This window comes from Rhodanobacter sp. A1T4, assembly GCF_014207185.1.
Lineage (GTDB): Bacteria > Pseudomonadota > Gammaproteobacteria > Xanthomonadales > Rhodanobacteraceae > Rhodanobacter.
Genome location: NZ_JACHCP010000006.1, coordinates 114,736 through 230,078, shown reverse-complemented (window position 1 = coordinate 230,078; position 115,343 = coordinate 114,736). Strand labels below are relative to the sequence as shown.

Annotated in this window: 97 protein-coding genes and 1 pseudogene (2 of these 98 only partly in view); 54 read left to right on the top strand and 44 right to left on the bottom strand. The window is 59.8% G+C overall.

Annotated elements, in window-relative coordinates; genetic code table 11:
• A protein-coding gene (locus HDE80_RS13870; protein ID WP_184671820.1) for an NAD(P)-binding domain-containing protein crosses the window boundary here: on the bottom strand, positions 1-298 show its 5' end (the start). The gene continues 329 nt to the left of window position 1, outside the view; only the first 298 of its 627 coding nucleotides appear in the window; the start codon lies at positions 296-298; its stop codon lies beyond the left edge, outside the window.
• An 80-nt stretch (positions 299-378) separates the two neighbouring features.
• Here HDE80_RS13870 and HDE80_RS13865 point away from each other — a divergent pair, with 80 nt between their 5' ends.
• Complete coding sequence (locus HDE80_RS13865; protein WP_184671818.1) at positions 379-759, top strand: helix-turn-helix domain-containing protein; 381 nt, start codon at positions 379-381, stop codon at positions 757-759.
• Between the two features lie 99 nt (positions 760-858).
• Here the strand turns inward: HDE80_RS13865 and HDE80_RS13860 are convergent, their stop codons facing one another.
• A complete protein-coding gene (locus HDE80_RS13860; protein WP_184671816.1) occupies positions 859-2,265 on the bottom strand; it encodes a PLP-dependent aminotransferase family protein in 1,407 nt (468 codons plus the stop codon).
• Positions 2,266-2,367: 102 nt separating this feature from the next.
• Here HDE80_RS13860 and HDE80_RS13855 point away from each other — a divergent pair, with 102 nt between their 5' ends.
• Positions 2,368-3,285 carry a DMT family transporter gene (locus HDE80_RS13855; protein WP_184671814.1) on the top strand — a complete coding sequence of 306 codons (918 nt, stop codon included), beginning with the start codon at positions 2,368-2,370 and terminating at the stop codon, positions 3,283-3,285.
• Between the two features lie 55 nt (positions 3,286-3,340).
• Here the strand turns inward: HDE80_RS13855 and HDE80_RS13850 are convergent, their stop codons facing one another.
• The 8 genes from HDE80_RS13850 to HDE80_RS13815 form a co-directional block, all read right to left on the bottom strand.
• Positions 3,341-4,099, bottom strand: a complete 759-nt coding sequence (locus HDE80_RS13850) for a hypothetical protein (RefSeq protein WP_184671812.1) — start codon at positions 4,097-4,099, stop codon at positions 3,341-3,343.
• A 187-nt stretch (positions 4,100-4,286) separates the two neighbouring features.
• Entirely contained in the window at positions 4,287-5,768 is a 1,482-nt protein-coding gene (locus HDE80_RS13845; RefSeq protein WP_184671810.1) for an amidohydrolase family protein, read from the bottom strand.
• A gap of 52 nt (positions 5,769-5,820) precedes the next feature.
• Entirely contained in the window at positions 5,821-6,237 is a 417-nt protein-coding gene (locus tag HDE80_RS13840) for a DUF1801 domain-containing protein (protein WP_221437573.1), read from the bottom strand.
• Between the two features lie 103 nt (positions 6,238-6,340).
• Complete coding sequence (locus HDE80_RS13835; protein WP_184671807.1) at positions 6,341-6,751, bottom strand: VOC family protein; 411 nt, start codon at positions 6,749-6,751, stop codon at positions 6,341-6,343.
• Between the two features lie 30 nt (positions 6,752-6,781).
• Positions 6,782-7,231 (bottom strand): helix-turn-helix transcriptional regulator, encoded by a 450-nt coding sequence (locus tag HDE80_RS13830; RefSeq protein WP_184671805.1) that lies wholly within the window; start codon positions 7,229-7,231, stop codon positions 6,782-6,784.
• 250 nt (positions 7,232-7,481) lie between these two features.
• Entirely contained in the window at positions 7,482-8,981 is a 1,500-nt protein-coding gene (locus HDE80_RS13825) for an FAD-dependent monooxygenase (protein WP_184671803.1), read from the bottom strand.
• Positions 8,982-9,363: 382 nt separating this feature from the next.
• Positions 9,364-10,716, bottom strand: a complete 1,353-nt coding sequence (locus HDE80_RS13820; protein ID WP_184671801.1) for an SGNH/GDSL hydrolase family protein — start codon at positions 10,714-10,716, stop codon at positions 9,364-9,366.
• A gap of 264 nt (positions 10,717-10,980) precedes the next feature.
• Positions 10,981-11,619 (bottom strand): TetR/AcrR family transcriptional regulator, encoded by a 639-nt coding sequence (locus tag HDE80_RS13815; protein ID WP_184671799.1) that lies wholly within the window; start codon positions 11,617-11,619, stop codon positions 10,981-10,983.
• Between the two features lie 52 nt (positions 11,620-11,671).
• On the opposite strand from HDE80_RS13815, the gene HDE80_RS13810 reads away from it, so the two are divergent.
• Positions 11,672-13,198: an FAD-dependent monooxygenase gene (locus HDE80_RS13810; protein ID WP_184671797.1), complete on the top strand. Its 1,527-nt coding sequence runs from the start codon at positions 11,672-11,674 to the stop codon at positions 13,196-13,198.
• 66 nt (positions 13,199-13,264) lie between these two features.
• Here HDE80_RS13810 and HDE80_RS13805 read toward each other — a convergent pair whose 3' ends face one another.
• The gene (locus HDE80_RS13805; protein ID WP_184671795.1) at positions 13,265-13,681 is read right to left on the bottom strand and encodes a helix-turn-helix domain-containing protein; all 417 of its coding nucleotides are present in this window, start codon (positions 13,679-13,681) and stop codon (positions 13,265-13,267) included.
• Between the two features lie 93 nt (positions 13,682-13,774).
• Here HDE80_RS13805 and HDE80_RS13800 point away from each other — a divergent pair, with 93 nt between their 5' ends.
• The 4 genes and pseudogenes from HDE80_RS13800 (at position 13,775) to HDE80_RS13785 (ending at position 16,695) form a co-directional block, all read left to right on the top strand.
• Complete coding sequence (locus HDE80_RS13800) at positions 13,775-14,392, top strand: NAD(P)H-dependent oxidoreductase (protein ID WP_184671793.1); 618 nt, start codon at positions 13,775-13,777, stop codon at positions 14,390-14,392.
• Between the two features lie 130 nt (positions 14,393-14,522).
• A complete protein-coding gene (locus tag HDE80_RS13795; protein WP_184671791.1) occupies positions 14,523-15,548 on the top strand; it encodes a hypothetical protein in 1,026 nt (341 codons plus the stop codon).
• Between the two features lie 416 nt (positions 15,549-15,964).
• A pseudogene (locus HDE80_RS13790) lies at positions 15,965-16,333 on the top strand (polymer-forming cytoskeletal protein); the annotation flags it as partial.
• Positions 16,330-16,695 (top strand): hypothetical protein, encoded by a 366-nt coding sequence (locus HDE80_RS13785; RefSeq protein ID WP_184671787.1) that lies wholly within the window; start codon positions 16,330-16,332, stop codon positions 16,693-16,695. The pseudogene HDE80_RS13790 and the gene HDE80_RS13785, both read left to right, overlap by 4 nt.
• Before the next feature lie 24 nt (positions 16,696-16,719).
• On the opposite strand, the gene HDE80_RS13780 is transcribed toward HDE80_RS13785, so the two are convergent.
• The gene (locus HDE80_RS13780) at positions 16,720-17,556 is read right to left on the bottom strand and encodes an aspartyl protease family protein (protein ID WP_184671785.1); all 837 of its coding nucleotides are present in this window, start codon (positions 17,554-17,556) and stop codon (positions 16,720-16,722) included.
• Between the two features lie 456 nt (positions 17,557-18,012).
• Here HDE80_RS13780 and HDE80_RS13775 point away from each other — a divergent pair, with 456 nt between their 5' ends.
• Positions 18,013-18,708 (top strand): AraC family transcriptional regulator, encoded by a 696-nt coding sequence (locus tag HDE80_RS13775; protein WP_184671783.1) that lies wholly within the window; start codon positions 18,013-18,015, stop codon positions 18,706-18,708.
• A gap of 174 nt (positions 18,709-18,882) precedes the next feature.
• Here the strand turns inward: HDE80_RS13775 and HDE80_RS13770 are convergent, their stop codons facing one another.
• The gene (locus HDE80_RS13770) at positions 18,883-19,329 is read right to left on the bottom strand and encodes an Lrp/AsnC family transcriptional regulator (RefSeq protein ID WP_184671781.1); all 447 of its coding nucleotides are present in this window, start codon (positions 19,327-19,329) and stop codon (positions 18,883-18,885) included.
• A gap of 145 nt (positions 19,330-19,474) precedes the next feature.
• Between HDE80_RS13770 and HDE80_RS13765 the strand changes: the two genes are divergently transcribed.
• Both HDE80_RS13765 and HDE80_RS13760 read left to right on the top strand, forming a co-directional pair.
• On the top strand, positions 19,475-20,119 hold the full coding sequence (locus HDE80_RS13765) for a CPBP family intramembrane glutamic endopeptidase (RefSeq protein ID WP_184671780.1): 645 nt from the start codon (positions 19,475-19,477) through the stop codon (positions 20,117-20,119).
• Positions 20,120-20,367: 248 nt separating this feature from the next.
• Positions 20,368-21,123 carry a M90 family metallopeptidase gene (locus tag HDE80_RS13760; RefSeq protein ID WP_184671778.1) on the top strand — a complete coding sequence of 252 codons (756 nt, stop codon included), beginning with the start codon at positions 20,368-20,370 and terminating at the stop codon, positions 21,121-21,123.
• 84 nt (positions 21,124-21,207) lie between these two features.
• Here the strand turns inward: HDE80_RS13760 and HDE80_RS13755 are convergent, their stop codons facing one another.
• A complete protein-coding gene (locus HDE80_RS13755; RefSeq protein ID WP_184671776.1) occupies positions 21,208-21,888 on the bottom strand; it encodes an SGNH/GDSL hydrolase family protein in 681 nt (226 codons plus the stop codon).
• A gap of 386 nt (positions 21,889-22,274) precedes the next feature.
• Between HDE80_RS13755 and HDE80_RS13750 the strand changes: the two genes are divergently transcribed.
• Complete coding sequence (locus tag HDE80_RS13750) at positions 22,275-24,218, top strand: CocE/NonD family hydrolase (protein ID WP_184671775.1); 1,944 nt, start codon at positions 22,275-22,277, stop codon at positions 24,216-24,218.
• 111 nt (positions 24,219-24,329) lie between these two features.
• On the opposite strand, the gene HDE80_RS13745 is transcribed toward HDE80_RS13750, so the two are convergent.
• Positions 24,330-25,844: an alpha-L-arabinofuranosidase C-terminal domain-containing protein gene (locus HDE80_RS13745; protein WP_255483797.1), complete on the bottom strand. Its 1,515-nt coding sequence runs from the start codon at positions 25,842-25,844 to the stop codon at positions 24,330-24,332.
• 539 nt (positions 25,845-26,383) lie between these two features.
• On the opposite strand from HDE80_RS13745, the gene HDE80_RS13740 reads away from it, so the two are divergent.
• Positions 26,384-27,778: a hypothetical protein gene (locus HDE80_RS13740; protein ID WP_184671771.1), complete on the top strand. Its 1,395-nt coding sequence runs from the start codon at positions 26,384-26,386 to the stop codon at positions 27,776-27,778.
• 493 nt (positions 27,779-28,271) lie between these two features.
• Entirely contained in the window at positions 28,272-29,432 is a 1,161-nt protein-coding gene (locus HDE80_RS13735) for an antibiotic hydrolase (RefSeq protein ID WP_184671770.1), read from the top strand.
• Positions 29,433-29,613: 181 nt separating this feature from the next.
• Here HDE80_RS13735 and HDE80_RS13730 read toward each other — a convergent pair whose 3' ends face one another.
• Positions 29,614-31,266, bottom strand: a complete 1,653-nt coding sequence (locus HDE80_RS13730) for a M20/M25/M40 family metallo-hydrolase (protein ID WP_184671768.1) — start codon at positions 31,264-31,266, stop codon at positions 29,614-29,616.
• 771 nt (positions 31,267-32,037) lie between these two features.
• Between HDE80_RS13730 and HDE80_RS13725 the strand changes: the two genes are divergently transcribed.
• On the top strand, positions 32,038-32,982 hold the full coding sequence (locus HDE80_RS13725) for a hypothetical protein (protein ID WP_345776452.1): 945 nt from the start codon (positions 32,038-32,040) through the stop codon (positions 32,980-32,982).
• Positions 32,983-33,060: 78 nt separating this feature from the next.
• Entirely contained in the window at positions 33,061-34,602 is a 1,542-nt protein-coding gene (locus HDE80_RS13720; RefSeq protein WP_345776451.1) for a helix-turn-helix domain-containing protein, read from the top strand.
• A 48-nt stretch (positions 34,603-34,650) separates the two neighbouring features.
• On the opposite strand, the gene HDE80_RS13715 is transcribed toward HDE80_RS13720, so the two are convergent.
• Together HDE80_RS13715 and HDE80_RS13710 are read right to left on the bottom strand one after the other, a co-directional pair.
• Positions 34,651-35,181 (bottom strand): hypothetical protein, encoded by a 531-nt coding sequence (locus HDE80_RS13715; protein WP_184671766.1) that lies wholly within the window; start codon positions 35,179-35,181, stop codon positions 34,651-34,653.
• A gap of 364 nt (positions 35,182-35,545) precedes the next feature.
• On the bottom strand, positions 35,546-36,436 hold the full coding sequence (locus tag HDE80_RS13710; RefSeq protein WP_184671764.1) for a LysR family transcriptional regulator: 891 nt from the start codon (positions 36,434-36,436) through the stop codon (positions 35,546-35,548).
• A 102-nt stretch (positions 36,437-36,538) separates the two neighbouring features.
• Here HDE80_RS13710 and HDE80_RS13705 point away from each other — a divergent pair, with 102 nt between their 5' ends.
• Positions 36,539-37,333, top strand: coding sequence for an SDR family oxidoreductase (locus HDE80_RS13705; RefSeq protein ID WP_184671762.1), 795 nt, complete (start codon positions 36,539-36,541; stop codon positions 37,331-37,333).
• Positions 37,334-37,626: 293 nt separating this feature from the next.
• On the top strand, positions 37,627-37,797 hold the full coding sequence (locus tag HDE80_RS13700) for a hypothetical protein (RefSeq protein ID WP_184671760.1): 171 nt from the start codon (positions 37,627-37,629) through the stop codon (positions 37,795-37,797).
• A 46-nt stretch (positions 37,798-37,843) separates the two neighbouring features.
• Here HDE80_RS13700 and HDE80_RS13695 read toward each other — a convergent pair whose 3' ends face one another.
• Positions 37,844-38,332 carry a DUF4440 domain-containing protein gene (locus HDE80_RS13695; protein WP_184671758.1) on the bottom strand — a complete coding sequence of 163 codons (489 nt, stop codon included), beginning with the start codon at positions 38,330-38,332 and terminating at the stop codon, positions 37,844-37,846.
• 161 nt (positions 38,333-38,493) lie between these two features.
• On the opposite strand from HDE80_RS13695, the gene HDE80_RS22375 reads away from it, so the two are divergent.
• Both HDE80_RS22375 and HDE80_RS13685 read left to right on the top strand, forming a co-directional pair.
• On the top strand, positions 38,494-39,660 hold the full coding sequence (locus HDE80_RS22375; protein WP_184671756.1) for a histidine kinase: 1,167 nt from the start codon (positions 38,494-38,496) through the stop codon (positions 39,658-39,660).
• Complete coding sequence (locus HDE80_RS13685) at positions 39,657-40,295, top strand: response regulator transcription factor (RefSeq protein WP_184671754.1); 639 nt, start codon at positions 39,657-39,659, stop codon at positions 40,293-40,295. Before HDE80_RS22375 ends, HDE80_RS13685 begins: the two co-directional genes overlap by 4 nt.
• 230 nt (positions 40,296-40,525) lie before the next feature.
• On the opposite strand, the gene HDE80_RS13680 is transcribed toward HDE80_RS13685, so the two are convergent.
• Positions 40,526-41,593 carry an alpha/beta hydrolase gene (locus HDE80_RS13680; RefSeq protein ID WP_184671752.1) on the bottom strand — a complete coding sequence of 356 codons (1,068 nt, stop codon included), beginning with the start codon at positions 41,591-41,593 and terminating at the stop codon, positions 40,526-40,528.
• Positions 41,594-41,865: 272 nt separating this feature from the next.
• Positions 41,866-42,510, bottom strand: coding sequence for a TetR/AcrR family transcriptional regulator (locus HDE80_RS13675; RefSeq protein WP_184671750.1), 645 nt, complete (start codon positions 42,508-42,510; stop codon positions 41,866-41,868).
• Between the two features lie 134 nt (positions 42,511-42,644).
• Here HDE80_RS13675 and HDE80_RS13670 point away from each other — a divergent pair, with 134 nt between their 5' ends.
• Positions 42,645-43,760, top strand: a complete 1,116-nt coding sequence (locus HDE80_RS13670) for an FAD-dependent monooxygenase (RefSeq protein WP_184672171.1) — start codon at positions 42,645-42,647, stop codon at positions 43,758-43,760.
• A gap of 533 nt (positions 43,761-44,293) precedes the next feature.
• Here HDE80_RS13670 and HDE80_RS13665 read toward each other — a convergent pair.
• Genes HDE80_RS13665 through HDE80_RS13655 form a run of 3 tightly spaced genes read right to left on the bottom strand, consistent with a single transcriptional unit; the run spans position 44,294 to position 49,358 of the window.
• On the bottom strand, positions 44,294-45,640 hold the full coding sequence (locus tag HDE80_RS13665; RefSeq protein WP_184671748.1) for a tryptophan 7-halogenase: 1,347 nt from the start codon (positions 45,638-45,640) through the stop codon (positions 44,294-44,296).
• Between the two features lie 13 nt (positions 45,641-45,653).
• Positions 45,654-47,609, bottom strand: a complete 1,956-nt coding sequence (locus HDE80_RS13660) for a LodA/GoxA family CTQ-dependent oxidase (protein ID WP_184671746.1) — start codon at positions 47,607-47,609, stop codon at positions 45,654-45,656.
• Between the two features lie 21 nt (positions 47,610-47,630).
• Positions 47,631-49,358 carry a hypothetical protein gene (locus HDE80_RS13655; protein ID WP_184671744.1) on the bottom strand — a complete coding sequence of 576 codons (1,728 nt, stop codon included), beginning with the start codon at positions 49,356-49,358 and terminating at the stop codon, positions 47,631-47,633.
• A gap of 541 nt (positions 49,359-49,899) precedes the next feature.
• Here HDE80_RS13655 and HDE80_RS13650 point away from each other — a divergent pair.
• A complete protein-coding gene (locus HDE80_RS13650; RefSeq protein WP_184671743.1) occupies positions 49,900-51,024 on the top strand; it encodes a hypothetical protein in 1,125 nt (374 codons plus the stop codon).
• Between the two features lie 350 nt (positions 51,025-51,374).
• Here HDE80_RS13650 and HDE80_RS13645 read toward each other — a convergent pair whose 3' ends face one another.
• A complete protein-coding gene (locus tag HDE80_RS13645) occupies positions 51,375-52,007 on the bottom strand; it encodes a TetR/AcrR family transcriptional regulator (RefSeq protein WP_184671741.1) in 633 nt (210 codons plus the stop codon).
• A 126-nt stretch (positions 52,008-52,133) separates the two neighbouring features.
• Here HDE80_RS13645 and HDE80_RS13640 point away from each other — a divergent pair, with 126 nt between their 5' ends.
• From HDE80_RS13640 to HDE80_RS13625, 4 genes are all read left to right on the top strand, one after another.
• Positions 52,134-53,108, top strand: a complete 975-nt coding sequence (locus HDE80_RS13640) for an SDR family NAD(P)-dependent oxidoreductase (protein WP_184671739.1) — start codon at positions 52,134-52,136, stop codon at positions 53,106-53,108.
• Between the two features lie 197 nt (positions 53,109-53,305).
• Positions 53,306-54,052 carry an SDR family oxidoreductase gene (locus HDE80_RS13635; protein ID WP_184671737.1) on the top strand — a complete coding sequence of 249 codons (747 nt, stop codon included), beginning with the start codon at positions 53,306-53,308 and terminating at the stop codon, positions 54,050-54,052.
• Positions 54,053-54,196: 144 nt separating this feature from the next.
• On the top strand, positions 54,197-54,898 hold the full coding sequence (locus HDE80_RS13630) for an SDR family NAD(P)-dependent oxidoreductase (RefSeq protein ID WP_184671736.1): 702 nt from the start codon (positions 54,197-54,199) through the stop codon (positions 54,896-54,898).
• Positions 54,899-54,957: 59 nt separating this feature from the next.
• Complete coding sequence (locus HDE80_RS13625; RefSeq protein WP_184671734.1) at positions 54,958-55,182, top strand: hypothetical protein; 225 nt, start codon at positions 54,958-54,960, stop codon at positions 55,180-55,182.
• Between the two features lie 141 nt (positions 55,183-55,323).
• Here the strand turns inward: HDE80_RS13625 and HDE80_RS13620 are convergent, their stop codons facing one another.
• A complete protein-coding gene (locus HDE80_RS13620) occupies positions 55,324-55,608 on the bottom strand; it encodes a hypothetical protein (RefSeq protein ID WP_184671732.1) in 285 nt (94 codons plus the stop codon).
• A gap of 20 nt (positions 55,609-55,628) precedes the next feature.
• Entirely contained in the window at positions 55,629-56,579 is a 951-nt protein-coding gene (locus HDE80_RS13615) for an HNH endonuclease (RefSeq protein ID WP_184671730.1), read from the bottom strand.
• Positions 56,580-56,833: 254 nt separating this feature from the next.
• Between HDE80_RS13615 and HDE80_RS13610 the strand changes: the two genes are divergently transcribed.
• On the top strand, positions 56,834-58,123 hold the full coding sequence (locus HDE80_RS13610) for a right-handed parallel beta-helix repeat-containing protein (RefSeq protein WP_184671728.1): 1,290 nt from the start codon (positions 56,834-56,836) through the stop codon (positions 58,121-58,123).
• 35 nt (positions 58,124-58,158) lie between these two features.
• Here HDE80_RS13610 and HDE80_RS13605 read toward each other — a convergent pair whose 3' ends face one another.
• Positions 58,159-58,413: a hypothetical protein gene (locus HDE80_RS13605; protein ID WP_184671726.1), complete on the bottom strand. Its 255-nt coding sequence runs from the start codon at positions 58,411-58,413 to the stop codon at positions 58,159-58,161.
• Between the two features lie 350 nt (positions 58,414-58,763).
• Here HDE80_RS13605 and HDE80_RS13600 point away from each other — a divergent pair, with 350 nt between their 5' ends.
• Complete coding sequence (locus HDE80_RS13600) at positions 58,764-60,878, top strand: amidohydrolase family protein (RefSeq protein WP_184671724.1); 2,115 nt, start codon at positions 58,764-58,766, stop codon at positions 60,876-60,878.
• Between the two features lie 210 nt (positions 60,879-61,088).
• On the opposite strand, the gene HDE80_RS13595 is transcribed toward HDE80_RS13600, so the two are convergent.
• Positions 61,089-61,304 carry a hypothetical protein gene (locus tag HDE80_RS13595; protein WP_184601232.1) on the bottom strand — a complete coding sequence of 72 codons (216 nt, stop codon included), beginning with the start codon at positions 61,302-61,304 and terminating at the stop codon, positions 61,089-61,091.
• A 115-nt stretch (positions 61,305-61,419) separates the two neighbouring features.
• Here HDE80_RS13595 and HDE80_RS13590 point away from each other — a divergent pair, with 115 nt between their 5' ends.
• A complete protein-coding gene (locus tag HDE80_RS13590; protein WP_184671722.1) occupies positions 61,420-61,707 on the top strand; it encodes a helix-turn-helix transcriptional regulator in 288 nt (95 codons plus the stop codon).
• A gap of 135 nt (positions 61,708-61,842) precedes the next feature.
• On the opposite strand, the gene HDE80_RS13585 is transcribed toward HDE80_RS13590, so the two are convergent.
• From HDE80_RS13585 to HDE80_RS13575, 3 genes are all read right to left on the bottom strand, one after another.
• Positions 61,843-62,574: a hypothetical protein gene (locus HDE80_RS13585; RefSeq protein ID WP_184671719.1), complete on the bottom strand. Its 732-nt coding sequence runs from the start codon at positions 62,572-62,574 to the stop codon at positions 61,843-61,845.
• 100 nt (positions 62,575-62,674) lie between these two features.
• Complete coding sequence (locus tag HDE80_RS13580; RefSeq protein WP_184671717.1) at positions 62,675-63,793, bottom strand: response regulator; 1,119 nt, start codon at positions 63,791-63,793, stop codon at positions 62,675-62,677.
• A 20-nt stretch (positions 63,794-63,813) separates the two neighbouring features.
• Positions 63,814-66,114: an ATP-binding protein gene (locus tag HDE80_RS13575; RefSeq protein WP_184671715.1), complete on the bottom strand. Its 2,301-nt coding sequence runs from the start codon at positions 66,112-66,114 to the stop codon at positions 63,814-63,816.
• 1,119 nt (positions 66,115-67,233) lie between these two features.
• Here HDE80_RS13575 and HDE80_RS22370 point away from each other — a divergent pair.
• On the top strand, positions 67,234-67,668 hold the full coding sequence (locus HDE80_RS22370) for a very short patch repair endonuclease (protein ID WP_184671711.1): 435 nt from the start codon (positions 67,234-67,236) through the stop codon (positions 67,666-67,668).
• Positions 67,669-69,377: 1,709 nt separating this feature from the next.
• Here the strand turns inward: HDE80_RS22370 and HDE80_RS13555 are convergent.
• The 3 genes from HDE80_RS13555 to HDE80_RS13545 all read right to left on the bottom strand — a co-directional run bounded on the left by HDE80_RS13555 (position 69,378) and on the right by HDE80_RS13545 (position 76,572).
• Complete coding sequence (locus tag HDE80_RS13555) at positions 69,378-70,535, bottom strand: reverse transcriptase family protein (RefSeq protein WP_184671707.1); 1,158 nt, start codon at positions 70,533-70,535, stop codon at positions 69,378-69,380.
• A gap of 1,504 nt (positions 70,536-72,039) precedes the next feature.
• Complete coding sequence (locus HDE80_RS13550) at positions 72,040-75,522, bottom strand: methylmalonyl-CoA mutase family protein (protein WP_184671705.1); 3,483 nt, start codon at positions 75,520-75,522, stop codon at positions 72,040-72,042.
• A gap of 111 nt (positions 75,523-75,633) precedes the next feature.
• On the bottom strand, positions 75,634-76,572 hold the full coding sequence (locus tag HDE80_RS13545) for an alpha/beta hydrolase (RefSeq protein WP_255483750.1): 939 nt from the start codon (positions 76,570-76,572) through the stop codon (positions 75,634-75,636).
• 285 nt (positions 76,573-76,857) lie between these two features.
• Between HDE80_RS13545 and HDE80_RS13540 the strand changes: the two genes are divergently transcribed.
• From HDE80_RS13540 to HDE80_RS13430, 23 genes are all read left to right on the top strand, one after another.
• Positions 76,858-77,187, top strand: a complete 330-nt coding sequence (locus HDE80_RS13540) for a YXWGXW repeat-containing protein (RefSeq protein ID WP_184671703.1) — start codon at positions 76,858-76,860, stop codon at positions 77,185-77,187.
• 114 nt (positions 77,188-77,301) lie between these two features.
• On the top strand, positions 77,302-77,652 hold the full coding sequence (locus HDE80_RS13535) for a hypothetical protein (RefSeq protein ID WP_184671701.1): 351 nt from the start codon (positions 77,302-77,304) through the stop codon (positions 77,650-77,652).
• Positions 77,653-77,755: 103 nt separating this feature from the next.
• On the top strand, positions 77,756-78,112 hold the full coding sequence (locus tag HDE80_RS13530; RefSeq protein WP_184671699.1) for a YXWGXW repeat-containing protein: 357 nt from the start codon (positions 77,756-77,758) through the stop codon (positions 78,110-78,112).
• A 245-nt stretch (positions 78,113-78,357) separates the two neighbouring features.
• Complete coding sequence (locus HDE80_RS13525; RefSeq protein WP_184601249.1) at positions 78,358-79,461, top strand: Glu/Leu/Phe/Val dehydrogenase; 1,104 nt, start codon at positions 78,358-78,360, stop codon at positions 79,459-79,461.
• A gap of 327 nt (positions 79,462-79,788) precedes the next feature.
• Entirely contained in the window at positions 79,789-80,061 is a 273-nt protein-coding gene (locus HDE80_RS13520) for an acyl carrier protein (RefSeq protein WP_184671697.1), read from the top strand.
• Positions 80,062-80,080: 19 nt separating this feature from the next.
• A complete protein-coding gene (locus HDE80_RS13515) occupies positions 80,081-80,869 on the top strand; it encodes a glycosyltransferase family 2 protein (RefSeq protein WP_184671695.1) in 789 nt (262 codons plus the stop codon).
• On the top strand, positions 80,857-81,483 hold the full coding sequence (locus HDE80_RS13510; protein ID WP_184671694.1) for an outer membrane lipoprotein carrier protein LolA: 627 nt from the start codon (positions 80,857-80,859) through the stop codon (positions 81,481-81,483). The genes HDE80_RS13515 and HDE80_RS13510 overlap by 13 nt, the downstream gene beginning before the upstream one ends.
• Entirely contained in the window at positions 81,480-83,843 is a 2,364-nt protein-coding gene (locus HDE80_RS13505) for an MMPL family transporter (protein ID WP_184671692.1), read from the top strand. Before HDE80_RS13510 ends, HDE80_RS13505 begins: the two co-directional genes overlap by 4 nt.
• A 28-nt stretch (positions 83,844-83,871) precedes the next feature.
• Positions 83,872-85,095 carry a beta-ketoacyl-ACP synthase gene (locus HDE80_RS13500; RefSeq protein ID WP_184671690.1) on the top strand — a complete coding sequence of 408 codons (1,224 nt, stop codon included), beginning with the start codon at positions 83,872-83,874 and terminating at the stop codon, positions 85,093-85,095.
• A complete protein-coding gene (locus HDE80_RS13495) occupies positions 85,095-86,354 on the top strand; it encodes a beta-ketoacyl-[acyl-carrier-protein] synthase family protein (protein ID WP_184671688.1) in 1,260 nt (419 codons plus the stop codon). Before HDE80_RS13500 ends, HDE80_RS13495 begins: the two co-directional genes overlap by 1 nt.
• Positions 86,351-87,097, top strand: a complete 747-nt coding sequence (locus tag HDE80_RS13490) for a beta-ketoacyl synthase chain length factor (RefSeq protein ID WP_184671686.1) — start codon at positions 86,351-86,353, stop codon at positions 87,095-87,097. The genes HDE80_RS13495 and HDE80_RS13490 overlap by 4 nt, the downstream gene beginning before the upstream one ends.
• Positions 87,058-87,861, top strand: a complete 804-nt coding sequence (locus HDE80_RS13485; RefSeq protein ID WP_255483748.1) for a lysophospholipid acyltransferase family protein — start codon at positions 87,058-87,060, stop codon at positions 87,859-87,861. Before HDE80_RS13490 ends, HDE80_RS13485 begins: the two co-directional genes overlap by 40 nt.
• A 20-nt stretch (positions 87,862-87,881) precedes the next feature.
• Positions 87,882-88,172, top strand: coding sequence for a phosphopantetheine-binding protein (locus HDE80_RS13480; protein ID WP_184672168.1), 291 nt, complete (start codon positions 87,882-87,884; stop codon positions 88,170-88,172).
• Positions 88,160-88,708 carry a hypothetical protein gene (locus tag HDE80_RS13475; RefSeq protein WP_184671684.1) on the top strand — a complete coding sequence of 183 codons (549 nt, stop codon included), beginning with the start codon at positions 88,160-88,162 and terminating at the stop codon, positions 88,706-88,708. Before HDE80_RS13480 ends, HDE80_RS13475 begins: the two co-directional genes overlap by 13 nt.
• Positions 88,705-89,349, top strand: coding sequence for a hypothetical protein (locus HDE80_RS22205; RefSeq protein ID WP_255483747.1), 645 nt, complete (start codon positions 88,705-88,707; stop codon positions 89,347-89,349). The genes HDE80_RS13475 and HDE80_RS22205 overlap by 4 nt, the downstream gene beginning before the upstream one ends.
• A complete protein-coding gene (locus HDE80_RS13465; protein WP_184671682.1) occupies positions 89,342-90,340 on the top strand; it encodes a glycosyl transferase in 999 nt (332 codons plus the stop codon). Before HDE80_RS22205 ends, HDE80_RS13465 begins: the two co-directional genes overlap by 8 nt.
• Complete coding sequence (locus HDE80_RS13460; RefSeq protein ID WP_184671680.1) at positions 90,312-90,737, top strand: acyl-CoA thioesterase; 426 nt, start codon at positions 90,312-90,314, stop codon at positions 90,735-90,737. The genes HDE80_RS13465 and HDE80_RS13460 overlap by 29 nt, the downstream gene beginning before the upstream one ends.
• 49 nt (positions 90,738-90,786) lie before the next feature.
• Complete coding sequence (locus HDE80_RS13455) at positions 90,787-91,506, top strand: class I SAM-dependent methyltransferase (protein ID WP_184671678.1); 720 nt, start codon at positions 90,787-90,789, stop codon at positions 91,504-91,506.
• The gene (locus HDE80_RS13450) at positions 91,503-92,708 is read left to right on the top strand and encodes a beta-ketoacyl-ACP synthase (RefSeq protein WP_184671675.1); all 1,206 of its coding nucleotides are present in this window, start codon (positions 91,503-91,505) and stop codon (positions 92,706-92,708) included. Before HDE80_RS13455 ends, HDE80_RS13450 begins: the two co-directional genes overlap by 4 nt.
• Positions 92,705-93,172, top strand: coding sequence for a hotdog family protein (locus HDE80_RS13445; RefSeq protein ID WP_184671673.1), 468 nt, complete (start codon positions 92,705-92,707; stop codon positions 93,170-93,172). The genes HDE80_RS13450 and HDE80_RS13445 overlap by 4 nt, the downstream gene beginning before the upstream one ends.
• Positions 93,165-93,893, top strand: a complete 729-nt coding sequence (gene fabG / locus HDE80_RS13440) for a 3-oxoacyl-ACP reductase FabG (protein ID WP_184671671.1) — start codon at positions 93,165-93,167, stop codon at positions 93,891-93,893. Before HDE80_RS13445 ends, fabG begins: the two co-directional genes overlap by 8 nt.
• Positions 93,894-94,023: 130 nt before the next feature.
• A complete protein-coding gene (gene yccS, locus HDE80_RS13435) occupies positions 94,024-96,192 on the top strand; it encodes a YccS family putative transporter (protein WP_345776450.1) in 2,169 nt (722 codons plus the stop codon).
• 96 nt (positions 96,193-96,288) lie between these two features.
• Positions 96,289-97,446: an isovaleryl-CoA dehydrogenase gene (locus tag HDE80_RS13430; RefSeq protein ID WP_184601251.1), complete on the top strand. Its 1,158-nt coding sequence runs from the start codon at positions 96,289-96,291 to the stop codon at positions 97,444-97,446.
• Between the two features lie 118 nt (positions 97,447-97,564).
• Here HDE80_RS13430 and HDE80_RS13425 read toward each other — a convergent pair whose 3' ends face one another.
• The gene (locus tag HDE80_RS13425; protein ID WP_184671667.1) at positions 97,565-98,263 is read right to left on the bottom strand and encodes a hypothetical protein; all 699 of its coding nucleotides are present in this window, start codon (positions 98,261-98,263) and stop codon (positions 97,565-97,567) included.
• A 149-nt stretch (positions 98,264-98,412) separates the two neighbouring features.
• Here HDE80_RS13425 and HDE80_RS13420 point away from each other — a divergent pair, with 149 nt between their 5' ends.
• Both HDE80_RS13420 and HDE80_RS13415 read left to right on the top strand, forming a co-directional pair.
• Positions 98,413-99,576, top strand: coding sequence for a histidine kinase (locus tag HDE80_RS13420; protein WP_184671665.1), 1,164 nt, complete (start codon positions 98,413-98,415; stop codon positions 99,574-99,576).
• The gene (locus HDE80_RS13415) at positions 99,573-100,214 is read left to right on the top strand and encodes a response regulator transcription factor (RefSeq protein WP_184671663.1); all 642 of its coding nucleotides are present in this window, start codon (positions 99,573-99,575) and stop codon (positions 100,212-100,214) included. Before HDE80_RS13420 ends, HDE80_RS13415 begins: the two co-directional genes overlap by 4 nt.
• Before the next feature lie 158 nt (positions 100,215-100,372).
• On the opposite strand, the gene HDE80_RS13410 is transcribed toward HDE80_RS13415, so the two are convergent.
• From HDE80_RS13410 to HDE80_RS13375, 8 genes are all read right to left on the bottom strand, one after another.
• Positions 100,373-101,491 carry a ricin-type beta-trefoil lectin domain protein gene (locus HDE80_RS13410; RefSeq protein WP_184671661.1) on the bottom strand — a complete coding sequence of 373 codons (1,119 nt, stop codon included), beginning with the start codon at positions 101,489-101,491 and terminating at the stop codon, positions 100,373-100,375.
• 139 nt (positions 101,492-101,630) lie between these two features.
• The gene (locus HDE80_RS13405) at positions 101,631-103,496 is read right to left on the bottom strand and encodes a beta-galactosidase (protein ID WP_184671658.1); all 1,866 of its coding nucleotides are present in this window, start codon (positions 103,494-103,496) and stop codon (positions 101,631-101,633) included.
• A 120-nt stretch (positions 103,497-103,616) separates the two neighbouring features.
• Positions 103,617-105,686 carry an enterotoxin gene (locus HDE80_RS13400; RefSeq protein WP_221437571.1) on the bottom strand — a complete coding sequence of 690 codons (2,070 nt, stop codon included), beginning with the start codon at positions 105,684-105,686 and terminating at the stop codon, positions 103,617-103,619.
• Positions 105,687-105,778: 92 nt separating this feature from the next.
• Positions 105,779-108,844 (bottom strand): TonB-dependent receptor, encoded by a 3,066-nt coding sequence (locus tag HDE80_RS13395; RefSeq protein ID WP_184671656.1) that lies wholly within the window; start codon positions 108,842-108,844, stop codon positions 105,779-105,781.
• Between the two features lie 348 nt (positions 108,845-109,192).
• Complete coding sequence (locus HDE80_RS13390; RefSeq protein WP_184671647.1) at positions 109,193-112,270, bottom strand: TonB-dependent receptor; 3,078 nt, start codon at positions 112,268-112,270, stop codon at positions 109,193-109,195.
• A 183-nt stretch (positions 112,271-112,453) separates the two neighbouring features.
• A complete protein-coding gene (locus HDE80_RS13385; RefSeq protein ID WP_345776457.1) occupies positions 112,454-113,374 on the bottom strand; it encodes a 1-phosphofructokinase family hexose kinase in 921 nt (306 codons plus the stop codon).
• A 5-nt stretch (positions 113,375-113,379) separates the two neighbouring features.
• A complete protein-coding gene (locus HDE80_RS13380) occupies positions 113,380-114,303 on the bottom strand; it encodes a carbohydrate kinase family protein (RefSeq protein ID WP_184671641.1) in 924 nt (307 codons plus the stop codon).
• A protein-coding gene (locus HDE80_RS13375; RefSeq protein ID WP_255483745.1) for a tagatose-6-phosphate ketose isomerase crosses the window boundary here: on the bottom strand, positions 114,300-115,343 show its 3' portion. The gene runs 126 nt beyond the window's last position; the window shows 1,044 of its 1,170 coding nt (coding positions 127-1,170); the start codon falls outside the window, past its right edge; the stop codon is at positions 114,300-114,302. Before HDE80_RS13375 ends, HDE80_RS13380 begins: the two co-directional genes overlap by 4 nt.

Genomic DNA, 115,343 nt, shown 5'->3' with positions numbered 1-115,343 from the left:
CTCCCAGTGGCAGTGGCGACCAGTCATCGCGCAGAGGATTGGTCGCGTCCACCACGACCTTGCCAACCAGAAACTGTGCGAGGCTCGGAAGCGTATCGGCACAGGCTTGATAGGGAATGGCAACGATCACTATCTCGCCATGGCACGCCGCATCTTCCAGCGACATGACGCGATAAACGTTGGCGGAGCATGACTGCGTCACATCCCGCAATCCCACCACCACATCGTGCCCCGCTTTCGTTAGCAACTTGGCCAGATGACCGCCGAAGTTGCCACCGCCAAGGAATCCGATCTTCATGACTCATACCCGTCGATTGATTGTGAGTCTTGATGATCCCATCATGGTTTCCAACTTCAATTAGGTACCTGAAAGTAACCATGTCGAAGAAGATCATGCTGGCACCGGACGCCTTTCTGAAAGTTTGCCCGTCGCGCGCGGTTCTGGCGCGGATCGGCCAGAAATGGACCGTGTTGGCGATGGTTGCGTTGCAGGATTCATCCCTGCGCTTTGGTGACATCCTGCGTCGTCTGGAAGGTGTTTCGCAAAAGATGCTTACTCAGACACTGAGGGCCATGGAGCGTGATGGCCTTATCGAGCGGAGCGTGTACGACGAGCGGCCACTGCGTGTGGAATATGGCTTGAGCCCTCTTGCCCGCACCCTGTTACCGCTCGTGGTCGAGCTGAAGGAGTGGGCAGAGCGTTCACTCAAAACCATCGAGACCCACAACTGTATTTTCGATCGCAAGTTTTCTCACTAAAACATGAGCACCCGTGCGCGTGCCAACCGTAGTGCCGAGGAAGTCTCTTCAAAGCAGAATTAGCTACGCAAACCCGTTGAAGCGCGATATCGGTGACTGTCAGCCAAGCTGATGTGCAGCCAGTTGGCCGAGCCGCTTCAGCGCATGGTCGAGGCGCTCGTTCCACGGCAGGCCACAGCTCAATCGCAAGCAATCGGCGTAGTCTCCGCGACTCGAGAACAGCACGCCCGGCGAGGTGCCTATGCCTTTCGCGAGTGCCGCCTCGAATAGCGCGCTGCCATCACCGCCCGCTGGCAGCTGCAGCCAGAGCGACAACCCGCCCTGCGGTTCGCTGGCCCGGGTGCCGGCTGGCCAGTGACGCGTAACAGCTTCGTGCAGACGTTGTCCGTTGTCGGCCAACGTACGACGCAAGCGGCGCAGGTGCCGTTCGAGGTCGTGGCGTTGCAGATAGTCGGCGATGGCCAATTGCGGCAGGCTTGCGCTGCCCACGGTAGAGAAATATTTGGCGCGGATCAACGCATCGGTCCAGTTGCCACCCGCCAGCCAGCCGACGCGCAATCCAGGAGACAACGTTTTCGAGAACGAACCGCAGCTGATCACGATGCCGTGTCGGTCCCAGCGACGCAGAGGCGACGGCCGCTGACCCGACCAGGCCAGCTCGCCGTAGATGTCGTCCTCGATGACCACGGTGCCATGCTGCGCACAGCTTTCCAGCAACGCTTGCTTGTCGACGTCGCTGGTCAGACTGCCAAGCGGATTGTTGAAGTTGGGCACCACGATCGCGGCGCGCACCGTGTTCTGCTGCTGCAGTTGTTCCAGACGGGCGATGTCGATGCCCTGCCCTGGAAGATTCGGCACTTCCAATACTTTCAGTTGCAACGCGGCGACGGTTTGCAAAATGCCGTGATAAGTCGGCGTTTCCACCAGCACCACATCGCCCGGCGTGGTGACGATGCGCAGAGCCAGATTGATCGCCTCCATCGCGCCGGCGGTGATCACGATTTCGTCCGGTGCCACCGCAGCACCCACTTGTGCATAGCGCTGCGCGATCTGTCGCCGCAGATCCAGATGACCTTGCGGCGGCGCGTAATCGAGCGCTGCCGACGCGCCATGCCGCAGACAGCGCGCCAGCGATGCGGTCAATGCCGATTGCGGCAATAACGCGGGAGTCGGCGTGGCGCTATGCAGTGGCAACAGATCACTGCGGGCCAGCATGTCCAGCACATTCTGCAGTGCCGGATTACTGACGATGCCAGGTGCGCGTCGCCTGGGTGATCGCGCCGTTGGTGGCTGCAGTGCCATCGCGCGCACGAAGTAGCCCGAGCGTGGCCGCGCCACGGCAAGCCCTTCGCGCTCCAGTTGCAGGCAAGCCTGGACCGCGGTGGCGACACTAACGCCATGTCCCTGCGCCAGCTGCCGGATCGACGGCAAGCGCTCCCCGGCATGCAAGGCACCTTGCGCTATCTGCGTGCGCAGCTCACCGGCGAGGCGTTCGTAGAGAAGCACGGGCCTATCACCTATCTGTACCGGTCAAATTTCATCTTATCTGAATCTGTATCTATGGTGACAAGCTGCTTACGCTGACCTTCCCATCGCGAGGAAGGCTACATGACACCGACAACCGCTCACGAAGGCGAACGCGCTGCGCTGCTCCAGCTCCTGCTTGGCGAACTGCTGATCGGGTCGGTGGGCGTCTTTGTCCACGAAAGTGGGCAGGATCCGGTCACGGCCGTGTTCTATCGCTGCCTGTTCGGTGGCCTGTTTCTGCTCGGCTGGGGGCTGATGCGTGGCCACCTTCACGGCTTGCTGCAGGAGCGCGTGCTGCTGCGCGGTGCCGTGTTCAGCGGCGTGCTGCTGGTACTCAACTGGGTCGCGCTGTTCGCCGGCATGGCTCGCTCATCGATCGGCGTGGCGACGCTGGTCTATCACTTCTTCCCGTTCGTGATGCTGATCCTGGCGGCGCTCGTGCAGGGAGAACGCACGCGGCCGACCGACCTCGTCTGGACGCTGCTCGGCTTCGCTGGCGTGGTGTGTTCGACCAACCCGGCACGTTTGTGGCGTGATGCTGATCCCTCTTACCTGATCGGCATCGGTCTGACCTTGCTCGCCGCCGTGCTATGTGGCGCATCGTTGCTGATGTCCCGACAGATCGGCAAACAACGTCCATTCGCGCTGGTGATGATCCAGTGCTGGGTAGGCGTGGCGATGTTGGCTGGCTTCAGCAGTACGAGCGTGTTTCACACCGGCCCGCATTGGGGGTGGCTGCTGGGACTGGGCGTGATTCACAGCGGCATCGTGTACGTGCTGTTTTATTCGGCTTACCCACGCTTGCCAGTGGTGACGATTGCCGTGGTCGCATTCGTCTATCCGTTGGTGACGTTATTGCTCGACTATCTGATCTACGGACACCGCCTGGTACCGATGCAACTCGCGGGTTTGGTGTTAATTGTGCTCGGTACGCTCGGCGTCAATTTGAAATGGCGCCTGGGCTGGCCGCGGGAACGAGGGGTAACACAGAATCCTTAAAGCCCCAAATGGGTCTGCCCCACGACTTGTTATTTACCGCCTCCGTTTGCACTGTTTACTTCCCCTTCTTCCCATTTGCATTGGTCGTTGAGGACGATCCACTCTTTTTCGGAGGCGGAGAATGATAGACGGGTAACGGCAATTTCGGCATCGACGAGCTACGAGGATTGTTGCGGTAGTCAAGGCTCGGGCTTTGCGGCAATCCATAGTTGAGTGCGAGCTTCTCGTGAAACTGGCGCTGCTGACGCGATATGGGTGTATTGATGGCGGTCTTGCCGCCGGGACTTGCCATAAAGCGTTGATCTGGCCTCGCTCCAATGGATCGATTTTCGTGTGACTCGCCAGGACCGATGTTCTTCAAGCTCTCGTTGGCCAGCGTCTTGATGGCATTTCCAATTTTGGCAGCCTCTGCATAAGTCAAGCGACGCTGCTCACTATGTGCACTGATGAAAGCCTTACTGGCCATCTCTACTTTTTCGACGTGCGCTTTCGTTTGCTGCTTCTTATCCCAAGTGGAATTGATAAATTCCTCGACGTCGCTCTTGAAGTCCGCACTCGAACGCTGTCCCTTTTTTTTATGATGATCATCGATCTCGGTACGGAAGGCGATGAAGTTCTTCCGGATGCGATGATCTGAGGTGCGATGCGCAGCATCTACTTCTGAGCCGCCAGAAGGATTTTTCGAGCCCCGTTTTTTGAAAGCGTCGAAATCTTGCTTGAGCGTCGGCGACACAAATCCTTGCGTCAGCTGCATGCTATTTTTTACCCGCCTACTCGGAGCGCCCTTGCGCTTCCCCCAACCATCGTTATCCATAGCCCCTCTCCTCGCACTATGACGACTCAGACTCAGCTGACTATTGAAGTGCGCATAGCTGCTAATCAGAAGCCACTAACGAATAAAAACTCCCCAACAACGTAGCCAAATCTCGTTACACCAAGATCATACTCACAAGGGAATAGCTGTCACTAGCGCCACTGTATCGGCGGCCTCAAGTCATCGCCTAATTCCCGGCCACGGGCCCTTTTCTCGATGCTTGCGCGCGGGCTGCCTCGTCGAGCAAAGCATCAAGGTCGGCTCGTCGCAACAGGCGGCCGCCGAGCAGCACGGCGTTGATGCGCCGGGCGTTGTGGATATCCGTAGTGGGATCCGCGTCCAGCAGCACAAGGTCGGCTCGCTTGCCGACAGCTACCGAGCCGCTCGTGTCTGCGATCCCTAGGAACCGTGCTGGCTCAAGCGTCGCCGAGTACAGCGCTTCACGCGGAGTGAGTCCCGACTCGACCAGCAGCTCCATCTCCTCATGCAGGGCAAAGCCCGGATAGACTCCGGGCATGGGCGAGTCAGTCCCTGCCATGATCGGCACACCGGCCTGATGCATGACCGACACGATCTGACGGGCGATCGGCCAACGTAGTTTCGCCAGCGCCGCATCCTGCGCCGTGTAATCGGAAAGGGATTGCTCCCAACGTGCACGTTCGTCCGCGCGCAGGAATCGCCAACGGGGATCAGTGCTCGGCGAGCCACCCTGCGCCATCGAGTCCTCGTCGGCAAGCACGAGTGTCGGAATCTGCGCCTGGCTGGTGGCAGCAAGTGATCTGGCGACGTTCCGACACGTACGCGGATCGAACGCCTTGAGCGTCTGCGCCTCCTGTGCATCGCGTCGCGCCGTCAACGCATCGCCAACGAGGCCGCGGCGTTCTTCAAGCAATGGCGTTTCGATGGACGAGCAGGCCTCGTAAGCCTGCATCAGATGCTCGTCGCTACGCTGGCCTGCCGCGGCCGCGACCAGCAGTGGCACGCCTGCCGGCACGTGGCCAACTACCGGCAATGAACGCGCATGCGCAGCAGCGAGAATGGCTCGCCAATGCGAAGCCGGCAGCTCCGAGAAGACCTTGATGAAATCGGCACCGGCATCAGCCGCTGCATCGACCTGGTGGGCCGCATCGCCTGGTGAGCTGCCATACACGGCAATGCCGGCGGCAAGAATGCGGGGCGCGGCAAGTTCACCGTCATCGAAGGCCTTGCGCCAGCGATTCACCAGCAACATCGACGCCACATCCCCACGCATCTCCCGCACCCCGGTGACGCCGTTGGCAACATACAACGGAAACGACCAATCATTCGGCGGCCGATGCGATGAAAGGTTGAAAAGGTGAACGTGCATGTCCACCAAGCCAGGAATTAGAAACCGTCCACGCCCATCGACGCGCTGAGCCGACACCGGAATAAGTGCATCGCGCGATGCAACGATCGAGACAATGCGATCGCCGTCAACCAGAACTGTTCTTGGCCCGATCGATAACCCCCGCTCGACATCGATGACGGTGACCTGCGTTATCGCAACGACTTGCCGCTTGGGCAACGACATCGCTTGCGCAATAGCTGTCCAGGCCAACCATGCAAAAATGCATGGAATCACCAGCGACACCGCCCACTTCTCGACATCGGCACGCATGTCCGGTTTCTCACCAAGCGGAGTAGGCATCAGCGTAAACCATCGCCGGTCACGACGAACCGTCGAAGGGAGTCAAGTCGGGCTACCTCTTTGTTGCTTTGGACGTATTCAGTGCCACAGCGGCGCGGATGAGTGCCTTCAACGCCTTTTCATCGATCGTGTCGTCTTCATGGAAATCGATCGCACGCCGGGTGTTGCCTTCGAGGCTGGCGTTGAAGAGGCCTGAAGGGTCCGCCAGCGAGGCGCCCTTGGCGAAAGTCATCTTCACGGCGTTCTTGTACGTCTCGCCGGTACAGATGATGCCGTCGTGGTACCACACCGGCACCCCTCGCCACTTCCATTCCTCGACCACGTCGGGGACAGCTTGCTCGATGATCGCCCGAACCCGGGCGAGTGTCTCGCCCCGCCAATCGCCGAGTTCCTTGATCCTCGCATCGATCAACTGGGAGGGAGTGTCACCGGTACTTCCTTCTTTAGGGCCGCTCTTCTCGTTCTTCATGATGACTGTCTCTTTCTTCATGGTTACCGTCGCACCCGTCATTGGATCACCCTCACCGACCGTCTCGATGGCCTCGCGAATTGAACCACGATAGCCAAACGGCTCAGCGCCGCTCCTGTACGCGTAGCAGGTTGCCCGCGGGATCGCGGACGGCGCAGTCACGAACCCCGTACGGCTGCTCGGTCGGCTCCTCGACAATCTCGGCGCCGCTGGCCTGTATCCGCTCGAAAGCCGCGTCGAGATCCTTGGTGGCCAGCAGCATGATGGCGTAGGTACCCTTGGCCATCATCTCGGCGATGGTGCGGCGCTCGTCGTCGGTAACGCCGTGGCTGGCGGCCGGCGGGTACAGCACGATGGACGTGCCGGGCTGGTCGGGCGGCCCGACCGTGATCCAACGTATCCCGTTGTAGCCGACATCCTTGCGTACTTCGAAGCCGAGGGTGTCGCGATAGAAAGCCAGGGAGGCATCCGGGTCGGTTTGCGGAAGAAAGCTCGCGTGAATGGAGATATCCATGACAGTCCTGAATTGGTGCGGAAGGAGCCGTCATGCTAAGTCCGGCTCGGGGGCCAGTGCTTCTCGATTCCTGACCGGTCGGGTCACCTGTCTCGCCACGCAAGAAGGCATCCCCGCCGTCGCGCCCGCAGCGTCACGCCGATAGACGCTGGGTGGCACCCCGACCAGCTCGGTGAAGCGCGTGCTGAAGGTGCCCAGCGACGCACACCCAACCGCGAAGCAAACATCGGTGACGCTAAGATCGCCACGACGCAGCATCGCCATCGCGCGTTCGATGCGTCGCGTCATCAGATAGCTGTACGGTGATTCGCCGAAGGCGAGCTTGAACTGGCGGCTGAGGTGCCCAGCCGACATGTGCACGCCGTGGGCGAGCGCCTCGACATCCAACGGCTGCGCGTACTCACGATCGATCCGGTCGCGGACACGACGCAGCCGTGCGAGGTCGCGCAAGTGCTGTGCCGCGGCGGGTCGGCTGTTCATCTGCGCGATCGTCCCACGCGACACCGAAGTGCTCAAGTCCGTTGAGCAAACGGCGACGCAAACGGGCACGGGAACGCGAGCGAGGCGACGTCCTGCATGCCTGTTCGTTAGTCCTTTGAGCGAGCATGAAAGCACGCGTCTTATCTTCATGCATGCACTGGGGCGAATGCAGCTTCCGACTCGAACCCGCCGCAGGGTTAGAACGCGTTTTCCAAGGACTCCTCACAGAATGATCTTGACGGCCGGTGCGCTACATCGCAGCTGGCAGCCCGAACCAGATGGTCAGCGCGTCGGCAAGTCCCAGGTCCGTGCCCTCTCCCACCCAAGCCACATATCCATCGGGCCGGATCAACACGGCAGCGGGTGCAGTAACAGTCCCGAGTGCCGGAAGCTCCCACGTACCCACGTAACCAGCGTCGATCAACTGAACGCGATCTGCCCATGGCGTGATGTCGAAGATGCCGGGTACACCGAGGTTGAGCAGCACCGGCCGGGCATCGTGCAGCAAGCTGTAGACCCGCAACGGACCGTCGGCGGTGACCAGGTCGAGATCGGGCATGCGACGTCCGAGCAGCGGGTGTCCCTCGCCGAGGTCGTAATGAATGTCCAGACCGGACATCATCGCGGCGAATCGTCTGCGCGGCTCGTCCATGCCGAGGAGCTCGGCCATGGTGTCGCGCACGGCCGTCGTGCGTTCATCCGGGCGGCGAAGCGCGACTGAGGCCATCGTGTTGCGCAGCACGCGGGCAGCAACCGGGTGACGCTCGGCATGGTAGGTATCCAGCAGGCTTTCCGGAGACCTCCCTTTGACCACCTGGGCCAGCTTCCATCCAAGATTCACCGCATCTTGCACACCGGTCTGCAGACCCTGTCCTCCGTCCGGAGCGTGTACGTGTGCGGCGTCGCCAGCCAGCAGCACCCGTCTGTCGTGATAGGTAGCGGCCTGCCGTGTCATATCGGTAAACCTGGAAATCCACGTCGGACTATGGACTCCATAGTCGGTTCCGCATACGGCGATCAGCGCCTCGCTGAGATCGCGCAGGGTGGGTTCGGTCGTGGCACCGACCTGCGCTTCGGTCAGCATGACACCTGTCGGCCCGCCATCCTTGTAGACCACCTTGCCATCGCGGATCTCGTACTCTCTCTTACCAAAGGCATGGATGCCGAAGGCCGTGCGGTGGATGCCCAACGGCGGTTTTTCGGTCATCTCGACCTCGGCGATCAGGCTGCTCGTCGTCGGATCGCAGCCGAGGAACTCGATGCCGGCTGCCTTGCGAATCAGGCTGCGACCTCCATCGCAACCGACGAGATACTTCGCCCGGAGCGACTGGCCATCGGAGAGTTCGACATCGACACCGGTGTCGTCTTGCGCAAAACCCGCCACGTCACGTCCGCGATAGATCGTCACCGCCAGCTCGCTGACCCAGCCTGCCAGGATGCGCTCGATGTGGTTCTGCCACAGCCCGAGCCCGTAATGGTGCCGAGTGGGAAAGCTGCTGATATCCAACATGACCCCGGCAAACCCAGCGTTCTGCACCACCTGCCCCTCCGACAGGAATCGGTCGGCGATTCCGCGCTGATCGAGGATCTCGATCGTGCGCGAGTGCAGACCGCCCGCGCGCGAGCCAGCGAGATCCTGGTTTGCGCGTCGCTCGACGATGGCAACGTCGACGCCTGCCAACGCCAATTCGCCCGCCAACATCAGCCCTGTCGGACCTGCCCCGGCGATCACCACCGCATGCCCGTTCATGCCCGCACTCCGGCCGGCATAACAGCGATCGCCAGCAGCGCATGACATCCCTCGAGTTCAACCATCGGCTCGATGCCCCTGCATACCCCGTACTTCCACAACAGCACATTCATTTCGCTACTCCCAATCCCATAGGTTCTGGTGCTTCGGGGAGCGATTGAGCAGCACGACCGGGGGCTTGCGGCAAGCCCCTGGCACGGTAAGATATTGAAGTGGGAGAGAGAGGATTTTCTCCTCCCCAAATTTTGGTCCGCTACGGACAGACAACATCCTCGCAAAGCAACAGCACGCAGTAAGAGCACTGGCGTAATTGCCAGACGCCTGCTCGCCGTGTAAGTAGCACTGGCACGGTTAGCGCACGAGCACCCTTTTCCTGCCCACCTTATTTGCGCTGCGCGCTCATCGCATCAGCGGCCGATGCCGACTTGGCTCTGGCCGAGCGAAAGGCTAATTTGTCGAGCGTCTCCAAGGGGAGTGCTGAAGCCACGGCGCGATAGCCCGCATCATTGGGATGCAGGTGGTCGCCGCTGTCGTAGGCCGGGAGCAGTCGTGCGGGATGGGACGGGTCACGCAGAATCTGATCGAAGTCCAGTACGGCGTCGAATCCACCACCATGGCGTATCCACGCGTTGACCTGCTGGCGAATGACATCTTTCGCTGGCGTTGAATAGCCGGGAATGGTGGCGTTTTCGAACGGAGGAATCGTGGTTCCGATAATGCCCAGGCCATGTTGGTGGGCTAACGTGGCAAGCCGCCGATAGCCGACGATCAGGTCATTGGCATCCACCGATTCGCCTGGCGGTGCCAATCCGTGCAAGAAGCCGAGGTCGTTGCTACCGATACGCACAATGACGACCTTCGCGCCGGCCTGATCGAGCGCATCGCGAGAGAAGCGTGCGAGTCCTGCCTCACCAAGCGCCGCACCGAACGTGCTGCCGCCCGGGCTGCCATGCAACAGGCGGTTGCCGATAAGACCTGCGTTGAGCACGGCCACGTTCTGACCGGCTTGCTGCAGGCGCACGGCCAGGGCATCCGGCCAGCGTCGATTGGTATCGGTTGTGGAACCATCGCCGTCCACAGTGGAGTCACCGAAAGCGACCACGGCGAAGGTGGGCGGCGCAGCCACAACGTCCACGCCGGTGAGAAACGGCCACATATCGATGCGTCGAGCAACCGGAAAGTGCGCGGCCGCTGTGGCGTCACCTGGCTGCGATACGTAGCCGGTCTGCTGAGCGAGAATATGGACGGTCGTCGCTGCGACGCTCTTCGGCAAATACAGACTCACGGACAGGTCTGCCAGTGCGGGCACCGCCAGGCGTGCGGGATCACTCAGCACCATCGCATGCGCCGGCACCACGATTGATGTGCGTCCGCCAAACGTTAGCGCGCGGTCGAGGGCCGGATCGATATCCGCACCGCTTGTACGACCGGCGATATGCGCAGCACCGATCGTCAGCGGCACGTTTCCGTAGAGATTCGACAAGCGGATACGAACTTGCGACCCGCCTGCGCTGACGTGCACGATCAGGCGCAGGCTTTGGGCGCGGTAATGATCGAGTGCACTCGGCAGTGGCGGCTGCGGGGCAGCGATCCAGGTGCTTACCCAATCTGTTCCCGGGCGGGCGGCATCGGCGCTAGCGACGCCCATCGGCAAGCCGACTGCCAGTAGCACCAACGCAAGTCGCTTTAGCGCACGCAGCGTCCGGTGATAAAAGTGTTCTTCAGCTTGTTTCATCAGCAGCAACTCTTTCAGTCTGGCCAGCTCACTCTGACATCTTTCCACTTCGCGTTCGAATACGCTGGCAACCAGCGAAACATGATTTTCATGCCCTCAGTGCCCCTTTAGCGCCGATCGATAATTGCCACGCAGAGTTGCCTTTGAAGCACGCCTGTCCGGTCGAGTCGCAAGCAGCGTGTTCTCGCGGCACGAAAAGGAAACAGGCCCCGGCGATACAGGTAAGGGTATCTCCACCTCGAAGACAAGGCAGAAGGTGATTGCTCAGGCATAAGGCGTGCCTGCCATGGCGGCTTTCAGACCGATGGTTCCCTTATCGACCATAGCGAGGAAGGCAGCTTTCGCTTTCGCTGTATCGCGACTCTGCCGAAAGGTCTGGTGAGCCTGGATGTAGGCCACGGTCCACGTCGCCAAAAGCAGATTGGCCGCCAGATGGGCGGCAGGATCGGCAGGTTCTCGCCCTGCGCCTTCAGTTAGCGCCACCGTGACGACTTGCGCGATTTCGTCACGTATCGCCCTGGCCCGAGCCTTGAGGGTTTCGCTGCCCTCGATGGTTTCGATGAAGCCTTGGCTCGCAGTAGAAAATTCGACGTACGGGCTCTGCTCCTCAACCAGCCGATGAGCGAGCAGCCGTAGCGCCTCAATAGGAGATGTGCGCGGATCACGCTGCCGTACAGTTCCACGCAGGGTTTCGCGAATCTCCTCATCGCGATCAAAGAACATGTCCTCCTTGCGGGGGAAATGATTGAACACCGTCATACGTCCGACGTCGGCAGCTGCCGCGATCTCGTCCACTGTTACACGATCGAAGCCCCGCTCCTTGAACAGGCGGGTGGCGACATCGGAGATGCCTTCTCGTGTGGCGAGGCGTTTGCGGGATCGGCGATCGGGTTGTATTGACATGTGGCCATTTATAGCACAAATTATGTACTTAGTACATATTGGAACTAAGTATATGAATAAGCACATCGATGTTGTCGTGGTGGGGGCCGGACCGGTCGGACTCCTGACCGCCATCGAGCTGACTTTGGGCGGCGTGCGCGTCCTCGTGCTGGAGCGTCTGGCCGCCGCGAGTATGGTCACAAAGGCGTTGGGGATCGGACCGCTTGGAAGCGAAGCGTTACAGCGTCGGGGGATGGCTGCGGCCATCGCCGCCGCAGAGGAGCGCACCTTCGCGGCGATGAAGAAGTCAACGGAGCAGAACGGACCAGACGCGCGTGGTAAAGGGTCGAAGTTCAGTGGCCATTTCGCTGGCCTGTCTCTTATCCGAAAGGATGCGCAGAAGGAGCCGGAACGGCGTGCTCACCCGGTAGATCAGCACGCCGTCGAAGCCATGCTGGCCGACCGCGCACGCGCTCTTGGAGTCGAGGTGCACCGCGAGTGTGATGTCACTGGCTTCGTACAGCAGGACGACGGCGTCGACGTGAAGTGGGTATCTCCGACAGGCGATGGCCGTATCCGCTGCGCCTACCTTGTTGGTTGCGACGGGGGACGCAGCTCCATCCGAAAGATGGCCGGCTTTGACTTCCCTGGCACGGCTCCATCGATGACGATGTACAACGCGGTCACCGAGATCGACCATCCCGAACGCCTGTTGCCCAGTGGCTGGCGCCGTACATCGGGTGGCGTGTTCTCCTATGGATTTCTCCCCGGTCGGTTGGTCATGCTGGACTTCAGTGGTCCGCCTTCAGATCGAGAGGCTCCAGTCACACGCGAGGAGATTGAAGCCGTATTGCGCCGCATCAGCGGCACGGACATCCGCGTGAAATCGCTCGAAAGCGCGAGCCGATGGACGGATAACACGCGGCTCGTCGACACCTACCGCCAAGGCAGGGTGCTGCTCGCCGGTGACGCAGCGCATATCCATTCGCCATTCGGCGGGCAGGGCCTGAGCCTCGGGCTGGTGGACGCTGCAAACCTCGGCTGGAAGCTCGCTGCAGTCGTTCGCGGCGAGATGCCCGAAAGCCTGCTCGACACCTACACCGCCGAACGGCACCCCGTCGCCGAAGCTGTTCTGGCCAATACTCTTGCGCAAGTCGCCATCATGCGGCCTGATTCGCAAGCGGGTGCGATGCGAGACCTCGTGGCGAAGCTCATGCAGTTCGATGACGTCAATCGGTTCATCGGCGGAATGATGAGCGGTTTGTCCACCCCATACGATCTTGGGTCGGAGATGGACGACGTCGGACGGCTGATTGGCGACAGGCCGATCAGCCAAGGCAGCCATAGCGATGGTGGCGGCGACGTCTCGCTCTACGATGTCATGCAGGATGGCATGGGCGTTCTTCTCGACGCATCAATCGATGGGGAGGCTTCCAAGCTCGTTGCAGCCGCTTCGCAGAGGATACGTTGCGTCGCCGTCGATACAGGACCTTCGATGTTGATTCGTCCCGATGCCTGCATTGCCTGGGCCGGTGAGGAGAACAGCACAGACGGATTGGAGGAAGCGCTCCGTCGCTGGTTCACAACCGAGGCGCGTTGAGGGGTCTCGCTGACGACCCTCCACATCAAGCGCTAAGGTCTTGGCGTAGATAACCCAAAAGGCGCCTCAGTCCTCATGATGCGACTTTCGCGTTACTTCCATTCGGTTGCGAGCGATGACCTCCTTGTTCTTCGCAGCCCACAAATGGAGCGGCACAAGCGCGCCACGCAATGTCTGCCCAAGCTCGGTCAGCTCATAGTCCACACGCGGTGGCACTGAGGGATACAAGGTACGGGTAACGACGCCATCCGTTTCCAGCCGCTTCAAAGTCAGCGTAAGCATGCGTTGCGAGATACCGCTGACACGCCGCTGGACCTCGTTGTAGCGGAGCGCCCCCTTGGACAGGGCTCCAACAACCATGATGGTCCATTTGTCTCCGACGCTGGCCAACACATCGGCAAGACCCTTGCAATCGATGGGGGACAAGGAGCTGTCGGGAACAAAAATGTTCGCTTCGCTCGGAAAAGTGCCTTCTTGTGCCATGTAATCGTCCTTCCCATACTGGCGTTACGCACAAATTGTTCGTGCACTTTAGTCCAGTTAAGCGGACGCCACAATCGAGGAAAGAACGTCATCATGACCAAGCTACTGCTTGTTGAGGCCAGCCCCCGAGGAGAGCATTCAATCTCCCGCAATCTTGCGAAAACGTTTGTCGAGCGCTGGAAAGCTGAGCATCCGGGCGGTGAAGTCATTGAACGCGATCTCGCGAAGATGGACCTGCCCTATATGAATCTGCCATGGGTGGGAGCCAGCCTTACGCCTGCAGAGAAGCAAACTGCTGAAATGCAGGACCTTCTTGGGGTATCCAACGAACTTGTCACCGAGCTTCTGGCTGCGGATCATATTGCGATCAGCACCCCGGTTTATAACTACAACATCCCGGCAAACCTCAAATCCTACGTGGACCACATCGTGCGCAAGGGCCTGACTCTCGGCATGACTGGCGAGGGCCTGGTCCATGGCAAAAAATGCACGGTCCTGATGGCCTCGGGTGGTGTCTACACCGAGGGCTCGCCGATCCGGGACCGGGACATCGCAACGATGTATCTACGCCTCATTCTCAAGGTCATCGGAATCGAGGATGTTACGTTCGTTTCCGCAGGTGGAACCAAAGTTGTCGACCTTGGAGAAAGACCACGAGCCGACTTCCTCCAGACGTTTGAACCCGCCGTGACGTCTGCAGCGCAATCGTAATCCGCAAGACCGATTCGGGTGCCCGGGGCAGCCCCCTTCTTGAAAACCTTTGGATCAAAGGCTCAATTTGCACCAAGGACCAATCGAATTTTTTCTTGTGGCTTCTTGCAGCCAGGAGTGATCCAAAAATTTGGAGCTGCACCATCCAAGCGGATCAGAGCCACTTCCAGCATATCCTGCAAGGGCTCTGACCCGCTTAGCTTGCTATGATCGGTCTACACGGCGCGGGGGCGCCGATCATCAGGGAAGTGAAACCATGACGACACGATCCAAGGGACCGTTGGCCGGCTTTGGCTGGCTGAAGCGCGGCATCAGCGTGAGCTACCGCCATCCAAAACCGCTATTCGGGGGTGCGGTCTTCCTGCTGCTGGCATGCATGATGCCTTCGCTGATAACGCTACTGATGCAATTCCATTCGATGCAGACGAGCACACAGCCGAGCTTGGCCACCGTCGGTTGGACTACGGCGGTTTCCATGCTGCTTAGTCTGGTGCTCGTGCCGCTCTACGCAGGCTATTTGCAAGTGATCGATGCGGCCGAGCATGGGCGACCGGCCCGCACACGCGGCATCTTCAATCCCTATCGACAAGGCGAAGCATTGCGCGTGATCGGCTATGGATTGGCGCTTATTGTGGTCTACGTCGCCCTGTTCGGAATCATCATCGCGGCGGCGGGAGGCGGTATCGTCAGATGGTATATGCAAATGCTGACCGCACAGGCCGGCCATCAGCCTCCACCAACATTACCCCACGGCTTCGGAATCGCAATCGCACTGTTCGTGGTGCTTGGCATCTTCATGATGGGTTTCTACTCAATCAGCCTTGGTCAGGTCGCGCTGCGTCAGCGCAGCGTGTTCGGTGCCATCGGCGATGGCCTGATCGGCGCGCTGAAGAACCTGTTGCCGCTGCTGGTGTTTGCAGTGAGCCTCGTCCTTGTCTGGATCGTCGCAGCTATCGCCATCGTGATCGTTGCTGCTCTGCTCGCCCTGATTGGCAAGCTCGTCGGCGCATGGCTGGTGTTCGCGCTGATCATTCCGCTTTACATCGCTGTGTTGCTCATGATGTTTACGGTGATGTTCGGAGTGATGTATCACCTATGGCGCGATGTGTGCGGCGACGACATCGTGGCCGACATGGCTCTACCGATCGCCGCTTGATCGGCGTTATCCGTTCCCATACGAAGGCGGCCACGGCCGCCCTCGCTATTTACGCCCAACGCAAGGCGGCACACAACAAAATGGAGCAGTTTGAGGCAGCCCGTTTAGCTCCCGACTCAATCCCATCCTGTAAGGGGCTTTGACCCGGTTAGCTAGTACAACCTGAACCTCTCTGATTTGCGGCGGTTCCCATCGCGGTCGTTTGGGGGTACGGTCACCCTCCGTCTGACCGAAACCGGAGTCCCCTCATGGCCCTGTGGAAAGAACCCGTCAAGACCTCCTCCACCGAAACGCCCGAAGCCACCGACCTGACGCACCGCGCCGTCCCGGAGGCAAGGCCCGAAGCGGAAACACCGGTGCAGCCCGCATTCCGTTCAACACCCACAGCCGCACCCACGCCGAGCAAGCCCAAAACCGAATCGCTGATCGCGCCCGATATCACCATCGAGGGCAAGATCGAAGGTGCCGGCCATGTGCGCATCGCTGGCAACTTCAAGGGCGACGTCAACGTCCGCGGCGATCTCACTATCGAGCCCAGCGCCAAGGTGACCGGCAGCGTGCGCGCCGAGAAGGTCACCATCGCGGGCGAACTCATCGGCAACATCGAATCCGCCGTACATGTGGAATTGCTGCAAACCGGCGCGCTCACTGGCGACCTGAAGGCAGGGTCGCTCAGCGTAGCGGCGGGTTCGCGCATGCGCGGCCAGGCCGAGTTTGGCTGGGACGATGCCGCCGATGGCAACAGCGCCCACAAGACCCTCGGACACGACGGCAAAACTTCGTGAGCAATGCGTCATCGGGCACGGCCGGGGCGACACGCATCTGTCCGCACTGCCGGGAGACCATCCTGGAAAGTGCGAGCGTGTGTCCCGCCTGTCGCCACAAGCTCCGCTTCAGTGAGCCCACCAACGCAACGGCGGCGCCAGCCTCCACACCACTGCGCGTGGAAGGCAGCTTCCGCAACCCCGCCGACAGCGGTGCGTGGGAATACTCGATGGTGCTGACCATCCGCAACGAACGCGGCGAGGAAATCGCCCGCAAGCTAGTGGGCGTCGGTGCCATGCGGCCAGACGAACAACGCACCTTCACGCTAAGCGTCGAAATGAATGCCGCCGTCGCTGGCGGCAAGCGCAGCACATGGCATTGATGCCTGCTTCGACCCGAGCATCAATCATTTTCCGCGTGGTATTACCCACGCACGGTGTTCCGGGATATCGACGACGACATCGTTGTCCTTGAGGAAGCTCAGTCCAAGATTGCCGTCCAGTGCGAGGTCAAGAACCTCCACCGACCCAGTAAAAGCCGCACCATTCAGTAGCGATCCCGATACCTTCTGTTTCTTATGCTCAGTGGAAAGATGAAATAGTCCGGCAAGGTGCTTCCCCACGAGGATGTCGCCGCTATCGTTTCCGGAATCCAACTCGAACCAAGCCGTACCTTCTGGCGTCTTTACTGGAAGATTAATTTCGAGTGCAAGGCCTTGCGCGTCGCGAACGACGTGCACAGGCATGGATGACTTTTTATCCAGCCCCTTTATCTCGCTTGGACTATCCACTACTTCCAGTACTCGGTCGGTAAGCGAGTAGCGAAAAGTCTTATTGGGAAATAGATCCAGTGCGAGCGATCCATCGATGTGGGGGCTGCCGGGAGGCAGCAGACGCGTGAAATCAAATACGCCCATTGTTTCTGGCGTTACGTCAATCTTGCCAATTTTTACGGCAACACCATCGCAGCGCAGCATGTCGATGCGTTTGGATTGCATGGTGAATCCACTCATCTGTCCCCAGGGCTTGCAACCGATGTTGGCAGCAAACTGCGGATTCATGATGCTGTTGCCGCCACCCGTGTCGAACAAGAATGTGCCCGGCTTTCCATTCACGACGGCTTGAATCGTCCAGCCAACTGAGGTCGGTGTCAGGCGAATGTCTTCGGCGCCAGCTGAAATCGGGACAGCAAGAAACATCATGAAAGCCAGGATCTCGCAGGCGGTTTTATGTACGTGACGCATGGCGCGTGGTTCCTGATTAGGTTAGATGAAGGTCGTGAACTTAAAGCGATCGCTGAATTCGCCCAATGTTTGGATGTAGTGAATCAGCTAACGTTTCTCCTGGCGCGGACCGCCATTTGCGTCTTGAGAGCTCAAACGATGAAGCCTCGACAGGACCTGCCTGGGTTTGGAAGGAAACCGATACCGGCATTCTTCGAAGCGGTACGCTACATCTCCTGAAACAAACTTCGATGCAGTTTCCTGGCTGTAGCGCCCATTGGATTGAATGATCTTTGCGTTTTTGTATGGACCTAAACCGTGAGTAACGCTCAACCATCATTGCCAACGATGTTGCCCGCGGGCCAACACTACGGGACAACCCTGCAGAGCCTGTCTACAGGGCGCGTGACGATATCTCGAATTCGCTACCAAGCCGGGACGGCTTCTGTTTTGCACGGAAACGAGTGCGCGTCTGTCATGTTTGTAGAAAACGGCCATTGTTTGAAAACGATGGGGAACCGAGCCATGGAGCTGGCACCGAACTCTGGTTTGTTCTTGCCTCCCCAATGGATCCAGAAAGATCTCTTTACTCCGGCCACGACTTTCCTGTCGGCTGAATTCAGCAATAATTTCCTCGGCGAGCTTCGCGAGTCGGCGCCCGTGGCGAACGACGCAATGGAAATTTCGGCATCCGAAGTTCGTTTTCTTCAGTCCCGTTTGCTTCAAGAGTTGATGGATCCGGATCCGTTCTCTGCTCTTGTTATTGAGGGTTTTCTAATGGGCGCGGTCGCACTGGCGCATCAGCGCTCGCTGCCTCGTGGTTCTGTCCCGCCCGCGTGGCTTCGCCGAGCCAGCGAACTGCTACGTGAAGATATGAAGGAGCCCAAATCCTTGACTGAGATCGCAGCCTTGGTGGGTGTGCATCCTGCGCATTTATCGAAGGAATTCAGGCGCTGGTTTCATTGCACTCCGGGCGAATATCTCAGAGAACTGCGTATCGAATCGGCCAAGGAAAAGCTCCAATGTTCAGAATTCACTCTGGCAGATATTTCGCTGGAGACAGGTTTTTCCGATCAGGCGCACTTCTCGAATGTTTTCCGCAAGCAGACGGGCTTCACCCCATCAAGTTTTCGTCGAAACTTCAGGAAAACCAGCTCTTCGTCTAAGCCCTGAATTTTTCTTTAACGGCACACGGCTCACCCAACAAAATATGCAACCACAAAGTGGGTGGCTGTTTTCTGCGTTACGTCGTTGTCTGACAAGGTAACAACCACACTCCCAGCTCCGCCGCCTGAGCAGTCGTCAGTGTGCCGCATCGACCGGTTGAGACCGCCACCCAAAGGCAGCTCATGACTTGAGCAATCGCAGTACGGCGAATGTCTTGAAGCGCCGCACCTGCGGCGAGCGATTGATATACCGGTGCACGAAGCTATCGTATGCGGCCATATCCGCCACCTGCAGCTTAAGCACGACGTCCACCTCGCCAGTGACGTAATGAGCTTCAATCACCTCGGGCGGAGCTGCCATCGCACGCGTGAATTGCCTAATCGTGGCGGCGGAGTCGTCCGCCAGTTCCGCCAACAGGAAGACGCTCAATGGCAGCGATGTTTCTTCGAGCACTACGTCGGCCCTGGCGCCGCGGATGATCTCGTTTTCGATCAAGCGCTCCATCCGCCGCTGCACGGCGCTCGCGGATAGATGCACGCGCTTGGCGATGGCGGCATAACTGAGCCATGCGTCGGCCTGGATCAATTCCAGGATCAGTCGGTCACGATCGTCGATGCTCACAGCCATGCCACAGACTCGCACAGGAATCCTGCGTGAACCAGCCGGAGACGCGCGGAATACCCGCGGTTGATGACGTATCTTTCGGGCAGGTATCGGCAAGAGATCGAGGACAATGTCGGAAGCGCAAGCAATCGATGATGCGGACAGGGCCTTGTCGAGCCCCATCAGCGGCCTGGAATTCCTGATCGGCGCGGCCATCGTGCTGGGCCACAATGTGTGGCACGTCTTGCCGAACGAGGTGCCGATCCTGTTCGTGCTAGGCCTCGTGTCGACGCGCCTGCGCGAAGGTGGATGGGCGGCGCTGGGACTCAAGCGACCGAAATCGTGGCCGAAAACAATCTTGCTAGCCGCCGGTGCAACGATCCTGCGATTGCTGCTCGGTACCTTGGTCATCGATCCGTTGACCGCTCATTTCTGGCCGAAGCAGATCGCACCGAAGGGAACCGACAGCATCGTGCACAATCCGACCGCAGCGTTGATCGCGCTGCTATTTGTCTGGACCTTCGCCGCTTTCGGCGAGGAAATAAGCTACCGGGGCTACCTCACCAAACGCGGCGCCGACGTGGGCGGCGGTTCGAGCCTTGCATGGTGGACGGCGACCATCGTCGTCGCGGTACTGTTCGGCTACGGCCACTACTACAAGGGGCCGGCAGGCATCCTTGATTCGTCGGTGGCCGGTCTGATCCTCGGCGCGGCGTTCCTGCTCTCCGGCCGTAATCTCTGGACGACCATTCTGGCGCACGGATTCATCGATACCATTGCCGTCGTGCTCGTGTTCCTGGGACTGGCGTCATGAGGCCATCGCGCTGGGTGTCCCGCCAGTTCCGCTCATGTTCGCTTGCGCTGGCGAAGGCAGGCTGGCAACAACGCGGTAGAAGAGTGGTGTCGGACAAGAATGGTGTCAGGGACAATTTGATTGTCACGGTGGCGTGAGAAACGGTGTCGAAAATTGTCCCTGACACCTTTTCCTCAGGTTTTCTCGCTTGAGAAAGTGCACTTCGACCCTGATGCTCTTGACTCTACGACTCCGTCCAGCATGTGGCCATGTTCAACAAAATCAGAAACTGGCGCATACGGCGCATCGTCGCTCGGCACCCGATCGCCGAATCGCTCTGGCAAGAGGCGCTGCAGCGCTGTGCCCCGGCGCGCAGGCTGGGCGCTTCCGATCAGGCGACGCTGCGCGTGCTGGCAACGTTGTTCCTGGAGAGCAAGGCGCTGGAGCCAACCAAGGGTTTGCAGCTTGACGACGCCGATCTTGTCTTGCTCGCGACGCATGCTTGCGTACCCATCCTGAAACTTGGCATCGATTGGTACGACGGCTGGCGCAGCATCATCGTGTACCCGGACGCGTTCATTCCACGTCGCCCAAAAATCGATGCCGCTGGGGTGGTGCATCAAAGCGACACCCTATTGGCTGGTGAGGCATGGGGGCGTGGCCCGGTGATCCTGTCGTGGGCAAATGTGCTGGATGCCGGCAAGAAACCGGGGCGCAACGTGATCATCCACGAAATGGCGCACAAGCTCGACATGCTCAACGGGGACGCCAACGGCTTTCCGCCATTGCATCGGCGCATGGATCGCCGCGTGTGGTCGCAGGTCTTCTCGAGCGCGTGGGATCGCCTGAAGGAGGAACAACGCAACGGGAGCGAGTTGCCGATTGACCCGTACGCGCTCGAAAGCCCGGCCGAGTTTTTTGCGGTGGCCAGCGAACAATTTTTCGAGACACCAGCAACACTCCAAGAGCATTTGCCGGACGTCTATCAACAGCTCGAGCAGTTTTACCGGCAGCACCCGTTCTGAGCGTTCAGTGACAAAGAATGAACCTCTCAAGGTTCTACAGGCAGCGTGACTGTGGGTTCCGGTGGTTATGGGTCGAAAGCGGAATTACTTCAAATACTTTTCAATCGTGCCGACAACTTGCCTACCCTGCAGGCTGGAGCCTTCGGGGTTGAAATGAATGTCATCCAAGTAGAAATTCGGATAGCGCAGCATCAACGTGTATTGATCGTCAACGGCGATCAAATCGCGATTCACGATTTGCAGTGCCTCAGCATTCCTCACCTTGATACGCTTATTTGAAGGACCAAGCGGATCGTCCTTTTTTACCGGAGTTGTGGATGCCCAAATGAGGTGGGCGCCGGAAGCGATCTTTCGAAGCGTCGTAACATAGCTCGGGAAGAATGCTGCGTACTCCTTTTCGGTATAAGACCAGCCATGCATCCCGTTATTGAAATGAATTACGCTGAATTTCACGCCCTCCAACGCAGCGAACTCGTTCAACTGTATATCCAGGCGCGGATCTCCCAGGCTGGTCGAAGCAGCAAATAAATAGACATTGGCTCTACCGCTGAGCTCTCGCTGCACCTCGGGGAAGTAGTTGCGAGTAATGGAATCTCCGACCAAGAGAACGTTCGGCAGCTGATGATCCACTTGGGTAGGCCTAACCGCCCAGGTCCATTCGATGACTTCAGGTTGAGAAGTTGACTGCGCCTGGCAGCACGCCGAAATGCACAAAAGTGTGCACAGACTGAGCGCCACCCATACCTTGCAATGATTACGGATCATTTTTTCCTCATGCGTCCGATGGATTGAGAATGCGCGTCAGCTACGCGTTTACAGTGATTAGCCTCACCACTTTTCAATCCTATACGCAGCTCATGCTGAGAGGCAGCACTAGCCGCATTCCATACCCTAGCGGCGGCGTCCAAACGCGCTTCCGGCAGGACTCCATGGGATGTCCGCGCCGTCGAAAGTGGGCCTAACAAAAATGCCAGCACACCCGTTTGTCAGCAACCAGCCCGTTTGGATGCTAGTCAGGACAAGTGCCCTGTTCAGGCCTTATCGGAATCTATGCTCAACTCGACTGGAATTTGCGCGTGACACCGGAACGACTTCCGTAGAAAGTGCACTCTTACCCAAGTTTCTGACTCCCCCATGAGGAACCTCTGTACATGAAAAAAGCCGCCCTGGCCTCGGCGCTGGTTTCGCTCGCCTGCCTCATCTCAGTTGCCTTGCCCGCTGCGCCCGCATTGGGTTCCGATGGTTCGAAGGTCACGCCCGACATGATCCAGACCGCGTCGGACATTCCGGCCGACTGGAAGCAACCGCAGAGCAACTTCGACTACGTCAAGCGCGAGGTGATGATCCCGATGCGCGACGGTGTGAAGCTGCACACCGTGCTGCTAATCCCGAAGGGCGCGCACAACCTGCCGATGCTACTCGAGCGCACGCCTTACAACACCGACACCTTCACACCCGACAACAGCCCGCACATGGCCGATGCGGTGTGGTCGGGCGACAAGGACTGGGCTGACGGCAGCACCATCCTGGTGTGGCAGGACATCCGCGGCAAATACGGCTCGGAAGGCAAATACATCATGACGCGCCCGCCGATGGGGCCGCTCAACCCGACCACCACCGACGACACCACCGACGCCTGGGACACCATCGACTGGCTGGTGAAGAACACCAAGGAATCGAATGGCAACGTCGGCATGATCGGCTCGTCCTACGACGGCTGGACGGTGGCCATGGCCCTGCTCCACCCGCACCCTGCGCTGAAGGCCGCCGCGCCGGAAAGCCCGATGATCGACGGCTGGATGGGTGACGACTGGTACCACTACGGCGCCCTGCGTCAGGTGAACCTCGACTACTTCAGCGGCCAGACGAGCAAGCAAGGTGAAGGCGAGAGCATCCCGCGCGACAACTACGACGACTACACCAATTTCCTCGATGCGGGTTCGGCCGGCGCCTATGCGGAGGCCAACGGCTTTCGGCAACTGCCTTGGTGGAACCGCTTCTCGGCACACCCGGCCTACGACGCCTTCTGGCAGAACCAGGCGCTGGACAAGCTGCTCGTCGCGCATTCCTCCGATGTGCCCACCATGTGGCTGCAAGGCCTGTGGGATCAGGAGGATATCTACGGTGCCGTGCATGCCTGGGAAGCGCTCAAGCAGGCCGGGCACGGCGCCAACAACCACCTCGTGATGGGCCCGTGGTGGCACAGCCAGATCAATCGCGATGGCTGGAACATGGGACCACTCAAATGGCCCGGCAACACCACCGCGCAATTTCGCCAGAACGTGATGATCCCGTGGTTCAACCACTACCTGCGCGGCACGCCGCTGCCCAAGCCACTGCCCGATGCGATGATCTATAACCCGACCGAGCAGCACTGGGACGGCTTCGCCGACTGGAAGGTGGCCAGCAATCAGTCGCTCACCCCACTCTACCTGCAGGCCGACATGGGCCTGGGCTTCGAACAGCCGAACGGCGACGGCGACAGCTACGTCGCCGACCCGGCCAAACCTGTGCCCTACCTGCCACGCCCGATTCCGCAGAAAAACGACCAGTGGCGCACTTGGCTGGTCCACGACCAGCGCTTCGTGACGAACCGGCCCGACGTGCTGTCCTACACCACGCCGGTACTGAGCAAGACCGTGCGACTGGAAGGCGCACCGATCGCCGACCTCTTCGCCCGCACCACCGGCACCGACGGTGACTTCGTGGTCAAACTTATAGACGTCTATCCCGGCACCGATCCGACCGACCCCACCATGGGCGGCTACGAGCTACCGGTGTCGCTCGACATCTTCCGCGGGCGCTATCGCAAGAGCTTCGCCGATCCGTCACCGATCCCGGCAAACCAAGTGCAGGAATACAAGTTCCGGCTGCCCACGGTGAACTACGTGTTCAAACCCGGCCACCGGATCATGGTGCAGATCCAGTCGAGCCTGTTCCCGCTCTACGACCGCAACCCGCAGACCTACGTGCCCAACATCCTGTTCGCCAAACCGTCGGACTACCGCAAGGCGACGGTGACGATCGAGCACGGACCCGATGGACGCAGTGCCGTACTGCTGCCCGTGGTGGAAGGATCGACCAACAGCGACTGACTGGGCCTTGGCCCTGAAATGAAAGCCGCTGGACAAACGGAAAAGCCCGGTTCGCGAGCGCGCGGACCGGGCCCTGTGAAATCGAGATGCAGTGGGCGCAGCAAGACATGGTCAACGCAGCTGCAGCATCACGATCGACTTGGCCGGCAATACCACGCTCAGCTTGTCGCCCTGAACATGCGCATCGTTGAACGACACCGGCTTCACTGCATTGGGTTGATCAAACGTATTGTGTGAAGTGATCTTTGGCGCGGTCAGAATCTGCCCACCTACTCCCACCGCCTTCAGGCCATCCACCGTTATCTCAACTTTCGCGTCGCGCTCGGGGTCCAGATTGGTCAGCGCGACATAGACATGGCCGTCCTTTGCCCGCACCGCCGAACCATGTACCTCCGGTACAGCGTATCCATCGAGCGTGTAGCTGGGCGTGTCGAGCTGCAACGGCAACTCGGTAGCATCCTGATAAGGCCGATACATCGCAAACACGTGATACGTCGGCGTGAGCAGCATGCGAGCGCCGTCGGTGAGGATCATCGCCTGTAGCACGTTGATCATCTGCGCGATATTGGCCATCCGCACGCGATCGGCATGATGAGTGAAGATGTCGAGCGTCAACGACGCCACCAGGGCATCACGCAAGGTGTTCTGCTGCCGCAAAAACCCGGGATTGGTACCTGGCAGCGGCGCATACCAGGTTCCCCACTCGTCGACCACCAGGGCCACTTTCTTGTCCGGATCGTACTTGTCCATCACCGCACTGTGATGCTTGATCAGGTCATCCATGTGCAGTGCCAGCGACAGGGTTTCAATCCAGCCCTCGTCACCAAAATCGGTCGATGAAGCCAGCGGCGGCCAGCCACCCGGCACGGTGTAGTAATGCAGGCTCAGTCCATCCATGAACTTGGCTGCTTCGCGCATCATCACTTCGGTCCAGTGAACGTCGTCGTTGTTGGCACCGGGCGCAATCCTCATGATGGTTTGCCCCGCGGGCACCTTCACGAAGGTCTGATAGCGTCGAAACAGATCCGCGGCATATTCCGCACGCATGTTCCCGCCACAGCCCCACAACTCGTTGCCCACACCGAAATAGGGAACCACCCAGGGCTTCTCGTGACCATTGGCGGCGCGTTCGCGAGCCAGCGACGATTTGCCCGTAGCCGTCATGTACTCGACCCACTGCGCCATTTCTTCAGGCGCGGCGTCACCCACGTTGCCGGCTACATAAGCCTGACTGCCGATGCGCTCGATGAAGTTCATGAATTCCTGCGTGCCGAAAGCATTCGACTCCGCCACACCACCCCAATGAGTATTCACCCGCGTCGGTCGCTTGTCGCGTGGCCCAATGCCATCGCGCCAATGGTATTCATCCGCAAAACAACCGCCGGGCCAGCGCACATTGGGTACATGCAGGGCATTCAGCGCCGCGATCACATCGTTGCGATACCCGTCGGCGTTAGGGATACCCGAATCCGGGCCAACCCACAAACCATCATAGATACCGTTGCCCAGATGCTCGGAAAACTGGCCGAAAATATTGCGCGAGACCAGTGCGCCTGGTTCATCGACATGCAGTGTGCCATGCACCGATACGACACCCGCTTGCGCCAGCCCCGTCATCATCAGCATCGCCGTCGCCACGCAGACACGGCGCCAGCCGCGCGCAAACTTCTGCTGCATCGTGGATCTCTCCCATAGCGCCGGCGAGGCCATCGCCAAGCTTGAATTTTATTAATACTACAATAGTAAAATAGGGGTGACGAGCAAAAAGGTGTCAGGGACAATTTGAACGCATAGGCGTGCAGCCGACATCCGTCACGCAATAGCGCCTGGCGCTGCAAGTAACGCTGGCGATCTTCGTCGTCCAGAAAGCACGGCAACCGGTTGCTACCCCGCTGCACCACGTGCGGAGGAATACTTGCGATATCGTGGCGTGGAGGTCGGGCCATGCGCGATAGCATCGCTCACGAACGATATGCACCGCGATCAGTACAAGCCGCGTGTCCGCCTTATCTCAGGAGCCATCCTGGTATCAGAAACTGTCCCCGACACCTTTTCTCGCTATTTGTTAAAAACAATAGCCATGTCACAAAAGGTTAGCTGGCACCGTGGAAAATAGCCAAGGATTTTATACTTTTATATAAATAAAATTTACATTGGAGGCTTGCATGAAATCGCGTTCCTTATCGTGTATCAGCCTTATTTCATTACTTGCAGGAAACGCTTATGCGGGCACTATTAATGTGGATTTTACTAAGAATATAGGGACGGTCAATCCTCGGGCGTTCAGCATGGACTCTACCGAATATGGTTCACCACATGACATCGTGCATGATCAGACTGTATACAACTTGATAGCTGCGTTGCATTTGGATGCAATGCGCATTGACTTACAGAACGGCAGCGATCCCCAGTTAGGCGCCGGGAGTACAAGTGGCCCCGGTGATCCATGGGTACAGGCCATCGACAGCACTGGAGCGAAGCCGGTCATAAGGCTGCATACGATTGGTGAGGACGACAACGGCACCGACAGCGGAGGCAGTGCAGCTGATGCACAGGCCATGGTAAGCCGTTATACGGCGAATTATGCCGCTCACGGCCTTTCAAAGCCCGTGCAGTATTACATCATCGGCAATGAGACCAACGCGAACGATTCCAGCGGCTCTAATTTCATAGCCTTTGCTCCCGGAATGCGCAGCGCGTCGGGTGGCTTTACGCTGTATATAGGCGGCCCTGCGTGGGGTTGGTATGACGAAGGCACCATGACGGGATACTTCGCCAATACCAAGAGCACTGCCGGAGGCCCCGATTTCCTTGACTACCATCAATACGGCAACGGCGGCGACACCGATATGTCCGCGAGCCAGCTGCAGCAGGAATTGAACGGCGGAGGCAGCGATAGCGATGGCGATGTGCTGCAATATGGCACCGTGTCGTATCAGGCAGAAATAGCCAAGCTGCAAGGAGATACAGGGTTGCCCATAGAATGCGGCGAATGGAATCTCACTTGGGGGTCTGATCCGGCGCAAGGCCAGCCGTTTAATGCGATATGGGGCGCCAGTGTTATTGGCAATATCGTCAAGGCGGGTGGTGTTTCCATGGAATATGGTGATAGTTCGGGCGGACTTATGGGAGTTGTCAGCCAGAACGATACACCGATGCCGCTATATTACTCTTACTACATGTTTACCGGAGGCGCCCTTTTCCAGCATTTCGGGACGAACATGGTACTGACGAGTGTTACCGGGGATACCACTGTTAATGTGCAGGGTTCCAATGTTGTGCAGAACAACACCCTGGAAGTATTCGCATCAAATAACCCGAAAAATATCGTGGTAATTAACAAAGACCCAAACAATACAGAGACGGGTACCGTTAACCTGACTGGCTATGGCTCAGGGACCATGAATGCGTGGCAGACCACGGGAGATGGGCTGCCGGCCCAAATCGCAACCAACGTTGCAATTACCGACGGGACGTTTACGTATAGCCTGCCTCCTTATTCGGTAACCACCTTCGTCCTTGGAAGCGGCACAACAAATGGGGCCGATCGCAATAGGTGAAGCTGACAGCCTCAATGCCACGGGCAGTTTAATTAGTCACCCGCGGGAAACAGGGGCGGAAGTAGCTAAATCATCGACCTCGCAGCAAAGACCAACGCAAGGCGACCGCGACGCCGACAAATGGAAAAGCTAAACCCAGCGCTCGGCTTAACTGCCTTCCTCCCCTTCGTCTCAGCATGTGGTCGCAGCAGCCGATTGCTGCTCCGCTGCACCACGTGCTGAGGAATGCCTGCGATATCGTGGCGTGGAGGTCGGGCCATGCGCGATAGCATCGCTCACGAACCATGTGCATCGCGATCAATGCAAGCCGCGTATCCGCCTTATCCCAGGAGCCATCCTGTTGCCAGAAACTGTCCCTGATACGTTTTCTCCGTAACACCGTTATTTCTGGCACTTCGTCACCTGTGTACTCATACTTTTCCACGATAATTCGTCGGAGCCATCACCCCGCTCGCATCGTTATCACATCCGTAAAATCACAAGGAGCTACATGATGAAACGCATCCTGTACGTAGCCGCACAGGCTATCGTGAGCACGACTCTCCTCGGCATGTCGGCGCACGCGTCGACCGCCAAGGCCACGATCGGTGAATTCGCAACGCCTTCCCTCTCCAGCTCTCCGCAGGGTGTCGACGTCGCTGGCAATGGCGATGTGTGGTACGCCGAGACCAGCGCAGGGAAAATCGCTGTCCTGCATCCGGATGGCACGTCGTCCGAATTTCCCATACCCAACAGCGGCCAGCCTTTCATCCTCAAGGCGGGTGAAGATGGCATCTGGTTTACCGATAGCGCGACGCATGCCATCGGGCATCTGGCCCCGGATACCGGGAAGATCGATGAGTATGCGATTCCCTCCGGGGCGTCGCCGTTCTTTATCCAGATCGCTTCAGACGGCAGCAAATGGTTTACCGAAACCGCAGGTATCGGCCGGCTCTCTCCGCGTGGCGTTGTTACCGAATGGTCAGTGACGCTGGAGCACGCCGACGACAACATGGAGCAGTTGAGCCTCGATCCCTTGGGCAACGCCTGGTTCGTGGAACGCAACTTCGATGGCGCCGGCGCGGCGGGTACGAACAAGGTTCGCCGCCTCAATCCATCGACGAATGTGATCAGCACCTACATGGTGCCGACGCTTGGCGGCACGCCCTCTGGCGTGGTGGCCAATGCCAATGGCACGGTGTGGGTATCGGAGTATTACGCCAATGCCTTGGCGCTACTCATCCCGTTTGCAGCCCCTCACAGCGATGCCGTTGTCGTACCCAATACGCTCAGGGCCGGCAATCAGGTCGTATCGGTATCACGCACCATGGCGGAACGCACGCCAAGTACGAGCACGCCGGTGGCTCCCAGCTTCCATACCGTCCGACCAGCCATGACGCAGGGATGGATCGAATATCCCATCCCCACGGCCAACGCTGATGCGGAGGACATGCGCGTGGATCGCCAGGGGCGCGTCTGGTTTGAGGAAGACACAGGATTGCTCGGCCGCCTCGACCCATTTGAGGTTCGATTTACCGAATACACGATTCCTTCGCCCAATAGTGGCTACTACAACATCGCACTGGACAAGAGGACGAACTTGCTTTGGTTCACGGAGGCCGGTGTCTTCGCGCCGGTGACTACCAAGATCGGGTATTTGAATACGCAATATTAAGGGAGACAAAAACGGTAAAACAGGGGCAGCGTGGACTTCTTCCCAAGTCAGCCGCGCTCAGAGAAAGTGCACCCCGACACCCTTGTTGTTCAATCCGCGCACAACGTGTTGATCGATCGATGAGGTTGGCGGGGAACCTCATGCTCTGACCCACCTGTTTTTTAGGGCCATGCCGTGTCGCTCAATTTATTTTCTGGCCGCCGGGATGGGATTCGAAGCGCGGCGGCGTGGCCTCGTCGGCGAATTTCCAGGCGCTTAGATAGGCGAGCTTGAGGATTTTCGCCATCTTCGGATAGTCGATCTTGTCGGCGGTGTCGCTGGGGTGGTGGTAGTCGGGGTGGAAGCCGGTGAACCACCAGAACGCCGGCACGTTGTGCAGCACGAATGGGAACTGGTCGGAGCGGAAGAACACATTGAGGGCGTATTCGTGATCGAAGCGGTCGTCCAGCACCAGGCCCACCTGCTGATTCTGTTTGGCCACGGTGCGCTGGTAGTCGGGGCTGTAGGCGGCGCCGATCAGATTGAGGCGATTGCTGGTATCGGCTGGCACCTGGATCAGGCCATCAGTCTGCGCGCTGGGCTTCTCATCACGACCGATCATGTCGAAATTGATCATCGCGCGCGTGGTGTCCAGTGGGCGCAGCGGATGGGCCGCCAGATAGTAGGCGCCGAGCAGTCCGCGCTCTTCCCCGGCGAATACCGCGAACAGGATCGAACGCTTGGGCTTGACCGGGTTGCTGGCGAAGGCATGGGCCAGAGTCACCACGCCCACCGTGCCCGAGGCATTGTCGTCGGCGCCGTGCCAGATCTTGCCGTCGCTTTCACCGTCGTGATCGTGATGGGCACTGATGATGACGGTTTCCGGTGCCAGCTTGGGATCGCTTCCCTCGACCAGGCCGACCACGTTCCAGGTAATACCTTCGCGCCGCGAACTGTTGTGCAGGTGCAAGCTGATCGCGGTATCCGTCAGCGCCAGCGAGTGCGATTTGAGATCCTTGTCGATGGCATTCTGCAAGACGGCCGGCGTACTGCCGCTGTTCGCCAGAAGCTGGCTGGACACCTCGGCGGAAATCACCATGCTGGGAATGTGCAACGCGTTGTCCACCAGCGCCTGGGCGGGAATCGGGTTGGCTGCATGTTCGGCCTGGTGGCCGATGCGAACGCGGATCTCCTGGGCCGAGGGATGGTTATGCGATGGCTCGGGGGCTATCAGCACAGCAACGGCACCGTGTTCCTGCGCGTTGAGTACCTTGACGTAACCGGTGGCATAGCGGGTGTTGCCGGTGCCATTGAAGATCGAGCTGGGGTCGGTTTCCTGCGGCTCGTGATCGAACACGATCACCACCTTGCCCTTCACGTCGAGACCAGCGTAATCGTCATAGCCAAGCTCCGGCGCTGTGATGCCGTAGCCAGCGAACACCACCGGTGCATCGACGACATCGCGATCCTCGGGGAACGCGCCCGAAACGTCAGGGGTCTTCCACTGCGTGCTTTGGCCTTGGCGCTTGAGCGTGAGTCGCGTGGCCTGAGCGTCGGGCCGGTATTCGATCAGCGGCACCGCCTGCAGATAGCTGGGGCGGCCCTGGCCGTCGGTAGCCGCCGGCGTGAGCCCCGCCTTGGCAAACTCCGAAGCGATCCACTGCACAGCGACATCGTCGCCGGGCTGCAACGAAAGCCGGCCATGCAGCGCGTCGGAGGCGAGAAAGCCGATATCGGCCCGCAGGTCGATCTCGCGGATCTGCGCGAGCCCCGGTTGTTCGCCCGCAGGTACCGCGGCAAACGCCGTAGCGGATAGACACGCGGCAAGCGCGAAGGCGAAGAAGGTGCGAGGCATGGAATCTCCAGAAAGGTGTGGACGTCTGGACGTCCAGAGGTAGAACCATGCAGACTGCCATGTTGGCAGCGCCTGGACAACCCGAGACAATCCTCGCTCAGGTACTGATGACCCAGCCACGACATCATCCGCTACACCGCGCCAGCTGATGAAGGCGTCACAAGCCCTGACCCGGTTAGCTTTGCTCCTGCTTTGCAGCCGCCTCGGTCTCCGCCGACTTCTGTGCACGTTCCTTGATCTTGAGCATACGCAACTGCTCTGACTTTTTGAGTCCTTCGCGAGCCTCTCGCGATAACCTCAAAGGCCAGATTTTGGCCGGTGCTCTTGCATCGTCGTTATCCGCTTGGACCAAGATCCAAAACCGGACGGTCGGAGCGGACTTTCCCGCATGCGCAGCTGACGCGTGCCGACAGACAATGCGAAACCTAGGCAGCATGCCAAAGGTGCCGATCAGGTGTCCATTAAATCCCGATAACTGCAACCCGCCCTTTTTTGCAGCGAAAGTGCACCCATGTTTATGTACCAGTTTCCGAATCAAGGGAACCCTGAATGAAAGAACCTGTCTACCGAGGTTAGCCGCGACACGCGCTGACGGTATGCGCAGGTTTCGTGTAAGTAATTGGCTTGAAATAAGGCAGTGTCATCGAACGTTCCGGGCAGGCCCTACATCCGCAAGAGAAGGATCGCGCGCGCGGTCTGGCATTACTCGACAGCGAAACGCGCGAGACCTTGGGTCGCAAGCGCTGGCGACAGCCAGCGCTGAGGCGCCCGGTGCTGACGCTCGTGCTGGTGTTGGTATTGGTACTGCACGCACTGTTCGCGTTGGTGCTGTGGTACGAGATGCAGCCCAAATTGCCGCAGCTGGCGGTGGCGCCTGTCGATAGCGAGAGCGAGCAGGCACTGGTCATACGTCTGATCGATCATTCCAGCGAGCCGCGCGTCGCGCCGCCACCTGAGCCACCCTCGCCGCCCACCTTGGTGCCGCCGCGGCAGGTGGCGACGCCGCGCGTTCGCCCCGTGACGCACGAGAAGCCGCGAAGTGATGCGATGGTCGTGCAAGATCATGCAGCGGCACCTGCGCCAGCCGCCTCCGTGGCCACGCCGTCCGCTTCCAGTGTGTTCGCGAAAGATGGCTCGGTGCGGCTGGCGCCCGAAGCTCCGACCAACTATGCAACAACCAACGCCAAGGGCGCACCGCCCAAGCCAGCGGACGATCGTCAGATCATGCAGCACGACTACAACCAGATGCACACCAAGACCACCCGCTTCGAGAAATATTTCCCGCCACCGAACGAGACGGTCGGTGGCGCAGTGGGTCGCCATGTAGGCGATGTCATCAAAGGGATTGCCGAAAGCATCTGCGATCCGAAGAAACCTGGTTTCAACCCGCTATGCGGCACGCCGCCCATACCGCCCTCACCCAAGGACGGCGACGAGCGCCTCAACATGCCGTCGCGGTCGCTCGCCGACGATCCGAATCCACCCAAGCCGCCGCCGCTATCGACCTGTTTCGCCGAGTACAGGGAGATCAAGCCGCTATCCTACGGCTGCCCCATCAACACGCCTGATCTGGCCTTCAAGGCCGACGTGCGCGAATGCATCGATCTGTACCGTGCAGGCAGATACCTCAAGCCATATTGCCCCGCCGATACACCCAAGCGCGCAGCGGCCGAGGCGTCGGCGCCTGCGGCTTCCGCTAGCGTGGGTTCGCACTGAGCACGGTCGACCACACGCATCAAAGCGGGTCAGATAAGAACTTCAGAAGGTGCTACTGGCAGCCTCAAAGGAGACGGAGTGAACTGCCCTATTGACGCTGATCGTGAAAACACCATCCCGATGGTTATCGACTTGACCTGGCAGGTCATTGCGCGCGAAGCCGGCGCAGAAAACACTCGCTCGAATCTCGAAACCTGGAGAATGAAGATGCGGGCAGTGAACCGAATCTGGATCATCGTCGTGGTGCTGATTGCTCTTCCCGTGCATGCGGAGCAAGGGGTCGGCGACTATCGTGGCCTGCCTACCGACCTCGCCGCCGCAGCGACTGCCTATGACATCGCACAGATGAAGTCCGACCGATCCGGGCTCGAGCGGCTTCTCGCTGACGATTACATCCTGGCGAACATCAGCGGCAGGAACGAGAGCAAGACTGAATCCATCGCCGATTCGGTGGTGCCTGGCAACAAGACAACGTACGTTGCGATCAGCCGGCAGGTGCGCAAAGCATGGTCGAATGGTGCGGTGCTCGGCGGGATGGTCGATGCAAAGGGGGTATCGATCACGGCAAGCCTTACACGATGCGAGCGCGCTTCGTCGATGTATGGGCGAAGCGCGACGGCCAATGGCAGGTCATCTTCACCCAGATCCATCGCGTGCTGCCAGGCGGATGAACTCAATACATCATCGCTTTTCGGTCTGAGGATCGGGTTCCACACGATTCTGCCGGAGCCGGCACTGTGTTACGGCGCAAGCATCTGGAGATATTCTTGTGTGAGAGCACCACCGGAAGGATTACCCATCGCCACGCTCCCGGCCCTTGTATCCCATCCGCCGATCGGCGCGTTGCTACGCGAGTGGCGCGCGGCACGACGTCTGAGCCAGCTCGACTTGGCGCTGGAAACGGGCATATCGACGCGACACCTCAGCTGCATCGAAACCGGCAAAGCCCGTGCGAGCCGCGACACGGTATCTCGCCTGGCTGATGCACTGAGCATGCCGCTCAGGGAACGCAACGCGTTGCTGCGCGCAGCAGGCTTCGCGGCGATGCATCCCGAACGCCCGCTGGCTGCCCCGGCACTTGATCACGTGCGCCAGGCAGTCGACCTGATCCTCGCGCACCAGGAGCCGTATCCGGCTTTCGTAATCAGTCGGCACTGGGACGTGTTGGCAACCAATGCGGCGGCCGTCAGGGTGGGACATATGCTGATGAAGGGCCGGCCGAGCAAACATGTCAATCTGCTGCACCAGATTTTCGACCCTGATGACTTTCGCCCGGTGATCGCCAACTGGCACGAGGTGGCCACCCGATTCATCCGGCACTTGCACGACGATCTCGCCACCAATCCGACCGATCGCCGGACGCAGCAGCTGCTCGAAGAAATTTTTGCCTACCCCGACGTTCCGGCACGCTGGCGCGAGCGTAAGCTGGGCGAGGAGCTATCGCCGATCGTCAACTTCACCTTCCACAGCGCGTTTGGCGAGCTTCGTTTCTTCGAAACATTCACGACCTTCGCGGCGCCGTACGACGTGACCCTCGACGAACTACGGATCGACTGCACTTTCCCGGCCGACGATCACACCGCTGTCGTGTGCGCCGACCTCGCAGCACGGGAAGCTTGAAGTCCGACTCAAAGCTCGAACGAGGCCAGCTCACCCCGACACCTTTTTCTATGCCGCCGCCTCATGCCGCAGCGGATTGCCTGCCTGCCGAATCTTGCGGGCCAATTCCTCTTGTATGTGGTAGCTCGCCTGCACCAGCGCATAGTCCACTTTGGCCTCCAGTCGCATCGTGTGATACGACACCGCGAGATCAATCGCCAGGGAATATGCCTTCAGATTGGTATAGAACGAAAAGACCTGCAGCATCTCGGACGATGAAGCGCCATCAAGGAGATCGCTCAGCGCGCGCTCCCAGGCGATCGTCGACCAATTTGGCGTCGCATGTACCGCGATCCATTCGTGACCACTCAGATTGCTGCGATCACGCACCGGATTTTCAAGATCTGTCTGCGCCAGATACCCTTCGAGTGCAGCAAGATTGTGATCTATTTCAGCCGTCACTAGCGCCCGGGCGGTTTGCGTGCGCGCGATCTTTGCCGCCCTCTCCTGTACGCGCTGCGTTCTGGCGGTAAGGCGGACTGCGACGATCGATATGACCGCACCGATGGCAGCGCCGATCAGAGTCCCGATCAAACCCACCATTGCATCCGAACTCAGCGCCTTGTCCCGCACGGGCTCAGCAGAAACGGTGGCAGGCTCTGTTGTTGATGGGCGCTGCTCTGCCGATACTCCCGTGGTAAACGCACACGCGAGACAAAGTGCCGCCGCAAGAAGCAAATACCGGTGCATAGCAATCCCCTGCTTTAGCTGACTCCCAAAGTGGATCTAGGCTAGTCAAACCACCACTACCCTCACAAGAGCTGACGTACGTGATCGTACATGTCCGACGAAAGCCGGGTGTCAGAGTGCGCTTTCTCAAATAGTCCACTCTGATAGTCCACTCTGACCCCGATTTCACGCTTGGCGAAAGTGCACTCTGCCCCTGTTTTTCTAAGTTCGGGGGCTAAGTTCGCCGCGGAATGGCCTCCGCGAAAAAATCGGTCACTTGTCGGACACGGGCCGGAACGAAACGGCGTTTCGGCCAGATGAGGTTTATATCTCTGACATCGCTCATAAATTCCTCGAGGATCGTAATGACATCGGGATGGCGGAGTTCATCAGCAAGGGAAACCTTGGCGAACATGCCAATTCCAACACCGGCCAGAACGGCGGTCCGGATCGTTTCGACACTGTTGGATGAGAGATTCCCCTGAACCGGCACGCTGAATCGACCTTCTTGCCCCACGAACGGCCATTTCGCCGCCTCTGTTACGCCGCCATACAAAAGGCAGTTGTGCGCAACGAGTTCCGCGGGGGTCTTTGGTATCCCGCAGCGCTCGAAATAACGACGGGATCCGACGCATACGAGCGGTGTGATCGCCACGCGCCTGACAACCGCGTCGGGTTCATTGACAGGCCCCACGCGTATCGCAAGGTCGATCCGATCTTCCACCATATCGCGCACGATGTCCGAGAGAACGAGATCCACCTGAAGGCCGGGATTGAGTGACAACAGGTCGGGGATAAGCGGCAAAACATGAAGGCGGCCGAAAGTACCCGATGCGGCGATCCTAATTAAACCCGAAACACCCAGCGTGCTTCGGGTCAGTTCGCTATCAGCGTCCTGCATCTCGTCAATAAGCGGCTTTGTCCGATCGTAGTATCTCCGCCCTTGATCCGTCAGGGTCACCCGGCGTGTGCTTCTGTTGAACAGCATCACGCCCAGGCGTTTCTCCAACCCACCGATGGCCTTACTGATGGCGGACTGTGAATCCCCGGTTGTGCGCGCCGCGGCGGAAAAACCGCCTGCTTCAACCACGGCTATGAAGGCGTTTAATTCGTGGAATCGATCCAACCCATTCCTCCAGGGAATTAATATTATGAAAACTTAAGCCATTATCATTGGTTCCGATATCACCCACAATCCAGCTCTCTCCGCAACTGAAGGACTGGTGTCATGAATATCGATCTTACTGGCCGCAAAGCGGTCGTTACCGGGTCTACGGCAGGTATCGGCCGAGCCATTGCCGAAGGGCTGGCACGCGCTGGCGCTGCAGTCGTGATCAACGGCCGCGGCCAGGAAAGGGTCGCTGCAGCGCTTCGCGATTTGCGCAAGCTTTTCCCAAAAGTTGAGTTCACCGGCGTCTGCGCCGATCTTGCGACCCCGGAAGGCGCCGCGGACTTGTTCGCGCGGGCACCGGATGCGGACATTCTCGTCAATAATGTGGGCACGGGGCGCCCGAAACCCTTCTTTGATATTGCCGACAGCGAGTGGATCGATCTCTTCGAGCTGAACGTCATGAGCGGCATTCGCGCCGCCCGCCACTATGTGCCGAACATGACGAAGCGCGGCTGGGGGCGTGTCGTGTTCATCAGCAGCGAGTCCGCGCTTGCCATCCCCAAGGACATGATCGACTACGCCATGACCAAGACCGCGCAGCTCGCCATTTCGAGGGGCTTGGCCGAGGCGGTCGGCGGAACGGGCGTCACCGTCAATTCGGTCCTCCCTGGTCCGACAAATTCGGAGATCCTGGGCAATTGGATGAAGGCGAGTGCAGAGGAGCAAGGCATTACGCGAGAGGAAGCCGAGCAGCAGTTCCTGAAAACGATGCGCCCGACAACGCTCCTCAATCGCTTTGCGACAACCGAAGAAGTCGCAAACCTGGTCGTCTATGTCTGCTCGGAGCAGGCGTCGGCGACAACAGGCACTTCCTTGCGTGTCGATGGTGGTGTCGTTCGGACAATAGCGTGAGACACCCGCTTTTGGCACGCTTGACGCGACGCCGAGATGGGCCAAAGCAAATCGATTCCCTCGCGGGGTAGACGACAGCTCAAGTCAAATGCGCCTGCACCAACAGGGTCAGGCTCACTTACCAATGGCCTAGAAATAAATCTAATCTGGTTTCACAACCAAGCCACACACCTAAGTGAATCTGAGATTAGGCATGCCCGTTTTCGGATCTTGGATTGACGAGCTAGGTTTTAAGTGAACCTGCCCCCTCGATTTGTACCCGTAAGTGGGCCTAGGTGGTATTCAAGTACCTAGTGCTCCCTGTCTTCGCCGCCTACGAAATCTACAAGGATCGTCTGCCCGAGATCGTCGTGGAGTATTACAAGGATGTCGTGCAGATGGATGCCGACCTTGCCGCGTACCGTGAGTCGTCGCAAGGCCGGCAGAACAAGAAAGCCGGGTGTCAGAGTGCACTTTTCAAATAGTCCACTCCGCCCCCGGTTTTCAGTCCGGTCTTGCATCGCCGAGCGACTAGAGATCCGCGCCGCTGAAGGCGAACCAGCGGCCATCGTGGAAGGTGTAGCCGTCGACGAAGTGCACCTCCTTCGGATTGCCCGCCTTGTCGGTCGTCTTGAGGATGGAATGGGCCGTCGCGGAGTCTCCGTGGATCACGACGATGGTCTCGAGCTTCGGGACCTCGCGCGCGTCGTCGGCGACCTGCGGGACGCGATCGATCACGTCCTGCCGCGAGCGGACGAGGCCGGATCGGCTGGAGGTCTGGTAGTCAGGCTCCAGGAGGCACGCCAGATATTCCCGGTGGCCGTGGTATTCCGCGGTCAGCCAAGCCTGCTCGATCCGCTGGATCGTCGTGGCATCGCGTTTTTGATCGGGCGCGGCAATCCCGGCGCACGCCACCGCAGACGGGTCGGCGGCACGAGCCTGGAAGGCGAAAGCGCAAAGGATCATGGCGCCGGCGAGCGCGCTGAGGGTGGTCCGGCGAAACAGGAATGAGCGAAGCATCGATGTCTCCTTGGTTGATGGTCGTGGGTTAATGGGCGTGACTTGATGGGCGTGCTCAGGATTGGGCAGATCGGCCCCGCCCGATAAGTGAACGCCGTCATGCCCGCTGCCCATGACAAGCGTCATGGGACAGGATCGCGCCCGAGCGTTAAGGTCGGCCCATGCCCTGGCCTCGCACATCGCTCGATCGCATCCGCCTGCTCGTCCAGGCCGCGTGTGTTCTGATGCTGGCGGCGGCCGGGGGACTGGCCCTCGTGACCCGACTGCTGCAGCCGGAAACCTTTGCTGCCCATCCACACTGGGACCTCCAGTGGACGGTCGCCTATGGCGTGCTGGTCGCGGCCTATGTCGCGGCCGAGTTGGACGGGGCTCCGGGCCTGACGCGGCGCAAGGCCGCCCTGTTCTTCCTCGAGGGCTTCGCCGCCCAATACCTGGTCTGGCTCTACCCGAGCTTTCTGGTGACGAGCATGATCGTCGTGATCGCCTGGCAGGTGGCCTGGATCGCTTCACTGCGCACGGCGCTACTGGCGGCGGCCGCCTTGGCCATGGCCCTGGTCGCCCAGAAGTGCGCCGTCGGCGGACAGGGCATGTCGGCGGTGATCCTGGTCTCGAGCTGTGGCTTCCAGCTCTTCGCCATCAGCGCCGCCCACCTTGCCCGCAGCGAGGCCGTGGCGCACGAGCGCCTGGCCCGCGCAAATGCTGAGCTGACCGGCACCCAAGCCCTGCTGAGCGAAAGCGCCCGCATGGGCGAGCGGTTGCGCATTTCGCGCGATCTGCACGACGTGCTGGGCCACCATCTCACCAGCTTGCACGTGCACCTCGATGTGGCCGCACGGCTGGCGGAGGGCCAGGTGGCGTCCCATCTCGGCCAGGCGCGCGAAATCGCCGGCGAGCTGTTGGCTGAAGTCCGCAAGGTCGTGAGCCAGGTGCGTGTCCAGTCGGTGGATTTGCAGGCGACCCTGCTGGCGTTGGCTGAAGGGGCGGCCGACCTCGACGTTCGGCTCGTCCTGCCCGAGGCACTCGGTGCGCTGGACGCACCTCGGGCGGACGCCCTTTTGCGCTGCGTGCAGGAGTTGATCACCAATACCCGCCGGCACGCAGGCGCGCGTCAGCTCAGGATAGAGCTCACACAAGCTCCCAACGGGGAGGTCCGGCTGATGGCGAAGGACGATGGCGTCGGAACAGACGCCGACGTTACCGAGGGCCAAGGCCTGGCCGGCATGCGCGAACGGTTTGAGGCCCTGGGCGGCTGGCTGGCGGTGCTCAGCCACAGTGGCGAAGGTTTCCAGGTCAGCGGCGCGATTCCGCCCGTGGGCGCGCGGCCGTGATCCGTGTCTGCATCGCCGATGACCAGGCGCTGATCCGCAGTGGCCTCAAGGCCCTGCTGGCCCTATTCGAGGGCATCGTCGTCTGCACCGAGGCCGCCGATGGCGAGGCCGCGGTCGCCGTCGTCACCGCCGATCGGCCGGACGTCCTGCTACTGGACGTGCGTATGCCGAAGCTAACCGGCGTTGAGGTCGTCGAGACCCTCGCCGCGCGAGGTGCCCTCCCACCCACGCTCTTGCTCACGACCTTTGAGGACGATGCAGCCCTAGTGGCCGGCGTGCGGGCGGGCGCACGCGGCTTCCTGCTCAAGGCCGTCACCGCCGAGACCCTCGTGGAGGCGATCCGCACCGTCGCCGGTGGCGGCACGTATCTGTTCGCCCCGCTTGCGGAGGGCTTGGACGCTGCCCGCACCGGCGCCTGGCGCGATGACGCCTTCGAGACACCCGACGCGCTCACGCCGCGCGAGCGCGAGGTACTGAAGCTGATGACCAGCGGCATCTCCAATGGCGAGATCGCTGAGGCGCTGCGTCTCAGCGAAGGCACGGTGCGCAACCACGTCTCCAACATTCTGTCGAAGCTCGGCGTGAGCGACCGTACCCGTGCGGTGCTCCGAGCGCTGGAACGACGGCTCGTCTGATCGGACTTCGCGACGTTCGAAGCTATCAGCAGCACCTCTTGCGGTGATACGCCCGAGACCCCGGGCGACGACCCTGGGAACCGAACAGGGTCAGATTTGACCCTAAGCTTTTGTTTTTCGCGAAACCCGTTCGCGCACCGAGCATTCCCATAAGGGCTCTTACGCGGTTAGCCAAAATAGACTTAAGGCTCACACCTCGCGTATCGGACCTCACTTTCCGACCGCCGCCATCAAAGGTTTTTACTCTGCAGCCAAGTGCGCATTACCCCGATGAGTTCTGCCTTACGCTCCAGCGGCAGCCAATGGCCGGCGGGCAGACTCGTTACAGTAAGGTCGGCGCAGGCCGCGCGCATCGGCTCGCCTTGCTGGTTTCCGGTGATGCTGCAGATCACGTCCCAGTCGCCGTTGACGTACAGCACCGGCTGCGACAGGCAGCCAGCATTGGGCGCCTCGCGAGCGTAGGCGATGTTGGCGTCATCGTTGAGGTACCACGCGTTGGCGGGGCGGAAGCCATGACCCTTGAACGCCTGCACCAGCACGTCGAAATCCGCCGGCGGCCAGAGAGTCGGATCAGCTTGCGTCGGTGGGGCGCGGTGCGCAGCGCCGTAGCGCCCTCCATTGCGCGTGAGCATCGCTGACGGCGATACCTTGCCGATGGCGGCGGGGCTGCCTGGTCGGTAAATCGACGCCAGTGTCGCTGTCTGGTCCGCATCGAGGTCGCCGACCGCCGCATCGAAGTGCTTCGTGTAGTAGCGGAAGTAGTCCCACTGGCCATCCGGATACTGATCAGCCGGGTAAAGCGTTCGGTCGACCAGCGGGACAAGCGTGGGCAGCGCAAACGCGTCGGGGAAATACGCCAGCGAGGTCAGCACGACGCCACGGCTGCGCCTGGGCTCATGCGCGGCCAACGCAGCGGCCACAGGACTGCCCCAGTCGTGGCCGACCCAGATCGCCGGCTTGCCGCCAAGGTGGTCATGCAGCTCCGCCATGTCTGCCACGATTTCCTTGACGGTGTAGGCGTCGCTGGCTGCAGGCGCGGAAGAGCCGCCGTAGCCGCGCATATCAGGAGCGACGCAGTGCCAACCGTCGGCGGCGAACGCGTCCATCTGGGCGCGCCAGATCAAACCGATGCCCGGCCAGCCGTGGAGGAAAATCATCAGCGGTCCGTCGGCCGGCCCGCACTCGATGTAGTGGGTGGTCTGACGAGGCGTGCTGAAAGTGCGCGAAACCAGCGTGGAGGCATGTTGGTCAAGCGCCAGTCCGGCTGCCGCCCTGAGCCGCTGAATTGCGTCTGTCATGGTCGAATACTCCGGTTGAATCAAGGGGGTTCTTGAACGTGAAAAGCGCTCGCGCAACGCCATTGACGACGCATCGATCCTGCCAGAGTTGGTGGCGTAGATTTTTGAGGACGAGCGGTCCAGTTGATGAGCACTATCAGCTAAATCGACGCGGCACCGACGCTTTCGCTGTTTCGTATCGCGACGGAACAAGTGAGGCACTGACGTGGAGCGTCAGTCTTTCCAATCATGTGAGTAAGGCGCTCTGACCTGATTCGCTCCCCAGAGGACGATCAATCATTGGCGTAAGGCGTGCCCGCCATCATTGTCGCCAGCCCGATCGCGCCTTTATCCACGATCGCCAGCAGAACCTTGTGTGCTGCAGCGTTTTTACGGGTTTTTTGATAAGTCTTATGGGCCTCCAACATGGCAACACCCCACGTGGCGACCTGGATGCCGGCGACGAGATGAGCGTCCGCGTCGCCCGGTGCGCGGCCAACCGATTCCGCCATAGCCACCGACACTTCTCGGACGAGCTCGTCGCGGATCGTGCGAGCCCGGGCTTTCAGCGTTTCACTGGCCTCTATGGTCTCGATAAACAGCTGGCTCTGATCGCAAAACTCGACATACGGCCTGCGTTTCGCCACTGCGTGATGGGCAAACGCACGCAGCGCATCGATGGGCGAAAGCTTTGAATCCCTGGTGTGCAATGCCTGGATGAGTTCTTCCCGACCTTCCGCATCGAGGTCGAAAAACATGTCTTCCTTTCGCGGGAAATGATTGAACACCGTCATCCGGCTGACATCGGCCGCTTCCGCAATTTCGTCCACCGTGACCCGGTCGAAGCCTCGCTCGAAAAACAGACGCGTGGCGACGTCCGAGATCGAGGTTCGGGTTGCAAGGCGCTTGCGCGTTCGACGGGCCGGAGGCGTTGACATCAGGACTCATACCCTTAAGAATTATACTTAGTATAATTTTAGACTTAGTTTACATAATACGCGATTGCCTTCTACGGCGTTGGTTGGCCGTCGCAGATGATGCCCCGCCTAACCCAACCTATGGAACCTCATCAATGAATCGGAGTGTCCTGATTTGCGGCGCCAGCTTTGCTGGCCTTTCGACGGCTTATTGGATGGCGACATTCGGCTACCGGGTCACCGTGGTCGAGATAGCTTCGGGGCCCAAGAAGGGTGGCACACCCGTCAATATCCAGGACCGAACCATCGACATCGTCAAGCGCATGGGTCTTCTTGACCAGATCCGCGAGCACGCCTTGAAAATGGAAGTCATGGAGTTCAAGAACGCCGCCGATATCACGGAGCGATCAAGCGTTCGCCCGCAACTTACAGGGAACGACGCACACGACGAATATGAGATCGAGCGCGACGTGCTGCTCGAAATGCTCTTCGACGCGGTCAAGGACAAAGTCGAGTTTATGTTCGGCGACTCCATCCAGTCATTGAACGACGAAACGCACCAGATTGCCGTGAGCTTTAAGGGCAGCGAGCAGCGTTCGTTCGACCTGGTCGTCGGTTGCGACGGCGTCCACTCCACGGTTCGACGGCTTTGCTTCGGCGACGAAGCGCAGTTCCTGCGTTACTTGGGCGCCTATTTTTCGATCACTATCGTGGATCAGTCGCTGATCCCCGACAACACGACGCAAATGTATAACGAGCCTGGCATAGCGGTCATGCTCAATGCCTACAACCAGAAAACTGACATCTGTCTGTGTTTTCAGTCAGAGGATGAAATTCCTTATGACTATCGCAATGAGGATGAGCAGCGTCGAATCATTACGGAGCGATTTGCCGACGTGGGCTGGCGTACGCCTGAATTGCTCGCCCAGGTGCGTCGCTCCGACAGCTTTTATTTCGACAAGCTGTGCCACACGACCATGCCCTCGTGGACGAAGGGCAGGATCGCCCTGGTCGGTGATGCCGCTTATTGTCCCTCCCCGGCCGCCGGTCGCGGCGGGTCACTGGCCATCGACGGCGCGGCGGCGCTGGCCGACGCGTTCGTAGCGTGCTCTGGCGATTTCGAGCAAGCGTTCGAGCAATACAACCAATCGTTTCGACCGTTCGTCGAGCAGATCCAGGCCGAGGTGATCGAGGTCGGGCTCGATTTCTTTATTCCGCGGACCGCCGAAGCGATTCGAGCGAGAAATGCGGGCACGGGGCCGATGGTTTAGCGAGGCGCCTCCGTGCGCTCCTGACAACACTGGCCAGACCGACTCTATAACGACCTTCCCACAAAGTGCCTGTGCGTCGATGGCGTGTATTGAACTGTCCGACATACTGTCGCCAAGTTTCTGCATCAGCCGTGCAACGTCAGATATCGGCTTCTATCCTCGTCGTCGAGAAAACACGGCAGACGATTGTTGCCGCGTTGAACAACGTGTTGCGGAATGCCTGGAAGATCAAGTCATGGTTGGCGTGCCATTTCGCCAGTGACCGGATTGGTTGAAAGCGATGGCAAGCGCATAGTCGCGTCAGCGCTGCGCTATACAGAGTTCTGGGAAGTGAACCTGCCCCCTTAGTTGCTCCGGCGATATCGCGAACACGGCCGTCCGCGCCTGTTGCATTTATCTTTTTATTTCAGATATCTGAAAAGCAGATATAAAGTCCACAGTCCTAATGTCAGCGACGTCGAACGTGGCTCACGCCGGATGAACCTGTTGCAGTTGGCAGTGTTTCAAACCTTGCCGAAGTTTCGCGCACACTGCTACAAACCGAAGACGCCGCCGTCCGAGGCCTGAACCGCAAGGTGTCCCGATTCGACCAGATACCGCATGGCCTGGATCAAGCGGTAATCGGAGAAGCGCCTCTGAAGAGCACCGCGGACCAGGCGAACGGCTTCGTGGGCGCGCCTTGCCTCGTCGCCGAAGGCTGCGAGAATCTGCTCGAGCACTTCGGAGCTGACGATCCGGTTCGGAATTTTTTTTCGAAGCCCCGATCTTTGAAGAACCCAATCGGGGTGGATACCGATCCAGTCCTGGCGCTGTTTCCAGAATGGGTCCTTTTTCCAGCGCGATTCGAGCCCGTAATAGTGATGGCGCTGGGCCAGATACTGATCGAAGCCCGACTCGATATTCCGGCAGTAAGCGTCTATTTCGCCCGATTCACCTCCCAACCAGGAATCGATCGCCCCCGCCGCGGCCAGGCTGCCGCCAAGCGCCTTCGCGATGCCCAACGAGGACAGCGGGTCGTACGCCGAAGCGGCGTCTCCCACGGCAAGCCATCCCTTTTCGGAGCCGGCGAAGTCCAGCATGCTCGAATCGGCGACGACGACCCGGGTGCCCACCAGCTTCGAAGATGCGCTCAACAAGCGCCCGATGTGGGGCGCGCGTGACAGCAGCGGCAGCAGCCGGTCCGGCTGCGTCAACCGGTTTGCCTTGATCTGCGCCTTGTCGGTGAAATACGCCGTGACGAAACGTTCCGCAGGAAGCGCGGCCGCATAGCACCAGCCACTCTCCACGCTCTCCACCAGCGTGTGGTGGGGGAAGACCTCGGGCCGGCCCTCCCACAGGGCGTAGACGGCATGCAATTCGTCGAATCGTATACGCGGCACGCCGAGGCCGTCCGCAACGGCTGAGCGCCTGCCGGTCGCATCGACGACGAAGCGGCAGCGAATCACCGCGCCGTTCCGCGTCGACAGCAACCAGCGTCCGTCGGCGCCGCTGTCGAGGCGGGAATACGACGATTCGACGATATGGACACCGCCCCTGCGGGCCTTGTCGAGCAGGGACAGATCGAAAGCCGCGCGATCCAGCAGCCATCCCTTACCCGAGGCCTTGAACAGGTAGTCGTTATAGGCGAGCGTCGAGTCTCCCCAGGCCGAACAGACGCCATTGGATGGCAGGTGCGGCGTGCACCGCAACTCCTCCAGGATGCCGAGTTTCTCCGCCAGCTCCCGGGCCTGAGGCTGCAATGTTTCGCCGACTGGAAACAACCGGGCTTCGGCCTTGTGGATCAGCGCGATGCTCAGAGGGCGGCGATTGCGCAGGGCGATGGCTGTCCCGCACCCGGCAACGCCGCCTCCCACGATTCCGACATCGCACTCGGTCAACATGACGCCGGGCGCTTCAGGGCTTGTAGTCCTTGATCGGTTTGTCCAGGCGCGAGACTTCCCAGTAGCGCGGCGCTGGCGCCGGCTGATTGCTCTCGACGATGAAGCCCAGGTACTTCCAGCAGGTCACCATCTGGATGTCCGATCGCAGGATGCCGTCGTTGCCGTCGTCGACGAAGTCGCGCGTCCACATCACCTGCTGTGTGGGTGTGTCCTTTGGAAACACGGCGTAAGGTCTTTGCGCGGGCCACCACCAATAGTTGGCGACGTTTTCGCCGGCCGTCTGGTTGGGCGGTTCGCCATACTTGTTCACGCCAACGTTACTGATGTCCTGCAGCGAACACTCGTTGAAATCCGCCTGCCAGGGTTGAGCCATGTATTTGGTCAGGTCGCCCGGCTCGAGCGTTTCGTTGCTGTAATCTCCAGAACTTCCTTTGGTGAGCGACGGGACCAAAGCACTCTCGCCATTAATTCGGAAGAAGTCCGAAGGCCCGAAGGGACTCGGCAACGGCTGGTAGATCGTCGGGCTGCGGGTGATCCAGGTGATTTCGATGCCTGGCGAAAAAGCGCCGCCGACGCAATTGGACAAAGCCGCCTTGTCGAGCGCGGGCCCCGGGCCGAGCTTGGGTAACGGCTCTTTGGTATAGATGCCGTTGCTGTACTGGGATAGAAAGAAGTATTGGGTTTCGGTAAGCCCGAGGTACTTCGAGATGGTGATATTGGAGATCGGATTATCGCCGGCCAGGTACGGCATCAATCCGGACTGGTTCTCGCCGACGTTGCTGGGCTTATCGCCCGGATCACTGAGACCGCGCTGGCGGATGTAGTCGAAGATCTGATCCTGGAAGGTGTCCGGATCGGCGGACTGAGTCACACGATGCTGCTGCGTGCCTCTCCCTGGAATATTGCAGACGTACTGATAGATGTCCGGGCGACTCAGGATGGGCAGAATCTCGTCGGGATAACTGGGCTTGTAGGTGGGATCGAACCCGTTGCCGGCGTGTAGTGCCGGATTCACGAACATCTTGCGTACGAAGACGTCGTACATGTTGTCGTACATCGTGACCTGGTTCAGCACCTGTGGCGCGTACGCCGGTGGCGCCGCAATGACCCAGGCAGTGCCGGCCGGGCTCTGCCCGCCGGTCGCGAAATGAACTTCTGCGGACACGATGCCATCGCAGGTGTCGTCGAACCAGCCCTCGTTGTTGGCGTAGTGCGTGATGCGAACGCCGTCAGCGGAGGTCGTCCCTGAGTTGCCGTCGCCCGGCAAGAAAATGAGACCTAGATCGTCATCCAAAACGATAGCGCCCAGATGAGAGATCGGATTCGGCTTCAAGGTTGATAGAAAGGGGTAGTCAGAAGGCGAAAGAGTCAAATCGCTGCGCTCCTCTACCGAAGAAACTTCTCCGTAGGCGGCGAGGATTAGCTGGCGACGATTGGCGTCGTTGATCGTTGCAGGATCGTCGCTCGTGTTTAAAGAAAGGTTGTAGCGCAGTGGATTCGACGGCGCCTCAGGGTTTGTCGGCTTACCCGTCGGCTTGCCCGGTATGTAAGGATTGGCTTTGTTGTTGGCGTCATAGCCCTTGTCGTTGACGAACGCATAGGGCGCCGTCGACACAGGGGTAGAGTCCGAAGGGTACGGGCCTTGCGCGGACCCCGTTTGCTGATCGAACTGGAACCAGCTCGCTTTCTTGTTCGCCACAGAAATGGTCCAGCTGATCGCAACGACGCCATTCTGACCTCGGGTGACTTCCACACCATGCGGATGCAGCTCGTCGTAGCGAAATACCTTGAAGCGGACGGCTTGCTTCAGCAGCTTGCTATCTTTGTCGCGGAACGCATCTATGTTGGTGGATGCGCTGGAGTAGATCGTAGGCAGACCGCCGGCGGTTTCCGGCGCAAGATAATATTCCGGGCTGTCCCCGACACGGGCGATGCCGATCGCCGGATGGATCTTGTAGTACGCCGTCATGATGTTTCTCCCTGGTTCTCATCAGAACTTGTATTCCTTCCTCCGAGCGGCCAGCGCCGCTTGAGAGAAGTCCGGCGTTTCGGGCTCGATTTCCGGGCCTTCGAACAACATGAAGCTGAAGTCGGTGCCGCCGACCTGGGCATTGCCGTGGCAACCCATGCAACCGCCCATGTTGTAGTGGGCGAATTGCATCTTGGCGCTGTTTGCGATCAACACGTTCGTGAACGGGGTGCCGGTGGCGGTGAAATCGGTCGTCTGCCCGTCAGAAGACAGGTCGTCATTGGTCAGCCGGCCGGAGAAATTCTGGAGGGTGTAGTTGGTCTCGACGACGATGTTGGCCTGCCGATAGGTCGAGGTCAGCCGATTGGGGTTGCTGTCGTTGATATCGGCGGCGCTGAACGGCTGGAACTGCACGTTGATGAGCTTGTAATAAGGCCAGGGTGAGTTCGTCACATTGTTGGCCTGGTCGTATACCTGAATCTTCTGCTGAGCCTCCTTGTTGACATCGACGATCTGCTGGGGGATCGGGTACCTGCGGTTGTTCACGCAGATGCCGCCATGACCGTCCGTTGCTTGCGGCAAGCCGGGCGCACTGTTCTTGTAGAAGAGGTGGCCGTTGCCACTCGGATTGCAAAAGGCTCCTTTTGCGGTAGTCGTGACCGGGTTCGGGTAATCCGTATGGGAAATTTCCGGCGTCGTCGGACTGCCGTTCGGCGTCGCTCCACCGACAGTGCTCTCGATCGGATTGCCAAAAACATTCGTGATGTTGTCGGCCTGCTCGAACGTTGCGAACGTGAAGTAGTGGGGCGTGCTCGGCGACCTCTGCACGATATGCAGCGCCACCATCCCCCAGCCGGCTTCGTCGTTGTAGCAAATCTTGCCGGCTTTCTTCTCATAAAAGCGCACCGGCGCACTGTAAAACCTGCCGCTGGCGAGTTCGGCCTTCGTCAACAACCGCCAGGCGGATTTCACCATGACGGTATCGCTCGGGAACTCGATGAAGCCGCTCCCGTCCGCCGGCGGTTTGTCGTTTGCGACAGCGTTCTTGAAATTGGTGACATCCTGGAAATACGTGCCGCCGTGGTTGAAGTAGCTGTGCTCGTTGATGTACTCCGAATACATGCTGTTGCCCTTGGCCAGGAAGCGGATCAGCTTCGGCACCGAATTGCCGGTCGGCGGGTAGTCGTCGGAGGCATCGCCGTCGAACATGAAGTTCAGACCGATCTGCGAAATCTCGTCGAGATTGATCCAGGGCGGGACGCCGGGGTCCGGGCTCTGATTGCAGGACTGGATTTTCTTTTTATAGTAGTACTGCGGCGTTGCGTTGTAGTGGAAGGTGACTTTGCCGGTACCTGGATCCTGCGTCGCGCCGGGCGGAAGGGAATCCTGCCAGGGGAACAACTCGACCCTCGAGCGGTAGGTTTGCCAGATCAGGGGCTGTCCGGTCGTCCCGAATGGCAAGACGGACGGCTTCTCCCGATTAGTGCCGTCCTGTGGCACGGCCGGCCAATTCAGCGCGATGAACTGGTTCCAGGCGAACTGCGCGGCCTGCGTCAGGGTCGCATTGGCCGCGCCGACGGGAATGTCGCTAGGCCGGGTCGACATGACCACAACGCCTGGATCCGCATCTCGGGCCGAAGCCTGTTTTTCCGTCGCCGCGATATCCTGCTTTTTTTCGGCCTTGCCACTAGAGCAACAAGCCAGCAGCAGACAAACGGGCAACGTAAAGCTCACGAGCATTTTTTTCATGGCTTTCCCCTACACCAATCAGGTATTGGTTTGCGAACTGCCTCGGATGTCGATGCCTGGTGCTCTTCTGGCGCCCGGGTTGAATTCGATCCGGCATGTCACGATCGGTCTGCCGACTTGTTTGTCCCCGATTGCCGCCTGCGGTGCCCCCTAGGGTCCGATCAGAGTCCTTGTCGGCACTCGACCGGCGAAGTGAGCGAATTACGTAATTTTTTCCCCTGCCTTGCCCCTTGGCCATTCAACCACGCAGCCCAAGCAAACTCACCTGTAAAGATCTACAGGTAGGGCACCCGGTCAATGCGGGGGATCTGGCTACTGCTGGCTACTAGAAGAATGGAGTCTTCAGGGACATTTTGATTGTCCCGGTGGCGTGAGCAAGAGTGTCGGAAATTATCCCTGACACCTTTTTTCCACAAATCATTCGCCCTGCGGCGTCGGCATCAATTACGCCGACCAGTTCTCAGTTTATCGCGCGCTCCGATAAACCTATGGATTGTTCGTAACGCATCACACCGCACCAACGAATGAATAAGGGATCGAGATGATCGATCGCCGCATTGTCGCCCTACGATCGCGTGCGCGGTGCGGGACCTCCCCCTACCCTTTGAGAGCATTTATGAAAAAGACACTATCTTTCGGCATCGGCGCGTTGTCGCTGATGATTGCTACCGCGGTTGCGGCACAGAATGCGACGTGGAGTGACAATCACGCCGTTGTCGTTACTGCGACCAATGCATCGACCAACGACTTGCTCATCTACAACACGCAAGGTGTGTTGCAAGCAACGATCCCCACTCGCGGTTCAGGCGGCGCTACCGGTAATGCTGGCGGTATCACGCAGGATCGTGATCGCTTAGCGGTCATCAATTTTGGCTCAGGCAACGTGACGGTGTTTAGCAAAGACACCGAGAATCTCGGCCTACGTTTTGAGAAGCTGGTTCCCGCACTGGCCAATCCGGTGAGTGTCGCGCTCGCGAACCATCATCTTTACATTCTGACGACGAGCTACATCGAGTCCCATCGTATCGATCAGAATGGCGTGGCATCGGTGGCCGATGGCAAAGCGAAGCTCATCGTCGGTGATGCGTCCGCCGCGCAAGTCGGGGCGCTGCAAGGTCAATTGATCCTGAGTGAAAAGAGCAATGTCATCGAGACCGTCCATTTGAACGAAGACGGTGCGATCAACGGCACCACCAAAGAGGTCGCGAACATTCCGTCAAACGTCAACGCGCCCTTCGGACTCGCCACGCGGGCTAACGACGCTTACGTGAGCATCGCTCATGCTAACGAGCTTAGCTTGGTGCGCAATGACGCGGTGGTCACCGTGACCAGTTCCGGCACGCAGAATGCGCCGTGCTGGGTAACGCTTGACGGACCTTTCCTGTTCTCGGTCAACGCAGCAAGCAAGACCGTCTCGCGCTACGCCGTGTATGGCCAGAAAATCATTCAGGATGCACCCGTGGTGGCCACGATTGCTGGCGCTCCGACCGATATCGCGTATCGCAGCGACGTGGCTGCTGTGATCGATGGGAGTGGTTCGGCTTCGCATGTATCGATCTATAACGTCGATGGTGATGGCGATTTCACTCTGAATGGTTTCGCGACCATCAATACCCCGGCGGCAAACGGTGTCGCTATCGTGCGTAACGATCAGCATAACTACTAAGCGTGAACTGACCGGCGCCGCAGCGATGCGGCGCCTACTCTCATCGAACCTTTAGGGTTCAAGCTTCTTCAGCTCACCGAACGATCTGGCCGGACAGGAAGGCGAGGCGGCCTTGTGTCGAAGGCATGGGGATCGTTTTGACGACGTTGTCGGCCTTCAGGCGCGAGTTCGCAAGCGGCGCGCTCATGCAAGTCTTGCCCGAATGGGACCTGGGATCCGTGGATGTCCATGCCGTGTTCACGACGTCCGCGTCGCTAAACCTTCGGCAGAGCGATCTAGCCTATGTCGCCGACACCTTACCGCGCGCCCAACGCCGCTAGCGGTCGGTTCGACGTCCACCCCGGCCGGCATCAACCTTCTGACGTCGCATTTCCACGCCGCGGCAGCAGGACTAAGTCCGCCGCTTCCTCAGCGTCTTTGAGGAGCGTCTTACGCGACGTGCCCATCTGTGCACGCATCGTCATACCGCGGCCAAGGTCTAGGACCTGGCTCGCGCGCGCGGCTACGGGAAAGTCTGACGGGACCTCTCCCGCGCTGATCGCGTCGCAGAAACGGCGTTCCACGAGCGCCGCGGCGGCAGCCACGGCGTCCTGCAGGAACTGCCTGACCTCAGCATCGTCCACGAGCGGCGCGATGCATATGAGAAGACACCCCGGGGCTGATCCTTCCTCGGTCGCAGTTTCTACGGCGTTCCTCAGGAAGCCGGCGAGTGAGTCGCGAAGAGTCGGCGGCGAGAAGAGCGCCTTCGCAGCGAGAGCGCCTTTCGTCTCTGCGTACGCCCGAAGGACGCGCAAGAATATCGTCCGCTTGTCCCCGAAGACGGAATACAGGCTTGGCCGTCCCACACCCATGCCTGCGACGAGATCGTCGACCGTCACGCCGTCGTAGCCTTTCGACCGGAACACCTGAGTCGCCCTTTCCAGCGCCCCCGTCTCGTCGAAGCTGCGCGGCCGACCCCGCGGCCTAGTGATATTTTGAATCATTTGGTTCAAAACTCATTGACAATGTTCATCCCATCAATATATAACTGAATAGTTCGAAATTAGCAAGGTGGCCCTGGCCTCGCGGGGCGTCACAACTCGACCTCCCCCTTCAGCACGGAACCACCCATGAGACATTCGATCGCTCTCGTCACTGGCACCACCTCCGGGCTCGGTCATGCGGCAGCCCGCTTGCTCGCCATTGAGGGCTACCGCCAGGTCATCGTCACCGGGCGCAGCCTAGCCCGGGTTCAAGAAACGGCCGCTCAACTCGCGGCTGAGACCAAGACACAGGTTTTCACGCCGCTGGAGCTGGAGCTGGACGCGCCGACCAGCGTTCAATCTGCCCTCGCCGAGCTGGTGAGGTTAGGTCGGCCGATCGATTTCCTACTGCTAAACGCAGGATGGATCGGAGGTAAGGAGCGCGTGCTCACTGCGGCGGGCATCGAGGCGACTCAGGCCCCGCTAATCGGACATCATCAACTGACTGTCGGGTTGCTCCACGCCAACCTGCTGAGCCACAACGCGCGGATTGTTATCGCCGGCTCGGAATCTGCCCGAGGGGACGTACCCTTGTTCGGCTACACCGACGTGGTGGCCCTTGCGGCCACGCACTATCAGGGCGACCGAAGCGCTGCGGTGGAAGCCCTGTTGCGCAGCGGGCCAAACGTGAAGTACGAGCCCCGCCGGGCGCACTCCGACGCGAAGAACGTCGTCGCTTGGTGGGCGGCGGCGCTATCGCGCCGGCTCCCACCCGGCATGGCCGTATACGCCGTCTCGCCTGGTAGCACGCCCGACACCAAGGGGCTGCGAAACGCTGGCCCGGCCTTGAAGTGGCTGATGGTTCCGCTGATGAAGCTTATCCCCGGCATGTCTCACACTCCTGAGATCGCAGCCCATCGATACCTCCAGGCATCGGAGTTCGGAACCGACGTCTCGGGGCAATTCTTCGCCTCGGCGCCCAAGAAGTTCACCGGACCAATTGAGGCGATGCGCCACCCACACTTTCACGATCGCGCCACCCAGGAAGCCGCGTGGCAGGCCGTCGTCGAGGTCTCCGGCGTCGACTTGTCTTACCCAGCATCCTTGAGCGCGGTGTCCTGAAGGAGCGCCGATCGCGGCGAAATGGTCGCGGTAACCAGAATCAGCAGGCGATCGCAGAGCTACGTAGTCGTCCACCGGGCCTAACGGTATTTTGAAATATTTAGTTCAAAAGTCATTGACCGCGACCCTTGCGCCTATTATCGTACAAAATAGTTCAAAAACAGCAAAGCGACCCAGACGTCGCGAGGAGAATACGCATGGAACGGTACGAAGGTAAAAAAGTGGTGATCATCGGCGGCACGAGCGGCATAGGGCTCGCGACGGCGAAAATGCTCGTCGATGGGCGCGCGCGCGTTCTGGTGACGGGTCGCTCGCAAGCCGGCCTGGATTCAGCGCAGAAAGAGCTTGGGAATGACGCCCTCGTAGTTTCGAGCGACGCGCGCTCGCTGACGGACATCGACGCGCTCGCCTCTCGGGTGAAGGCCGAGTTCGACACCTTCGACCTGCTTTTCGTCAACGCCGGGTTTAGCCTCTTCGCCCCTCTCGAGAACACGACCGAGACGACCTTCGACGAGATGTTCAACCTGAACGCCAAGGGACCGTTTTTCTCGGTCCAGAAGCTCGCGCCGCTGATCAACCAGGGAGGCGCTGTCGTCCTCACGACTTCGACCGCAAACATTAAGGGGATGCCCATGATCGCCGCATATGGAGGGGCCAAGGCTGCGCTGCGATCCTTCGCTCGGACGTTCGCCGCTGAGCTTCTTCCTCGGGGGATTCGCGTGAACGCGGTGTCGCCCGGTCCCACCGAGACGCCGATCATCGGCAAAGCGTTTCCCGATAAAGCAACGGCCGACCAACTCATGGCGCAGATGCGCGAAGCCGTTCCGATGAAGCGCTTCGGAAAGGCGGAAGAAGTCGCCAAGGCCGTCCTGTTCCTCGCATTCGACGCGACCTTCACGACCGGCGCCGAACTACCGGTGGACGGAGGTTGGTCGCAACTCTGAGGGGCGCGCGCCGCCGCCTAAGTAGACGGGCGTTTCGCATAAATTCCTCGCCGATTTGGAGGCCAAGCAGAGTTCGCCATCTGCTTAGTCACGCATGCTTCCACCAACCCGGCTCCGTAGAATCAAAACAACTAGGACGACTCAATGGGCAACTTCCCCTATCGCTGCGCTTTAATCATCGGAGCCGGACCTGGCATCAGCGCTTCGCTAGCGCGGCGCTTGTCTAAGATCGGCTTGCAAGTAGGTCTCGCCGCTCGCGATGTCGAAAAGCTGAAGCCACTTGCGGAGGAGACTGCCGCCGCCGTCTTCGCCATCGACGCCTCCCAGCCGGAGCAAGTGGCGAAGCTGTTCCTCGACATGGAACACCAGGTCGCGGAGCCCGATATCGTGATTTACAACGCCAGCTCGCGCGTCTCAGGTCCGCTCTCGAGCGTCGATCCCGCTGCGGTAGAGAAAGCAATTGCTATAACCACGTTCGGCGCGTTTTTGGCCGCCCAGCAAGCCGCCAAACGAATGGAGCCAAAGGGGCGTGGAGCGATCTTCTTTACCGGCGCCAGTGCTGGCATGAAGGGCTTCGCCCAATCGGCGGCTTTCGCGATGGGCAAGTTCGGACTGCGCGGGCTCGCTCAGAGCGCCGCAAGAGAGTTGGGTCCAAAGGGGATACACGTCGCGCACTTCAACATCGACGGAGGCGTCCGCTCAGAGCGCCGCCAGGATCCAAGCGGTCAGCCTGACAGCACGCTCGATCCCGACGCAATCGCCCAGACCTATATCGACGTCCTTGCGCAGCCGAGAAACGCCTGGTCGCACGAAATCGATCTCCGCCCGTGGGCAGAGCGATTCTAAGCGTTGCCGTGATGTCTGCCAGTTGGCCGACATAATCTGAGGCGAGAGGAAAGAAAGTCATGTTCAATCAAAGCGCAAAAGAAAAAGGAGTGCTTGGACGCGTACTTGGTACTTTGTGGGCCTTTGCAGAAACCCTGGAGTCGGGCAGCTCTGGCTATACGCTTGACCGCATCGAAGCGATGGAACGCGAACTGGTACTTCTGAGGGAAGAGCTCAGGCAGATTCGAGCATCTGGAAATCCAGCGAGCTCGCTCGATAGTGAAACGATTCGGCCAACTAGTTAAAGCTCAGTTGATTTTCATAGCCCGTTAGGGCTGCGGTGAAGGAAAATCCAATGGAAATCCGCGAGCGGCTGGACTGCTGGCGGGAGGCCTCGCGTTACCGCCAGGTCGAACGCAGTCAGAGTGTCCCTGACACCATTTTTCCTACTTGCCCGGCGGCAACTGCTGCCGCAACCACAGCACCTCCGTGCGGAACTGCTCGTATAGCGCATCGGTCATCCATGGCATCTGGCGCAGCACATCATTGATCTGCTGCAGCGCCTCCTCGGTCGCCACCTGCTCCAGCGACACATGATGGCTCCAGTCGCCATCGCCCTCGAAGACGATCTCGTCGGCCTCGCGGTAGACCGTGGCCTGACCTGCGTACTCGCGTGTTGATTGAGTAGGGAGATTCGTGGGGAAACCTCCGACTCTGACTCCTGTTTTCACCCAGACTGCGCCCCTGTCTGCTAGTCGTTCAACCGGAGCTTTGTCACGAACTCTTCAACAGACAACATTGGGTTTGTACGATGAATCATTCGGTGACAATTCGCGCACAAAATAGCTAAATCTTTAAGTGACGTATTTCGCTCGCCGTGCGTCGACAGTGCTGCTCTGTGGTGGACCTCGTAAACCCCTTTTCCAAGAGGACCGTACACGTCTGTGAAATCAAGTTTGCACGCCTCACAGATCAACCTACCCGTTTGCGCCAACATGCTTTCCCTCTTGGCATTGGCCAAGTGAAGCTTTCGTTCTCTCCTCAAGTGTGTAACAAGTTTTTTTTTGCCCTCCGTACCGCTTAGATCTTCCCAATCGATATCACCTAATGATGGGCGACCTTCCGGTTGATCGTGAGCTACTTTCGTTTTTATTAGCGCGGAGCGAAATCTCCTTTTATCATTCTTGTTCAATATCTGACGCGAGACGCTGTCTGCGAATACCGAAAACTCGTTCGCTTTAAGTTCTCTCGTTGGTCCTCTCACCCAAGCGCCGTTTTTCCCGAGCACCAATGCTCGCGCGCCCGCGATGGGTTGTTCCAGAAGAAAGGAGTTGCTTGAATCACAACGGTAGTGCCAAGTTAGTGGCCGAAATTTTGGCGCAGTCGCCGGCTTAACCCTTGTATTTTCACCTACGTAAGTACATCCGACCTGGACCCCCACCACCAGGTCGCCGCCTTTGCTAGCAGTCTTTGCGGTAATTGTGATGAGCGCAAAAGGATCATCAGAGCGTATCAACTTCAGATGTTTCGGTGGCAAGTAGCCGCGAACCAGACCATTTTCATTGAGGAAATTAACAGCCTCCTCAAACCCGTTCATCGGTGACGAGCGATGAATGTTTTCATAATCGCTTTTGGTCGGATACCTTGTATATGAAGGACCTAGCCGGGTGTCAGGGTTGACCCGAACCACAAATACTTTCATGCAACGACCCCTTATATTTGATCTACTTGCAAAAACATCTTTGCTATGGCCATGAAGTAACAATCCGGCCTGATCTCCTCTCACGAAGATCGGCCGGCTGGACCGTTATCGATCACTGGAACGGTTCCGGCCTGCGTGCTCGACTGATTCCGACCGCATTGCCGATGCTGATCGTATTTCTTCTCTACTTCACGATCGGGTCGCTATTTAAGTTACGAAGCGACCTGCACTCATTATCCTAAAGAAGGGCGCCCATGAAGCATCTGTCACTGAAACTTGCCTGTTTCGTCATACTGCTTTTACAGATCGGCTTGGTATCTGCGCAAACGAATTCACTCAGCCCGGACGACATTCGCAACTACGGTGCCATTTGCGGAAGCTCCTCGTCTTACCAAGTCAACACTCAGGCAATTGAAAGTGCGCTACAGGCACGCGGAATCGCGTTCATACCGCCGTGCGCGATATACGCCGGTAACACCACCCTGTCTTCCGGTAACAAGATTTACGGAGTTGGCATAGCCAGCAACCTCATCGCTGGCGACGCAGTCTCCGCCACCGGTCTCCTGAACTGTATTGGCTGCAACGGCTTTGATGTCGAAAGCATCTCCATCACCGACACCGCATCGCAGAGGACGAACGGGCTTAGCGGGATAACATGCACCTCGGGCTGCTCGAATGTGCACATTGTCAACACTACCGTGCAAGGCAACTACGGCATTTTAATTACGGATGGAACATCTGTTTACATCGACAAGAATACGGTGACCGCGTATGGCGAGGATTCTGGCAGTAACATCTCGGGAGCGGGCATTGCTGTGCAAGGAACGACCGCAGATAGTCACGGCTACAACTGCGGCGGTACTCCAGGTAACTTCGTCCATGTAACGAATAACACTGTCAGCGGAGCAAGCAATGGCACACCGGCTGGCATCCTCTACTGCCAATCTAACTACGGCGACATCACAAACAACACTCTAAGTAGCCCCGGATACTTTGGTATCACAGCGCGTGGACCGAACATTACGCAGCTAACTATTTCTGGCAATCATGTCTACAACTCAGTCCATGAAGCAGTGATTGTCGGAGAAGGAGCTACTCTGGTAAGCGTCAACAGCAATATCCTACTGTTTGGAGCATCCAGTATTGACTATGGCATCACCCTTGATGGATCTGAGGGAACCGTGACGCAGGTAAACGTAAATGGCAACACCTTGCAAAGTTGCTACAACACATGCATTGCCTTGGCCGATACGGTCACTTTCTCCTTGGTAACTGGAAACTCGATTTTGAATGCCAATCAGTCGAATACTGCAGGCGAGGCAGGCATCGCCTTATGGGGATCAGGAAATCAATACAACACCATCTCAAACAATTACATCAGCAATACCAGCGCCAGAAAGGGTTACATCATTCAGGAGCTCAATGCTCAGACTGGGATGCCCACACACAACGTCTACATGAACAATACTGGCTTTAATATGTCTACCGGGACTTTCAGCATTGGTAGTGCCAGCTTGAGCAACAACAACTTTCCGTTGCAGTAAAGTCTGTTCCCACAAATCCAGGGTCACCTTTTTTCCTACTTGCCCGGCGGCAACTGCTGCCGCAACCACAGCACCTCCGTGCGGAACTGCTCGTATAGCGCATCGGTCATCCATGGCATCTGGCGCAGCACATCATTGATCTGCTGCAGCGCCTCCTCGGTCGCCACCTGCTCCAGCGACACATGATGGCTCCAGTCGCCATCGCCCTCGAAGACGATCTCGTCGGCCTCGCGGTAGACCGTGGCCTGACCTGCGTACTCGCGTGGTGATGGCGGCGGGGATTCACTCATCCAGCAATGCTACTAAACCGGGACGGAGGAAGTTAAACAAATAGTCCACTCTCACCCTGGTTTTCCCGGGCAATCCATCGTGTCGATGGACAAAACCCATCACCCCACCGAATGGCCGTCTGGATGGCCGTTTAAAATTCAATAAATCAGAGCATTCCTAAGGGAGATCGTCGAGATGCCAACGTTGAGCGGGATCGAAGAAGCATCATCGTCAAGCATCGAGATGCCATCCGCTTCTGTCGACTATGTCGATGGCATCGCAAGCGCACTTGTTGCCGGATTGGTGCATTCCGCATGGGCGGGTCGGAGTTACATCCCCTAACACGCCATTTCGTCGTCAGGGGATAACCATGAAAGTAGAGGGATTCTACCGGTCGATTGCGGCCGCCCTAGTCGCGCTTGTCATCCTTGCCAGCGCGACCATCACCAGTTGCAGTACCGATGGCTCCGCCTCGAGGCGAGCCGTCAAGACAGGTGTGTCGCCAACGGCGGGTAGTCCTTCGACGATGGCCAGCCCCGGCGTGGCGGCCCTGGTCATCTACAACGCCAATGTCGTGACCATGGACGACAACAACGCTTCCGCTCAGGGTGTCGCGATCGGGCCCGCCGGCCGGATCATGAAGGTGGGCACCAACGCGCAGGTGCTAGGGTTGGCCGACAAGAATACGCAGCAGGTGGACCTCCGCGGCGCGACGGTGCTACCGGGCTTTATCGACCCGCATTCGCACATGGCCGGTTATGCGATGTACAACGATCCAGAGCACTGGACCGATGTCTCCAACATCAACGTGCTCTTCAAGCCTTTGCCGGGCACGTCCGGATGCCTCGACGCGAAGGATTACCAGCACTGCTTCGTGCCGGTGCAGACACAGCAGGATGTGACGGCGCGGATCAAGGCGGCCGTGGCGAAGATTCGGCAATCGGGTTCGCAGATCGATCCGCTGCCGGTGCTGGCATTCAACTATGACGCATCACGCCTGGGCCATGGCGCCGGCTGCAGCAAGCCGGATGGCCTCGGCCTCGATTGCGAGACCTTCGAAAACGGTCTGGCACGGCCGCAGCTCGATGCCATCGCACAGGACATCCCGATCTACGTCACCAGCGAGTCGGGGCATATTTCCTACGTCAACACCAAGGCGTTGCAGATGCTCAATATCTGCAACACCTCTGTGGCATCCGGTGGGTGCCATGCGCCCACCACCAATCCCACTGTCGAGTCCCAGCTTGCCGAGAAGGGGCAGCTCGATGAGGATCTGTCGCTGTACGCCACCGGCAAGATGCAGGGATTGGTGCTCAACCGCTATCCCACCCTGGCCGAAACCTTGTTGCAGAAGGCCGCCACGATCTATGCGCAACATGGCTATACGCTGGCCCAGGAAGGTGCCGCGACGATCGACGATATCGGGCTCTACAACAAAGTCCTGCAGAACTGCCTGCCGAATAAGTGTCCCTTCCCGCTGTCAGCTGCCATGGTGGCCTATGACGACAGCAGTCCCGATTTTTCGTCCATCGTCGCCACCGGTGTGGCGGGCAGAACCCTGGTGGGCAGCAACCCACTACTCACCGTGGCGATGCTGAAAAGCTTCACCGACGGATCGCCGCAAGGCTATACCGCCTTTCTCAACTCGCCTTACATGCAGGTGTTCACGCCGTTCACCAACGGCGGCATCTTCCAGCAGCCGTATGTCGGCCTGCCCGACCTGAGCGAGCAGCAGATCCAGCAGCGCCTGTACGCTGCGCATGCCGCCGGCTTCCCGATGCTGATCCACCAGATCGGTGATGCCGCGATCGGCAATGCGGTGCGCGCGGTGATGGCCTCGGCCACCAAGGACCATTCGGTGCCGCCGCCGGGCACGCACGACGTGATGCTGCATGCGCCGATGATCACCACGGCACAACTCGATCAGTTGAAGACGCTAAACCCGGGCGTGGTGGTCAGCATCATGTCGACCAATGTGTATTACTACGGCCTGCCGGAATGCCAGCAGGTGCTCGGCCCGCAGCGCACGATGAACATCTACCCTGCCCGCGCGGTGCGCGACCGCGGCCTGCATCTCACCTTGCATAGCGATACGCCGGTGACGCCGCCTTACCCGCTGTTCGAGATCTGGGTGGGCGTGACGCGGCAGACCCAGCAGCCCTCGTGGTACCCGAATCGCAACACGCAGACGTGTCCGGTGATCTTCGCCAACAACCCGGCTTATCCGGGCGACGAACGCATCAGCATCCTGGATGGCATCAAGGCGTTCACCACCAATGCCGCCTGGCAATACGGCATGACCGATCGTGGCAGCCTCGCGACCAGCAACGTCGCCGACATGGTGATCCTGTCGAGCAATCCGCTCGATCCCTCGGTCGTCGCCAATCCCAACCTGCTGCAGAACATCCGCACCTTGGCGACGGTCAGCTACGGCCGTTACATCCCCAACCCGACCGCCAATCAACCGCCGGTTTGGCCGAACTAAGCACGGGGCCAGCTTGGACTACCGCTGATTTCTCGGACACTCCGTGCAAGGACAATCCTTGCATGGAGGTGTTCGATGGAAACGCGTCAGCGGTTCACACCAGAGTTCAAACGCGCAGCGGCAGAGTCGTCGATGCCAGCGGCTTCCGCGAGCGTGAGGTCGCACTGAGCACGGTCGAAACCTGACCCGGTTGTCTCTACTCGTTTTCGCTTAAAGCTTCTGTGCTTCGATTCGATCGAAGACTTCCCGCACGGCAAGCGCCGCGTTGAAGACGACCTCACCCAGGGTCGACACAGTCTGCGGATGTAGGGGCTCTTCACAGCCGACCGTGATCACGTCGCCATGGGCCGTGATCGTCCGAAGCAGCGTGTTGAGCTCGTCGAGCTGGTCGACGGTGACTCCGAAAACAAGGCGTTCTTCCGTCATGGCATCCCTCCTCCGGCGATATCGCGAACACAGCCGTCCGCCCAATAACAATATCCGATTTTCAGATATTTGAAAAGCAGATATAGCGTCATGGCTGTTGTCACGGATGTTCGCCATGCCCGCCAAGTCCATACATAAGAACGAGTACTCGGTGTTGCTGCGCCGCCTGCGCGCGCTCCGTACCGAGGCCGGCATGACCCAAGTCGACCTGAGCGCGGCATTGCAGCGTCCTCAGTCCTATGTCAGCGACGTCGAACGTGGCTCACGCCGTATGGACCTGCTGCAATTGCGGGAGCTCTGCAATGCTTGCGGGCAATCACTGAACGAGTTCGTCGATAAATTCGAACAGGAATTGGGACAAGTAAGACCTACCCGCAGGCCGCCAAAGCAACCACTCCGATAAGTGAACTTGAACCCTTTTCGGCCGGCACGCACTGTGGCTGAAAGGGACTCTGACCCGGTCAGCTGTACCAAGCAGACGATTGTTGTATGGCCTCCAATGGCTACCTCTTGTAAGAGCGGTCCCTCAATTCGGCTGTCACGAAGTCCAAGTGACCTGACACGCCAAGTATTCAGAAATGATGAACTTGATTCTGACTTCATCACCATCGTCGATGGCGAGGTAGCGGTAACGCTCGTCCTGCACGTTTACCCAGTCATTGATCAAAAGTTCAAGTGTCGACATCTGGCCGTCGGCTGGCTGTAGCGTGAGTTGAGCAACTTGTAAACGCTGTAATCCCCGCGATCCAACTTCTCCAAATATTCGAACCATTTCACACGCGTCAAAGGAGTCTCGTTCGTCTTTGGCCATCAACTCGAGAGGATGCCACCATAAAGAGTTCGGTTCTTCGCGCACGGGCAGACCGAGTTCGAATGCCGCGTGCCCCCTAGCCAGCTTTAAGACGATATTCCTCACTCGATCTGGCTCAACACCAAATTGCGTTCGGCCGTTTTGATCACACTTCGCAGACTCAATACGGGCGCGCAGGGCCGGTGTCCTTCGTAAGATATTCGCTACTGCAGGCCGTCCAATTTGATCTGGGTCGGTAGAACCCGCAATGACAGATGCGATCAAGCAAGCGACGTATTCCTCGTCCTTGGAAAAGCCGTTGTTGCAGGACCAACAAGCCCCCAAAACCGGTAGGTTTTCGGGAAGAGGTTTGTCCAGGAAAACACGTGAAGGGACATGTTCTCTAGTTTCTTCAGGGCCACCGCAGTAAACGCACCCACTGATAAGCCTATCATCGGCATAGCTTCTTAGCTGCTCCATGTTACTTCACACATACCGGCCATCGTAGTGCGAGCCACACGCAAAGAAGAGACTCCGGGCAAACCACCGACAAGAAGCTCAGAGTGGGCCGCCGATAAATTCAACCCGCTAGTCGCCCAAAGATTTCAGACACCTCTAAATCTGGCGTACCTAGCCTCCCGTAATAGCGCGAAAGACGAAGAAGAAATTCCTCCCTGTAGGGGCTATCGAGGCAACAAACTACGACGGCATCATTCAGCGATACCGGATCAATTTGCTTCAGCTTCTGAAGGTCGATGATTAGGTCAGGTAGAAAAAAAGTTCCGGGCAAGAACCAATATCTGTCGCCAGCCGAATTCTTGAATAGTCTCTTGAGCTTCTCGTAGGAATCGCGCGCGCTGTTATTTGGCGGCTTGCCGTCACCCGTCCATTTGCCTTTTCGCCATTCGACGTAGCGCGCATCGTCTGCCAAGGGAGACGCTGCAACCAGTAACACCTTATCCGCCTTCGCTTGCGCAAAGTCGCACGCGGGCGTGGCTACCACCCAAAAGGTGCCATCTGCATCTTTCTCAAGGATGCTACCCGTCTTAACGGTGTCGCTAAGCGGCGGATAAATGTACATCTCAATCGGTCGTGCGGCTTCGGCCTTATGGTTTAGGAAGGCCTTGACGGTGTCGCGATTAAATCTATTGGCCAGACGCCGCGCCAAAAGATAAGCGAGATCCTCAGAAGAACCGGCGACACCCACTTTATCCCAGTGACGATCGACGGTGTCCCAAATAAAATCCCTTTTTTCATTTTCGATGTGCCGCATCAGACTCGGCAAACCAGTTGCAAAAATCTCCCGAGCTGCCTCTCGCAAATTTTGGAGGCCATCCGAACCCTTTGTTACGACTTTAACCACGCCTGTCTTAAGGGATGATATTTTTTCCGCAAACCCCGTATAGAAAATTACAGGGACAAAGCGGGCTACCCTGAGTGCATCCAGCACCCGCTTTCCCTCTTGGTCGCCTTTTTCGCCATCGATCTTTATTGGTTCCGGATCGTTTGACCCATGCAGGTCAAGTGTCACAAGGTCAAAGCGCTCGTCTTTAAGCCGTTCAATCGCTTTCGTAAAGTCGGGCTCTACTTCGACCACGAACGTTCCGTACGGGTTTTCATCCTCCCAGGCAGTGAAAAACTCAGCCACGGTGGAAGCAACTTCACGATCATCATCAACACAAAGCACTCGCCAGTTCATAGTTGTCCCCCTGTAGTCCATTACACTCTTTTACGAAGTTTGATCCTGAACACTGCACCAGGAAGTGGCCCCGCATTTAGGAGCTCTAAACTTCCATCGTAATAGTCGCGGATAATTTCTCCCGCGATCACCAGACCGAGACCCACGCCGTCGGGCTTCGTTGAAAAGTATGGCTCGAATATGTTGGCGCGGTTTGACTTTGAAACGCCAGGCCCGCTATCAGCGAAGATAATATCGACTTCTCCGGCAATAGGTCGGCTGCATTGAACCAGGATGAACCTGGCACCCCTGGGTGTCTGCTTCAACCAATAAATGCTGTTCGCGATGAGATTGATGAGAACTTCCTGTAGCTCCAATGCATCAACTTGAACAAGGTCATCGGTGGACGGAAGCGACACTTTGATTTCGGCATCCGCGATATCCTGATCAAAGTGGGCGAATGCCTTTTGGATAATTTCGTTTAAGTAGACCTTCGATGGCCGCCCCTTTTGACGGCCGCCAAGCGGCTCAATTCGTTTAAGCAACAAATCAATTAGGCCTGCTGCGCCTCTTACCCTGTTAAGACGGTCCTGCAATGAAATAAGAAGATTTCGGCAGGCCTCCGCGAGCACTTGGCTTTTCAAAGCCTTCGCCACCGCTTCTATTGCTAACGACGCCTGTCCATCGATGGTCGATAGTGGCTGCCTTCCGTCATGAACAACTTTATCGACAAGCTGACCCAGGGTCGCGAGCGTGTGATATCTCGACAACACTTCGCGGATCCTTACTATCTGGGACTCCCAGATTTTGGTCGTGTTGTCGAGAATTTCTAGCGCCTCCGTATCGGAGCCGAGTGCCGCGATTCTTTTTCTAAGAGCGGACGTATCAGGCGCATCCAGAAGGGACGGGCTGGCAGTTGGCTCAGTGGTAGCCGGCTTTTTTTTCTTTTCGCTGAACCTGAGACTTTCGAGCTTGGCAAGCGCGACGCGCATAATTTCCTGTAGGTCGGAGTAAGCCTGATTGTTAGCTAAGCCTTCCCGGTTGCTCTGATCTTTGAGGAGCGGATTGCTGTCTGCACTGATTTTTATGTAGCCTGTCAGCTGATTGTTGGACAACCGCATCGTTGGATTTTGAACGCGCCGAAGGTCGAGCTTCAACCAATCGTTTTCAGGCTCGCCGTAAGGCAAAACCCTGAAACCATCTCGGTAGATGCTGATACCTGCAACGGAGTCGAGATCCTTGCGAATACTCCTTATGCCGGTGCCTAGCTTTTGCTCGATATTGTCGAGTTGGTCTCTGTCCCATACGAGTACCTGAAACGAAAATGCGCCGCACAGCGGCGCCCCGTCGCTCTGCTTGGAGAAGTCAATTTTCTCAGCTGAGCTGCCTCCACCTTGCGTCGCGTCAGCTTCCACGTCACCGAACGGCCTTTCAGATAAGGGGCCTGCACTTTCGATCACCTGATCCGACATGCCTGATCGCCGCATCCAACCCTGGAATGTCTCAACCTCTCCAGTAGCGTGGAGCGAAACGATAAACTTGAATTCCCCGCGATCATTAATTTCACCGCTCAGGGTGTAGTGCGGATAATTAATTATTTCCGGCGGTTCCAATTGCTGGGCGCTGCCTACCGATTGATCTGGAAGTTGAAAAAATATCTTGAAGTCGCGGTCGGCCTCAAAGGGCGAAATAAGCCTGCTCAGACCCCGGCGAAGTTCGTCGAGCTCCCGCGTAGCCCAAGTTCGCTTTAGTTTATTCATGCGCAACAAAGTCCCGTGAGTTCCGTCACGAGGCAATTCTCGGATGTTCGACGACGTCTTGACCGGTAACTGTCGCTCGGGAATAAGATCGCGCGGCTCTCTTTGCTCCGCTAAAATCAGCACTTCGTCCAAATAGATGTCGTCATTGTCAAACTGCGACCAATCGAAATAGGCGTAGGTTTCGTATGGGCTCAAAGGGGCGCGCGTGCTCAGCTCCAGCTCTTCGGCAAGCCTGGCTGCCGCGAAACGGCCCACGCCTTTTTCCCCAAGGAGGCGGCGTTTGAGGAACTCGCTAGTACGATTCTTCTTTTTTTGATTGGTGGCTGGTTCCATCCATGACGTCTCGACAGTCTGAAAACTCATCCCGTGACCATCATCCTCTACACTTAATGAGCCCTCACTTCTGACAAGGTTGTGCTCAAACCGAACCAGAACATAGCTTGCGTCTGCATCGTAGGAATTTTTTACCAGCTCCAGTACCGCCACGGTCTCACTGCTGATTAGCTCTTCACCAAGGGTCTTCAGAATGCGGGCTCGCGGCCTGAGGGCGCGGGCTCCGGAGCTAAAGTCGGTACTTACCATCATCCCTCCGAAAACGCTCGATGAGCGGTTTTGCTGGTTAGCTCAATGCACGCAGATTGTTTACCACGGCCGCCATTACCGGGGGACACACTCCGTTGCCCAGGAGACGCACCTTGTCTCGTCTTGTACCAGCGCTAAGCAGATAGCTTTCCTCTAGACCCATTGCTCGCTTGAGTTCAGACACCTGCAGCATTCGCATCTGGTACCCAGATCGGGTCGGCTGCACCAGAGCGAATCTATCCACCGTCGTTATCGTCCTCAGCGGTCGGTCCAGGGATTGCCATCCTCCGCAACCATCCGTTCCATAGTAAACCACGAGGAATGGCTTCTTCTTCCCTAGCTCCGCGATCGCACGGTGCGCGCGTGCCTGGGTGTCCAAGGCCCTACCCTCCTTGAATAACGGCGTAGTGTTCCAAGTTCCATCGGGGTCAAGAATGTTGTGGACAGTCTGGCTATGGACGCCCAAAGGGGGGACGACTGCGTGTGGCTCAGCCTCCAGATCGCACACAACGAATAGTCTTCGGCGCTTCTGGGGTACCCCGAAGTCTGATGAATCCAGAACCTGCTCGCGGACCCGATACTTAAGTCGCTTCAACCCCTCTATCAGCTCCCCATAGCGAGACCACGGGCGCATATGGACCACGTTTTCCATCACGATCCAACGCGGCCGAAAAGCCCGGGCATAGCGAAGGACCTGCATCGCTGTAGCTCGACTTTCTTCCGAACGTGGCGCCGCGCCCTTCGCGCAGGTATGGTTGGTACACTCAGGCGAAGCAAGAAGGAGGTCGATGTCACCGATCCTGTCGCGCAGCTTACTTGGCTGAACATCCTCGAGACGCTTGTTTACAACAAATGCGTCGGGAAAGTTCAGCTTATAAGTGCTGGTCGCCAGGGTGTTGAGATCGATGGCCCCTACCATGGTGACACCAGCGGCGCGCGCACCAGCACTACTTAGACCAGCACCGCAAAATACATCGAGCGCTCGCATACTTATCCTTATTTGCCATTGTCCAGCGTCGACCAGCATCATGCCAGGTTAGCGCCAAAATCGCACCGTTGACGTCTCTGGTTGCACAGTAACACCGCCGGCCAGCGCATATCGGAGCTCTGCAGCTGATCATGGATGTACTGACCCCAGCGCAACGACGACTTTGCATGTCGAATAACCGAGGAACGAGCACCCGGCCAGAACTAATTCTGAGGAGGCTGCTATGGCAGCGTGGCCTACGGTATCGGTTGAAGAGCCAACTTCCCGGTAAGCCAGACATCGTGTTTCCCGGTGGGAAATTGGCGATATTTGTTGATGGCTGTTTTTGGCATCAATGCCCGATCCATAGCACGCTACCCAAGACCAATCGGGATTTCTGGCAGGCCAAACTTAGTGCCAACGTTTCGCGAGATAGAAGAGTGGATGCATCGTTGAGGGCGCTCGGGTGGACCGTGTTGCGCATATGGGAACATCAGATCAGCAAACATCAGATCGATGTCGTAGAAGAGATAGCGGCGCTGCTTGGGAGGGGATGGAATGGGCCTGATCAGAGTTCCAAGAGATGAGCTTGAAAGTTGCGATCTATCAATAGACGCAGTTTACGAAGGAAGTAGATCTGGTAACGCCGGTGACGACCCTCTTGGCGCACTTCTCGGAGTCAGCAACCAAGGGGGATTCCGTCATCTTGGCAAACGCGAGACTCCGCGGCTTCTCGTCATAACTACATCAATGAGTGAGCCTGACTGGCCGGATCATCTCGATCCTGAGACAGGAGTTTTTACCTACTACGGCGACAATAGGCACCCAGGTCTTGACCTTCACTCGACCCGACGGTGGGGGAATGTGATGCTACGAGACCTCTTTGCACGCGCACATTCCGAGCCGTCTCAACGCAAAAAGGTGCCGCCGGTATTTGTTTTCCAGAATACCGGCACCTATCGTTATACCCGCTTTCTTGGGTTAGCCGTCCCTGGCGGTAGCGGGCTATCGGTAACACAGGATCTCGTTGCAACTTGGCATCACGCTCGTGGCGAACGATTTCAAAACTATCGCGCAACATTTACGGTGCTAAACGCTACGCGTATCGCACGCAGTTGGATTTCGAGCTTGCGTGACGGGACGAATGAAACTCGAGACGCGCCTAAGGAATGGATAAGCTGGGTAAATGGGGGACAGCCTACTGCGCTGCGAGCGCTACCTACGACTGTCATCCGAACCAAGCAAGAGCAACTGCCAGACCAACCGGAAGATGTGCAGATGCTAAGACGGATATACCAGCGTTTCGAAACGTGCCCTACTGATTTCGAAAAATGCGCCTGCAGAATCGTAGAAATGTTACTCCCAAACGTTGTCTCGATAGACCCGACACGACCATCCAGGGATGGAGGACGGGACGGAATAGGAAAGTACCGCATTGGATCTGGCATCACAGCCATAGATGTTGATTTCGCACTTGAGGCCAAGTGCTATGACATAGACAATTCTGTGGGGGTCAAGGCAACCTCAAGATTGATATCTCGCCTGAGACACCGACAATTCGGTGTATTGGTTACGACTTCTTACCTACACGTGCAGGCCTATAAAGAAATTCGGGAAGATCGGCATCCCATTCTTGTTGTCAGCGGTGCTGATATCGTCAATATTCTCAAAAGATGCGGCATCCGTGATTGCCTCGCGCTCAGCTCATGGTTGACCGCGAACTTCAGCTGAATAGCGACATCTCAGCTCGTCGAAACAAATTAGCCAGTTCCCGTGACTTCCGTCATCGAGATTGCGCGGAGAGCCCTGCTTCAGAGCTGCACTCCCCCGTTTGTACCGCCTCCAGCGGAACTGAAGAGGTCGTCAAGATCTCGGACCAGCGCAGGGCATTTTCGGCTGCGGATGACAAAAGGGGGCACGGAGATAGTTAAATCGAGCGCAGGGCGTCACCACCCCTTGACCCGCACTCTCACGCCGCAATCTACTTAGTCTGGTCGACGGCCTTCCCGAATGCGCGATGACCCTCCTCCAAGTCGTAGTCTGCTTAGAGTACCGAACGCTCTCGATGGAAACACTCTCGCAGGACGATATCGACGCAATCCGCGGCCACCTCCAGCACCAACACGCCCTCGTCCCGATCGCTTTCGTCTTGCTATCGAAGCCCAACTATCCCGCCGCGCTGGACCCGCCAAGATTGGTCGCCCGCGCATGCCAGCCACGCTTGGCGAAAGTGCACTCTGAGCCCTGTTTTGAAAATTCGTGAGCAGTCCAACCTGACCCTTTTTTGGTTTTTCTTTCACAACGGCCAAGAAATCTGAGCAAGATCTTCCTTGAGGACCATGGCAAATCCGGGCTCGACCTGTGCGGCATATGCAACTAGACCGAATAGATGATTTTTGAAGCCGATTGTTGAATCAAATCCGAGCCGCTTTGCGTGTTTGGCAGGCCCGATTTGTGGATGCAATAGAAAATATCGATGACGCAATAATCGATCTCTCAATTCCCTGCTCAGCCTGGGTTGAACTGAGTTCGCATTCAGGCCGAGAAGAACCTTTCTTGAGCCTGGCGGACGTACTGATGTCTTCGCGGAGTTGACGCTGAATCCGAAGACATCAAGGATTGCACTTGCGCTAGCGATAACCTCTCGGCAAGATTTTCTATCGAGTTGTCGGCGACTCGAAAAAGCAAGGTCATCTGCATATCTGGAATAGACAAATCCAGCTTTGCCTGCCACTTCAGAGAGTCGCTCATCCATCTCAATAACTGCGAGATTGGCTAGCATAGGACTTGTCGGCGCCCCCTGTGGAAGGTGACCGAGTCGTGGCGCCTCGTACGAACTTATTTTTGACTCCGAGTTCCGAATTGGATTCCATCTTCTCCCTCGCCGGGCGGCAGTTGGAGCTCCAATTCGAGTACAAAGCCGCGCGAGTTCAAACGAAACTAGTGGTTGGTACCCCATTCTTCGAAATACGCGGTAGACGACTCGTTCGTCGATGGACTCAAAGAAATTAACCACGTCCATCTTGATCAGCCAAGTAGATTCGCAATGCGGCTGAACCGCATCAACAATCCGATCCCCTTTTGAGAACGCGACGCTCGCTGAATGCGCCGGCACTCTAACCAGCAAATTCGACGCGATCCATTTCTGAGTCAGCATCAAGAATGTGTCAGGCACACAAATCCGACGAAATCTCTTGCCCTGCCCAGGCAATGGACGCTTTCGAATTTGGAAGGAACGATATGGATCGACGGTGTACCGACTTACGACATCACGGAGTAATTCGTAGCTCGCGCCAACTAGCCATGCAAGATGGCCAAGCGAGAAAATTGGCGGAAGCACAGGGCTTCGCTGCCTCAAACGCGCCGCAGTCAGTACCGCGTTATTGATGACATCATCATCAACCCCGCGAAGCTGACCTTCGCGGACAAAATTCTGAGGACGCCACGACCTCATCTACTTTGACGCCCAACGGGCGAGCCGCCTAGCGACGCTAGGCAAGACTCCGCCAGCCGTCCCGTCGCTAGGTGTCTTGCACGCAAGCACCTGCTTTTCCAAAGACCCGGCAAGTAGCCAGATCCTGACGAAAAATCGCTTCGTCTAAGAATACCTAAGTATTCCATGGGGCATACCTAAACTCAGACACGTGGCGCCCTCAGACCTTGCGGATAGTAAAAGACATCCCGATCTTGTGGAATAGCATAGGGTAGCTTGACCCGCCTGCTTGCTCGCTTCATTTCTCGAATACCCTCAGGCGTGATCTTACCCGTGACGCTGACCCAACTGTTCTCCCTCAATTGTGAAAGTATGCCGGCGACCTCCTGAGTCGGGAGTCCCGTTCGCGCCGAAAGGGAATCCGCTGTCCTCGCGCTCACTCGGACCGCGGACAACACCAACATCCGCTTTAATGCCTGCTCGTCAGCACGATCGATCCATTCTCCGCGGGCAATTTGTACTCGCTCGATTGACGTGAACTTCTGTCTTGCACTAGACAGTCTCAAGACAGCCTCATCGCCAAATCCTGCGATCGAATTGACCCGAGCGGGAAAGAGAGGGCTCGATCCTGCTCTATACAGCACAAGCGGTGAGGTGTTGGGACAACCATGTGCAAACGCAATGAGACTCCCGACACCACCGTAACCCATCGCGTCTTCGACTGAATTTCTGGGTTGACCTCGCTTCCAACAAAACTTCACAAGCTCTCGAAAAGATCTACCATTGAAACAGGTCGCAACGGTAGGACAGCCTGAAACCAAATGAACCATCGGGCCGCATGGATGCGCCTCTACACGCGTTAGACCCATCGGTGTCGCGGCATAGGCAAACACATGCATACGTACGAGCCCCAAGGAATGCCAACTTCTAATTGACCTGACTCGCCACATAGATTCCAGGTACGAAAGTATGCGATCGCCGCTCCCAATGAAATCAGTGACAATTACTAGGTCGCGTACTTTGTTCTTTCGAATCTGGTCTGGCGACGGCTGAACAAGTGCCTTATTTCGAAAACGTCGGTGCCATTCAGTTACAAGCTGCGCAACTATTCCTTCGCTTCCAATTTCCTGTTTGTACCTTCGAAGCGGGCTGATCACGAGAGGATTTGATCCCGTCGCGCGGCGAACCCCCCATCTTGGTTCGCTAAATAGTCTGTTGGGTACTCCTAATCGTTTTCGAATTTCACGCTCGACGTAAAATCCGACTCTCGCGCCGTGCTCACCGATTAACGTGCGCGCATGGCTGCTCAATCCTTTCTTGAGCTCGTCTGAACTTACTATCAGCATGCCCGACAATAGACGCCGAGCCACTGGTTGTTCAGGCACAGGAAAGTCGGAAATCCATGCCTCTACTGCAGGCAGGCTCCTCCAATCACTCATGCTAAATGCCTCCGATGCGCTTCGACTCTTCCACTACCACCTACACTCGCACTCGCACTCGCACTCGCACTCGCACTCGAGATGATCTACATATTCCGCCGATACTCCCCACCCACGTCATACAGCGCATGACTGATCTGCCCGAGCGAGTTGTACTTCACCGCCTCAATCAGCTGCTCGAACACATTGCGCCGATCGCGCGCCGTACCCTGCAGCACCTTGAGACTATCTGAAGCGAGCGCATTGCGCGCCTCGCCGTAGCGTTTGACGTTGGCGATCTGCGCGCCCTTCTCTTCTTCGGTCGAACGAATCAACTCGATCTCGGTGGCGATCTCGCCCCCATGATCTTTCGGCAGGAAGGTGTTAACGCCGATCAGCGGCAGCGAGCCGTCGTGCTTTTTGTGCTCGTAATACATCGACTCTTCCTGGATCTTGCCGCGCTGATACATGGTATCCATGGCGCCGAGCACGCCGCCGCGTTCGCTGATCGCTTCGAACTCCTTGTAGACCGCCTCTTCGACCAGGTCGGTGAGTGCGTCGACCACGTAGCTGCCCTGCCACGGGTTCTCGTTGAAGTTGAGGCCGAGCTCCTTGTTAATGATCATCTGGATGGCCACGGCGCGGCGCACGCTTTCTTCGGTGGGCGTGGTGATGGCTTCGTCGTAGGCGTTGGTGTGCAGGCTGTTGCAGTTGTCGAACAGCGCGTACATCGCCTGTAGCGTGGTGCGGATGTCGTTGAACTGGATCTCCTGCGCGTGCAGCGAGCGGCCGCTGGTCTGGATGTGGTACTTCATCATCTGGCTGCGGCTGCTTGCGCCATAGCGCTCGCGCATGGCGCGCGCCCAGATGCGCCGGGCCACGCGGCCGATGACGGTGTACTCCGGGTCCATGCCATTGGAGAAGAAGAAGCTGAGGTTGGGCGCGAAGTCGTCCACTTTCATGCCGCGCGCGAGGTAGTACTCGACGATGGTGAAGCCGTTGCTCAGGGTAAAGGCCAGCTGGCTGATCGGGTTGGCCCCGGCTTCGGCGATGTGATAACCGCTGATGGACACCGAGTAGAAGTTGCGCACCTTGTGATCGACGAAATACTGCTGGATGTCGCCCATCATGCGCAGCGCGAATTCGGTGGAGAAGATGCAGGTGTTCTGCGCCTGATCCTCTTTCAGAATGTCCGCCTGCACGGTGCCACGCACGTTCTGCAGCGTGTGCTGCTTGATGCGCGCGTAGGTCTCCGCGTCCACCAGCTCGTCGCCGGAGACGCCGAGCAGGCCCAACCCCAATCCATCGTTACCTTTGGGCAGTTCGCCGAGGTACTGCGGGCGCTGCACGTGCTGGTAGATGGCGGCGATTTTCTTTTCGGCATCGGCCCAGCGGGCGGGATCTTCGCGCAGGTATTTTTCGACGTTCTGGTCGATGGCGGTGTTCATGAACATCGCCAGGATCATCGGCGCGGGGCCGTTGATGGTCATGGAGACGGAGGTGCTGGGCGCGCTGAGGTCGAAGCCGGAGTAGAGCTTCTTCATGTCGTCGAGCGTGGCGATGTTGACGCCGGAGTTGCCGATCTTGCCGTAGATGTCCGGGCGCGGCGCCGAGTCTTCGCCGTAGAGGGTGACCGAGTCGAACGCGGTGGACAGGCGCGTGGCCGCGCCGCCCTGGCTCAAGTAATGAAAGCGGCGGTTGGTGCGCTCGGGCGTGCCTTCGCCGGCGAACATGCGCGTCGGGTCTTCGCCGCTGCGGCGGTATGGATACACGCCACCGGTGTACGGGTAATGGCCGGGCAGATTTTCGCGGCCGAGAAAGCTCACGAGTTCGCCCCAGTCTTTCGATTTGGGCGGCGAGACTTTTGGAATTTTCTGGTGGCTGAGCGACTCGCGATAGTTGTCGACGCGGATCACCTTGTCGCGCACGGTGTACTCGTTGAACTCGACGGTCACGGATTCGAACAGCGCCGGCCATGCGCGCAGTTGTTCGATCGCCTCCTTGCTGAGTTCGCCGAGCGCGGCGTTGTAGCGCTGACGCAAGGTGAGCAAGCTGCGGTCGACCGCTTGGCCGTCGTTGCCGATATGCGACAACAAATCCGTGGAGTGGTAGAGGTCGAGCGCGTGCGGCAGCTTGCTGTCGCCGAGTTCTTTCAGTGACTCGTAGTAGTGCTGCGCCTTGCTGGCGAACTCGGCCTGCTTCTGGATGCCGGCATTGATGCTGCGGCCCTGCTCGGCGATCTCGGCGAGATAACGCACGCGCTGGCCGGGAATCAGCACGGTGGCGCGCGGCTCTTTCAGCGTGGTGTCGAGCTGCGGCGACCACTTGTCGGCCGGCAGCTTGAGCTTGTCGCGCATCAGCCGGCACAGGTTGACGAACATCCAGGTGACGCCGGGATCGTTGAACTGGCTGGCGATGGTGGGATACACCGGCACCTCGTCGTCCTTCAGGGCGAAGGCGGTGCGGTTGCGCTTCCACTGCTTGCGCACGTCGCGCAGCGCATCTTCCGCACCGCGCTTGTCGAACTTGTTGAGCACGATGAGCTCGGCGTAATCGATCATGTCGATTTTTTCGAGCTGGCTGGCAGCGCCGTATTCGCTGGTCATCACGTAGACGGGAAAGTCGACCAGGTCGACGATTTCCGAATCGCTCTGGCCGATGCCGGCGGTCTCGACGATGACGAGGTCGTAGGGCTGGCTCTTCAGGAAATCGATGCAGTCGTGCAGCACGATGCTGGTGGCCGCGTGCTGACGACGCGTGGCCATGGAGCGCATATACACGCGCGGGCTGCGCAGCGAGTTCATGCGGATGCGGTCGCCCAGCAGCGCGCCACCCGAGCGACGACGGGTGGGATCGACCGCCAGCACCGCGATGCGCATCTGCGGAAACGCGTGCAGAAAGCGCAGCAGCAGTTCGTCCACCACGCTCGACTTGCCGGCACCGCCGGTGCCGGTGAGGCCGAGCACGGGCGTCTGCTTGCCGGCCAGCGCCCACTGCTTGCGCAACAGCGCGAGGTCGGTGTCGGCCAGCTTGCCCTCCTCGATGGCGGAGAGCATGTGGCCGATGGAAATTTCGTCGTCGATATCGACCTTGGGTACGGCAGTCACTTCACTCTGCGCGCGCTCGGCGGCACCGGTGCCGGCGCGCGCCATGACGTCTTCGATCATCTCGGTGAGGCCGAGCTTCATGCCGTCGTTGGGGTGATAGATGCGCTCGACGCCGTAGGCCTGCAGCTCCTTGATTTCTTCCGGCGTGATGGTGCCGCCGCCACCGCCGAACACGCGCACATGACCGGCGCCGCGCTCGCGCAGCATGTCGACCATGTACTTGAAGTACTCGACGTGGCCGCCCTGGTAGGACGACAGCGCGATGGCGTCGGCGTCCTCCTGCAGCGCCGCACGCACCACGTCTTCCACCGAGCGGTTGTGGCCGAGGTGGATCACTTCGGCGCCCTGCGCCTGGATGATGCGCCGCATGATGTTGATGGCCGCGTCGTGGCCGTCGAACAGGCTGGCGGCGGTGACAAAGCGCAGCGGCGTGGACTCGGCCTGCGTGTCGCTGGCGGGAACGTGCTTGGCAGGCGTACTCATGGCGCAACTCCGACATCAAACGACTAGACCGGCCATTCTAGTGGGGTTCGTGCGCCCACTCTGGTGCACTGCAGCGGACGGGTACGACCGCGTTGTCTGGATACCGGTCGTCTAGATGCCGTAAGCGAGATTGCGGCTGCCGACGACGCGATCGCCGACGTTTTCGCCACGCACGAAAGCCAGTGACGCATCGATCACTTCCGGCGCATCCACCACGCGATGGTGGCCCAGGCCCTGCGTGCTGAGCAGGCGGGCACTGGACCAGTGGCTGGCGCAGCGTTCGCCCTCCTCCCACGGCACGTCTTCGTCGCCGAGGTCGTGCACGATCAGTCCGGGCTGGCCCAAGGCGGCCAGATGCCGATGGGTTTGCAGATCCTGCGGATGCACACCGGTTTTCTGCTGATGCCAGGCAAAAAATGGCTCGCGCAGGTGTGGGCCCAGATGCACCATCTCCATAAAGCGATCGGTAGCGGCAACCATGTCGGCGACGGGCGCCAGCAGAATCATCCGGTGCGCGCGCCATTGGTGATCCTGCGCCATCACCAGCGCGGCGGCACCCAGTGAATGACCCACAGCCAGCGCGGCCGGACCGAAGCAGCGGCCTATCTCGTTGGTGGTTTCAACGAAATTGGGCAACGTGCAGTACTGCCCATCGCTGAGTCCGTGACCAGGCTGATCGAAGGCGATGACTGCATAACCCAGGGCGCGCAGATGCGGTATCCATGACAGGTAGCGCAAGCCGAAGCTGGACCAGCCGTGCACCAGCAGCGCGTAAGGCTGGGTACTGGGGTCGCCCCAGATGTAGGTCACGACGCGCTGGCCATGCAGAAAGATTTCGCCGCGGCGCATGTCCGGATCGGGCTTGGCCGCGAGCGCGCGGCGATGGCTGCTGGCATACGGCGTGGAGAAAAGTTTGGCGGCGCGATCGAGCGTTCGATGCGGCATGAGCCGACTACCGAGCGCAAAGCCGGCGCGTACCGAACGCATCTTGAAACTGTGGCTGGCGATGCGTGAGGAGGAAGCGGGGGTGACAGCAGATGGATAAGGCATGGCGTTGCTCCGTTGGATTGGAAAGAGGCCGGGCCAGACACTAGAATCAACGTACGCGTGCTGGCGTATGACGTTGCTTGTTGCGTTGCAGCATAACCATAACGCATCCGACACGGCTTGGGGAACGCCAATCGGGTATCGACGCCGGGAAAATTTGCATCGCACGGGCAGGTCTGCTGCTCCCCCGGCTCGAACCTGAACGAGCGGATCGCAAGAAGTCAACAGAGGCGGTGACGCGGCGTTACTGACAGTGCAAGCCGCATGGTGCGGCCGGGAGATGAAACGATGAAAAGCATGCCTCTCAAGCTGGCCCTGCTCGCCGGACTCGGCTTGGCCTTCGCTGGTGCAACGTACGCGCCGCCGGCCGCGGCACAGGTTTATGTCACCACCCGGGTTGGCATTGCGCCGCCGCCGCCGCGTTTCGAGCGCGTGCCGCCGCCGCGTTATGGCTATGTCTGGGCGCCTGGTTACTGGCGTTGGGATGGCTATCGTCACAGCCATGTCTGGGTCGGCGGTTACTGGGTGCGTGGTCGCCCGGGTTACAACTGGCGTCCGGCGTATTGGGACCACGGCCCTGACGGCTGGCGCTTCCGCAACGGCTATTGGGCGCGCTGAACGCGCAACAACCTGCGATCAGCGGACGGGTGTCGAGAAAGCCTCCGTCCGCTGACACTAGGCGCACCACGCAACTTTACATTTCTCAACCCAACCCAAGGAAAACATTCGACCATGTCCATTCGTCTTCTTGCAGTTACGTCGTTAATCGTCGCAGCTGCGTTAGCCAGCGGTTGCGTGGAGGAGCGGGTGGTGCATGACCGCCCGGTGTACGTGCAGCAGCAACAGCCGGCGTACGTGGAAGTGGTCGCGCCGCGCCCACCGCCGCCGGTTATCGTCGAGCAGGTTGGCCCGCGCCCGGGCTACATCTGGTCACATAGTTACTACCGCTGGGATGGCCGTCAGTACGTGACCGTGCGCGGTCACTGGGAAGCTGTACGCCCGGGTTACCACTATGTGCACCCGCACTGGGAACAGCACGGTGATGGCTGGCACTGGCGCGCCGGTGTGTGGATTGTCGGCTGAGATCGGCCGCAGCTGATGGATGAAAACGCCCCGCCTGTCGGGGCGTTTTCTTGTGGCTAACGCAGGGTATGCTTTGACTGAATTCCCTTTGGAAACGCACTTCATGTCCACCCGCGTACTCGCTTCTGTCCTGCTCGCCCTCGCCACCGTGCTCGTCACCGGCTGCGCCGGGCAGTCGACCACCGACCACCCGCCGGTTGTACATCGTCCGCTGCTTGCGCATCTCCTGGACAACGACGTAGTGGCGCCGCGGGCACCGCCACCGTCGATTTCCGAACCGGCACAGTTTCGCCAGGGCTACATACGCGTGCGGCCTTACTGGAAATGGGATGGTCACGATTTTGTGGCGGTGCCCGGGGAATGGATCAAGGAACGGGCCGACTTTCGCTACTCGGACGCGCACTGGGAACAGCATGGCGATGGCTGGCACTTTCGCCCGGCCGTGTGGTATTCGCTCTGAACCATGCAAGGCCAGAGCTGCGTGATGACTGGGCTGAAAGCCTGCGCCCCTGCAAGGACGGCGTGATGCAGCGCCGCACCACTCGATCCAGTGACGTACTAAACTGCGCGCCTTGAATCATCGCCCCGGCTTCGATCGGGGCGATAAATTTCGGCGTAATCATCCCCACGACGGGCCTTCCCGCCCTCTTCAGTGCCGCTCACACCATCGACCCGGCACCGTCCTTCATGGAGTCAACCGTTCCAATGATCTTTGAAACCATCGCCAACACCGGTCACGAAGAAGTCGTGTTCTGCCAGAACAAGGACGCCGGCCTCAAGGCCATCATCGCGATTCACAACACGGTGCTGGGCCCTGCGCTCGGCGGCCTGCGCATGTGGCCGTACAAGACCGAGCAGGAGGCCATCAACGATGTGCTGCGTCTGTCGCGCGGCATGACGTTCAAGAACGCGGTGGCCGGCCTGAATCTGGGCGGCGGCAAGGCGGTGATCATCGGCGACCCGAGCAAGGACAAGTCCGAGGCGCTGTTCCGCGCGTTCGGCCGCTTCGTCAATTCGCTCAACGGCCGCTATATCACGGCCGAGGACGTCGGCATCGACGTCAACGACATGGAATACGTCTTTCGCGAAACCGAATACGTGACCGGCGTGCATCAGGTGCACGGCGGTTCGGGTGATCCGTCGCCATTCACCGCGTTCGGCACGCTGCAGGGCCTGATGGCCGCGCTGCAGTTCAAGTACGGCAACGAGGATGTGGGCAAGCACAGCTATGCCGTGCAGGGCTGCGGCCATGTCGGCATGGAGTTCATCAAGCTGTTGCGCGAGCAAGGCGCCAAGGTGTTCGTCACCGATATCAACAAAGAGCTGGTGCAGCGCTGCGTGGACGAGCTGGGCTGCGAAGCCGTTGGCCTGGACGAAATCTACGATGTCGACGCCGACGTGTATTCGCCGTGCGCACTGGGCGGCACGATCAACGAGCAGACGATCGATCGGATCAAGGCCAAAGTGATCTGTGGTGCAGCCAACAACCAGCTGGCCACCGATGCGATCGGTGACGAGCTGTTCCGGCGCGGCGTGGTTTACGCACCCGATTATGCGGTCAACGCCGGTGGCGTGATGAACATCTCGCTGGAAATCGACGGCTACAACCGCGAGCGTGCGATGCGCATGATGCGCACGATCTACTACAACCTCGGACGCATCTTCGAGATCAGCAAGACCGAAAACGTGCCGACCTACCTGGCCGCGGACCGTCTGGCCGAAGAGCGCATCAACGCGATCGGCAAGATCAAGCTGCCGCACATGGGCAACGGCAGCACACGCTTCCAGGGCCGCATGCGCGGTCAGTAAACGTTAGCCGCACATGAAAAGGCCGCCGGGATACTGGCGGCCTTTTCATGTGCGGGAAGGTGATTGCCGACTTACTGGAGGCTGACGCCAACGGTGATTCTGTTACACTACGCAACATATTGTTCACATAACTAAGCCTTTGCGTGATAGAGGCATGGTGTGAAGGGGACCCGCTTCGCGGGATAGATCGGTCCAGGCCGGTCGGCACATCTCGAAACCGTTGGTTTCGAAATCTAGGAATGCCACGGTTCGGTGCGCGACTGCGCCCGGTGTGGGGGATAGCGCATTGCGCATGGATTGACCGGGACAGGAGCAGGCGGACAAGTTATGAGCACGATGATGATGGAAGCAGGGATCAGCGACGAAGACATCCTGGATAGGCTCAGGGAAGTGCTTCGCGACACGTTCGAGATCGATCCTGCGCGCGTCGTTCCTTCGGCCCATCTTTTCACCGAGCTGGAACTGGACAGCATCGACGCGGTGGATCTCGCGATCCAGGTGCAGGAGATGACTGGCATGCGCATCAAGCCAGAGGATTTCAAGAGCGTGCGTACCGTGGGCGACGTGATCGCCACCGTGCGCACCCTGCTCGCCCGCTGACGTTACACGACTGCGTCACATGCCAGCCACGCTCGAACGCTTCGCTCCCTGCGCACTGATCCCGATATATAACCACAAGGACACAATCGCCCGCACCGTGTATGCATTGCGCGCACACGGGTTGCCGGTGGTGATTGTGGACGACGGCAGCAACACGGCCACCCGCGAAGTGCTAGACGTGCTGGTCGGCGAAATCGACAGCACCACGCCGGACGTCCGGCTGATCCGCCTACCGCAGAATCAGGGCAAGGGACGCGCGCTCGCTGCCGGCCTGCTGGTCGCGCGCGACGCGGGTTACACGCATGCATTGCAGATTGATGCCGATGGCCAGCACGACACCGCTGACGCACCGCGATTCATTGTCGAAGCACGCGCGAATCCGCAGGCCATGATCTGCGGACGTGCCGTGTACGACGACAGCGTGCCGAGAGCACGGTTGTACGGTCGCTATCTCACGCATGTGTGTGTGTGGATCGAAACGCTGTCGTTGGCGATCGACGATTCGATGTGTGGCTATCGCTTATACCCGCTGGAAGCGACTTGTGCGGAGATCGCGCATGCACCGTTTCCCGCGCGAATGGATTTCGACACCGAAGCCGCCGTGCGCCTGCTGTGGCGCGGCGTGCCGGTGCGCAACCTGCCCACCCGGGTGATCTACCCGGAAAACGGCCTTTCCCATTTCCGCATGCTGCACGACAACCTGCGCATTACCGCGATGCACACCCGGTTGCTGCTGGGTATGTTGCCGCGCGCGCCCGGCCTGCTCTGGCGTCGATTACGAAGAAAAGAACCTGCATGCACCGTCTGATGAACTTCCTGCTTTGCTGCGCGCTATCGTACGGCGCGAGTTTCGCCGTGCATGCCACCAATGCCGATCCGTTGCTGCTAAAGAATGTGCTGACGGGTCTGAGCAACCACACCGCAGTGCGCGCCGGTTTCACTCAGACACGCTCGAATCCTGCACTGATGCAGCCCCAGATCAGCCATGGCACGCTGCTGTTCGTGCTGGCCCACGGCATGCTTTGGCAGACCGAGCAGCCATATCAGGAAACCATCGCGCTCACCGGCAGCCGCGCTGCGCGGCTCGACGCGCAGGGCAAGCTTCAGCCGATCCGCGATGCGCGCGGGGTGAGCCAGGTGTCGCAGATGCTGCAGTCGTTGCTGGCGGGAAAGCCCGACGATGTCTTGCGCCAGTTCGATGTGCAGACGAGCGGCACCATGACAAAATGGATGCTGCACTTCACGCCGAAGCAATCGCGCATCGCCCATGTGCTTGCCAGTATCGATCTCAACGGTAATGCCTTCCTCGAAGGCATTCGCATCGACATGCACGACGGCTCGGCCACCGATATCCGCTTCACCGACGCGCGCGATGCAGGCGCGATCACCGCCGCCGAAAAAAGCGCGCTCGGCCTGCCATGAAACCTGCGTCGCTATGGTTGCGTGCTGGCATCTTCACCGTCGCGACACTGATGGTGGCGCTGCTCGGCACGTGGCTACTGTTCGGCCGCGGACCGTTGCCGATCCAGACCGACCTGTTGGCGATGCTGCCCGCCACCGAACAGGATCCGCTGGCCGAAACCGCGGTGGAGCGATTGGCCCACGCCAACGGCGATCGCCTGGTACTGCTGGTTACCAACGCCGATGACGATCGCGCCAAGTCAGCAGCACGCGCACTGGGTGAAGCGCTGGAATCGGACGATGTCTTTTCGTCAGTGCTGGCGGAGCTGCCGCCGTTCGATCTGCAGCAATTCGTCGCGCCGTATCTGGCGCATCGCTTCAGCTTGCTGTCCGATGTCGATCGCAGTGCGTTGATGCAGCCGGACTTCGATCCCGCGCAGGTACTCGCGCGACATCTCAATGAACCGTTCGCCACCGCCATGGGCACGTCATTGCAGGACGATCCGTTCGGCTGGCTGCAGCACTGGATGGATCAGCAGCCATGGAGCCGTTCTGCATTGCTGCCGGAAGACAACCTGCTCACCGCGCATCGCGACGACCGCACCTATGTGATGGTGACCGCCACTTTGGATGGTTCGTCGTACGACGATTCGGTGCAGCGGCGCGCACTAGCCACGCTGGATCGCGTCGAGCGCTCAATCACGCACGACTACCCCGGCACCACCGTGTTGCGCACCGGCGCGCTGTTCTACGCCGCCGCGGCGCGTGCGGGCGCGGAGCACGACGTGCATCTGGTCGGCTGGGTGTCTTCGATCGGTATTGCGCTGTTGCTACTTTGGGCGTTCCGTTCGCCGGGACCGCTGCTGCTGGCGTTCCTGTCGACGCTGGTCGGCGTGATCGCCGCGACCACGATAACCCTGTTGATATTCGGCAAGATCTACTTGCTGACTTTGGTGTTTGGCGCGGCGCTGCTCGGTGAAGCCGTGGACTATTCGATCCAATACCTGACGGCGCGCGCGAACGCCGGCGAACACTGGCAGCCGCGCGCTGGCTTGCGTCAGGTGCGCATGGCCCTGCTGTTGGCGCTAGGCACGTCGCTGCTCGGTTATGCCCTGCTCGGCATGGTGCCGTTCCCTGCCCTGCGCCAGATGGCGTGCTTTGCGATGAGCGGCATGCTGGCCGCGTGCGTGAGCGTGTTCTGGTTGTTGCCCGCGCTATTGCAACGACCGTCCAAACCACTATCGCCGACGCTGGTGCGTGGCGCGCTGGCGATGCAGAACACGATTGCCCGCTTCGGCAATGGCTCGCACGGATGGGGGATCGCATTGTTGCTTCTGCTGATTGCCGTGCCGGGCTGGTGGCAGCTGCGCCATGACGACGACGTGCACCTGCTGATTGCGCCGCCGCCTGCGCTGGATGCACAGGAGCTGCAGATCCGCACGATCACCGGGCTCGGTAACGGCAGCCAGTTCTATCTGGTGCAGGGCGACAGCATCGAGCAGACGCTGCAGCGCGAGGAAGCGCTGGAGCAGCGCCTGCAGTCGCTGATGCGTGACGGCAAGCTGCGGGGCTGGATCGGCCTGGCCGGGATGGTGCCGTCGCAGCAGCGGCAGGCAGCCGATCACGCGCTGCTCGCGCCACTGATGTCCGACCGCGCGCGTATGCGCAAGCTGCTGGGCGATGCCAGCTTTCGCTCATCAGCGATTGATGCGTACATCGCTGCATGGCCGGGCACCACGATCGATCTGCAGCAGTGGCTCGCCACGCCGATTTCCGCGCCATTCCGTCACTTGTGGATGGGCCGCAATGCACATGGCTACGCCACGCTGGTGCTGCCGCAGGGTCAGGATGACGTCATACCGCTACACGCCGCCGCGATGGGACTCGCAGGCGTGCAGCTGGTCGACAAACCGGCCAGCGTCTCGAACCTGTTCGGGCGCTATCGCGGCTACGCCAGCGTCTGGCTGCTCGCCGCGCTACTGTTGATCGCGCCTGTATTCGGCTGGCGTTACGGCATACGCAACGCGCCACGCGTGCTGGTACCGCCGGTGTTCGGCATTGGCCTCACCCTGGCAGTGCTCGGCTATCTCGGTCATCCACTGACGCTGTTCCACTGGATGGCGTTCATGCTCGTGCTGGGCGTGGGTGCGAATTACGCGGTGTTTCTGCTGGAGGGCGAGCCGCATGTGGTGCATCGCCCCGGCGCGATGTACGCCAGCGTGCTGCTGTCTGCCGTTACCGCGCTGCTGTCGTTCGGCCTGCTGGCGCTGAGTTCGATGCCGGCGCTGCGTGATTTCGGCCTGACCCTGCTGCTGGGCATCGGTTGCACCGCGTTGCTGGTGCCTGCGAGCCTGCCGGTTCACGGAGCGACGACGCGATGACTTTCATTTTCTCTTTCAGGAAGCCGCGATGAAGCGCGTGGTGATCACCGGCATGGGCGGCATTACCGCGCTCGGTCACGACTGGACGCAGATCGAAGCGCGACTGCGCGAAGGCCGCAACGCCGTGCGGCGCATGCACGAGTGGGATTATTTCGATGCGCTGAATTCCCGTCTCGGCTGTCCGGTCGATGACTTCAAGCTACCCGGCTGGCCACGCCGTCTCACGCGCTCGATGGGCCGCGTGGCGCAACTGGCGGTAGCCGCCAGCGAGCACGCCTTGCGCGACGCCGGCCTGCTCAACGACGAGTCGATCCGCGATGGCCGCATGGGCGTAGCCTACGGCTCGTCCGGCGGCAGCATCGAACCGGTCCGCGTGGTCGGCAAGATGCTCGAAACCGGCTCGATGCAGGGCGTCACCGCGACCAGCTACATCCAGATGATGGCGCACACCACCGCGGTGAACGTGGGCGTGTTCTTCGGCCTCAAGGGCCGCATCATTCCGACGTCTAGTGCGTGCACGTCGGGCAGCCAGGCGATCGGCTACGGCTTCGAGGCGATCCAGCATGGCAAGCAGACGATGATGCTCTGCGGCGGTGCCGAAGAACTTTCCGGCCCCGGCGCGGCGGTGTTCGACACGCTGTTCGCCACCAGCACGCGCAACGACGAACCATCACTGACGCCGCGTCCGTTCGATCGTGCACGCGACGGACTGGTGGTCGGCGAAGGTGCGACCACGCTGGTGCTGGAGGAATACGAACACGCGAAGGCGCGCGGTGCGACGATCCACGCCGAGGTGATCGGATTCGGTTGCAACTCCGACGGTAGCCACATCACGCAGCCCACGCGCGAGACGATGGCAGTCGCGATGCGGCTCGCGCTTGCCGATGCGAAGCTGTTGCCCGAAGCGATCGGCTATATCAGCGCGCACGGCACCGCGACCGATCGCGGCGACGTGGCGGAAAGCCATGCCACCGCCTCGGTGCTCGGTTCGCGTGTGCCCATCAGTTCGATGAAGAGCTACGTTGGCCATACGCTCGGCGCGTGCGGCGCGCTGGAAGCGTGGTGGGCGATCCGCATGATGCAGGGCGGCTGGTTCGCACCCACGATCAACCTGCTCGATCCCGATCCGGAATGCGCCGAGCTCGACCACATCACCGGTGACGGTCGGCGCATCGCCACCGATTGTGTGATGAACAACAACTTCGCTTTTGGCGGCATCAATACGTCGCTGATCTTCAGGGCCTGCGACTGATGCCGTCGGGCATGCTCGATGTGCGCGGCCTACCGCGCGTGGTGGTGACCGGCATGGGCGTGGTCAGCTGCCTCGGCAACGGCCGCGCGCAGATGCTAGACGCATTGCGCAGCGGTCGCAGCGGTTTGCGCGCGATCGACAGTTTCGCCCGACGCGGGTTGAACGCACGGGTCGGCGGCCCAGTGGATATTTCCGCGCTGACCGAACCGCCGCGCAAGCTGCGCCGCTTTCTCGCGCCACCGGTGCTGTACGCATGGCACGCATTGAACGAGGCGCTCGCACAGGCCGGGCTGAAGATGGATGCGTTGCAGGCGGACGACTGCGGATTGGTGGTCGGCGGCGGCGCCTCGCTGAGCGTGTACGAGGAAGGACTGAACAGTTACCACGCCAAAGGTGTTGGCCGATTGTCGCCATTCCTGGTGCCGCGTGGCATGAGCAGCGCACTGTCGGCCACCCTCGCGCACGCGTTCGGTATCCGTGGCGTGGCGATGACGGTGAGTTCGGCGTGCACCAGCGCGTCGCTGGCGATCGGCCACGCGATGGAACTGATCCAGCTCGGTCGGCAGCAACTCGTGCTGACCGGCGGCAGCGAGGAACTATTCGAAGGCACCGCCACCTGGTTCGACGCCATGGGCGCGTTATCCGTGGCCAGCGACGCGCAACCGCAACTGGCTTCACGCCCCTACGACCGCGACCGCGACGGCTTTGTGCTGGCGGCCGGCGCGGGCATGCTGGTGCTGGAATCGCTGGCCCATGCGAACGCGCGCGGCGCTACGGTACTTGCCGAACTAACTGGCTACGGCGCCAGCACAGACCCGACCAGCATCGTCAGCCCCGATGCCGATGGCATCGCGCGGGCGCTGCGGCTGACGCTTGATCAGGCCGGCGCCCTGCCCGACTACATCAACACGCACGCCTGCTCCACGCCACTGGGCGACGTGGAGGAATGGCAGGCGATCGAATCCGTATTCGCCGAACGTCATGCCGCGGTGCCTCCGATGTCATCGATCAAGGGCCAGAGCGGCCACGCACCCGGCGCAGCCGGTGCGCTGGATGCGATCGCCAGTCTGCTGATGATGGAATACGGCTTCATCGCCGCCGGCACGCCGGTGCGCACGAGCGACAACGCGTTCGCTAACGCACCGCTGGTCACGCAGACGCATGCGCGCCGCCTCGACAGCGTGCTCTCCAACAGTTTCGGTTTCGGTGGCAGTTGCGCCGCACTGATGTTCCGCCGCTTTACGGAGCACGCAGCATGATGGAGTTCCGCATCGAGCAATGGCGCGCTTGGGCGCCGGGGCTGGACAGCCCGCAGGCGTGGACGACGTGGGCACAATCACCCGTCGCGGTACCCGACCGGCTGGAACAACCGGAATGCCTGTCACTGCCCGCGATGCAACGACGCCGGCTGAGCCGACTGGCGCGCATGACGATGGAAGTAGCCTCGCCGCTGTGCAGCAACGAGGAGCAGCTGCCATTCGTGTTCGGCTCACGCCACGGCGAAACCACGCGTACCTTCGCCCTGCTCGGCGACGTGACCGACGAACAGCCGCTGTCACCGACGCAGTTCGGCCTGTCGGTGCACAACGCGATCGCCGGTCAATGGTCGATCCTGCGCGGCCAGCGTGGCGAGTCGGTGGCGATCGCCGGCGAAGCCGATACGTTCGAGCACGCATTGCTGGAATCAGCCATGTTGCTCGAGGCAGGCGCATCGAGCGTGCTCACGGTGATTGCCGAGGAAACGCCACCATCGGCCTACGCGGGGTGGATTGTGGACGTGCCATTCTCGTATGCTCTGGCATTGCGACTGGGGAGAGTCGACACATCCGGACCACAATCGACGGACGCGTGCTGGCAACTGCGTCTGGACCGGCACGACGGCGGCAGCGCGCACTGCGCGTGGCCACATGCGCTCGACTTTCTGCGGGCATCGCAGACCGGCGAGAAATCATTGGAGCACGTATGGAAGACACGCCGATGGAATTGGCAGCGTACCCGCTGAACCACCGTCGCGACGCGTGGTTGCAGCGGTTGTTAGCCACCGGCGCCAGCTTCGCGCTGTTCGGCATCGGCGGACTGATCCTGTGCGTGCTGATCCTGCCGCTGCTGGTGTTGCTGCCGGGCGATGCCACGGTGCACCGTCGGCGCGCGCGTTCGGTGGTGCATCACGCGTTCTACCTGCACATGCAGTTCATGTATCGCACGCGCGTGCTGGACTTCCGCATCGAAGGCGGCGAGCGCCTCGGGCAACCGGGGCAGTTGGTCGTCGCCAACCATCCGTCGCTGATCGATGTGATCTTCCTGATCTCGCAGATCCGCGATACCAACTGCATTGTCAAGGCCAGCCTGTGGGAAAACCCGTGCATGCATGGCGCTGTCCGCGCAGCGCAATACATCAGCAATAACGGCAGCCCGGAAATGCTCGAACAGGCTGCCGATGTCCTGCGCGAAGGCCAGACTCTGGTGATTTTTCCCGAAGGCACGCGCACCACGCCTGGACGTGCGCCGGTATTTCACCGCGGCGCGGCAGCCATCGCTTTGCGCGGCGCACGCACGATCACGCCGGTGTTCATCTCGGTGACGCCGACCACGCTGACCAAGGCCGAGCCGTGGTACCGGATTCCCGATCGCCGCATGGTGGTACTGCTGCGTGTGGGTGACGATATCGATCCTGTGCAGTTCAACGACGCCCCGCTGCCGATCGCCTCACGCCGGCTGAATCAATACCTGCATCAGCTCTTTCTCAAGGAGCTCGACCCATCGTGAACCCACCGGATACCACCGCCATGGAACATGTCGCCGTCACACGCGAGGCACTGGAGCGCGACATCGCCCAGCTCATCATCGACACACTGAATCTTGAACACCTGACGGCTACAGACATTCCGGTGGACCAGCCGTTGTTCGGCGACGGCCTCGGGCTGGATTCGGTGGATGCGCTGGAGCTGGCGCTGGCACTGCAGAAGAACTACGCGGTCCGCATCGAGTCGGACGTCAAGGATGCACGGCGACACTTCGCCACCATCGCAAGCCTCGCCGCCTTCGTCGGAACACAGCGAGCCGCATGCGCCGACTGATCCCCATCCTGCTGCCGATCGTGGGGCTGCTGTATCCGTTTATCGTGTACTTTGGCACGGAGAAAGTGTCGCCGCCGATCTTCGCGCTGGTGCTCGGCGCGATCTGGCTGATCCGCGCACCGAACCTGCTGCGTCAGCCCGGCGGGCGCTGGATGGTTGGTATCGCGCTAGTGTATTGCGTGCTGCTGGCGATCACCGGCGCGGCGAAGCTGCTGCGCTGGTATCCGATGCTGATCAGCGCCGCGCTACTGGTAACGTTTGGCCTGAGCCTGATCTACGGGCCACCTTTCATCGAGCGCATCGCGCGCCTGCGCGAACCGAACCTGCCACCGGCCGCCGTGCGCTACACGCGCGCAGTGACCTGGGTTTGGATGGCATTTTTCGCGTTCAACGGCAGCATGTCTGTCGCTTTGTCGCTGTGGGCTCCGCTGTCTTGGTGGACGCTGTACAACGGGCTGATCGCCTATCTCATCATGGGTACGCTGTTCGCCGTCGAGTGGCTGCTGCGCCAGCGGCTGCGCCGGAGTTTCGCGTGAATTCGGCAATCGCCCTGTCCGCATGCCTGGCGAGCCATCCATGGCTGGCGCAGATTCATGCGGGAAGCAGTGGCGCTCTGTTGCTACTCAGCGCGTCCGGACGAATGGAGCTGCGCCGCTACGGACGGCAATCGCTGCTCGACCATCTACAGGCACATCTCGCCGCGCATGCAATCGAGCCCGTACAACACCTGCGCCTGCTAGACATGACACCGGACGAACTCGACACGCCGACGATCGATCGCTGGCTGCTGTCGCCGCGACCGGACTACGTGACGCTGCTGACCGAACATGCGCAGGACGACCGCTGGACACTGACGTTGCAGCTGCCGCTGGAGCTGATCCATTTCGACGGACATTTTCCGCAGGCCCCGGTACTGCCCGGCGTCTTGCAGGTGAGTTGGGCACTGGCACTGGCCGCACCGCGACTGGGTACGTCGAAGCATTGCCGCGAGATGAAAGCGCTGAAATTCCAGCGCCTGCTGCATCCTGGCGATCGCATCGAGCTCACCCTGCATTTCGAGGCCGATTCGCAGGATGTCGCCCAGAACGTCGCTCAGGGCAAGCTGCATTTTTCCTACCACCTCGATGGCGCGCATTGCTCTTCCGGTCGGCTGAAGGTGGAGCGCGCGAATGAATGAGGGCGACGCACGCGTACCGCACTGGGCAAGGCAGCGGGAGCGCGGCAGCTTCGCGCTGATGAAACTCACCGCCTTCGGACTGCGCCGGCTGGGCCGGCGGCCGATGACGCCGGTGTTGTATCTGATCGTGCTGTATTTTTTCGTATTCGGGCGTCGTGCACGACGCAACGTGCGCCAGTATCAGGACTATCTCGCGGCGTGGAGCGGCCGCCGCGAACTGCGTCCGCGACTGCGCAGCGTGTTCGGCCAGTTCATGGCCTTCGGTGACAGCCTGCTGGATCGGCTCGAAGTGTGGCGCGGCAGTCTGCCATTGAGCGAGGTGCAGTTGCACGATCCGTCCGGTATGTGCGCGCGCCTGCTGAAAAGCGCACACGGCGGTCGAGGCGAAATACTGATCGGCACGCACCTGGGCAACCTGGATGTCTGTCGCGCGCTGGCCGAACTCGGCGAACAGGTGCCACTGAACGTGCTGGTGCATACCAAGCATGTCGCGCACTTCAACCGTTTGCAGAACGCGGCCGGCGATCATCAGCTGCGCCTGCTACAGGTGAGCGAGATGGATGCCGCGCTGATGCTGGAACTATCGCAGCGACTCGATCAGGGCGAGTGGCTGGCGATCGCCGGCGATCGCGTGCCGCTGCATGACGGTCGCCGCGTGGCGGTGGATTTTCTCGGCCATCCCGCACAGTTTCCGCAGGGACCGTGGCTGCTAGCCGGCCTGCTGCGCTGCCCGGTGAACCTGATGTGCTGCCTGAAGATCGACGGCCGCTACCAGATTCATCTCGAACCGTTCATCGACGCGCCAGAATGGGAGCGGAGCCAGCGCGAGGCATTGATCAAGAGTTGGGTGCAGCGTTATGCCAATCGCCTCGCGCAGTGGTGTCTGCTCGCACCGCAGCAATGGTTCAACTTCCACGCCTACTGGCAATCATCCGATTTATCCCAATCGTCTGGAGAAACCGATGCGCATCCGCGGCGTGCTGCACCGTGACATCGAGGTGACTGTGCCGTTTTTTGATGTCGATTCGATGGACGTCGTCTGGCACGGACACTATGTGAAATATCTGGAGATCGCCCGTTGCGCGTTGCTCGACGAGGTCGGACACACCTATGCACAAATGAAGGAGTCGGGCTACGTGTGGCCGGTGGTCGACCTGCAGTTGCGCTACGTGCAGGCTGCGCGCTTCGACCAGCAGCTGCGCGTGCGCGCGGACCTGGTCGAGTGGCGCAACCGGTTGAAGATCAATTACCTGATCAGCGATGCGCAGAGCGGCGAGCGACTGACCCGCGCCAGCACCGTGCAGGTGGCGGTGAACCTGACCGACGGCATGATGCAGCTGGTGTCGCCGAAGGTAATGATCGACGCCGTCGAGAGACACCTATCGTGAATCACACGCTCCGCCCACGCGGTCACCGCCCTTGCACGATCATCTGCGAATGAATTACGCCAGCCCAACCTACGTCGAGGAAACCCGCATCGGTTTCCGTTTCCTGAGCAGCTTCACCTGGCAGCATCATGTGCTGCGCGTGGCGATCAACGATCTTCAGCGACTGATTGGCGAACCGGCACCGCAGGGCGGCACCTTGCTCGATGCCGGCTGCGGCCAAGGCAAATCGTTCCGCCTGCTGCGCGATGCGCTCCGGCCACAGCGACTGATCGGGCTGGATGCCGATCCGCACAGCCTCGAACTGTCACGCACGGAAGCGGAGCGCGAACAGATTCCGGCGGAACTGATCGCCGGCGACTGCGCACAGATCACCCTGCCCGATGCCAGCGTCGACATCGTGTTCTGCCACCAGACGTTCCATCACCTGGTCGAACAGGAGCTCGCGCTGGCGGAGTTCTGGCGCGTGCTGAAACCGGGCGGCCATCTGCTATTCGCCGAATCCACCAAGGCGTACATCGACAGCTGGGTAATCCGCTGGTTCTTCCGTCACCCGATGCACGTGCAGAAAAGCGCGGACGGCTATCTCGACATGCTTCGTCAACAGGGGTTTCAATTCGACGAACACAACGTGTCGCTGCCGTATTTATGGTGGAGCCGTGCGCGTGATTTCGGCCTACTCGAACGCTGGGGCCTGCACCGACCGCCGTCGCCCGGGTTGCGCGAGGAAACGCTGGTCAACGTCGCCGCACGCAAGCCCTGCATCGCATGACACCCTCGCTCAACGCACTTGGCATCATCTGCACGCTCGGCGTCGGCAAGGCCGCGGTGAGCGAAGCGCTGTTCGCCGGCGACGACAGCGGGCTGCGGGCCGAGTCCGGCTGGACGCCCGATCGGTCATTGCCGCTAGGTGCGGTGCGCACGGTGCTGCCATCGGTGCCGCCTGCGCTTGCAGCAAGCCGCGACAACCGTGCCAACCGTCTGCTACTGGCCGCTGCACTGGAGATCGAAGGCGATATCCGCGCGGCCATCGAACGCTACAGCGTCACACGCATTGGCGTGGTGCTCGGCACCAGCACCACCGGCATTGAGAACACCACGGTCGGCATCGATCATCTTCGACGAGAAGGCCAATGGCCGGACAGCTATCGCTACGCGGACCAGGAGCTGGGCGCACCCGCCGAATTCCTGGCCGAATGGCTCGGCCTATCCGGCCCGTGCTACGGCATCTCCACTGCCTGCACGTCCGGCGCGCGCGCGTTGATCAGCGCGCAGCGATTGCTGCAAATGAATCTTTGCGACGCCGTGCTGTGCGGCGGTGTCGATACGCTGGCGCGAATGCCGATCAACGGGTTCCTTGCGCTCGAGGCGCTCGATTTCGCGCGCTGCGAACCGTTCTCGCGCCATCGGCGCGGCATCAACATCGGCGAAGCCGCAGCGCTGTTCCTGATGACGCGTGAGGGCGGCCCGGTGCAATTGCTCGGCGGCGGCGCGAGCTCGGACGCGTATCACATATCCTCGCCCGACCCGGAAGGCCTCGGCGCCCAGCAGGCGATGCGCGCGGCGCTGTTCCACGCACAACTGGACGCCACGCAGATCGACTACCTCAACCTGCACGGCACTGCGACCGAGCACAACGACCGCATGGAAAGCCGCGCGGTTGCCGCGGTATTTCCCCGTGGCGTGCCATGTTCATCCAACAAATCGCTGACCGGTCACACGCTAGCCGCGGCCGGCGCCCTCGAAGCCGCGTTCTGCTGGCTGAGCCTGATGGATGTTTCGCATGCACGCCGATTGCCGCCGCATGTATGGGATGGCGCGATCGATCCCGAACTTCCACCGCTGTCGTTCACGCACGTCGGCGATAGCCTGCCGGCGAACGGTCCGCGGAGGCTGATGAGCAATTCATTCGCGTTCGGCGGCAACAATGCCTGCCTGATCCTCGGCGACGCGCCGGCAGGAACGTCCACATGAACATATGGCCGATCGGCGAACTGCTGCCGCACGCTGGCGGCATGATCATGCTGGACGCGATGATCGAAGCCGACGAGGAACGCATCATGTGCACGCGCACGATACGGCCCGGCGGATTGCTCAACGATGCCGACGGCCACCTACCCGCATGGTGCGGCGTTGAGCTGATGGCACAATGCGTCGCGGCATGGGCTGGTTGGCAGGCAAAGCGCGAACAGCGTCCGGTTCGCCTGGGCTTCCTGCTCGGCACGCGTCATTATCGTTGTGATGTCGACGCGTTCCGAGCCGGCAGCGAACTGGTGATCGAGGCCGTGCGCAGTTTTCACGACGACAACGGCATGGCCATGTTCCTCTGCCGCATCGATGCGGCGGGCACGCATGCCGAGGCGGGCCTCACCGTATTCAGCCCGCCCGATTCCGACGCGTTTTTCGCATCCACCGCACAAGGCCAGACCCATGCCTGAAACCATCCTGGTCACCGGCTCCAGCCGTGGCATAGGCCGCGCCATCGCCTTGCGGCTGGCGCGTGCCGGCTACAATCTGGTATTGCATTGCCGTTCGCGCCGCGACGAGGTCGAAACCGTTGCCGACGGAATACGCGCGCTGGATCGCAACGTGCGCATCTTGCAGTTCGACATCTCTGATCGCGCAGGTTGCGCTGAGGCACTCGAAGCGGATGTGGCCGCGCATGGCGCGTATTACGGCGTGGTCTGCAATGCCGGACTCACCCGCGACGGCGCGTTTCCCGCACTCACTGGCGACGATTGGGACAGCGTGCTGCGTACCAATCTGGACGGCTTCTACAACGTACTGCATCCGCTGATGATGCCGATGATCCGCCGCCGCAAACCCGGCCGGATCGTCTGCATCACCTCGGTATCGGGCATGATCGGCAATCGCGGCCAGGTCAACTACAGCGCCTCGAAAGCTGGTGTGATCGGTGCCGCCAAGGCACTCGCGGTGGAACTGGCTAAGCGCCAGATCACCGTAAATTGCGTGGCGCCCGGCTTGATCGATACCGACATGCTCGACCCCGAGGTGCCGGTCGACGAGATCCTTAAGATGATTCCGGCCCAGCGTACCGGCACCCCGGAGGAAGTCGCCGCCGCCGTGCAGTTTCTGCTCAGCGTCGATGCCGGCTATATCACTCGGCAGGTTATCGCGGTGAACGGCGGGCTGTGCTGAGCCTGCGTAGATGCATCGGTAGAGCGAGCCGGCCGATGAGCTGCGCCTGCGGAGACCATCCGGCGCCAGTCTTTCGAGGCCGGCGTTTTTCATGCTGAGTCCAGTCGACAGGTCACGTATGCTGGCAACCGTGACGACTGTATCGACACCTGTTTATCGTTGGCGCCGGCTGCGCGGCTCGGATCGCTTCGCCGAGTGCGTACGGGTATTTCTCGCGCTCGGTGGCATCGTGCTCTGGTGCGTCATCAGCCATCAGTTTGCCGTGGCGATTCCGGCGATGCTTGGCGCGATTGCCTGCGCGCTGGCGGAGACCGAGGATCACTGGCGCAACCGCCTCACTACCTTGCTGGTGACGATGGCCTGCTTTGCCATCGCTGCGTTCGCGATCGAGTGGCTGCTGCCTTACCCGGTGATCTTTGCAGCGAGCCTGCCCATCGCGACCTTTCTGCTGGTGATGCTGGGCGCAGTAAGCGGGCGCTATGCGACCATCGCCGGCGCCACGTTGATTCTGTCGATTTACACGATGATCGGTGCGGATCAGCACGGCGCGCACACATTGAGCCTGTGGCGCGAACCACTGCTGCTGCTCGCCGGTGCCGCGTGGTACGGCGTGCTGTCGCTGGCCTGGAGCGTGCTCTCGCCGCAGCAGGCGATACGCCATTCACTGGCGCGTCTGTTCGAAACCCTGGCCGATGGCCTGGACGGAAAAGCGGCGCTGTTCGCACCCCTGCCCGGCGTCGATCGTGAAGCGCTGCAACTCGCGCTGGCCATGCAGAACGAGCAAGTGGTGACCGCGCTCAACGACACCCGGCTGGTACTGATCGATCGCATCGGCACACGGCGACCGCGTGGTGCAACGGCGGCGCGGCTGCAGCTGTACTTTATGGCGCAGGACATCCACGAGCGGATCAGCTCGTCGCACTATCCCTACGACGCCTTGGTCGAAGCGTTTTTCCACAGCGACGTGCTGTTTCGCTGCGAGCATCTGCTGCGTCTCGAAGCAGGCCACTGTCGACGTCGCGCCGAGACGCTACGCCTGCGACTGCCTCTGGATGACGATGCGCAGGCCGCAGCGGCACTGGCCGATGTTCGTGCCTCCGTTGACGCATTGCGCGACCAACGCCAACCGCCAGCCGCCCATCTTCTGCGGGCGCTCGACGGGCTGCTGCGCAATATGGCGGCGATTCGCAAACAGCTCGCCGGCGACAGCCGTGTTGCCATGCCGGTCGAGGACGACGACAGCGCGCTGCAGGACCCCAGCCCGCGCTCACTGATCGACGCTTGGTCACGCATACGCCTGCAGCTGACGGCGAGTTCGCGGCGTTTCCGTCATGCGCTGCGGCTGGCTGTCGCGCTGTTGGTCGGTTATGGCGTGCTGCACCTGGTGCACCCGCAGAACGGGTACTGGATTCTGCTGAGTACGTTGTTTATCTGTCAGCCGAGCTACGATGCTACGCGCCGCCGGCTGTTGCAGCGTGTTGCAGGCACAATGCTCGGTGTGGTGATCGGGTGGGCGGTGCTGCAGCTACTGCCCTTCGGGCCAGCACAGCTATTGCTGGTGGTGATCACCGGTGTGGGATTTTTTGCCGCGCGCCAACGCTCGTACGCGCTTGCCACCGCCGCCATCACCCTGTTCGTGGTTCTGTGCTTCAACCAGCTCGGCAGCGGTTATGACGTCATGTGGCCGCGGCTGCTGGATACGCTGATCGGTGCCGGTATCGCCGCGATGGTGACGTATTTCATCCTGCCGGATTGGCAGGGCCGCCAGTTGCATCAGGTGATGGCCGATACGGTGCAGACCGATGCACGCTATCTGGCACAGATCATCGCGCAATACGCCTCCGGCAAACGCGATGACCTGCCCTACCGAGTCGCGCGGCGCGATGCGCATAACGCCGATGCAACGCTTAGCGGAACGCTGGCCAGCATGCTGCGCGAGCCCGGGAGACATCGACAAGGGAGCGAGCCGCTGCTGCGCTTTCTCACCGCGGCGCATCGGTTGCTGGGGCACCTTTCCGCACTGGGTGCACACCGCCAGGCGATTGCTTCACCGGTTGCGCTGGAAGCCGTCGTGCAGGCGGGCGATGTGACGATCGCGGCGCTCGATCGACTGGCTGACGCGCTGGCCACGCATACCCCGGTTACGCCCTTCGGCGATAGCACGGCGTTTTTCAAGACACTGGAGTCGCACGATGTCGACGATGAGATCGCGACCCTGGTGATCGGGCAACTGGCCCTGGTACTGATGCTGCATGACCAGCTCGGCGAACTGGGCGTGGCCATGCAAAATCCGGACTGAACCCGGGGACAAGCAACCTTGCTGTCACATGGTCAGGGCAGTTTGTTCGCTGTCGCGCTACTATCTATGGCTGGCAATCCTCAGGAGCTTTATCGCATGCGTCCCTTTCCGCTTGGAGAAGACATCGATCTGTTGCGCGAAGCCGTGCATGCGTTCGCCGAAAAGGAAATCGCCCCGCGCGCCGATCGCATCGATCGCGACAACCTGTTTCCCGCCGACCTGTGGCAGAAGCTCGGCGAGATGGGCCTGCTCGGCATGACCATCCCGACCGAATACGGCGGTACCGGCATGGGCTTTCTGGCGCACATGGTGGCGATGGAGGAGATCTCGCGCGCATCGGGTTCGGTCGGCCTTTCGTACGGCGCGCACTCGAATCTCGCGACACAGAATATTTTCCATAACGGCAACGAGGCGCAGCGGCGCAAGTACATTCCAAAGATGTGCAGCGGCGAATACGTCGGCGCGCTGGCCATGAGCGAGCCGGGTGCCGGTTCGGACGTGGTGGGTTCGATGAGCTGCAAGGCCGAGCTGAAAGGCGATGTGTGGGTCGCCAATGGCAGCAAGATGTGGATCACCAACGGCCCGGATGCCGATGTGCTGCTGGTCTATATGCGCACCGCGCCACGTCCGGCCGGCAGCCGCTGCATGACCGCCTTCATCATCGAGAAAGGCATGAAAGGTTTCACCACCGCGCAGAAGCTCGACAAGCTCGGTATGCGCGGCTCGAACACCTGCGAACTGGTGTTCGAGGACTGCGAGATTCCCGCCGAGAACATCGTCGGTGAGGTCAACGAAGGCGTGCGCGTGTTGATGAGCGGCCTGGATACCGAGCGCGTAGTGCTCTCCGGCGGACCGCTCGGCATCATGCAGGCGGCGCTCGATCTCACCATTCCCTACGTGCGCGAGCGCAAGCAATTCAACGCACCCATCGGCACGTTCGGCGTGATGCAGGCCAAGATCGCCGACATGTATACCGCGCTGCAGAGTTCGCGCGGCTTCGCGTACATGGTGGCGCAGCAGTTCGATGGCGGCGTGAAGTCGCGCATCGATCCGGCCGCATGCCTGCTCAACGCGTCGAAGAATGCCGTGCAGGTCGCGCTGGAAGCCATCCAGGCACTCGGCGGCAACGGTTACATCAACGACTACCCGGCCGGCCGATTGCTGCGCGACGCCAAGCTGTACGAGATCGGCGCCGGCACCAACGAAATCCGCCGCATGCTGATCGGTCGCGAGCTGTTTCACGGCAAGGCCTGATCGCAAAGTCTGGTCGAATACCGTATCAGCCACGCGCAACTGATGCTGCATGCCGAACAGCCGGAGAACTTGCGTCATCCGGCTGCCCGAGCCCACCGCGACACCATAGCGTTGCCGGCTAGTCCAGCGCCAGCGCGTCGGCAGCCTTGCGCGGAAAATACTTGCGGTTGAGTCGCACGCCAGCCACCAGGGCCGCCAGCACCGGCCCGAACCAGCTGAGCAGATCCAGTATTCCGCCCGGCTCGATGCCTGCGCTCTGCAAAAGCCGAGTGAGACCGATCGACAGGAAGGCGATATGCGTCGCCACACCGCAGGCCAGCATCGCCGCGAAATGCTCGCGCAGCCACCAGCGAGGACTGTTCAGCGGATGCCTGCGTCGCCGCAGCATGGTTACGCCGCCGTACGCGCTGATTGCGGCGAATCCCATCAGCACGGCAGTGCCCGTGCGCAGACCGATGGTGAATACGATCGCCGCACTGATCAGGTTGGCCAGCGCCACGGCCAGATAGGTGCGATCGCGAAAGCCCGCCTGATCGCTCTTGCGACGGACCGCCCGCCAGCCCAGCCACAACGCGGTCGCGGTAATCACCACCAGATAGGCCAGGAAAATGCCGGTGCCGGTATGGCCACGCATGAAAGCCACCGCAGCGATCGGCAGCGCGGTGGCGATAATGCCGAGCATGCTTTTCACGTAGATGCGCCCTGCCGACTTGTGCCTGGGCGAACCCTTGCGGCTGAGCGCGGCTGTCCAGAAACTCACCAGGGCCACCGTGCCCAGACAGGCATGTGCCATGACCAATATGCGATATGCATCCATCGTGACTCTCCCCGTCGAATCGATGCATGCATTCTTCGCGATCCCCCGAAAACCCGGCAGGTGCGGATGGTCACCGTGCAGGGGTGAGAAAAGTCACCACTTGCACCAGGCCGTGCCGTACAGCGCCCCGGCATGCCTATACTCGAAGCATGCCGCTATCCGCATCACTATCCCGCAATCGTCATCGGCGCACGTCGGTGCTGGGGCCGCTGAGTCTGGCTGCATATGTCACCTGGCTGGCGATCGCATTGCGTTCGATATCGCCGGAACGGCTCGTCGCCGGCGATGTGCGTTTCTGGATCGGCTCTCTCAGCCTGCTCGCGATGCTTGTCCTCTTCGTCGCGCATACCTTGAGCCAGCGAGCACCTTCGCTGCGCCGCTCGCTGGTGCTGATACTGCTGCAGGCTACCGCGGCGCTGCTGGCCGGTTTCATGCTGCGCGATGGCTGGACCGGCGTGTTGTTGATCGTGGTCGCGGCGCAGCTGGCACTGCTGATGCCGGCGATGCGCACCATGGCAATCATGCTGGCACTCAATCTGGTTCTGCTATATCAGTGGTGGCTGCTGGACGCGCACCTCGGCAGCGTGGCACTCGAACTGCTGCCGCTGCTGGCGTTTCAGGCTTTCGCCGCGCTGACCGCGCATTACCAGTCCGATGCCGAGCACAGCCGCGACGAACTGGCCCAGCTCAATGCCCAACTGCTGGCCACACAGGCCCTGCTCGACGAAGGCACGCGCAACGAGGAACGCCTGAAACTGTCGCGCGAACTGCATGATGTAGCCGGTCACAAGCTGACTGCGCTCAAGCTCAACCTGGCCTTGCTGGCGCGCGATCCGGCCTTGCGCGAACGGGCCGAAATAAGCACCGCGACCCTGCTGGCGCATGAGCTGCTCGACGATATCCGCGCCGTGGTCAGCCAGTTGCGGCGACACGACGGCATCGAATTACGCGCCGCGCTGGAAGCGTTGATCCGGCCGATTCCTGGTCCGCGTTTTACCTTGCAGGTCGACGAGGATGCACGCCCACCCTCAATGCAGGCGGCGGAAACCCTATTGCGCTGCGCGCAGGAATCGATCACCAACGCGCTCAAGCACGGCCAGCCGCGGTTGATCAGCCTGCACTGCCAGCGTACCGATGGGCGCATTCAGCTGCGTATTCGCGATGATGGTTCGAGCCAGCCGACCCTGGTGGCCGGCAACGGATTGACCGGCATGCGAGAACGGCTCGAAGCATTGGGCGGCGATTTGCGAGTGGCAGCCAATGCCGAGCGCGGTGTCGAATTGATCGCGCGACTGCCGGCAGAGCAGCCATGACATCGACCGACGCCATCCGCATCGCCCTGGTCGACGACCAGGCGCTGGTGTTGAAAGGGCTGTCGGCGCTGCTTGCCGACCAGGGCTTGCAGATCGCGTTGGAAGCGAGCGACGGCGAGGCGCTGCTGAGCGGGCTGGCGCAACGGCCGGTCGACGTGGTGTTGAGCGACATCCGCATGCCCGGCATGGATGGCTTTGCCCTGGTGCAGGCTCTGCGCGAACGCGGCGACGCCACCCCGGTGATCCTGCTCACCACCTTCGACGACAGCGAGCTGATGTTGCGCGCAGTCGATGCCGGTGCGCAGGGCTTTCTGCTCAAGGATGCCTCACCGGAAGAACTGTGCCTGGCGATCCGCCGCGTGGCGGCGGGCGAGATCTTGCTTCAGCCAGTGAGCCTGGGTGCAATACGTGCGCGCTGGTCAAGCAGCGATAGCAATAACGAACGACTACGCCTGACCGAGCGCGAGGCCAGCATTCTGCGGCTGGTCGCCGGCGGTTATTCCAACAAGGAAATCGGGCGCAGCCTGCATCTTTCCGAAGGCACGGTAAAGAACTACATGTCCGATCTGCTGGTGAAACTCGACTGCCGTGATCGCACGCATGCCGTGCTGAAGGCGATCACCCAGCGCCTGCTGTGATCGCCTCATGCACTGATCTCGCCATCGACTGCAGAGATCGGCATGCACATGCCGAAATGCTCGAACTGGCCGGTGTAATGGTTGTAATCGAGCTGTCGCGTCGAGCACAGCGTCATACCTCAGTTCCTGCACCATCAACCTCAACCTCCACTCGTCGCTCAGTATTGGGACGGCGGCAATCGCCAGCTCTGGTTTGCGGCGACTTTGCATTTTTCCGTGGTCAGCGGCTCGCCCGCGGCCGAGGATGTCAGGCAGAGACCCGACATGTCATTGCTGAGCTGTGTGCCCACCCTGCTCCACTGCTGCTGACGATTGCCACTGCAGCTGTCGACGATCACCGGCGTGCCGGCTGTGGTGCCACTGCCGCTTGCGACATCCAGGCACAAATTATTGTCCTGCAGGCGCAGCGTATGATCGACCGCGAATACCCATGCCTGATTGGCCCCGCCGCTGCAGTTGTAGCTGATCGCCGGCACCCCGTTCTTCTCGCCACCTTGCGCATCGACACAACGGTCGCCCTCACCGACGATGGCGCCGCGCGATGAATTGCCGATGGCGTTGCGTTGCAGGCTTCCAGCGGGATTCTTGTTGATCTCGCTATAGGCCGTGCATGTCTTGCTGAGGCTGGTTTTTGAAATGCTTGCCAACGCGCTGCCCGCATTGCCAACCGGCAAATCAAACTCGGCGCTGGCATAGGGTTGATTGAAGCAATCGGAATCCGCCGAGCTCCATTCGAAATATTCAGTCCAGTTGACCATGCCGGCCGGCGAGATGCTGTTTGACGCGGTGCGGATGCTGCCTAGTTTGAACGAGCCGTGGGTGGTCAGATCGGTGACTGTCACGCCGAGCCATTGGTCGCCCTCGTAAGCGACGTGGAAACGATAGGTATGTCCTTGTTGCCACTCGTGCGCCATCCGGCAGCTCTTGCCCACGCCTTCGCCACCGAAGTTCACACAGGCACTTCCCTTGCTCCCCGGCCTGGCTTCGGTCGCGTCCCAGATCGAAAACAGAAACATGCGATCGCTGCCGCCATTGCTCTGCATGCCGGTGTAACCGCCAGAGCGGGTGCCAACCAGGCTGAACTGGTTGCTCCAGAACACATTCGCGCGATAGCCGGGATCGGCCTTCACGGTGATGCCGAAGTCGACCGAGTTGAGCGCAGTCACCGCAGGATCGAATTGATAGTTGGTATAGGTCCCCGGCGTATCCCCCGCATGCGCGGTGACCGACAGCATCAACAGCAACAGCAGGCTGCACAGACACAGCGTCTTACTCATCATTGACTCCAGACTGATTCGACCACATTCGACAGCATGCGGTACGGTTGAACCATGCTTACGGGGCTTTTCGAAAGCTCACCGACAACGCGTCAGCTCTCCTGCCTTTCCCCGTCTGCAGCGAAAAATCACCGTTGCCTTATCCCTGCAGCGCATCGACACCGCGAATCGGCGCGGCCTCGGTGCGATGCAGGTCGAGCACCAGCACCTCGTTGTCGCCACGGCGAAACCACGAAGCGGGGCAATACAGCCGCTGCTGCGGACCGATATGCCAATAGCGGCCGAGCAGATGGCCGTTGACCCACAGATAACCCTTGTTCCACGCGCTCATGTCGATGTAACTGTCCTGCGCCTCGTCGAGATGCAGGGCGGCGCGGAAAAAGATGCCCGGCCGATCGAACGAACGCGACGGCTTGAGCTCGCGCATGTAGGTGGCATCCAGCGGAATGCTGTAAGCGTTCCACGTGTTCAGCACCTGCTGATCCAGCGTCACCGATCCCGTCAGCCCCTTGCGATCGGTGGTGTCGTGGCCATAGCCGACGTGCCCGAAACTGTCGACCAGAATATCCAGCGCGCATCCGGTCGCGGATGCCGAAGGCGGCAGCGCGATATGCGTCTTCGTCGGCAACCCTGGTTTGTCCACACGGGATATCGCGTCGAGATAGCGTCCGTCGGCGAACACGGTGGCGTAGTCATGCACGCCATTGACCTCCAGCAGGTGACCTGCCGGTAACGATTTTCGATACAGCACCATGCCATGGTCCTGCGCGAACAACAGCTCGTTCGGCAATGGGTGATCCACGGCTTTGGCTGCTGGCAGGTTGTCCCATAGCGAGGCCCAGGGACGCGGCGTTATGGCTGGCCATTTCGCCATGTTCGGCGACACGGGTATCGCGGGCAGCGGGTAGGCAACGGACTTCCCTATCGCATCGCGAAAACGGTGGTACGCACTGGTAGGAGTACCGCGCTCATCGATCGGTGCGCCGTAGTCATAACTGGTGATCACCGGCTCGAACTTGCTGCCATCACCGCTGGCATTGGCGCCTGCACCGAAGCCGAAATTGGTACCGCCGTGGACCACGTACAGATTGAACGAACGCCCCGCATCGAGCAGTTGTTGCAGCGTTGCGGTGTAATCGGCCGTCTGGAAGTCCGGCTCGCCCCAGTGCGTCAGCCAACCGGGATAGCCCTCGCCCACCCACACTGGCGCATCGCCGGCAATCGCCTGCCCGGCCTTGAAATCGGTATCGCCATCGAGGCCGAGTGCCGCGCCTTCAAGATAAGTACCGGCCTCGCGAACCTGTCCCAGTCCGTCCGAAATCGAAAAGGGGCCGTCGATTCCGCGTGCCTGCCACATCGATCGCAATAGCTCGAGATAACCCAGATCCTTGCCGAACGAAGCGTATTCGTTCTCCACCTGCAGCATCAGGATCGGCCCACCGTTCGCGGCCATCAACGGCACGATCAGCGGTGCAATGGCATCGAAGTAACGGGTGACTGCCCGCATGTAGTCAGCATCATCTTTGTCGCGTATGCGGATGGACGGATTGCGCAGCAGGTAAGGCGGCAGCCCACCGTAATCCCACTCGGCACAGCAGTAAGGGCCGGGACGCAGATACACCCACATGCCCTCTTCCGCACACAGTTTGATGAAGCGCACAAAGTCGCGATTGTCGCTGGTGAGATCGAATACGCCAGGCTCGGATTCCAGCGCATTCCACATCACATACAGCGAGATGGTGTTGAGCCCCATCGCCCGTGCCATCCGAATGCGATGCCGCCAGTACTCGACCGGGATGCGGATCGGATGCATCTCGCCGCTGCGAATTTGAAACGGCTTGCCGTCGAGCAGAAACGCCTGCTTGCCGAGTTCGAAGCGATGCGGACGGCCGTTCGGCGCGCATTCGACTGGCCTTGCTGCCAGGTGCGACCGGGCACCGACACGCCAGCTCAAGGCAGCGAGCGGCGTGAGTGCGGTCAATCGAAGAAAGTCCCGTCGTTGCATCATGGCTCCTTTGGATGGCCATACCCGATCGTTGGTGTACCAATGGCAATACTTCCACGTCGTTCATCCTGAACGCAGGGCCGAACGACGTGATTGAACTTCATCGCCAAACCGACGCCCTCAAGACTCAGCCGTCAACTCCAGCGTCAACACCTCGAACGGCGCCAGCGTGATCGAATCCGGATGATCCGCGTCCAGCTTCAATGCGGGTTTTCCGGCATCGCTCTTCCACGGGCTGCATGCATGGAAACGACGAACTGCACCGGCGGGAAGCTCCAGCTGGCGCTGCAGATCGATCACCGCCAGTTGTGCGTGATCGCTCGGATTGCGCAGGGTGATGATCGACTTGACCGGCGACCACGCGGCCCACCCATAGACGTCCAGACGTCCGGGGTCGCCGCCAATCCAGTGCGTATCGCGCAATACTTCGGCATTCGCGCGCGACCAGCGCGCACTCTCGGCCAGCACGTCCCAATCCGCTGCGGTCAGCAGCGACGGCGTGATGTACATCTCCTGCAGTTGCGTGCCGGTAGCGAAGTACGAGTGCACCTCGTTGGCGAAGTCGTGGCCAGGGTCGGTATTCAGCCGCGAATTCTTCTGCGCGTAGATGATGCCGTGGAGCATCAGCGAGTTGATCGGATACAGCGGCCCCTGGACCACGATGTTCTCGTAGGTCTGCTGATCGCGATAAGTGATCCACTGCTCGCGCTCGGTACCCACGCCGGCGTGCCAGTCATCCTCACCGCCGCGCCAGATCGAATCGGCGTAATGCAGCCAGAACGGCGACGCCCAGGTACCGGTGGTGAGATTGATGAAAGTATTCGGCTTGTCGGCGCGAATGTCATCGATCAAGGCGATGGCCGCCGCGAAATCGCTGTCGAAGCGACTGCCCGGAAACACACTTTCGGCATTGCCGGTGCCGTCGAACTTGAACTGGTTGATGCCGTCGGTATCCAGCAGTTTCATCACCACGTCGTGGAAGCGCTGGTAGTACTTCGGTCCGGACAGCGCCAGACCACCATTGATGATTTCGTAACCGGTCGCCGTGCCGTTCTTCACCCGCTCCTTCTCGGGCGGACCGTAACCACCCCACGGCGACAGCCACATGCCTGGCGCGGCATCGTACTTCGCCGCGGCATCACGTAGCGGTGCGAAACCGCGCGGAAAATCCTTGCTGAAATTCCAGCTACCGCTGCGGTCGTCCCAGCCATCGTCGAACAGGAACGAATCGAGTTTCACGCCACGTTTTACGCTCAGCTCCTCGCCGAAGGTGTTGATGCGATCCAGCGCCTGCGCCTCGGTGTACGGCGTGAAATAGCCAATGTCGTACCACGAGTTGTAATGCAGAAAGGGACGATACGGATGCGCCCGCTCACGCTCGACGTAGCTGGCGAAATCGCGTCGCAGCTGACCTTCACGCACCACCCCGACCACCGCCGAATAGGTAATCGACTGACCTTGGCGCAGTGGCAGGCTACGGGCCATGGTCAGCGTCACATGTTTTCCGCGTACTTCGCTATCGGAGAGCGGACTTTCAAAGCCCAGATAGACTTGACCGGCAATCACCGGCGAACCTTTCACCGTGCCATCGACCTCGGCACTCGCCGCCTCGGCTGGCAGCAGCGATACGCTGGTGATGGGTTCGTCCTGCTTGAGCGCGGTAATCGTCACCACTTCGCGCAGATAGGCCGAACCCTCGCGCTGCACCAGCTGCAGGTCGACGCGGAAGCGACCCTGCGCATCGATAAAAGTGCTGCTGACGCCCTGCCCCTGCAGACGCTCGGCCAAGCGTGATGCCTTGGCATTCACTGGCAACGCCTGTTCACTCGGTGATGTCTGCAGGCGCATGTCGCTGGCGCTGATGGTTTGCCCATCCGCAAGACTCAACGCGAAGGGAGTTTTGATCGTCAGCAGCTGACTGCCGTCGTGACTGACGATGGTCATATCCGTCATGTGGCTGTCGGCGACCTTCCAGCGGGCACCGATCGCGGCATTGCCAAAACTTTCCTGCCCCGCCTGATCCACGAACGATGGCGCGCCAGGCCGGGCGATGCCCGCACCGTCGATACCGGCCAATGCACTGCAAGCAAACAGCGCACTCAGTACACCAGCAGCAAGCAGCGACCGGCGCTGAATACGATCGTTGGGGAAGCCAGTCAATCCCGGCTTGTTGAAACACTCATAAGACATGTCTGTTCCTTCGTTGCGATTAATCATCAAATGTCTGCGCACTGAACCTCCGATCGGCATCGAATCCGATGGGGCTCCACCACTCTCGAGCGTCAGAACTTCTGCTGGTACTGCATGTAGACATAGCGACCGATGTCATACGAGGCGCTGTAATCGAAATAACTGTCGGTACCGCCATTGAAACCGCCGCCATAGATATACGGTCCGACGTGGTTGAAGATGTTGTTGACACCTAGCGAGAAGGTCGCCTTCCAGGGTGCGTTCCAATGCACCTGCAGGTCGTTGAAGGTGGCTGACGGATACTGTGTCAGTGGTTGCACGCCGGAACCGGGCGCGTAGTGGTCGGGCAAGGTGCAGGCGAAGCCCGGGTGTGCTGAATCGGGCGGCGGGTAGGCGCAGCCGCCTTCGAACGGCGAGTAATAACGCATGGTCCAGTTCGCGCCGAAATTACCCAGAGTCCAGCCCAGCGTGAGGCTGCCGCGCACCCGCCAACTGCTATAGAGGCCGGCGTCGTAATTGATGGCTGCGCCTTGGGCCGGCAACAGATTGAAGCTGGAAAGGTAGGTACTCTGCATGCCCAGCGTGAACTGGCCGAAGCTGTATTTCGGCAACACGTACTTGAACCCGAAGTCCCAGCCACGCTCCTTTTCCCAGCCCGCATTCGTTTCCAGATTCATCAGATTGATGATCTGGCCGGTGCCCGCCTGACGCTGGAATTGTCCACAGGCGGAAGTGATGCCGAACTGATAGCAATCGGCCAGTACCTGATCGTTGCTGATGCCGGTGATCAGATTGCGGATGTTGTAGGTCCACCAGTCCGCGGTGGCAGTGAAGCCCGGCACCCATGACGGGCTGTAGACCAGACCGACATCGCCGTTATAGGACGTCTCGGGCTTCAGATTGGTGTTACCACCGTTATAGCTGTTGGTAACACCGTAGGCCTCGGCTCCGGTGACCGGCACGCCGTTGGCATCGGTCTGCCGGAAGCCGGCGGGTACCCCGGGCAAGCCAGCGGTCCCGCTGCTGCAGCGTTTCGCCACGGCAGCACTGTAGCCATACTGGGATGGCCCATAGACCGAATCACAAGGGTCGGTAAAGCCGCCAGCCAGATAGAGTCCCTGATAGAGATCGTTGATGGTTGGCGCGCGGAAGCTGGTGCTGTAGCTGGCGCGAAACAGCAGATCGTCGAAGGGTTTCCAGGTCAGCTTGAACGCGTTGTTCTGCGTACCGCCGAAGTTGCTGTAGTGCGACCAGCGACGCGCCACATCGAGCGCAAGACTCTGTGCGCCCGGCAAGTCCTTCAACAGTGGCGCATAGAACTCGACGTAACCTTCGTTGAGATCGAAACTGCCCTGATTGGGGGCGACGGCATAGGCACTGGAATAGCCCGAATAGGCGGCCGGATCGGTATCGTCGAAACCCGCCTCGGAACGATGCTGCACACCCACCGCAAAGGTGAGATCACCACCAGGCAGCTCGACGATGTTGCCGCCGAAATCCGCCGCGGCGACCTTTTCGTCATAGCCGGTACGTTCTTCATAGTTGATGCGCGAATAGTCGATCATCTGCTGCGTGACCTTGCCCAGCGGATCGAACGGCACACAGCCGGCGATCACATTGCCCGGCGTACCGCACTGGACGACACCATTGGCGCCCATGAAGGATGGCCCAAGTGCCTGCGTCAGCTTGATCAGGTTGAAGTATCCGTTGCGGATATCGACGTCTCTTATCTTGCTGTCGTAGGTATAGACATCCCAGTTGAACTCGTGGTCGCCCACGCCGAAATGGCCATCCAGTCCGAAGCTGTAGCGGTAGTTTTTCGAGCTGTTGTCATTGCTGTAGAGATATTCGGGCAGGAAGCGGTTGATGCGCAGCGTTGCCGGCGTCTGCCCTGGCACATTGAGCGGGTTGTAGTAGCTGTGTGCGTCCAGCGTGATCGGATAATCGGGATTCGGAGAGAAGCCGCTGTAAATCGCACTCGGACTGCCCACGCCACCGTTGATGCTCTGGTTGTAGCCCAGGTTGATATGCGCATTGATGTTGTCGGTCAGATGGTAAGTACCATCCAGATAGAGATTCTTGGTCTTGTTCGGACTCAACAGTGTGGTCTGCTCACCACTGTTGTGGTTGTACATGTAGCCACCTTCGTTGGCGGGACTGTCGATAAAGCCGGTCACCGGATCGAAGGTTTGCGGTGTGACCCGGTAGTAGTCGGCAATATTGCGTGAGTCCCCGCCGGGTTCGAGCACCAGCGTATGACTCTTGCCATCCGGAAACAGCGAAGCGGGGGCACCGCTGATGACTCCACCATCCGGCGGGACGTACGAAAGACCGAAATAGGGATGATTGTTGGTGTAGGGATACGCAGACCATGGCCGATTACCGGCCCATACCAAACCGCTGTTTTGATAGGAGGCGCTGAAGACCACCGAGCCCTTGTCGCCAGTTTTGCCGGCAGTAACGCTGTATTGCTGTTGGCGACCATCCTCATGCGGCATGTACTGGCCGTCGTAAGTGTCGATCTCCGCACCGTTGAAATTCTTCAACGTGACGATGTTGATCACACCCGCAACCGCGTCGGAACCGTAGACCGCCGAAGCGCCATTGGCCAGTACATCGATATGATCGACAATCGAGGTGGGAATAACGCTGACGTCGGTATAGCCGCCATGGGTTGCACCGATACGCTCGCCATTCACCAGCACCAGTGTGCGCGGCGCACCGAGTCCACGCAGATCGATAAAACTGCCGCCCTGGTTGGGACCCAGCGACCCTGCATCGGCACGACTCAAGTCAGGTGTGGCCGCCGATGAAATGTTCTGCAATAGCTGGGCCACTGTGGCGAAGCCCTGGCGCTGTATCTCTTCGCGGGTGATGGTGATGGTGGGCAACGCCGTTTCCATATCGACACCGCGGATGTTCGAGCCGGTCACGGTCACCTCTTGCAGCTTGACGGCTTTGTCCTGCGCTTCCGACGTTGCGGCATCCTTCGCGGATTTCTTTTGGGCAGTCGCCTTTTTAGTCGGTACCTTGACGGCCGTGGTAACAGCCGACGGTGAAGTCTCGGTCTGTGCCATGGCGACACTCGCAAAGGCCAGTCCGCCAACCGCACACGCCACCTGCATCGCCATCAATGACTTGTCGATGGATGCCGTCAACAACTTTCTGCTGATGCCATCGACCGTAGAAAATCCCCTATTTCCAGTACGCATAAACGCTCTCCCGTAGTTCGCGATCGCCTGCGCAGACATGACCTCTCCCCTCTGCACCAAGCGGTTATGGATATTTCTCCTGTACGTGAACTCGCCTGCAGCTTCGTCAAGCCTCCAACGGGTGGCCAAACCCGGCCACGTCCTGCTCGCTGGAGCACACATGCAGCGTGTCCAATGGCTTGTTGAAGCTCGTGCGGTGCAATCCATCACTCCACATCCAATGGCTTGCCTCATCACAGAACTTCAACTCGCTGCCCTGAAAGCATTCGGGCAGCGTTTCATTCCGCTCGGACGTCAGAACTTCTGCTGATAGCGGAAGTAGACGTAACGACCGATGTCGTACGACGCGTTGTAGTTGTAAGGCGTGTCACTGCCCGATGCGTAGGCGCCGTAGACATAGGGCGGCGTGCGATTGAAGACGTTGTTGGCGCCCACCGAGAAGGTCGCGTTCCAGGGTGCCTTCCAGTACACCTGCACATCGCTGAAGGTGACCGAGGGCACCTGCGTTTGCGGCTCGACGCCCACGCCGGGCGCGTAGTAATCGGGCAAGGTGCAGGGGAACGCCGTTGTTCCGGTGGACGGTGCGTAGGCGCACGCGGCCTTGTACGGAGAGAAATAGCGCAAGGTCCAGCTGGCACCGAATGCGTGCCAGTCCCAATTCAGGCTGAGGTTGTCGCGCAGGCGCCAGGAGGTGAGGAAGTTCGCCGTGTTGCCGGCGGCATAAATGATGTTCGAGCCAATCGTCGGCAGCTGGTTGAACTTCGCAATGTACGTACCGTTCATGCTGAGCTTGAAATTGCCTAACGAGGTCTCGGGAAAGCGGTAGGCAAAGGTGAAGTCGTAACCACTTTCTTTTTGCCAGCCCGCATTGGTTTCCAGGTTCAGCAGGTCATAGATCTGACCCGTGCCGGCCTGACGCTGGAACTGGCTACAGGCGGACTGGATGCTGTACTGGTAACAGTTGGCCAGCACCTGATCATTGCCGATGTTGGTGATCAGGTTGCGGATGTTGTAGTTCCACCAGTCGAGCGTGAAGTTGAAACCGGTCAGCCACGATGGGCTGTAGACCAGACCGATATCGGCGTTGTATGACGTCTCCGGCTTCAAATTGGGATTGCCGCCGGTGAAGTTCGTACTGGGCAATGCACCCTCGCCACTCGACGTGATGATGGGTACCCCGTTGCTGTCGGTCTGACGAAAGTTGGCCGCCACACCCGGGATGCCGCCATAACCCGTCAGACAACGCTGGGCGACCAGAGCATTACCACCGTAGGCGGTCGGTCCGTAAACGCTGTCGCATGGATCGGTAAACGTGCCCGCTGGGTATCGACCCTGATAGAGATCATTGACGGTGGGTGCACGGAAGCCGGTGCCGTAGCTGGCGCGAAACAACAAGTCGTCGAATGGTTTCCAGGTCAGCTTGTACGAGCTGTTGGTGGTGCTGCCAAAATTGCTATAGCTGGAATAACGCCGCGCGATATCGAGATCGAGACTCCTGGCGCCGGGAAGATCCTTCAGCAACGGCGCATTGACCTCGGCATACGCCTCGTTCAACGAATAGCTGCCGCTGTTGGGTCCGACCCCGCCATCGGTGGAATAACCCGCATAAGCGAAGGGATCCGGGCTGTCGTAACCGGACTCCTCACGATGCTGCACACCCGTGGCAAAGGTCAGGTCACCGGCGGGCAAGGCGTAGATATCACCGCCGAAGTCGGCGACATAGGCCTTTTCGTCACTACCGTAGTGCTCGACGCTGTTGATCGACAGATATTTGAGCATTTGTGACGTGATGCCGCCGGGACCGGCCAGCGGATTGAACGGTACGCAGCCGGCAATGACATGGCCCGGTGTACCGCACTGCACGACACCGTTGGAGCCCATGAACGACGGCCCCAGCGCGTTTTGCACATTGATCAGATTGAAATAGCCGGTACGCGTGTTAACGCCGCTGATCTTGCTGTTGTACGTATAGACGTCCCAATTGAATAGATGGCCATTCCATTCGAAGTTGCCTTCCAGGCCAATGTTGTAGCGGTAGTTCTTGGGATCGTTGTAGCTGCGAAGCGTCGTTTCAGTCATCAACCGTCTGAACTGCACTGATTGGATGCCGTACAGCGGGTTGTAATAGCTGTATTCGGAAAGCAGCGAGGGAAACGCGCTGTTGGACCCCATGCCGCTATAGAACAACGGCGAACCGGATTGCGCGGTTTCATCATCGATGTTGTAGCCGAGGTTGATATGGCCGGTGATATTCGATGTGAAGTTATAGCGACCGTCCAGATAGAGATTCTTGGTCTTGTCCTCCGTCTGCAACATGTTGGTACGACCGGCCAGCTCGTTGTAATTCTGGTCACCCGCATTGGCCAGACTGGTGATGTCGCCGTTTGCGGCATAAGTCGGCTGCACGAACGTGTGGTAGTCATTGATATTGCGTGAGTCACCGCCCGGATTGAGCACCAGTGCAGGCCCACCCGTCGCGCTGCGGATATATCCGTACGGACCATATTTGCTCAGGCCGAAATACGGATGCTGATCCGTCCATGGGTACGCGGAAAAAGCGCGATCACCCGTCCATACCGCACCCTGATTCTGGTACGAGGCACTGAATACGATGCTGCCCTTGTCCGTGGTTTTACCGACGGTGAAACTGGTTTGCGTCTGCCGTCCATCGCTGTGCGGCGAGTACTCACCGTTATAGGTGTCGATCTCTGCACCGCTGAAATTCTTTTTGGTGATGATGTTGATCACACCGGCAATCGCATCGGAGCCGTACACCGCGGAAGCACCGCTGGCCAGCACGTCGATACGCTCGACGATGGCCGTGGGGATCACGTTGATATTGGTGTAGCCGCCGTGCGCGGCGCCGATGCGCTGGCCATCGACCAGCACCAGCGTGCGCGGCGCACCGAGACCGCGCAGATCGACGAACGAACCCCCCTGGTTCGGACCCAGATCACCGGGTGCCGAGTGACTGAGATCGGGTGGCGACATCGATGAGACATTTTGCAGAAGCTGACCCACCGTGGCGAAGCCCTGCTTCTGAATATCCTGCGCGGTAATGCTGATCACCGGCTGCGCCGCTTCCACGTCCACACTGCGAATGTTCGAGCCGGTGACACTGACCTGTTTGAGGCTTACGGCCTTGTCCTTCGTCGGCTTGTTTTCTGCAGGTGTTTTGGTTGCTGTAGCAGTGGTCGTGGTGTCCGCGGTAGGAGGTGAGGTATCGGTCTGCGCCAACGCAGCTCCTGCAAATGCCAAGCCCCCCATTGCCAACGCCACCTGCATCGCCATCAACGACTTGCTGATGGACGAAGCCAGCAACGTCCTGCCCTTTTCATCAACCGTAAAACAGTCACTCTTCTCGACTTTCATGAAATACCTCACCCGTATTCGCTATTGCCCGCGCAGAAATGACCACTCCCCTCTGCCGCAAGCCGTTATGGATGCCCGTGGAAAACTTCCATTTCCATGGACTTGTTCGCACCTTCACCAAATTTCGGACGCAGGAATCCGTGCCGGACCAATCGAGGGTCCGGTTTGACTCCGTGCTTTCAGTTAAGCCAGGTGGTGCACTCGAACCTGAGAGAGCAACGCCTCTACCGCCCGCCGTTCGACGAAACCGGTTTCCTGACCTTGCGCATTGGCTGCCCCGCAAGCCACGCCCAAACGCAAGGTCTCTTCCAAATTCATGCTGCGGGCAATGCCCACCGTTATGCCGGCGAGCAGGCAATCGCCCGACCCGACCGTGTTGCGAATCTGTGCAAGCTCGATCCGGGCGTGCCAGATGCCGTTCGCATCGATGGCTACCGCACCCAGTGCGCCCATCGTCACCACCGGCATGGCGATGCCTCGGGAGAACAACTCCTTCGCTGCATCGACTGCCGCATCGAGATCGTCGACAGGACGATCGAGCAGCGACGAAATCTCATCGCGATTGGGTTTGATCAGGAAAGGCTGCACCTGCACCGCATGCTTGAGCACGTCGCCACTGGCATCGATCAGGCAACGCCGGCCGGCATCACGTGCATGACTGGCCAGCTCGGCATAGGTGTTGGCAGCGAATCCACGCGGCAAGCTACCGGACAGAATCACGAGCTTGCTTTCCTCGACGCCGCGGCGAAACGCTTGCACCAGGGCCGTCCGGTATTTTTCGGCAATCTCGGGTCCCTGGCCGAGGATTTCGGTGATCCGACCCTGTGCGTCCTGGACCGCAAAACAACTGCGCATGCTGTCGGGAATTTCGATGCCATGAAACAGCACCCCACGCTCGCTCATGCGCCGGCCAATCATGTTGCGATGTGCGGCATCGACCACGCCGATCAATTGCACTCGCTCACCCAGTGCAGCAATCGTCTGTGCGACGTGCAGCCCCTTGCCGCCGGGATATTCTTGTTCGCTGGTGGCGCGGTTGACCTCACCCGTATGCAGCGCATCGACGCCGATGAGACGATCGATCGTGGTGTTGAAACCGGCCACCGTGATCAAGGAACTGCCTCAATCAAGGCAAGTACTTCAGCGGCATCCGCCTGGCATGTGGTTCCACCCACGCCGCGTGTCGACAGACTGCCGCAGGCACCACCCCAGCGCAGGCAATCGATCAACGACTGTTGACGCAACCATGCATGGATGAAACCGGCATTGAACGAATCACCGGCACCCGTGCTTTCCACCGATGTCATCGGATACGCCGGCCCGGCGATCAGGTTTTCGCCATCGAACGTGGCGCTTCCCTGCGAGCCGCGCTTCACTACCGTGCGTGCCCGTCGGTCGGCCAACCGGTGCAGGCCGTCCATCAACGACGTCTTGCCGGTGACGCCAAGCAACTCCACATCGTTGGGTAGAAACAGATCCACCTCATCCAGCGTCTCGAACAGTTCATCACCCCATCGCTCGTCCGGGTCGAAGCCGGGGTCGAGCGAGGTGGTCAGCCCCTGCAGACGTGCGCGCGCGAACAGGTCGCGGCAACCCGGACGCAGGGCGCGCTGCAGGTAATACGATGAAATATGCAGATGATCGAAAGCCTGCAGCCACTCATCACTGATGTCGTCAGCGCTCAGCGTGGCGGTGGCTCCGGCGAACGTTACCAGCGCCCGATCCTGCGCCGTCGATAACGACGTCGTGACGCCGGTTCTCAGTGTCTCGTCGCGCAGAATGCCCGTGGTATCGATGCCCGCGTCCCGCAGCGCCGCTACGCAATAATCGCCCCAGCTGTCCATGCCGGCCCAACCGACAAAAGCCACCGGATTGCCGAGACGCGCCAGACCCATCGCGCAGATCATCGACGAACTGCCCGGTGTCATCACGAAGTCATCGGCGAGCACTTCCTTGCCCGGCAGCGGAAACGCGTGGCAATCCCGAAAAACAAGATCGACGTTGATTTCGCCCGCGACGAGGATGCGCTTCACACGCCCTCCTGGTGGATCGAGAAGTTCTCCACCACACGGGTGAGTACACCTTGCGAGGGCGTATCCGGCTTACCGCCGAGCGACAGGCAGGCGAAGAACGCGAGCAACTGACCGATGACGACATCTGCCAGCAACGGCAGCACGTCATCAACGGTATCCATGCCAGCGAGTTCCACAGCCACATCGTTCGGCCCCAGCCATTCGCTCGCCATGCCTTCACCCACCAACACACGGGTCATGCCTAATTGCTTGCGCGAAAGCTCGCGCAGCAGGTCGACCTCATACGCACGCACCGTCGGATTCGGCGAGAGAAAGCCGACCACCAGCGTGTCTTCCGTCAGGCTCGACATCGGCCCGTGTCGCAAACCGAGGTAGGTTTCCGCGCTGGTGGTCACTGCGCCGCCAGTCATTTCCAGCATCTTCAAAGCGGACTCGTGGGCCGCGCCCAGCGCGCCGCCACTGCCCAGGTAGACCACCTTGCCGAAGCCCTGACGGGCTATCGCGGCCAGCGCATCGGCTTGATCGTCAAGCACGTGCTGGACGCGACGTGCCAGCCGATTTGCCGATGCCATCCAATCAGTGCGCGTCGTGGAAACCAGACCGGCGCCGGCCAGCAGCAGATTGGTGAAGCTGCTGGTCATGACCAGGCTGCGGTCATTCGTGCGTTCATCGAGTAGCAGCACGGTTACCCGTGGATCACTCTTATAGTCCGTCGCCAGCTTGCCGTTGGCATTGCAGGTAATGACCAGATGGCGATAGTCGGGAGCATCGGCCAACAGGCGACTCACCACGGCGCAGCTTTCCGGACTATCGCCCGAGCGCGCCAGTGAAATCAGCAAACCTGCACCGGGCGGTAGCACACTGCGCCAATGCGTGAGCAGGGTGCCCGCGGCAATGGCCTGCGCCGGCATGCCAAGGCCGAGCTGCAAGCTGGGCGCAAGACACTCGCCGATATACATCGAGCTGCCCGAGCCGGTCAGCACGATATGGCTCGGTGCTGGCGTCAGCGCAGCCTGCAGTTGCGCCAGCACTTGTGGTTG

Bases quoted from the DNA above. Each gene is read 5' to 3' on its own strand.
- HDE80_RS13830 (WP_184671805.1), bottom strand. From the start codon at position 7,231: ATGAACAGCCGACCCGCCGCGGCACAGCACTTGCGCGACCTCGCACGG.
- HDE80_RS13655 (WP_184671744.1), bottom strand. From the start codon at position 49,358: ATGAAAAAAATGCTCGTGAGCTTTACGTTGCCCGTTTGTCTGCTGCTG.
- HDE80_RS13745 (WP_255483797.1), bottom strand. From the start codon at position 25,844: ATGCTGATGATGACGGGGCTGGCGCAAGCGGGTGTCGTATCGGTGCAT.
- HDE80_RS13665 (WP_184671748.1), bottom strand. From the start codon at position 45,640: ATGTTGACCGAGTGCGATGTCGGAATCGTGGGAGGCGGCGTTGCCGGG.
- HDE80_RS13465 (WP_184671682.1), top strand. From the start codon at position 89,342: ATGAATGAGGGCGACGCACGCGTACCGCACTGGGCAAGGCAGCGGGAG.
- HDE80_RS13800 (WP_184671793.1), top strand. From the start codon at position 13,775: ATGACCAAGCTACTGCTTGTTGAGGCCAGCCCCCGAGGAGAGCATTCA.
- HDE80_RS13650 (WP_184671743.1), top strand. From the start codon at position 49,900: ATGATCGATCGCCGCATTGTCGCCCTACGATCGCGTGCGCGGTGCGGG.
- HDE80_RS13475 (WP_184671684.1), top strand. From the start codon at position 88,160: ATGCGCCGACTGATCCCCATCCTGCTGCCGATCGTGGGGCTGCTGTAT.
- HDE80_RS13865 (WP_184671818.1), top strand. From the start codon at position 379: ATGTCGAAGAAGATCATGCTGGCACCGGACGCCTTTCTGAAAGTTTGC.
- HDE80_RS13555 (WP_184671707.1), bottom strand. From the start codon at position 70,535: ATGAGGTCGTGGCGTCCTCAGAATTTTGTCCGCGAAGGTCAGCTTCGC.
- HDE80_RS13530 (WP_184671699.1), top strand. From the start codon at position 77,756: ATGTCCACCCGCGTACTCGCTTCTGTCCTGCTCGCCCTCGCCACCGTG.
- HDE80_RS13500 (WP_184671690.1), top strand. From the start codon at position 83,872: ATGAAGCGCGTGGTGATCACCGGCATGGGCGGCATTACCGCGCTCGGT.
- HDE80_RS13450 (WP_184671675.1), top strand. From the start codon at position 91,503: ATGACACCCTCGCTCAACGCACTTGGCATCATCTGCACGCTCGGCGTC.
- HDE80_RS13810 (WP_184671797.1), top strand. From the start codon at position 11,672: ATGAATAAGCACATCGATGTTGTCGTGGTGGGGGCCGGACCGGTCGGA.
- fabG (WP_184671671.1), top strand. From the start codon at position 93,165: ATGCCTGAAACCATCCTGGTCACCGGCTCCAGCCGTGGCATAGGCCGC.
- HDE80_RS13750 (WP_184671775.1), top strand. From the start codon at position 22,275: ATGAAAAAAGCCGCCCTGGCCTCGGCGCTGGTTTCGCTCGCCTGCCTC.
- HDE80_RS13835 (WP_184671807.1), bottom strand. From the start codon at position 6,751: ATGGATATCTCCATTCACGCGAGCTTTCTTCCGCAAACCGACCCGGAT.
- HDE80_RS13605 (WP_184671726.1), bottom strand. From the start codon at position 58,413: ATGAGTGAATCCCCGCCGCCATCACCACGCGAGTACGCAGGTCAGGCC.
- HDE80_RS13640 (WP_184671739.1), top strand. From the start codon at position 52,134: ATGAGACATTCGATCGCTCTCGTCACTGGCACCACCTCCGGGCTCGGT.
- HDE80_RS13480 (WP_184672168.1), top strand. From the start codon at position 87,882: ATGGAACATGTCGCCGTCACACGCGAGGCACTGGAGCGCGACATCGCC.
- HDE80_RS13495 (WP_184671688.1), top strand. From the start codon at position 85,095: ATGCCGTCGGGCATGCTCGATGTGCGCGGCCTACCGCGCGTGGTGGTG.
- HDE80_RS13550 (WP_184671705.1), bottom strand. From the start codon at position 75,522: ATGAGTACGCCTGCCAAGCACGTTCCCGCCAGCGACACGCAGGCCGAG.
- HDE80_RS13660 (WP_184671746.1), bottom strand. From the start codon at position 47,609: ATGACGGCGTACTACAAGATCCATCCGGCGATCGGCATCGCCCGTGTC.
- HDE80_RS13635 (WP_184671737.1), top strand. From the start codon at position 53,306: ATGGAACGGTACGAAGGTAAAAAAGTGGTGATCATCGGCGGCACGAGC.
- HDE80_RS13590 (WP_184671722.1), top strand. From the start codon at position 61,420: ATGCCCGCCAAGTCCATACATAAGAACGAGTACTCGGTGTTGCTGCGC.
- HDE80_RS13775 (WP_184671783.1), top strand. From the start codon at position 18,013: ATGTTTGTAGAAAACGGCCATTGTTTGAAAACGATGGGGAACCGAGCC.
- HDE80_RS13415 (WP_184671663.1), top strand. From the start codon at position 99,573: ATGACATCGACCGACGCCATCCGCATCGCCCTGGTCGACGACCAGGCG.
- HDE80_RS13485 (WP_255483748.1), top strand. From the start codon at position 87,058: ATGGAAGACACGCCGATGGAATTGGCAGCGTACCCGCTGAACCACCGT.
- HDE80_RS13740 (WP_184671771.1), top strand. From the start codon at position 26,384: ATGAAATCGCGTTCCTTATCGTGTATCAGCCTTATTTCATTACTTGCA.
- HDE80_RS13755 (WP_184671776.1), bottom strand. From the start codon at position 21,888: ATGATCCGTAATCATTGCAAGGTATGGGTGGCGCTCAGTCTGTGCACA.
- HDE80_RS13400 (WP_221437571.1), bottom strand. From the start codon at position 105,686: ATGTCTTATGAGTGTTTCAACAAGCCGGGATTGACTGGCTTCCCCAAC.
- HDE80_RS13425 (WP_184671667.1), bottom strand. From the start codon at position 98,263: ATGGATGCATATCGCATATTGGTCATGGCACATGCCTGTCTGGGCACG.
- HDE80_RS13670 (WP_184672171.1), top strand. From the start codon at position 42,645: ATGAATCGGAGTGTCCTGATTTGCGGCGCCAGCTTTGCTGGCCTTTCG.
- HDE80_RS13735 (WP_184671770.1), top strand. From the start codon at position 28,272: ATGAAACGCATCCTGTACGTAGCCGCACAGGCTATCGTGAGCACGACT.
- HDE80_RS13420 (WP_184671665.1), top strand. From the start codon at position 98,413: ATGCCGCTATCCGCATCACTATCCCGCAATCGTCATCGGCGCACGTCG.
- HDE80_RS13460 (WP_184671680.1), top strand. From the start codon at position 90,312: ATGCGCATCCGCGGCGTGCTGCACCGTGACATCGAGGTGACTGTGCCG.
- HDE80_RS13705 (WP_184671762.1), top strand. From the start codon at position 36,539: ATGAATATCGATCTTACTGGCCGCAAAGCGGTCGTTACCGGGTCTACG.
- HDE80_RS13820 (WP_184671801.1), bottom strand. From the start codon at position 10,716: ATGAAACAAGCTGAAGAACACTTTTATCACCGGACGCTGCGTGCGCTA.
- HDE80_RS13825 (WP_184671803.1), bottom strand. From the start codon at position 8,981: ATGAACGGGCATGCGGTGGTGATCGCCGGGGCAGGTCCGACAGGGCTG.
- HDE80_RS13540 (WP_184671703.1), top strand. From the start codon at position 76,858: ATGAAAAGCATGCCTCTCAAGCTGGCCCTGCTCGCCGGACTCGGCTTG.
- HDE80_RS13455 (WP_184671678.1), top strand. From the start codon at position 90,787: ATGAATTACGCCAGCCCAACCTACGTCGAGGAAACCCGCATCGGTTTC.
- HDE80_RS13595 (WP_184601232.1), bottom strand. From the start codon at position 61,304: ATGACGGAAGAACGCCTTGTTTTCGGAGTCACCGTCGACCAGCTCGAC.
- HDE80_RS13520 (WP_184671697.1), top strand. From the start codon at position 79,789: ATGAGCACGATGATGATGGAAGCAGGGATCAGCGACGAAGACATCCTG.
- HDE80_RS13490 (WP_184671686.1), top strand. From the start codon at position 86,351: ATGATGGAGTTCCGCATCGAGCAATGGCGCGCTTGGGCGCCGGGGCTG.
- HDE80_RS13840 (WP_221437573.1), bottom strand. From the start codon at position 6,237: ATGAAGAACGAGAAGAGCGGCCCTAAAGAAGGAAGTACCGGTGACACT.
- HDE80_RS22375 (WP_184671756.1), top strand. From the start codon at position 38,494: ATGCCCTGGCCTCGCACATCGCTCGATCGCATCCGCCTGCTCGTCCAG.
- HDE80_RS13780 (WP_184671785.1), bottom strand. From the start codon at position 17,556: ATGCGTCACGTACATAAAACCGCCTGCGAGATCCTGGCTTTCATGATG.
- HDE80_RS13675 (WP_184671750.1), bottom strand. From the start codon at position 42,510: ATGTCAACGCCTCCGGCCCGTCGAACGCGCAAGCGCCTTGCAACCCGA.
- HDE80_RS13815 (WP_184671799.1), bottom strand. From the start codon at position 11,619: ATGTCAATACAACCCGATCGCCGATCCCGCAAACGCCTCGCCACACGA.
- HDE80_RS13730 (WP_184671768.1), bottom strand. From the start codon at position 31,266: ATGCCTCGCACCTTCTTCGCCTTCGCGCTTGCCGCGTGTCTATCCGCT.
- HDE80_RS13515 (WP_184671695.1), top strand. From the start codon at position 80,081: ATGCCAGCCACGCTCGAACGCTTCGCTCCCTGCGCACTGATCCCGATA.
- HDE80_RS13630 (WP_184671736.1), top strand. From the start codon at position 54,197: ATGGGCAACTTCCCCTATCGCTGCGCTTTAATCATCGGAGCCGGACCT.
- HDE80_RS13770 (WP_184671781.1), bottom strand. From the start codon at position 19,329: ATGGCTGTGAGCATCGACGATCGTGACCGACTGATCCTGGAATTGATC.
- HDE80_RS13390 (WP_184671647.1), bottom strand. From the start codon at position 112,270: ATGAAAGTCGAGAAGAGTGACTGTTTTACGGTTGATGAAAAGGGCAGG.
- HDE80_RS13610 (WP_184671728.1), top strand. From the start codon at position 56,834: ATGAAGCATCTGTCACTGAAACTTGCCTGTTTCGTCATACTGCTTTTA.
- HDE80_RS13575 (WP_184671715.1), bottom strand. From the start codon at position 66,114: ATGGTAAGTACCGACTTTAGCTCCGGAGCCCGCGCCCTCAGGCCGCGA.
- HDE80_RS13410 (WP_184671661.1), bottom strand. From the start codon at position 101,491: ATGAGTAAGACGCTGTGTCTGTGCAGCCTGCTGTTGCTGTTGATGCTG.
- HDE80_RS13525 (WP_184601249.1), top strand. From the start codon at position 78,358: ATGATCTTTGAAACCATCGCCAACACCGGTCACGAAGAAGTCGTGTTC.
- HDE80_RS13580 (WP_184671717.1), bottom strand. From the start codon at position 63,793: ATGAACTGGCGAGTGCTTTGTGTTGATGATGATCGTGAAGTTGCTTCC.
- HDE80_RS13585 (WP_184671719.1), bottom strand. From the start codon at position 62,574: ATGGAGCAGCTAAGAAGCTATGCCGATGATAGGCTTATCAGTGGGTGC.
- HDE80_RS13430 (WP_184601251.1), top strand. From the start codon at position 96,289: ATGCGTCCCTTTCCGCTTGGAGAAGACATCGATCTGTTGCGCGAAGCC.
- HDE80_RS22370 (WP_184671711.1), top strand. From the start codon at position 67,234: ATGGATGTACTGACCCCAGCGCAACGACGACTTTGCATGTCGAATAAC.
- HDE80_RS13760 (WP_184671778.1), top strand. From the start codon at position 20,368: ATGTTCAACAAAATCAGAAACTGGCGCATACGGCGCATCGTCGCTCGG.
- HDE80_RS13510 (WP_184671694.1), top strand. From the start codon at position 80,857: ATGCACCGTCTGATGAACTTCCTGCTTTGCTGCGCGCTATCGTACGGC.
- HDE80_RS13600 (WP_184671724.1), top strand. From the start codon at position 58,764: ATGAAAGTAGAGGGATTCTACCGGTCGATTGCGGCCGCCCTAGTCGCG.
- HDE80_RS13405 (WP_184671658.1), bottom strand. From the start codon at position 103,496: ATGCAACGACGGGACTTTCTTCGATTGACCGCACTCACGCCGCTCGCT.
- HDE80_RS13625 (WP_184671734.1), top strand. From the start codon at position 54,958: ATGTTCAATCAAAGCGCAAAAGAAAAAGGAGTGCTTGGACGCGTACTT.
- HDE80_RS13535 (WP_184671701.1), top strand. From the start codon at position 77,302: ATGTCCATTCGTCTTCTTGCAGTTACGTCGTTAATCGTCGCAGCTGCG.
- HDE80_RS13615 (WP_184671730.1), bottom strand. From the start codon at position 56,579: ATGAAAGTATTTGTGGTTCGGGTCAACCCTGACACCCGGCTAGGTCCT.
- HDE80_RS13805 (WP_184671795.1), bottom strand. From the start codon at position 13,681: ATGGCACAAGAAGGCACTTTTCCGAGCGAAGCGAACATTTTTGTTCCC.
- HDE80_RS13850 (WP_184671812.1), bottom strand. From the start codon at position 4,099: ATGGATAACGATGGTTGGGGGAAGCGCAAGGGCGCTCCGAGTAGGCGG.
- HDE80_RS13680 (WP_184671752.1), bottom strand. From the start codon at position 41,593: ATGACAGACGCAATTCAGCGGCTCAGGGCGGCAGCCGGACTGGCGCTT.
- HDE80_RS13645 (WP_184671741.1), bottom strand. From the start codon at position 52,007: ATGATTCAAAATATCACTAGGCCGCGGGGTCGGCCGCGCAGCTTCGAC.
- HDE80_RS13445 (WP_184671673.1), top strand. From the start codon at position 92,705: ATGAACATATGGCCGATCGGCGAACTGCTGCCGCACGCTGGCGGCATG.
- HDE80_RS13545 (WP_255483750.1), bottom strand. From the start codon at position 76,572: ATGCCTTATCCATCTGCTGTCACCCCCGCTTCCTCCTCACGCATCGCC.
- HDE80_RS13855 (WP_184671814.1), top strand. From the start codon at position 2,368: ATGACACCGACAACCGCTCACGAAGGCGAACGCGCTGCGCTGCTCCAG.
- HDE80_RS13845 (WP_184671810.1), bottom strand. From the start codon at position 5,768: ATGCCTACTCCGCTTGGTGAGAAACCGGACATGCGTGCCGATGTCGAG.
- HDE80_RS13505 (WP_184671692.1), top strand. From the start codon at position 81,480: ATGAAACCTGCGTCGCTATGGTTGCGTGCTGGCATCTTCACCGTCGCG.
- HDE80_RS13695 (WP_184671758.1), bottom strand. From the start codon at position 38,332: ATGCTTCGCTCATTCCTGTTTCGCCGGACCACCCTCAGCGCGCTCGCC.